The 115,343-nt window shown below is 70.4% G+C and carries 95 protein-coding genes and 2 pseudogenes (1 of these 97 running past the window's edge); 43 read left to right on the forward strand and 54 right to left on the reverse strand.

All coding sequences use genetic code 11. The annotated features are described in order from the left end of the window. Positions 1 to 201: pseudogene (locus tag ABD292_RS11810) on the forward strand (integrase core domain-containing protein); the annotation flags it as partial. A 357-nt stretch (positions 202 to 558) separates the two neighbouring features. On the opposite strand, the gene ABD292_RS11815 reads toward ABD292_RS11810, so the two are convergent. Then, positions 559 to 2,892: a beta-L-arabinofuranosidase domain-containing protein gene (locus ABD292_RS11815; protein WP_344207161.1), complete on the reverse strand. Its 2,334-nt coding sequence runs from the start codon at positions 2,890 to 2,892 to the stop codon at positions 559 to 561. Positions 2,893 to 3,000: 108 nt separating this feature from the next. Then, a complete protein-coding gene (locus ABD292_RS11820) occupies positions 3,001 to 4,407 on the reverse strand; it encodes an arabinofuranosidase catalytic domain-containing protein (protein ID WP_344207162.1) in 1,407 nt (468 codons plus the stop codon). A 281-nt stretch (positions 4,408 to 4,688) separates the two neighbouring features. Between ABD292_RS11820 and ABD292_RS11825 the strand changes: the two genes are divergently transcribed. The 7 genes from ABD292_RS11825 (at position 4,689) to ABD292_RS11855 (ending at position 15,397) form a co-directional block, all read left to right on the forward strand. Beyond that, entirely contained in the window at positions 4,689 to 4,871 is a 183-nt protein-coding gene (locus tag ABD292_RS11825) for a hypothetical protein (protein ID WP_344207163.1), read from the forward strand. 123 nt (positions 4,872 to 4,994) lie between these two features. Further along, positions 4,995 to 5,852, forward strand: coding sequence for an SAM-dependent methyltransferase (locus ABD292_RS11830; RefSeq protein WP_344207164.1), 858 nt, complete (start codon positions 4,995 to 4,997; stop codon positions 5,850 to 5,852). A gap of 571 nt (positions 5,853 to 6,423) precedes the next feature. Continuing rightward, the gene (locus ABD292_RS11835) at positions 6,424 to 7,701 is read left to right on the forward strand and encodes an ROK family transcriptional regulator (protein ID WP_344207165.1); all 1,278 of its coding nucleotides are present in this window, start codon (positions 6,424 to 6,426) and stop codon (positions 7,699 to 7,701) included. 209 nt (positions 7,702 to 7,910) lie between these two features. Then, the gene (locus tag ABD292_RS11840; protein WP_344207942.1) at positions 7,911 to 12,833 is read left to right on the forward strand and encodes a ThuA domain-containing protein; all 4,923 of its coding nucleotides are present in this window, start codon (positions 7,911 to 7,913) and stop codon (positions 12,831 to 12,833) included. A gap of 65 nt (positions 12,834 to 12,898) precedes the next feature. Further along, on the forward strand, positions 12,899 to 13,534 hold the full coding sequence (locus tag ABD292_RS11845) for a hypothetical protein (RefSeq protein ID WP_344207166.1): 636 nt from the start codon (positions 12,899 to 12,901) through the stop codon (positions 13,532 to 13,534). Between the two features lie 89 nt (positions 13,535 to 13,623). Further along, complete coding sequence (locus ABD292_RS11850) at positions 13,624 to 14,640, forward strand: COG1470 family protein (protein WP_344207167.1); 1,017 nt, start codon at positions 13,624 to 13,626, stop codon at positions 14,638 to 14,640. 79 nt (positions 14,641 to 14,719) lie between these two features. Then, positions 14,720 to 15,397, forward strand: a complete 678-nt coding sequence (locus tag ABD292_RS11855; protein WP_344207168.1) for a hypothetical protein — start codon at positions 14,720 to 14,722, stop codon at positions 15,395 to 15,397. A gap of 328 nt (positions 15,398 to 15,725) precedes the next feature. Here ABD292_RS11855 and ABD292_RS11860 read toward each other — a convergent pair whose 3' ends face one another. Further along, positions 15,726 to 17,381: a glycoside hydrolase family 44 protein gene (locus tag ABD292_RS11860; protein ID WP_344207170.1), complete on the reverse strand. Its 1,656-nt coding sequence runs from the start codon at positions 17,379 to 17,381 to the stop codon at positions 15,726 to 15,728. A 518-nt stretch (positions 17,382 to 17,899) separates the two neighbouring features. Continuing rightward, positions 17,900 to 18,562: a TetR/AcrR family transcriptional regulator gene (locus ABD292_RS11865; RefSeq protein WP_344207171.1), complete on the reverse strand. Its 663-nt coding sequence runs from the start codon at positions 18,560 to 18,562 to the stop codon at positions 17,900 to 17,902. A gap of 142 nt (positions 18,563 to 18,704) precedes the next feature. Here ABD292_RS11865 and ABD292_RS11870 point away from each other — a divergent pair, with 142 nt between their 5' ends. The 3 genes from ABD292_RS11870 (at position 18,705) to ABD292_RS11880 (ending at position 22,082) form a co-directional block, all read left to right on the forward strand. After that, positions 18,705 to 18,911 (forward strand): hypothetical protein, encoded by a 207-nt coding sequence (locus ABD292_RS11870; protein ID WP_344207172.1) that lies wholly within the window; start codon positions 18,705 to 18,707, stop codon positions 18,909 to 18,911. 99 nt (positions 18,912 to 19,010) lie between these two features. Next, positions 19,011 to 20,429, forward strand: coding sequence for an APC family permease (locus ABD292_RS11875; protein ID WP_344207174.1), 1,419 nt, complete (start codon positions 19,011 to 19,013; stop codon positions 20,427 to 20,429). A 12-nt stretch (positions 20,430 to 20,441) separates the two neighbouring features. After that, a complete protein-coding gene (locus ABD292_RS11880; protein WP_344207176.1) occupies positions 20,442 to 22,082 on the forward strand; it encodes a N,N-dimethylformamidase beta subunit family domain-containing protein in 1,641 nt (546 codons plus the stop codon). A 221-nt stretch (positions 22,083 to 22,303) separates the two neighbouring features. Here the strand turns inward: ABD292_RS11880 and ABD292_RS11885 are convergent, their stop codons facing one another. The 4 genes from ABD292_RS11885 to ABD292_RS11900 all read right to left on the reverse strand — a co-directional run bounded on the left by ABD292_RS11885 (position 22,304) and on the right by ABD292_RS11900 (position 26,583). After that, positions 22,304 to 23,131, reverse strand: coding sequence for a carbohydrate ABC transporter permease (locus ABD292_RS11885; protein WP_020545864.1), 828 nt, complete (start codon positions 23,129 to 23,131; stop codon positions 22,304 to 22,306). Further along, a complete protein-coding gene (locus ABD292_RS11890) occupies positions 23,128 to 24,081 on the reverse strand; it encodes a carbohydrate ABC transporter permease (RefSeq protein WP_344207177.1) in 954 nt (317 codons plus the stop codon). The genes ABD292_RS11885 and ABD292_RS11890 overlap by 4 nt, the downstream gene beginning before the upstream one ends. A gap of 1 nt (position 24,082) precedes the next feature. Then, positions 24,083 to 25,354: an ABC transporter substrate-binding protein gene (locus tag ABD292_RS11895; protein ID WP_344207178.1), complete on the reverse strand. Its 1,272-nt coding sequence runs from the start codon at positions 25,352 to 25,354 to the stop codon at positions 24,083 to 24,085. A gap of 176 nt (positions 25,355 to 25,530) precedes the next feature. Next, complete coding sequence (locus ABD292_RS11900; RefSeq protein WP_344207179.1) at positions 25,531 to 26,583, reverse strand: LacI family DNA-binding transcriptional regulator; 1,053 nt, start codon at positions 26,581 to 26,583, stop codon at positions 25,531 to 25,533. A 158-nt stretch (positions 26,584 to 26,741) separates the two neighbouring features. On the opposite strand from ABD292_RS11900, the gene ABD292_RS11905 reads away from it, so the two are divergent. Together ABD292_RS11905 and ABD292_RS11910 are read left to right on the forward strand one after the other, a co-directional pair. Beyond that, positions 26,742 to 28,370 (forward strand): GH39 family glycosyl hydrolase, encoded by a 1,629-nt coding sequence (locus ABD292_RS11905; RefSeq protein WP_344207180.1) that lies wholly within the window; start codon positions 26,742 to 26,744, stop codon positions 28,368 to 28,370. Between the two features lie 297 nt (positions 28,371 to 28,667). Next, a complete protein-coding gene (locus tag ABD292_RS11910) occupies positions 28,668 to 29,675 on the forward strand; it encodes an aldo/keto reductase (RefSeq protein ID WP_344207181.1) in 1,008 nt (335 codons plus the stop codon). Here ABD292_RS11910 and ABD292_RS48930 read toward each other — a convergent pair. Both ABD292_RS48930 and ABD292_RS11915 read right to left on the reverse strand, forming a co-directional pair. Continuing rightward, the gene (locus ABD292_RS48930; protein WP_425565094.1) at positions 29,647 to 29,856 is read right to left on the reverse strand and encodes a zinc finger domain-containing protein; all 210 of its coding nucleotides are present in this window, start codon (positions 29,854 to 29,856) and stop codon (positions 29,647 to 29,649) included. The genes ABD292_RS11910 and ABD292_RS48930 overlap by 29 nt on opposite strands. Positions 29,857 to 29,920: 64 nt before the next feature. After that, a complete protein-coding gene (locus ABD292_RS11915; protein ID WP_344207182.1) occupies positions 29,921 to 30,757 on the reverse strand; it encodes an SDR family oxidoreductase in 837 nt (278 codons plus the stop codon). A 101-nt stretch (positions 30,758 to 30,858) separates the two neighbouring features. Between ABD292_RS11915 and ABD292_RS11920 the strand changes: the two genes are divergently transcribed. Beyond that, a complete protein-coding gene (locus ABD292_RS11920; RefSeq protein WP_344207183.1) occupies positions 30,859 to 31,452 on the forward strand; it encodes a TetR/AcrR family transcriptional regulator in 594 nt (197 codons plus the stop codon). Positions 31,453 to 31,454: 2 nt separating this feature from the next. Beyond that, a complete protein-coding gene (locus ABD292_RS11925) occupies positions 31,455 to 31,766 on the forward strand; it encodes a hypothetical protein (protein ID WP_344207184.1) in 312 nt (103 codons plus the stop codon). 164 nt (positions 31,767 to 31,930) lie between these two features. On the opposite strand, the gene ABD292_RS11930 is transcribed toward ABD292_RS11925, so the two are convergent. The 3 genes from ABD292_RS11930 to ABD292_RS11940 all read right to left on the reverse strand — a co-directional run bounded on the left by ABD292_RS11930 (position 31,931) and on the right by ABD292_RS11940 (position 34,385). Further along, a complete protein-coding gene (locus tag ABD292_RS11930) occupies positions 31,931 to 32,356 on the reverse strand; it encodes a peptidase inhibitor family I36 protein (protein WP_344207185.1) in 426 nt (141 codons plus the stop codon). A 50-nt stretch (positions 32,357 to 32,406) separates the two neighbouring features. Then, a complete protein-coding gene (locus tag ABD292_RS11935) occupies positions 32,407 to 32,850 on the reverse strand; it encodes a peptidase inhibitor family I36 protein (RefSeq protein ID WP_344207186.1) in 444 nt (147 codons plus the stop codon). Between the two features lie 113 nt (positions 32,851 to 32,963). Next, positions 32,964 to 34,385 (reverse strand): FAD-binding oxidoreductase, encoded by a 1,422-nt coding sequence (locus ABD292_RS11940; protein WP_344207187.1) that lies wholly within the window; start codon positions 34,383 to 34,385, stop codon positions 32,964 to 32,966. Between the two features lie 237 nt (positions 34,386 to 34,622). On the opposite strand from ABD292_RS11940, the gene ABD292_RS11945 reads away from it, so the two are divergent. The 3 genes from ABD292_RS11945 to ABD292_RS11955 all read left to right on the forward strand — a co-directional run bounded on the left by ABD292_RS11945 (position 34,623) and on the right by ABD292_RS11955 (position 38,352). Then, entirely contained in the window at positions 34,623 to 35,759 is a 1,137-nt protein-coding gene (locus ABD292_RS11945) for a helix-turn-helix domain-containing protein (protein WP_344207188.1), read from the forward strand. A gap of 300 nt (positions 35,760 to 36,059) precedes the next feature. Then, a complete protein-coding gene (locus ABD292_RS11950) occupies positions 36,060 to 37,403 on the forward strand; it encodes a protoporphyrinogen/coproporphyrinogen oxidase (RefSeq protein ID WP_344207189.1) in 1,344 nt (447 codons plus the stop codon). Continuing rightward, a complete protein-coding gene (locus tag ABD292_RS11955; protein WP_344207190.1) occupies positions 37,381 to 38,352 on the forward strand; it encodes an acetylxylan esterase in 972 nt (323 codons plus the stop codon). The genes ABD292_RS11950 and ABD292_RS11955 overlap by 23 nt, the downstream gene beginning before the upstream one ends. A gap of 78 nt (positions 38,353 to 38,430) precedes the next feature. Here the strand turns inward: ABD292_RS11955 and ABD292_RS11960 are convergent, their stop codons facing one another. From ABD292_RS11960 to ABD292_RS11995, 8 genes are all read right to left on the reverse strand, one after another. Further along, a complete protein-coding gene (locus tag ABD292_RS11960; RefSeq protein WP_344207191.1) occupies positions 38,431 to 39,417 on the reverse strand; it encodes an amino acid--tRNA ligase-related protein in 987 nt (328 codons plus the stop codon). Between the two features lie 91 nt (positions 39,418 to 39,508). Further along, positions 39,509 to 40,882, reverse strand: a complete 1,374-nt coding sequence (locus ABD292_RS11965) for an FAD-binding oxidoreductase (RefSeq protein WP_344207193.1) — start codon at positions 40,880 to 40,882, stop codon at positions 39,509 to 39,511. A 17-nt stretch (positions 40,883 to 40,899) separates the two neighbouring features. Then, the gene (locus ABD292_RS11970) at positions 40,900 to 41,388 is read right to left on the reverse strand and encodes a hypothetical protein (protein ID WP_344207194.1); all 489 of its coding nucleotides are present in this window, start codon (positions 41,386 to 41,388) and stop codon (positions 40,900 to 40,902) included. A 48-nt stretch (positions 41,389 to 41,436) separates the two neighbouring features. Next, positions 41,437 to 42,432: a hypothetical protein gene (locus ABD292_RS11975; RefSeq protein ID WP_344207195.1), complete on the reverse strand. Its 996-nt coding sequence runs from the start codon at positions 42,430 to 42,432 to the stop codon at positions 41,437 to 41,439. Positions 42,433 to 42,463: 31 nt separating this feature from the next. After that, positions 42,464 to 43,843 (reverse strand): hypothetical protein, encoded by a 1,380-nt coding sequence (locus ABD292_RS11980; RefSeq protein ID WP_344207196.1) that lies wholly within the window; start codon positions 43,841 to 43,843, stop codon positions 42,464 to 42,466. Positions 43,844 to 43,960: 117 nt separating this feature from the next. Continuing rightward, entirely contained in the window at positions 43,961 to 49,480 is a 5,520-nt protein-coding gene (locus ABD292_RS11985; RefSeq protein WP_344207197.1) for a hypothetical protein, read from the reverse strand. A 145-nt stretch (positions 49,481 to 49,625) separates the two neighbouring features. Then, on the reverse strand, positions 49,626 to 51,020 hold the full coding sequence (locus ABD292_RS11990) for a lipase/acyltransferase domain-containing protein (RefSeq protein WP_344207198.1): 1,395 nt from the start codon (positions 51,018 to 51,020) through the stop codon (positions 49,626 to 49,628). Between the two features lie 788 nt (positions 51,021 to 51,808). Next, positions 51,809 to 52,324 carry a TetR/AcrR family transcriptional regulator gene (locus tag ABD292_RS11995; protein WP_344207199.1) on the reverse strand — a complete coding sequence of 172 codons (516 nt, stop codon included), beginning with the start codon at positions 52,322 to 52,324 and terminating at the stop codon, positions 51,809 to 51,811. A gap of 72 nt (positions 52,325 to 52,396) precedes the next feature. On the opposite strand from ABD292_RS11995, the gene ABD292_RS12000 reads away from it, so the two are divergent. Further along, positions 52,397 to 53,068 (forward strand): SDR family oxidoreductase, encoded by a 672-nt coding sequence (locus tag ABD292_RS12000; RefSeq protein ID WP_344207200.1) that lies wholly within the window; start codon positions 52,397 to 52,399, stop codon positions 53,066 to 53,068. A gap of 248 nt (positions 53,069 to 53,316) precedes the next feature. Here ABD292_RS12000 and ABD292_RS12005 read toward each other — a convergent pair whose 3' ends face one another. From ABD292_RS12005 to ABD292_RS12025, 5 genes are all read right to left on the reverse strand, one after another. After that, entirely contained in the window at positions 53,317 to 53,493 is a 177-nt protein-coding gene (locus ABD292_RS12005; RefSeq protein ID WP_344207201.1) for a hypothetical protein, read from the reverse strand. Beyond that, positions 53,480 to 53,683 carry a hypothetical protein gene (locus ABD292_RS12010; RefSeq protein WP_344207202.1) on the reverse strand — a complete coding sequence of 68 codons (204 nt, stop codon included), beginning with the start codon at positions 53,681 to 53,683 and terminating at the stop codon, positions 53,480 to 53,482. The genes ABD292_RS12005 and ABD292_RS12010 overlap by 14 nt, the downstream gene beginning before the upstream one ends. A gap of 272 nt (positions 53,684 to 53,955) precedes the next feature. Further along, complete coding sequence (locus tag ABD292_RS12015) at positions 53,956 to 57,492, reverse strand: protein kinase domain-containing protein (RefSeq protein ID WP_344207203.1); 3,537 nt, start codon at positions 57,490 to 57,492, stop codon at positions 53,956 to 53,958. A 531-nt stretch (positions 57,493 to 58,023) separates the two neighbouring features. After that, on the reverse strand, positions 58,024 to 58,341 hold the full coding sequence (locus ABD292_RS12020; protein ID WP_344207204.1) for a DMT family transporter: 318 nt from the start codon (positions 58,339 to 58,341) through the stop codon (positions 58,024 to 58,026). 5 nt (positions 58,342 to 58,346) lie between these two features. After that, complete coding sequence (locus ABD292_RS12025) at positions 58,347 to 59,081, reverse strand: SDR family NAD(P)-dependent oxidoreductase (protein ID WP_344207206.1); 735 nt, start codon at positions 59,079 to 59,081, stop codon at positions 58,347 to 58,349. Positions 59,082 to 59,169: 88 nt separating this feature from the next. On the opposite strand from ABD292_RS12025, the gene ABD292_RS12030 reads away from it, so the two are divergent. Then, positions 59,170 to 59,826, forward strand: a complete 657-nt coding sequence (locus ABD292_RS12030; protein ID WP_344207207.1) for a TetR/AcrR family transcriptional regulator — start codon at positions 59,170 to 59,172, stop codon at positions 59,824 to 59,826. Between the two features lie 302 nt (positions 59,827 to 60,128). Here ABD292_RS12030 and ABD292_RS12035 read toward each other — a convergent pair whose 3' ends face one another. Further along, positions 60,129 to 60,758: a TetR/AcrR family transcriptional regulator gene (locus ABD292_RS12035; RefSeq protein ID WP_344207208.1), complete on the reverse strand. Its 630-nt coding sequence runs from the start codon at positions 60,756 to 60,758 to the stop codon at positions 60,129 to 60,131. A gap of 102 nt (positions 60,759 to 60,860) precedes the next feature. On the opposite strand from ABD292_RS12035, the gene ABD292_RS12040 reads away from it, so the two are divergent. Together ABD292_RS12040 and ABD292_RS12045 are read left to right on the forward strand one after the other, a co-directional pair. Beyond that, positions 60,861 to 61,787 (forward strand): oxidoreductase, encoded by a 927-nt coding sequence (locus ABD292_RS12040; protein WP_344207209.1) that lies wholly within the window; start codon positions 60,861 to 60,863, stop codon positions 61,785 to 61,787. 405 nt (positions 61,788 to 62,192) lie between these two features. Then, positions 62,193 to 62,417: a hypothetical protein gene (locus ABD292_RS12045; RefSeq protein WP_344207210.1), complete on the forward strand. Its 225-nt coding sequence runs from the start codon at positions 62,193 to 62,195 to the stop codon at positions 62,415 to 62,417. A gap of 334 nt (positions 62,418 to 62,751) precedes the next feature. On the opposite strand, the gene ABD292_RS12050 is transcribed toward ABD292_RS12045, so the two are convergent. Both ABD292_RS12050 and ABD292_RS12055 read right to left on the reverse strand, forming a co-directional pair. Beyond that, positions 62,752 to 64,164, reverse strand: a complete 1,413-nt coding sequence (locus ABD292_RS12050; RefSeq protein ID WP_344207211.1) for an FG-GAP repeat domain-containing protein — start codon at positions 64,162 to 64,164, stop codon at positions 62,752 to 62,754. 234 nt (positions 64,165 to 64,398) lie between these two features. After that, complete coding sequence (locus ABD292_RS12055) at positions 64,399 to 65,793, reverse strand: DNRLRE domain-containing protein (RefSeq protein WP_344207212.1); 1,395 nt, start codon at positions 65,791 to 65,793, stop codon at positions 64,399 to 64,401. A gap of 341 nt (positions 65,794 to 66,134) precedes the next feature. On the opposite strand from ABD292_RS12055, the gene ABD292_RS12060 reads away from it, so the two are divergent. Continuing rightward, positions 66,135 to 66,572, forward strand: coding sequence for an integrase core domain-containing protein (locus ABD292_RS12060; protein WP_344207213.1), 438 nt, complete (start codon positions 66,135 to 66,137; stop codon positions 66,570 to 66,572). Positions 66,573 to 66,599: 27 nt separating this feature from the next. Here ABD292_RS12060 and ABD292_RS12065 read toward each other — a convergent pair whose 3' ends face one another. From ABD292_RS12065 to ABD292_RS12085, 5 genes and pseudogenes are all read right to left on the reverse strand, one after another. Beyond that, positions 66,600 to 67,058 carry a hypothetical protein gene (locus tag ABD292_RS12065; protein WP_344207961.1) on the reverse strand — a complete coding sequence of 153 codons (459 nt, stop codon included), beginning with the start codon at positions 67,056 to 67,058 and terminating at the stop codon, positions 66,600 to 66,602. A 109-nt stretch (positions 67,059 to 67,167) separates the two neighbouring features. Beyond that, positions 67,168 to 67,476: pseudogene (locus tag ABD292_RS12070) on the reverse strand (bile acid:sodium symporter); the annotation flags it as partial. Positions 67,477 to 67,543: 67 nt separating this feature from the next. Next, the gene (locus ABD292_RS12075) at positions 67,544 to 68,878 is read right to left on the reverse strand and encodes a Dyp-type peroxidase (protein WP_344207214.1); all 1,335 of its coding nucleotides are present in this window, start codon (positions 68,876 to 68,878) and stop codon (positions 67,544 to 67,546) included. A 23-nt stretch (positions 68,879 to 68,901) separates the two neighbouring features. Further along, entirely contained in the window at positions 68,902 to 69,921 is a 1,020-nt protein-coding gene (locus ABD292_RS12080; RefSeq protein ID WP_344207215.1) for a hypothetical protein, read from the reverse strand. Positions 69,922 to 69,930: 9 nt separating this feature from the next. Further along, positions 69,931 to 70,464: a hypothetical protein gene (locus tag ABD292_RS12085; RefSeq protein WP_344207216.1), complete on the reverse strand. Its 534-nt coding sequence runs from the start codon at positions 70,462 to 70,464 to the stop codon at positions 69,931 to 69,933. A 415-nt stretch (positions 70,465 to 70,879) separates the two neighbouring features. On the opposite strand from ABD292_RS12085, the gene ABD292_RS12090 reads away from it, so the two are divergent. After that, positions 70,880 to 71,341: a TetR/AcrR family transcriptional regulator gene (locus ABD292_RS12090; protein WP_344207217.1), complete on the forward strand. Its 462-nt coding sequence runs from the start codon at positions 70,880 to 70,882 to the stop codon at positions 71,339 to 71,341. Positions 71,342 to 71,405: 64 nt separating this feature from the next. Next, a complete protein-coding gene (locus tag ABD292_RS48935) occupies positions 71,406 to 71,666 on the forward strand; it encodes a DUF5360 family protein (protein WP_371248308.1) in 261 nt (86 codons plus the stop codon). Between the two features lie 293 nt (positions 71,667 to 71,959). Here the strand turns inward: ABD292_RS48935 and ABD292_RS12095 are convergent, their stop codons facing one another. Beyond that, the gene (locus ABD292_RS12095; RefSeq protein WP_344207218.1) at positions 71,960 to 72,874 is read right to left on the reverse strand and encodes a LysR family transcriptional regulator; all 915 of its coding nucleotides are present in this window, start codon (positions 72,872 to 72,874) and stop codon (positions 71,960 to 71,962) included. 156 nt (positions 72,875 to 73,030) lie between these two features. Here ABD292_RS12095 and ABD292_RS12100 point away from each other — a divergent pair, with 156 nt between their 5' ends. Together ABD292_RS12100 and ABD292_RS12105 are read left to right on the forward strand one after the other, a co-directional pair. Next, positions 73,031 to 73,375 (forward strand): DoxX family protein, encoded by a 345-nt coding sequence (locus ABD292_RS12100; RefSeq protein WP_344207219.1) that lies wholly within the window; start codon positions 73,031 to 73,033, stop codon positions 73,373 to 73,375. A 151-nt stretch (positions 73,376 to 73,526) separates the two neighbouring features. Continuing rightward, the gene (locus ABD292_RS12105) at positions 73,527 to 75,305 is read left to right on the forward strand and encodes a PP2C family protein-serine/threonine phosphatase (RefSeq protein WP_344207220.1); all 1,779 of its coding nucleotides are present in this window, start codon (positions 73,527 to 73,529) and stop codon (positions 75,303 to 75,305) included. A gap of 394 nt (positions 75,306 to 75,699) precedes the next feature. Here ABD292_RS12105 and ABD292_RS12110 read toward each other — a convergent pair whose 3' ends face one another. After that, positions 75,700 to 76,665 carry an ankyrin repeat domain-containing protein gene (locus tag ABD292_RS12110; RefSeq protein ID WP_344207221.1) on the reverse strand — a complete coding sequence of 322 codons (966 nt, stop codon included), beginning with the start codon at positions 76,663 to 76,665 and terminating at the stop codon, positions 75,700 to 75,702. A 428-nt stretch (positions 76,666 to 77,093) separates the two neighbouring features. On the opposite strand from ABD292_RS12110, the gene ABD292_RS12115 reads away from it, so the two are divergent. Further along, positions 77,094 to 77,873 (forward strand): neutral zinc metallopeptidase, encoded by a 780-nt coding sequence (locus ABD292_RS12115; RefSeq protein ID WP_344207222.1) that lies wholly within the window; start codon positions 77,094 to 77,096, stop codon positions 77,871 to 77,873. Between the two features lie 274 nt (positions 77,874 to 78,147). On the opposite strand, the gene ABD292_RS12120 is transcribed toward ABD292_RS12115, so the two are convergent. Next, a complete protein-coding gene (locus tag ABD292_RS12120; RefSeq protein WP_344207223.1) occupies positions 78,148 to 80,421 on the reverse strand; it encodes a hypothetical protein in 2,274 nt (757 codons plus the stop codon). 102 nt (positions 80,422 to 80,523) lie between these two features. Then, positions 80,524 to 81,513 carry an aldo/keto reductase gene (locus ABD292_RS12125; protein ID WP_344207224.1) on the reverse strand — a complete coding sequence of 330 codons (990 nt, stop codon included), beginning with the start codon at positions 81,511 to 81,513 and terminating at the stop codon, positions 80,524 to 80,526. A 316-nt stretch (positions 81,514 to 81,829) separates the two neighbouring features. Here ABD292_RS12125 and ABD292_RS12130 point away from each other — a divergent pair, with 316 nt between their 5' ends. Beyond that, positions 81,830 to 83,563, forward strand: coding sequence for a polysaccharide deacetylase family protein (locus ABD292_RS12130; RefSeq protein ID WP_344207225.1), 1,734 nt, complete (start codon positions 81,830 to 81,832; stop codon positions 83,561 to 83,563). 113 nt (positions 83,564 to 83,676) lie between these two features. Then, positions 83,677 to 84,396: a hypothetical protein gene (locus ABD292_RS12135; protein ID WP_344207226.1), complete on the forward strand. Its 720-nt coding sequence runs from the start codon at positions 83,677 to 83,679 to the stop codon at positions 84,394 to 84,396. A 94-nt stretch (positions 84,397 to 84,490) separates the two neighbouring features. On the opposite strand, the gene ABD292_RS12140 is transcribed toward ABD292_RS12135, so the two are convergent. Then, positions 84,491 to 84,871 (reverse strand): DUF1622 domain-containing protein, encoded by a 381-nt coding sequence (locus ABD292_RS12140; RefSeq protein WP_344207227.1) that lies wholly within the window; start codon positions 84,869 to 84,871, stop codon positions 84,491 to 84,493. A 274-nt stretch (positions 84,872 to 85,145) separates the two neighbouring features. Between ABD292_RS12140 and ABD292_RS12145 the strand changes: the two genes are divergently transcribed. From ABD292_RS12145 to ABD292_RS12155, 3 genes are all read left to right on the forward strand, one after another. Beyond that, complete coding sequence (locus ABD292_RS12145; protein WP_344207228.1) at positions 85,146 to 85,985, forward strand: helix-turn-helix domain-containing protein; 840 nt, start codon at positions 85,146 to 85,148, stop codon at positions 85,983 to 85,985. Positions 85,986 to 86,050: 65 nt separating this feature from the next. Next, complete coding sequence (locus tag ABD292_RS12150; RefSeq protein WP_344207229.1) at positions 86,051 to 86,632, forward strand: dihydrofolate reductase family protein; 582 nt, start codon at positions 86,051 to 86,053, stop codon at positions 86,630 to 86,632. A 69-nt stretch (positions 86,633 to 86,701) separates the two neighbouring features. Next, positions 86,702 to 89,830: an ATP-binding protein gene (locus ABD292_RS12155; RefSeq protein ID WP_344207230.1), complete on the forward strand. Its 3,129-nt coding sequence runs from the start codon at positions 86,702 to 86,704 to the stop codon at positions 89,828 to 89,830. Between the two features lie 8 nt (positions 89,831 to 89,838). On the opposite strand, the gene ABD292_RS12160 is transcribed toward ABD292_RS12155, so the two are convergent. The 3 genes from ABD292_RS12160 to ABD292_RS12170 form a co-directional block, all read right to left on the reverse strand. After that, the gene (locus ABD292_RS12160) at positions 89,839 to 90,357 is read right to left on the reverse strand and encodes a hypothetical protein (RefSeq protein ID WP_344207231.1); all 519 of its coding nucleotides are present in this window, start codon (positions 90,355 to 90,357) and stop codon (positions 89,839 to 89,841) included. A gap of 125 nt (positions 90,358 to 90,482) precedes the next feature. Beyond that, positions 90,483 to 90,917, reverse strand: coding sequence for a GNAT family N-acetyltransferase (locus ABD292_RS12165; protein ID WP_344207232.1), 435 nt, complete (start codon positions 90,915 to 90,917; stop codon positions 90,483 to 90,485). 37 nt (positions 90,918 to 90,954) lie between these two features. Beyond that, positions 90,955 to 91,398 (reverse strand): MarR family winged helix-turn-helix transcriptional regulator, encoded by a 444-nt coding sequence (locus ABD292_RS12170; RefSeq protein ID WP_344207233.1) that lies wholly within the window; start codon positions 91,396 to 91,398, stop codon positions 90,955 to 90,957. Between the two features lie 94 nt (positions 91,399 to 91,492). Here ABD292_RS12170 and ABD292_RS12175 point away from each other — a divergent pair, with 94 nt between their 5' ends. Together ABD292_RS12175 and ABD292_RS12180 are read left to right on the forward strand one after the other, a co-directional pair. After that, the gene (locus ABD292_RS12175) at positions 91,493 to 92,521 is read left to right on the forward strand and encodes an NADP-dependent oxidoreductase (protein WP_344207234.1); all 1,029 of its coding nucleotides are present in this window, start codon (positions 91,493 to 91,495) and stop codon (positions 92,519 to 92,521) included. Continuing rightward, positions 92,518 to 93,372: an NAD(P)H-binding protein gene (locus ABD292_RS12180; RefSeq protein ID WP_344207235.1), complete on the forward strand. Its 855-nt coding sequence runs from the start codon at positions 92,518 to 92,520 to the stop codon at positions 93,370 to 93,372. The genes ABD292_RS12175 and ABD292_RS12180 overlap by 4 nt, the downstream gene beginning before the upstream one ends. A 66-nt stretch (positions 93,373 to 93,438) precedes the next feature. Here the strand turns inward: ABD292_RS12180 and ABD292_RS12185 are convergent, their stop codons facing one another. Both ABD292_RS12185 and ABD292_RS12190 read right to left on the reverse strand, forming a co-directional pair. Further along, a complete protein-coding gene (locus tag ABD292_RS12185; RefSeq protein ID WP_344207236.1) occupies positions 93,439 to 94,728 on the reverse strand; it encodes a serine hydrolase domain-containing protein in 1,290 nt (429 codons plus the stop codon). Positions 94,729 to 95,215: 487 nt separating this feature from the next. Continuing rightward, on the reverse strand, positions 95,216 to 95,830 hold the full coding sequence (locus ABD292_RS12190; protein WP_344207237.1) for a TetR/AcrR family transcriptional regulator: 615 nt from the start codon (positions 95,828 to 95,830) through the stop codon (positions 95,216 to 95,218). Between the two features lie 546 nt (positions 95,831 to 96,376). Here ABD292_RS12190 and ABD292_RS12195 point away from each other — a divergent pair. Together ABD292_RS12195 and ABD292_RS12200 are read left to right on the forward strand one after the other, a co-directional pair. Further along, complete coding sequence (locus tag ABD292_RS12195) at positions 96,377 to 96,853, forward strand: DUF6326 family protein (RefSeq protein WP_344207238.1); 477 nt, start codon at positions 96,377 to 96,379, stop codon at positions 96,851 to 96,853. Positions 96,854 to 97,176: 323 nt separating this feature from the next. After that, complete coding sequence (locus tag ABD292_RS12200; RefSeq protein ID WP_344207239.1) at positions 97,177 to 97,494, forward strand: hypothetical protein; 318 nt, start codon at positions 97,177 to 97,179, stop codon at positions 97,492 to 97,494. 70 nt (positions 97,495 to 97,564) lie between these two features. Here ABD292_RS12200 and ABD292_RS12205 read toward each other — a convergent pair whose 3' ends face one another. Next, entirely contained in the window at positions 97,565 to 98,791 is a 1,227-nt protein-coding gene (locus ABD292_RS12205) for an NAD(P)/FAD-dependent oxidoreductase (RefSeq protein WP_344207240.1), read from the reverse strand. 54 nt (positions 98,792 to 98,845) lie between these two features. Beyond that, positions 98,846 to 99,472, reverse strand: coding sequence for a GTP cyclohydrolase I FolE (folE, locus tag ABD292_RS12210; protein WP_344207241.1), 627 nt, complete (start codon positions 99,470 to 99,472; stop codon positions 98,846 to 98,848). Between the two features lie 113 nt (positions 99,473 to 99,585). Between folE and ABD292_RS12215 the strand changes: the two genes are divergently transcribed. Next, a complete protein-coding gene (locus tag ABD292_RS12215) occupies positions 99,586 to 100,272 on the forward strand; it encodes a helix-turn-helix transcriptional regulator (protein WP_344207242.1) in 687 nt (228 codons plus the stop codon). Positions 100,273 to 100,284: 12 nt separating this feature from the next. On the opposite strand, the gene ABD292_RS12220 is transcribed toward ABD292_RS12215, so the two are convergent. The 7 genes from ABD292_RS12220 to ABD292_RS12250 form a co-directional block, all read right to left on the reverse strand. Then, entirely contained in the window at positions 100,285 to 101,499 is a 1,215-nt protein-coding gene (locus ABD292_RS12220) for a cytochrome P450 (protein WP_344207243.1), read from the reverse strand. 33 nt (positions 101,500 to 101,532) lie between these two features. After that, positions 101,533 to 102,903 carry an NAD(P)/FAD-dependent oxidoreductase gene (locus ABD292_RS12225; RefSeq protein ID WP_344207244.1) on the reverse strand — a complete coding sequence of 457 codons (1,371 nt, stop codon included), beginning with the start codon at positions 102,901 to 102,903 and terminating at the stop codon, positions 101,533 to 101,535. Then, on the reverse strand, positions 102,893 to 103,102 hold the full coding sequence (locus ABD292_RS12230; protein ID WP_344207245.1) for a ferredoxin: 210 nt from the start codon (positions 103,100 to 103,102) through the stop codon (positions 102,893 to 102,895). Before ABD292_RS12230 ends, ABD292_RS12225 begins: the two co-directional genes overlap by 11 nt. A gap of 119 nt (positions 103,103 to 103,221) precedes the next feature. After that, entirely contained in the window at positions 103,222 to 103,932 is a 711-nt protein-coding gene (locus tag ABD292_RS12235) for a GntR family transcriptional regulator (RefSeq protein ID WP_344207246.1), read from the reverse strand. A gap of 139 nt (positions 103,933 to 104,071) precedes the next feature. Next, positions 104,072 to 105,766 (reverse strand): dihydroxy-acid dehydratase, encoded by a 1,695-nt coding sequence (locus tag ABD292_RS12240; protein WP_344207247.1) that lies wholly within the window; start codon positions 105,764 to 105,766, stop codon positions 104,072 to 104,074. A gap of 48 nt (positions 105,767 to 105,814) precedes the next feature. Then, positions 105,815 to 106,789 carry a cyclase family protein gene (locus ABD292_RS12245; protein WP_344207248.1) on the reverse strand — a complete coding sequence of 325 codons (975 nt, stop codon included), beginning with the start codon at positions 106,787 to 106,789 and terminating at the stop codon, positions 105,815 to 105,817. A 40-nt stretch (positions 106,790 to 106,829) separates the two neighbouring features. Further along, positions 106,830 to 107,693 (reverse strand): carbon-nitrogen hydrolase family protein, encoded by an 864-nt coding sequence (locus ABD292_RS12250; RefSeq protein ID WP_344207249.1) that lies wholly within the window; start codon positions 107,691 to 107,693, stop codon positions 106,830 to 106,832. A 142-nt stretch (positions 107,694 to 107,835) separates the two neighbouring features. Between ABD292_RS12250 and ABD292_RS12255 the strand changes: the two genes are divergently transcribed. From ABD292_RS12255 to ABD292_RS12275, 5 genes are all read left to right on the forward strand, one after another. Beyond that, positions 107,836 to 108,591, forward strand: a complete 756-nt coding sequence (locus ABD292_RS12255; protein WP_344207250.1) for an SDR family NAD(P)-dependent oxidoreductase — start codon at positions 107,836 to 107,838, stop codon at positions 108,589 to 108,591. 45 nt (positions 108,592 to 108,636) lie between these two features. Next, positions 108,637 to 109,677: an ABC transporter permease gene (locus ABD292_RS12260; RefSeq protein WP_344207251.1), complete on the forward strand. Its 1,041-nt coding sequence runs from the start codon at positions 108,637 to 108,639 to the stop codon at positions 109,675 to 109,677. Positions 109,678 to 109,721: 44 nt separating this feature from the next. Next, positions 109,722 to 110,891: a substrate-binding domain-containing protein gene (locus ABD292_RS12265; RefSeq protein WP_344207252.1), complete on the forward strand. Its 1,170-nt coding sequence runs from the start codon at positions 109,722 to 109,724 to the stop codon at positions 110,889 to 110,891. Between the two features lie 69 nt (positions 110,892 to 110,960). Then, the gene (locus ABD292_RS12270; protein WP_344207253.1) at positions 110,961 to 113,453 is read left to right on the forward strand and encodes an ATP-binding cassette domain-containing protein; all 2,493 of its coding nucleotides are present in this window, start codon (positions 110,961 to 110,963) and stop codon (positions 113,451 to 113,453) included. 14 nt (positions 113,454 to 113,467) lie between these two features. Next, positions 113,468 to 114,697, forward strand: a complete 1,230-nt coding sequence (locus ABD292_RS12275) for an aminotransferase class III-fold pyridoxal phosphate-dependent enzyme (RefSeq protein ID WP_344207254.1) — start codon at positions 113,468 to 113,470, stop codon at positions 114,695 to 114,697. Positions 114,698 to 114,741: 44 nt separating this feature from the next. Here the strand turns inward: ABD292_RS12275 and ABD292_RS12280 are convergent, their stop codons facing one another. Then, on the reverse strand, positions 114,742 to 115,343 hold the 3' portion of the coding sequence (locus ABD292_RS12280; RefSeq protein WP_344207255.1) for a maleylpyruvate isomerase family mycothiol-dependent enzyme. It continues 28 nt past the right edge of the window; the window shows 602 of its 630 coding nt (coding positions 29-630); its start codon lies off the right edge, out of view; it ends in the stop codon at positions 114,742 to 114,744.

Raw genomic sequence — 115,343 nt, forward strand, 5'->3', positions numbered from 1 at the left:
CGCAGCAGCCTGGCCGGAGCGATCTTCCATGCCGATCATGGAGCCCAGTACACCTCGGCCGAGTTCGCCAGGGTCTGCGCCGAACTCGGGGTGCGCCAATCCATGGGAGCCGTCGGGACCAGCGCCGACAACGCCGCGGCGGAATCGTTCAACGCGACCTTGAAACGCGAGACGCTGCAGGGAGCCAAGCGCTGGTCCTCGCCACGTGGTGTCCACACTTCAGGGCGAAGGCCCCACCCTGCGCGAGCTGGTGCTGGCCGCGGGCCGTCCGGCGCTGCACCGCATCACCTGGCGACATGGCAGCAAGCGCACCAAGGGCAACCCCACGGCGAGGATGACCTCCCGGTTTGTTCCTCACCGAACTCCGCTTGACCAGCCCAAAAGCCTGCGGGGCGGCCTGGCCTTTGCAAGATCTTGCACATGCTCCAGGTGTTCTTAGCCACTTGGAGCGGCCGATGCCCCACCTGCCATCAACGACCACCATTACGAACTAACAAAGCCACGCTTGATCAAATCCTTTTTGCCCGGAATCAAGGCAGCAGGCCGCTGGGCGGGTGTTCAAGAGTTGCGGACGAGTCGCCATCGGTTGTCGGCGGTTCCGTTGTCGGAGTCCTGAACGGCCTGGGCGCCGTTGGCGGTGGAGTTGTTCTGGATGGCGAGCAGCTTGCCGCTGTTCACGTTGCGGATCTTGTAGGTTCCGTCGCCGTTGTCGACCAAGGTCCACCGGTGGTCGGCTGTGCCGTTGTCGGACCACTGCAGGATGCGGGCACCGTCGACGGTGGACATGTTCTCCACTCCCAGCACCTTGCCGCTGTTGACGTTGCGGAACCGCACGGCGCTGCCGTCGGTCACCATCACCCAGTTGTGGTCCGCGGTGCCATTGTCGGTCCACTGGAGCGCGAGACCGCCGTCCGCCGTGGACATGTTCTGGATGCCGAGGACCAGGCCACTGGCCGCGTTGACCAGCCGGTAGCTTCCCGTCCCGCCGGTGCCCTGCCCGCTGACATTCCAGTAAACGGTGTAGTTGTGCCCCTGCGCATCGTAGAAGGGGATCAGGTTGACCGTCGCGTTGTCGGCGGTGGCGGTGAAGGTGAGCGCCGAAGTGCTGGTCCGGGCGATCGAGGAGGTGGTCAGGGCCGGAAGCGACGACAGCGAGGTGTTGCCGTAGTTGCCGGACAGCACGACAGGACCATACGTGATCGCCGCGACGTTCGCGTTGTCGTTGGCCGCCTTCATGACCACCCGCATGGGCAGGCGCACCGTGACGGTGTCGCCGGACGTCCACGAGCGGGTGAGGGTGGCGTAGGACCCGGGCGTGGTGTCGGCGCTCTGCTGCGTGCCGTTGACGCTGATGGTGGCGCCCGACGTCCAGGCGGGGATGCGGATCCGCATCGTCCACGAGCCGCCGACGCTGCCGGTGACCTGCAGGGTCGTGGTGTCACTCGCCGGGTAGGACGTCGTCTGGGTGACCGTGATGCCGCGCTGGGACCAGTTCAGTGTGGATGGCTGGAACAGGTTCACGAACAGCGTGGTGCCGTTGTAGGAGTAGATGGCGTCCACCAGGCTCGTGTTGGCCTCCACCCCAGTGCCCTGGCAGCACCAGAACGAGTTGTAGTCAGTGCTCCACGTGCCGCCGCCCCAGGCCGGGCCGACCCCACGGCGGCCACCGGGCCGCAGAGGGGTGAAGTAGGTGATGTGCCCGTGGGCGTCCGCCGGGTTCTGGGCACCGATGACGTGGTTGAACAGGGCCCGCTCATAGAAGTCCATGTAGGACGCCTGGCCGGGGTTCAGCAGCCACAGCTCGCGGGTGAGCTTGAGCATGTTGTAGGTGTTGCAGTGCTCGCAGGTGTCGTTGCTGAGGTATCCGGCGATGGCGTTGGGGGCGCGGAAGTGTTCGGCCTGGCTGTTACCGCCGATCACATACGTGTGCGCGTTGACGGTCATGTTCCATGCGTTGTTCGCGATGTCCCGATAGCGGGTGGTGCCGGTCGCCTTGTACTCCCGTGCCGCACCGATCCACTTGGGCACCTGCGTGTTGGCGTGCAGGCCGTTCAGCTGGTCCTGATTGGAGGCGAGCGGGGTGAACACGGCCGCGTGGTCGAACCGCTGAGCCGTCGTGAGCCAGCGCCCGTCACCCGTCTGCTGGTAGATGTCGGTCAGCACCGCGTTCATGCCGCCGAACTCGGTGCCCAGCATGTTCTGCATCTGGCTGGAGCTGAGCCGGGAGGTGCGCTGATCCACCCAACCCGCGAGCGCGAGCAGCACGTCGCGGGCCTGGGTGCTGCCGATCAGGCGCCACACGTCGAGCAGGCCGGCCAGCGTCTTGTGGATGCAGTAGTACGGCACATTGCCGTTGCTCAGCGTCCGCGCTTCGAGGGCGCTGAAGTCCGACTCGGGGAAACCGGAGAGGTAACCGGCGCCGAACCCGGCGGCACCGTTGTTCGCCTGGCATTTGGCGAGCTCGGCGACCATGAAGGTGGCCTTGTCCCGGCAGGTGGTGTCGCCGAGCAAGGCGTACGCCTGGGCCCACGCGGTGAGGAAATGCCCCTGCACGTGGGTGCGGAACGGGAACGACGGGGCGTCCCATCCGCCGTTCGAGGCGGCGCCGTTGGTGGAGAGCCGGTGATTGGCCCGGAAGTTGTACAGCAGCCGGTTGACGTCGACGAACCGGAGATAGGAAAGGGTGCGGTTCTGGTTGTCCAGCCAGCGGCCGGAGGCGAGCTGGACCTGCCCGAGGTCGAACAGGTAGGCCGACACGCCGATGTCGGCCCGGGCCGGGGCGACCGCGGCCACGGCGGCCGACGTCCCGGCGGCCTGCCCAACGGCCGACGCGGCAACCGCGACGCCGGCGGTCTGCAAGAGCTGACGGCGGCTGAGCGATGGGGATGACACGAGACCTCCAACATGGTGAGCTGCGGTCGCCCGAGGACAACGGGCGACGTCACGGCCGCCTCGCCGCACTCGGCAGCCATGGGACGAAGAGGGGAACAACGGCCGGAATCAACTGCGCAGGGTCCACCGCTGGTTGGCCTGGCCGTTGCAGGACCACAGGATGAGCTTCGTGCCGTTGGCGGTGGCGGCCGCGTTGGCGTCCAGGCACAGCCCGGACTGCACGCCGGTGACGGTGCCGTTGGTGTTGACGTTCCACTGCTGGTTGGCCTGGCCGTTGCAGTCCCAGATGATCACCTGGGTGCCGTTGGCGGTGCCCTGCCCGTAGGCGTCCAGGCACTTGTTGCCGTACACCTGCAACTGCTTGCTTGAGGTGGAGGTGAACCGCTGGTTGGTGCCGCTCCCGCAGTCCCACAACTGCACCTGGGTGCCGTTGGCGGTGCTGCTGTTCGGCACGTCGACGCACCGGCCGGACTGGCCGCCCACGATCTGGACGCCCTGCTGCGGGTTGTCGCCGCCCGCCGGCGCGTAGCCGGCGGCGGCGATGTTGGCCTGAACGGCGTCCTCGGTGGCGGCGGTCGGATAGCCGGAGGTCAACACGCCCTCGAAGAAGGTGCCGCGGCCGGAGACGCTGTTGTCGCCGCCGATGCCGAGCAGGATGGCGCCTTCCTTCTTCATCGGGTGGTAGCCGTTGGGGCGCCGTCCGTCGAAGTAGGTCGTCAGGCCGCCCGACTGTGCGTTGCCGCCCCGGATCGCCCAGTGGTTCGGCTCCCCCTTGACCATCGCCGTGACGAAACGGTGGTTGATCGACGGGATGTTGTTGTAGCCCGCGTTCACCCCCGAGAAGAGTCCCCACTCCAGGTCGGCCATGATCCAGGGACCGGCTCCGGCCCCGTAGCCCCACTGCTTGTCGGCGCCGAAGTAGACGGTCTCCATGATGGCGGGGGAGTCGGCTTGGCCGTCTGTCTGGGCGTTGCCGTAGTCGAAGCAGCACCACTGGTTGTAGTGTGTGCCGTCGACGACGGCATAGATGCCCTCGGGCTCGTCGCCCTTGGCGACGCCGTTGGTGTTGTTGTTGCGGTAGCCGGTGCCGGGCTCCACGCGGACACCGTACGCCTTCTGGCCGCCGATGGTGATCGGGGCCGCCTTCGCGTCGGCGAGGTTGTCCCATCCGCCCGGAGCGGGGCCCTTCCAGTAGCCGGGCGGCGCCTGCGTGAGGCGGTTGTTGCGGCCGGACTGGTCGTAGATGATCGTGATGACGCAGGTCGTGTTGGCGCAGAACGAGTCCTGCGTGGCCGCGTTGACCACCCCGCCCGCGCTCAGCACCCCGATGTCCCGGCTGGTGTTGTCGGACGAACGCCTGACTTGGTAGAGCGGGCCGTCGTAGGCCGCGTACAGGGCACGCGTGGTGCTGTGCGCCGCCACACACGGCGTCCCGCCCGCGGCGTAGATGTCACACGGCTGCGACGTCGCGGCCTGGGCTGTCCCACCGCCGACCAGGCAGGCTGTGGCGAGCAACGCACCCACCCCGGCCGCGAGTGGCCTTGTCAGGCGTCCAAAAAGCATCATGCCTTCTCTCCATCAGGACGGCGCCGATACGCGGGCCCGGCAAAAGTTGTGTTAGCGCTAACATCAGTGGATGGTCGAATCGATTCGTCGGTGACGCCAGTGCGGAGTCAAATCAACGAAGGCCCCGGCGTCAAGAACGTGGATCGAATCTCTCGCCACCCGGGACTACGCTGTCGGCGCTTCGCCTGGGTTCCTACCGTGAGGCGTTCGCCTCATTGCGATGAGATGTCGTGAAACTTTCATCCCCGCGTCCGCCGGGTGGCGAGCCGTCGCCCGCCTCACGGCCGGTCACCTCCTGCCCGGAGTCGTACGACGTGGCCATCCAGCGGCGGTTGTGGGCCGTCTCCGAAGATCTCGCCGGGGTGACGTCCCCCGTCGCCGCGCCCGCTTCAGGAGCGGCCGTCACGGCGTAGCGTGGATCGTCCGTAACGCCGGGCCCGGCAGCGAGGAAACATCTGAAAGCACATTCCTCGGCGAGGGCCGTCCGCGCCCTCCGTCAGGCGCGGCGATCGTCGCCGATCCATCAGGGAGAGATCTTGACGCACAGTGGCAAAGAGACGGACCCGCAGGATCCGGAGTACGCCGACGCCCCGGCTGCAAGGATCAATCCGCACATTCCTCACCCCGCCCGGATCTATGACTTCTTACTGGGCGGCAAGGACAACTTCGCCTCCGACCGTGAGGCCGCCAAGGGGCTCATCGCGCTGTCGCCGGGCACCCGTGAGGGCGTGCGCGCCCACCGTGCCTTCGTGAGCCGGGCCGTACGGTATCTGGCGGCCGAAGCCGGCATCACCCAGTTCCTCGACATCGGCACCGGGCTCCCCACCCAGGACCCCACCCACGTCATCGCCCAGCGGGCCGTGCCCGAGGCCCGGGTGGCCTACCTCGACAACGACCCCATCGTCCTCGTGCACGGGCGTGCCCTGCTGACCGGTGACCCGGCGGGCGCGACGGAGATGATCGAGGCGGACCTGCGGCAGCCACAGAAGATCCTGTCCGACCCCGCGATCCGGGAGGTGCTCGACTTCACCCGTCCCGTGGCCGTCATCCTGGCCGGGATCCTGCACTTCGTCACCGATGACGAGGACCCGTACGGGGTGGTCGAGCAGCTCAAGGCGGCGGTGCCCAGCGGCAGCCACCTGCTGCTGTCGCACATCACCATGGACTTCGCCGACAACCTGAGCCGCGAGGAGTTCACCAAGCCGTACGACAACAGCTCCGCCCCCATGGTGCCGCGCAGCCACGCCGAGACGCTGCGCTTCTTCGAGGGCTGGGACCTCCTGGACCCGGGCCTCGTCGAGGTCGTCACGTGGCGGCCGGACCCGGTCGAATACCAGGAACAGATCCCCGGCGGCCACGCCTGGGCCTACGGCGGCCTCGCCGTCAAACCCTGAGACCTCCCCGCGTGCCCGCCCGCCTGGCGTGCCGGTTGGCACCACCGCGGCGGCACCGAGGTCGGCGTCAACGGTGACGGTGCGGCTTGGTACGGCCGTTCAGGCGGGCGGGAGTCATGGGTGAAAAAGGGGTGCGGGAGGGTGAGGACGCGGCGTTTTTCCGGCCGATCGAGGGCAGGCGTCATGGCCGCGGCGACGTGAAACCGGACGAGCAGGCGGGCGGGGGCTCAGGGACGGGGTGCGGGGCTCGGGGACGGGTCCTGAGGGCTCAAGTGGACCCGCCATTACTCGTCGAGTCGGCGGCGGGACCGTCGGTCCGGATGGGGTCCACGCTCCTCCTCGATCAAGTCGGGTGGCTAGCCGCATTAAAAGAGGGGACTTTCGCCGGCACAAGGGTGAAATCGTTTACAAGTTAGGTAACGTTTCGGTAACTGGCGCGGAAAACTCGCTGAAATGCGCAGACATCAGCGATGCCAACTCGTTACGCGACGAAGGGGTTCACGGTCGGACATTCGCGTGTTACAACCCGATTAATTGATCTCAGAGATAAACAAAGGGGCAGGTGGTGCGCATGTCGTACAAGCCACCCGACCGCGCCCCGGGCGGCGCTGCACCGGCGGGTCCTGCCGCGCTGCGCCGGGCGAACCTCTCGCTCGTGCTGCGCGAGCTGCGCGACCACAGGGTCCTGTCCCGCGCCGACATCGCCGAGACGACCGGGCTGCACCGCGCCACCGTCTCCAACCTGATGGCCGAGCTGCTGGAACGGCGTCTCGTACGCGAGGTCGGCGTCAGGCACGCCGGCGCCGTCGGCCGCCCCCGGCGCGCGGTGGCCTTGCACGGCGCGCACGTCGGCGCGCTCGGCATGGAGATCAACGTCGACTACATCGCGGTCCACGGCACCGACCTCAGCGGCCGGGTCCTGGTCGAGCGCCGGATCGTGCACGACGCCGTGGGCAGCGGCCCGGACGGCTCCGTGCGGCGGCTCGCGGCCGTGGCAGGGCAGGCCGTCGAGACCATGCGGCGGGCCGGAGCGACCCCCGCCGGCATCGCGGTCGCCGTCCCCGGGCTCGTGGACGTCACCCGCGGCGTCGTGACGCTCGCCCCCAACCTGTCCTGGCACGAGCTGCCCCTGGCCGAGCGGCTGACCTCCGTGCTCGGCCCGTTGCGCCTGCCAGTACGGGTGGACAACGACGCGAACCTCGCCGCCCTGGCCGAGTACACCTCCGGCGTCGCCGCCGGCACGCCCTACCTGGTGTACCTCACCGGCGAGGTCGGGGTCGGCGGCGGCATCATTTTGGACGGCCGGCTGCTGCGCGGCGCGGACGGCTTCTCCGGCGAGGTCGGGCATCTCCAGGTGGACCCCGACGGCGACCAGTGCGGGTGCGGCCGCGCCGGATGCTGGGAGACCAAGGTCGGCCTGGCCGCGCTCGTCCGCGCGGCGATGCCCGAGCAGGCGTACGGGCTGCCCGGCAGGCCGGTGCCCGACCCCGGCGAACGGGTGAGCGACATCGCCGGCGGCCTGGCCGCGGGCGACCCGCGGATGACGGCGGCGGTGGCGCAGGTCGGCGAGTGGCTCGGGCTCGGCGGCTCGATCCTGGCCAACCTGTTCAACCCGCGCGTGATCGTCATCGGCGGCTACTTCGCCTCGCTGGCCCAGTGGCTGCTGCCGCACGCGCAGGACCAGCTGGACCGGCTCGTGGTGGCGGCCCCCGCCGCCCGGTGCCGCCTGGTCGCCTCCACACTCGGCTTCGGCGCCGCCTCCCGGGGCGCCGCCAGCATGGTGGTCAGCGACGTCATCGACGACCCGACGGCGATCATCGGCACACCACCCCGGCCGGCACCCGTCTGACGGCCCCGCAGACCTGGAGACGGCACCCTCCAGCACCCCGCAAGATCCGCTCCACGAAGTGGCAACAGCGCGGCGGCGCGCGCCTTGCCTGACGTCCCCCCGGTCAGGAAGGGTTTTCCATGTCACCACGTCATCGCACGTGGGCCAGGCTGCTCCGTGCGGCCCTGCCGTTACGCGGACGGCGCCTCAGGCGCCGAGCCGTGACGACGATGGCCTTGTCCGCCCTCGTCGCCCCCCTCGCCGTCCCTCTCGTCCCGATCCTCGCGGCGCCCGCGAGCGCCGAGGCCGCCACGGCGGCCGAGCCCGCCTACAAGGTCCTCGTCTTCTCCAAGACGACCGGTTTCCGGCACGACTCCATCCCCGAAGGCATCGCGGCCGTGCAGCGACTCGGCCAGGACAACAACTTCGCGGTCGACACGACCGAGGACAGCGCCCTGTTCACGGACCAGAACCTGGCCCAGTACAAGGCCGTGATCTTCATGTCCACGACCGGTGACCCGCTGAGCACGCAGGACCAGAAGAACGCCTTCCAGCGCTACATCCAGAACGGCGGCGGCTTCGTCGGCGTCCACGCGGCCGCCGACAGCGGCTACACCTGGGAGTGGTACGGCAAGCTGGTCGGCGCGTACTTCAAGAGCCACCCGGCGATCCAGCAGGCCAGGGTCAAGGTCGAGGACCCGGCGCACCCGTCCACCAAGGACCTGCCGACGACCTGGACCCGTAGCGACGAGTGGTACGACTACCAGGCGAACCCGCGCCAGACGGTCCACGTGCTGACGTCGATGGACGAGACCTCCTACACCGGCGCCACGATGGGCGCCGACCACCCGAACACGTGGTGCCAGGACTTCGACGGCGGCCGTTCGTGGTACACCGGGCTCGGCCACATGAAGGAGAACTACAGCGAGCCGAACTTCCTGAAGCTGCTGCTCGGCGGCATCCAGACCGCCGCGGGCGTCGTCAAGGCCGACTGCTCGGCCTCGCAGAGCTCCAGCTTCGAGAAGGTCACCCTCGACGACAACACCTCCAACCCGATGATGGTGGACGTCGCGAAGGACGGCCGGGTCTTCTACATCGACCGCCTCGGCGAGGTCAAGATCATCAAGCCGGCCGGCGGCACCGTGACGGCGGCCGATCTGGACGTCTTCACCGCCAACGAGAGCGGTCTGCTCGGCCTCGCGCTCGACCCCGGCTTCGACACCAACCACTGGGTGTATCTGTACTACTCGCCCACCGGGACGAACGTCGACCGGCTGAGCCGCTTCACCGTCACCGGCGACACCCTGGACCTGGCGAGCGAGAAGACGATCCTCGACGTCCCGGTCCAGCGGGCCGAGTGCTGCCATCACGGCGGCGGCATGGTGATCGACCCGAAGACCGGCGACCTCTGGCTGGGCACCGGCGACAACACCAACCCGTTCGCCTCCGACGGCTACACGCCGATCGACGAGCAGTCGGGCCGGTCGAGCTGGGACGCCCAGCGCAGCGCGGGCAACACCAACAGCCTGAGCGGCAAGCTGCTGCGCATCCACCCCGAGGACGACGGCACCTATACGATCCCATCGGGCAACCTGTTCGCACCGGGCACGGCGAAGACCAAGCCGGAGATCTACGGCATGGGCTTCCGCAACCCGTTCCGCGTGGGCCTGGACCCCAAGACGGGTCACATCATGCTCGGCGAGTACGGCCCCGACGCCAACTCCGCCAGCGCCACCCGCGGCCCGCAGAACACCGTCGAGTGGAACATCGTGTCCGAGCCGGGCAACTACGGCTGGCCGTACTGCGTCGGCGACAACACCCCGTACGTCGACTTCAACTTCGCCACCCGGCAGTCGGGGTCGGCGTTCAACTGCGCGGCGCCGGTCAACGACTCGCCGAACAACGACGGCCTGACCAGCCTGCCGCCGGTCATCCCCGCGACGGTCTGGTACCACTACGCGGCCGACCCGCAGCACTTCCCGGAGCTGAGGGGCGGCGCTCCCATGGGCGGCCCGGTCTACCGTGACGACCCCGGCCTGCAGTCGGACGTCAAGTGGCCGGCGTACTGGGACGGCAAGGCGCTGTTCGGCGAGTGGAACAACGACAAGATCTGGTCGTTCCAGCTCGACGAGGACGGCACTGAACTCGTCGAGATGAACCCGATCCTCGGCACGTTGTCGTTCAAGAAGCCGATGGACATGAAGTTCGGCCCCGACGGCGCGCTCTACCTGATCGAATGGGGCTCCGGCTTCGGCGGCGACAACGCCGACTCCGGCATCTACCGCATCGAGTACACCAAGGGCACCCGCCCGCTGATCGCCCGTGCCACCGCGGACAAGACGGACGGGCCGCTGCCGCTGGCCGTCACGTTCTCCAGCGAGGGCAGCAGGGACCCGGACGACAAGCCGATCACCTACGCCTGGGACCTCGACGGCGACGGCGAGACCGACTCCACCGACCCGAACCCGTCCTTCACCTACGAGGAGGGCGGCGACTACAACGCCGTCCTGACCATCACCAACCCCGACGGCAGGACCGCCACCGCGAGCGTGGCGATCAGCGCGGGCAACACCCGCCCCACCGTCTCGGTGGACCTGCCGCCGAACGGCTCCTTCTTCGAGTTCGGCGACCAGGTGAAGTTCGAGGTCACCGTCACCGACCCCGAGGACGGCACGATCGACTGCGACCGGGTGCAGATCCAGGCGATCCTCGGCCACGACAGCCACGGCCACCCGCTGGACCAGCACAAGGGCTGTGAAGGCGTGCTGCAGACCCAGCAGGCCGGCCACGGCGAGTACGACAACCTCTTCTACGTCATCGAGGCCAGCTACGCCGACGACGGCGCCAACGGCGCCAAGTCGCTGACGGGGCGGGGCGAGGTCCTGCTGGAGCCCAAGCGCAAGCAGGCCGAGCACTTCTCGCGGACCGGCCGGGTGAGCGGCGGCACCGGCACCGACGCCGCGGGCGTCGCGGCGGAGACGACCAGCGACACCCAGGGCGGCAACGAGCACATCGCGTTCATCCAGGACGGCGACTGGTGGTCCTTCGACCCGGCGAACCTGTCGAACCTGACCGCGATCCGGCTGCGCGCCTCCTCCGGCGGCCCCGGCGGGACCGTGCAGATCCGGGCGGGCGACCCCGAGACCGGCACGCTGGTCGGCTCGGTCGAGGTGCCGCCCACCGGCGGCTGGCAGACCTTCACCGACGTCACTCTCGACCTGACGGAACCGCCGTCGGCGAGCGGGCCGCTGTACTTCGTCGTACGCAAGCCCACGGGCGCGGCCGGCGACACCTACCTGATCAACGTCAACTGGGTCGACTTCGTCGGCAAGGGCGCGACCGACAACCAGCACCCGGTGGTGACCGCGACGGCCATCCCAGCGACGGGCGTCGCCCCGCTGCGGGTGGCCTTCACGGCGACGGCCACCGACCCCGAGGGTGACCCGCTCACCTACAAGTGGAACTTCGGCGTGGCCGGCGCACCCGAGCCCACCACCGCCGAGGCGAGCCACACCTACACCGCGCCGGGCACCTACACCGCCGTGGTGACCGTCAACGACGACAAGGGCGCGTCGGCCACCGCGCGGGTCCAGGTCAAGGTGGACGCCCAAGCCACGGTGTGCTTCACCGGCCGGTCCGACGACTTCCTCGGCGACCGGCTCGACCGTGACCGCTGGTCCGTCGTCCGCGAGAATCAGGACCTCAAGGTCGCGGACGGCAAGCTGGTGATCCCGACCTCGACCACCGACATCTACAGCACGGGCGGCAACACGCCGAACATCGTGCTGCAGCCGGCTCCCTCGGGCGCCTGGACGGCCACGGCCAAGCTCACGCTGGACGCGCGGGACGCGTACCAGCAGGCGGGCCTGGTCATCTACGGCGACGACGACAACTACGCCAAGATGGTGCTGCAGGCGCGCTCGACCTCGGGTTCCGACCACGCCAGCCGCATCTTCCAGTTCATCAGGGAGGAGAACGCCGCCCCCAACGAGGTGTCGGACAGCAACACGGCCTCCCTCGGCGACGCCTACCCCGACACCGTGTACGTGCGGTTCGTCAGCGACGGCAGCAGCATCACCGCCCACTACTCCTCCGACGGCAGCACGTTCACCGCGATGCCGCAGACCAAGTCGCTCGCCGGGATCACCAGCCCGAAGATCGGCCTGATCTCGCTCGCCGGGGCCAACCACCCGGTGGTGGACGCGGCCTTCGACTGGTTCCACATCACGCCGGACGACAAGGCGACCGCGCCCGCCCCGGACGACGAGTTCGACGGCACCGCGCTCGACACGTGCCGCTGGAGCGCGGTCGTGCGCCCCGACGCCACAGCCGCGCGGGTGAGCGGCGGCAAGCTGGAGCTGGACACCACGACGGGTGACATCTACGGGACCACCAACACCGGCCCGAAGAACCTCATCCTGCAACCGGCCCCGGACGGCGACTGGACGCTGGAGACCAAGCTGGACGCCTCGGCGCTCAACGAGCAGTACCAGCAGGGCGGCCTGATGGTCTACACCGGCGACGACGACTACGTGAAGCTCGACTTCCTCACCACCAACTCGCCGGGAGCCACGGTGGCGCGGGCCATCGAGCTGCGCAGCGAGGTCGGCGGCACCGTGCAGAGCCCGCAACCGCAGGCGAACAACCTCACCGGCGGCGAGTGGCACCTGCGGCTGAAGAAGGAGGGCGACACCTTCACCGGCTCCTACTCCTCCGACGGCCAGACCTGGACGGACCTGTCCGCTCCGGTGGAGAACAGCGCCGTGGCCGAAGACGCGAAGGTCGGCGTCTACACCATCGGCACCAACCAGACGGCCTCGAAGACGGTCATGTTCGACTTCTTCCGCCTGACCGGGGCGGCGCAGGTCGAGCTGGCGGTCTCCGCCGCGGCCCGCTGCATCGGCACCTCGGCGTACGTGGCGGTCACCGCCGTCAACACCTCCGAGACGGCGGCGACGGTGACGCTGACCACGCCGTACGGCACGAAGACCGTGGCCGGCGTGGCCCCGGGCAAGCAGGCGTACCAGTCCTTCAACAGCCGGGCCGGGCAGATCGACGCCGGCACGGTGACCGTGAAGGGGACGGCGACGATCGGCGGCCGGGAGGTCACCTCGTCGTACGACGCCGCGTACCCGGCGCTCGACTGCAGCTGAGACAGAACCCCCGGGGCCGGCCGCTGGGCCGGCCGGCCCCGCCCACTCATAGATGGAGCGATCACATGAGAATCAACAAGGCCGCGCGGCTGCTCGCCGCCGCGGTGGTCGGTGTCGCGCTCGCCGGCGCCGGCCTGGCCGGTCCCGCCGTGGCCGAGGACGATCCCGAGGACGGCATCGACGTGTCGGTGACCATCGAGCCGGGCACCACTACCGGCCAGGTGTCCATGACCGTCGCCGACAACGGCGGGGTGGCCCTGCAGGAGAGCGGCTCCAACGCCGCCGCCCGCCAGTTCGTCGGCACCCTGCCGACGGTCACGGTGACCGACACCCGCGATCCCGGGACGATCCCCGACGGTGACTTCTGGGCGGTCGTGGGCCAGGCCGGCGAGTTCACCGCGACGGACGGCTCCGCGCCGCCCATCGGCCCGCAGTACCTGGGCTGGCGGCCGCGGCTGCTGAGCGACTCCTCGACCGGCGCGGTCGCGGCCGGCGAGCCCGTCTCCAGCGTCATCTCCGACGGCTCGGGAGCGCCCACCGTCGGCCTGCAGGGCCAGGAGCTGCTGGTGTCCACGGCGAACTCCGCCGACGAGATCGGCACCTGGGAGGTGAACGCCGACCTGGCGCTGCGCACGCCCACCGACGTCGCCGCCGGCGAGTACCACTCGACCCTGACGCTCTCCCTGTTCAACCAGTCCTGAGCCGTTTTCCGGGGCGCGGGACGCCATCGCCGCCCGGGACCCTGCGGGGTTCCGGGCGGCCACGACGACGAGACTGGAGACATCCTCTGTTGACCATCAACCGTGCGCGAGGCGTCCTCGCCCGCCTCGCCGTCCTCGCCGCCCTGCCGGCCGCCGTCCTGGTGGGGCCGGCGGCCCCGGCGCACGCCGACACCACCTGGTCGGTCGTGCCGGCCAACGCGGGCGGGCCCGACGGCCGCAGCGTCATCGACCTCGAACTCCCCGGCGGCGGGCAGGTGGTCGAGCACGTCGCGGTCATCAACCGCTCCACCGAGCCGGTCGAGTTCGGGATCGACGCCAACGACGGCTACCTGACCTCCAAGGGCTACTTCGACATGCGGCCGTCGGACGTCGCGCCGGTGGACGGCGGCTCGTGGATCACGGTGCCCGAGAAGGTGACCGTCGCCGCCGGTGCCACCTCCGTCGTGCCGGTGACGGTGTCGATCCCCGGCAACGCGACGCCGGGCGACCATCCCGCCGGAGTGACCGCGTCCCTGGAGACGGTCTCCGGGCAGGTACGGGTCCAGAACCGGGTGGGCGTCCGCCTGAACATCCGGGTCACCGGCGACTACGTCGCCAAGGTGGCCGTCAGCGGGGTGCGGGCGGAGTACACGGGCTCGTGGAATCCCTTCGTCCCTGGGACGGTCGAGGTGACGTACACGGTGGCCAATGCCGGAAATATCCGGCTCGTCAGTGACAACCGGGTGCTGTCGTCCACGCTGTTCACCGAGAACTCCTGGAGCGACCCGTCGGCGGCCAGGGCCAGGGAGCTCATGCCGGGAGGCAGCCGTACGTACGTCGCGCGGGTGGTGGGGGCCTGGCCGCTGGGGCCGGTCCGTACGACGGTCGTGGCGGTCCCCTCCCTCACCGGTGCGGCGGCACCGGACGTCGCCGTGCGGCCGGCGGAGGTCGCCACCACGGTCTGGGCGCTGCCGTGGCCGCAGCTCGGCCTCGTCGTCCTGCTCGTCCTCGCCTTCTTCGCCCTCCGGCTGAACGCCGCGCGGCGCCGCAGGCGCATCGAAGAACTGATCAGGCTCGCCCGTGAGGGCAGGTCGCAGGAGGCGTGAGTCCCGTCACCCGCCCTCAGAGGTGGCGGCCGTCAACCGGCCCGGGCGCCGGCATCGAATCGCAAGGGAGCCATGTTCCATGAAGAAGGCATCGGCCTACGTCCTGACCCTCCTGCTGTCCTGGGCCGGACTGGTGCTCGGCGCACCGGCCGCCCACGCGCACGGCGGGCCGATCAAGCTGGAGGTGACGGGTGACGGGGCCGACAACGTCAACGTGCTCGTGACGTACGAGAAGGACGGCCATCCCGTCACCGAGATCGTCGCGGCGACGCTGACCGCCACCTCGTCCGACGGCCGTGCCTTCGGCCCGGTCCCGCTCCGGTCGGCCGGCGAGGGCCAGAACCTCTACCGCTCCGCCGAGCCGCTGCCCAGCGGCGAGTGGCGGGTGACGGTGAGGGCGACCGAGCCGGCCAAGGCGAAGAAGACGGTGAAGGTGAAGGCCGGCGTGGTCGCCGCGCCGGTGGCGGCGACCACGCCGGCACCGGGCCCGACCGCCGCGCCCGCGCCGGGTACGACGGCCGCTCCCGCACCGGGCTCGACGACCGCTCCCGCACCGGGTACGACGGCCGCCCCCGCTCCTGGCCAGGCGTCCGCACCCGCCCACCTGCACGAGGCCGCGGCGGGCGCGGCGGGTAAGACGGACGGGGACGGCGCGATGGGGAGCGTGCTGCGGATCGGCGTCATCGTCCTCGCGGCGCTCGCCGCCCTCGCGGCCTGGCTCGTCCTGGCCCACCGGCACCGGCAGACCCGCCCCTGAGCGCACGCCCCCGCCGCTCGTGTCAGCGTGTACCGCTTCGAAAGTCGTCGCAGGGTGCTTGACCTGCAGCCTCCCGGTGCAATTGGTTCGACCGGCGCTCGCTACTCGATCGCCGCTGCGACGAGGTCGGATGGGTCCTCTTCCAGCCTCCTGGCCACGGTCAGGTAGATGTCGGTGGTCGAGGACTGCGCGTGGTTGAGCATCTCCTGGATCTTCTTCACACTGACGCCCGCTCCGCGACGACCGCGTGGCTCTGCTCCTGTCCTGGCCATCTCTGGCCAACTGCGGTACCGAGGCCGCGGCCAGAGCGGGATCCTCGCCCTGAACGTCAACGCCGGCGCGTCGGCAGGTCCAGCAGGGTGATCGAGTTCGCCGGGTACGTCGCAGTGACCCGGCCCTGGCGCACCAGGAGATCGTCACCGCGCACGATCGAGCCGAGATCGGCCGGGCCGTAGGTGAACCGCTGCGCCTTGGCGTTGCCGTGCAGCCCGGCGATCGACAACGGTGCGGTCAGCTCACCGCCGGTCTTGTTGATGACCATCAGGGTCAGCGCCTTGTCGCGGGAGCGTTGCGCCCCATACACCGCCAGCTGCCCCTGATCGCCGCTGGCCGCCGACACGCTCACGTCACCGAACCGGCTCCCCGCACCGTCGTAGTTGCGATACATCCGGAACGCGTAGGCGCCGGGCTGGGTCGGCTGGGGTTCGCCCCAGATGGTGGCGAGGTCGAGGCCCTCGCGCCCGAAGATGCCGAGAACGTCGGCCTGCGCCAGAGCGCCGTTGATGTCGTCCAGCGCGCCCCAGTTGTACTCGGTGATCGCGGTCTTCGTCCCGGGGTAGTACTGCGCGACCCAGTCCTTCATCTTGCGGATGAACTGCAGTGGCGGCGCGTTCACCCCCGAAGGGCCGATCCAGGACTCCTCGACGTACGTCGGGTCCCACAGCGAACGCGTGGAGCGCAGCCGCCACGCGTTCGACTCGGGGTCCTTGCCGCCGTTGATCTGCGGGTAGTAGTGCTGGTCGAAGTAGTCGAGCATGCGCTTGCCGCCGTGCGTGTCGCTGTAGTCCTTCATGTTCTTCAGGAACCACTGCGACAGGTTGAGCCCGCCGTGCGCGGCCGCGTCGGCGCCCGGCGCGCACCCGTCCACCCCGGACGCGACCCACTCGCAGTACCCCCAGCCGGACGGGCCGAGCACCGCCGCGCTCGGGTCGGCGGCCTTGATCGCCGCGGCGGTCGTGGTGCTCTTGCCGCCCAATTCGTCGTAGGAGACCGCCTCGGGGTGCACGTCGCGGTGCGTGGAGCTCCACAGCACCGGCTCGTTGTCGAGCTCGTAGATCGGTACGCCGCCGCGCGCCGCCGTGCCGAACTGGCTCACCAGGTGCGACACCATCTCGCCGGTGAACGCGGCGTCCGCCGGGATCGAGGTGTCGGTGGGCACCGCCCCGGTGAGGTCGGCGTTGTCGCGCCGGCCGTTGCCGCAGCCGGCGTCCCACGGGTCGAAGGCGTCCTGTGCGGGGAACCGGGCGGCAGGGAATCCGCAGGCGAACGGGTGCTGGGCGGGCGAGTCCTTGGCCACCCACCCGCTCATCGGCACGGTGACGACCTGTTTGCTACCGCGGTCCCGGCTGGTCTTGACGTACGCCTCGACCGTGTTGTCGGGGCCGGCGACGATGTTCTCGAAGTACCAGTCGCTTCCGGTGTTGTAGGTGTGGTTCTTGAAGTTGTAGCGGGTGGTCGCGTTGCCGCCCCAGCGCGTCACCGGCAGGCCGATCTCGGCGGCGAAAGCCGGGTCGGCGCCGTTCATGCCATAGATGTCGGGACTGATCGGGTGCCGGGGGGCGGACAGGTCCACCGACAGCGCGGGCCCGGCCGCGGCCGCCGCCGGCTGCAGGGACGCCTGGGCGGTCAGCGTCCCCACCACGAAGGACACCGCCACGCCGAGGGTCGCGGCCGGTCGCAGCGTCCGCCGTCGTCGAGTATCCATCGTCGGCGCTCCCGTCATCCGTTTATGGTCAACAATCGACGAGCGTGACCAGCTGCCTTACGGGTGTCAAGGCGCTGCTGTGGCGTCCAGCGGGTGCTCGGCTCCAGTGAGGGGTACGTTTCCTGGTCAAGCCCGTCAGCGGCTTGTGAACGCCCCGGCTGCGGTTCCGGTGGCGGCCTGAAAGTTGCAGAGCCGGCTGCTCGGACGGCAGGGGAACGCGAGCTGGTGGCGAGCGGAGGTTGTGCTGAGGAGTTCACGAGCCCGTCGCCTGAACAGCCCGCGCAGTGAGGTGGCACGGCAGCCGAGTGCTGGTGGCGCCAGGCAAGGCCCATGTTCCAGCGGTAAAGGCCGCCGAGAGCGTCATCGCCACGGGCGTGAGCGTCCCTCGCTGAGATCACCAGCCTGCTGGTCCCGACGACGGCCGCCGTTGAGTCTGGCATCTCGCCCCAGGCCGCTGGCGTTACCGCAAGGCCTCCGGCGAAATCAGTCCAGCCTCGATGGCGGGCGGGAACGGCGGCTCATGTGGTCGTCAGGGCCGAACTCCACCGATCGACTAGGAGTGCGCTTGCTCGCTGGACGTCCGGGAGGCGGGTGGGGTCGGCGAGGGTACCGCGCAGGAGGAAGTCGGCGATCTCGCGAGGGAGGGTGTCGGGGTCCGGGGACGGGTCGGTGCCGCGGTCGCGCATGGCCTCCAGGATCAGGCCGCTGATGGCCCGTCGCACAAAATACGGGCCGCCGACGATCTGGAGTTCCCCGCTGTCGATGGCCTGCGCGACCAGTTCCTCGGTGAGGCGGTGCAGCTCGTCCCTTCGTGCCGCCTGGACGGCGAAGTCGGGAAGTTCGAGGACATCGTCGTTGTAGAGGCCGCGAGTGTCGTAGGGCAGGACGAGGATGGCGTAGAGGTCGGCTTGCAGGTAGGCGTGCAGCCGCGCCGCGGGGGAGCCCTCGGCGGCCAGGGCCGTGCGGAGGCGTTCGAGGGCGGGAAGCAGGTCCGCGTCGAGGAGTTCGGCGAGGATCTCGGCCTTGCTGGCGAAGTGGCGATAGAGAGTCGGCTGGCGTACCCCGACGGCGTTAGCGATGTCGCGGGTGGAGGTCCCGTGGTAGCCGCGCACGGCGAAGAGCTTGGACGCCGCGATGAGTGCCCGCTGGCGGGTGACGCCCTCCGGTCCGCGTACTGCCATGTCCGTCCTTTCCTTGCCGGGGTCACCGTACCGGGTGACCGGAGTAACGCGTCCGTCAAGTCTGGACTGCCTCTTGCCAGCACAAGCTATCAATCTATAGCTTTACCGCTCAGTCGATGTTCGACCTGCTAGGAGGTCCGTTGTGGCCATCACACAGATCCAGGTCCTCGTGCCGGGGGCCGGAACCGCCGTGGTTCCGTCTCCGGGTGACTACGACGAGGTCAGTGACGGATGGGAAGAGGTCGAGCATCGCGCCCGCTGGCCGGGTCGCGATCGAGCCGGATTCGACGGCTGCCGGCACACGCTCGAACCCACCCGCAAGATCTTCGTCGGCGTCTCGGCTCGATGAACTCCGCGGCCTTCGGGGGGCCGGGCCGCCAGGTCCGGTGAAGGCCGTCTCCGCAGATTCAGTCCGGAGCCGTCGAGGACGGCTCACAAGGAAGGCACCATGGACATGCCCCATCCCCCTCAGCACGAACTGCGCCGCGACGTCGTCAGCGCCCGGCACCTGGTCTTCTTCGTCGTGGCGGCCGCCGCGCCGCTGACCGTCTCGGCCGGCTTCCTGCCGCTCGGATTCCTGGTGGGCGGGACAATGCTGCCCGCCGCGTTCGTGATCGCCGGAATCGCCTACGCGATCTTCGCGGTCGGCTTCACCGCGATGAGCCGCCACGTCACCGACGCGGGCGCGTTCTCCGCCTACATCGACAAGGGGCTCGGGCGGACGGCTGGATCCGGGGCCGCGATGGTCGCCTGGGCCGGCTACACGCTCGGCCAGATCGGCTTCGCGGCCGCATCCGGCTTCTTCGCCTCGATCTTCCTGGAGACGTACCTGTCGGTGAGCATCCCCTGGGGGCCGTGCGCGACGGTCATCGCCCTCCTGGTCACCGCCATCTCGTATGCGAAGATCGACCTCGGCGCCCGGGTCGCGGCGGTCCTGCTGATCCTGGAGATCAGCGTCCTGGCAGTCTTCGCGATCGCGGTCTGGATCCAGGGCGGCCCCGAAGGCGCCCCCTGGTCCGCGTTCGACCCCGGCTCCTGGCAGGTGCCGGTCCTGGGCGGCACCTTCCTCGTCACCTTCCTGGTGTTCATCGGCTTCGAGCAGACCGCCGTCTACAGCGAAGAGGTGCAGGACGCCAGCACAGCCGTGCGCAAGGCCACCTTCTGGGCCATCGGCCTCCTCACCGTCATCTACGTCGCCGCCGCGTTCACCATCCTCATGGCGGTCGGCCCGGGCCGGCTGCTGAGCGCGCTGAGCGGCAACCCCTCGCAGGTCGTGTTCGACCTCAACACCTCCTTCGTCTCCTCGGTCATGACCGACGTGATGCAGCTGCTGGTCATCACCAGCTTCGTCGCCGGTGTCATCGCGCTGCAGAACGCCGGCTCGCGCTATCTGTTCTCCATGTCCCGGCGCGGCCTGCTGCCCGCATTCCTGTACGGCACCAGCGCATCTGGCTCCCCGCGCGCAGCGGTCCTCCTCCAGGGCGGCCTGGTGACCGTCGCGCTGATCGGCTTCGGCCTGTCTTCGCTCGACCCGTATACGCAGGTCGTCACCTGGACCAACGCGCCGACCCTGTTCGCCGTCCTCGCGCTGCAGATCGCCACCAGCGTCGCGGTGATCCGCTGGCTCGCGACACGCGGCGCGCGGGAAAGCCTGTGGGCGCGCCTCATCGCCCCCGCCCTGTCGGTGATCATCCTTGGGATCGTGCTGTACCTGGCGGTGGCGAACATGAGCCTGCTCACCGGGATCGGCGCCATCGGCAACGCCCTCATCATCTCCCCGCTCGTCATCGCGTTCCTGGTCGGGGCCGTCCGCGGACGCATGACCACCGGCCGCAGGCAGGAACACCTCGCGCCCGAACAGCTCTGAAAGAGGACCCTCATGAGTGATCAGCTGCCCGCCGCCGTACGCACCGCCCCTTCGCAGAGCCCGGCGCCTGCCCCGCGGTATGCCTGGTCCATTCCCGGTTTCGTGGTGGAACAGCCCGGGATGGGCGGCCCGGAGGCCTGGTGTTACACCGACAGGTGGACCTACTCGCCGGGAGAGGAGGTCCACGTCCACACCCACACCACCGCCGAGACGTACACGCTCACCCTGGTGCGCGACGGGCTCACCCCAGAGGTCGTCTGGTCCGCCATCGGTCTGCCCGGCCGGGCCCACCCGACCCCCAGCGACGCCTATGCCGTCGGCTGCGGCTGGCCCGTCGCGCACACCTTCACCATCGACCAGCGGTGGAAGCCCGGCTTCTACATCCTGATCATCGGCATCGAATTCGACGGACGTCGCCACGAGCGTGAGCACTTCCTGATCGTGCGCAACCCCGAGCCCGGCGTACGGACCCCGTACGTGCTGGTGCTGACGACCAGCACGATGACCGCCTACAACGACTGGGGCGGCGCGAACGCCTACCGCGGCCTCGGCGACGACCCCTGGACCGACGCGGCCAGCCCGCGCCTGTCCGTCCAGCGGCCGATCGCCCGCGGCATGATCCGCAAGCCGGACGAGGCCCCGCGCAGTTCCAACCCCGACACTCCGCCGCGCGGCGCCCTGCCCCGCCACCCCGCTTATGAGTGGGCGCACACCCACGGCTACTCCCGCCACCACGCGGATGCGTTCTGGGCCACCTACGAGCGGCCCTTCGCCTTGTGGGCGGAGAAGGAGGGCATCGAGTTCGACGTCCTCACCCAGCACGACCTCCACCAGGACCCCGGCTGCCTGACCCCCTACGCCTGCGCCATCTTCGTCGGCCACGACGAGTACTGGACCGCGCAGATGCGCGACAGCGTCGATGCCTTCGTCGACGGCGGCGGCCACCTCGCCAGGTTCGGGGGGAACTTCCTGTGGCAGGTCCGGCTCGAAGAAGACGACCAGGTCCAGGTCAACTACAAGGTCCCGCAGGACGACCCCCTGTTCGACAGGGATCCGGCCAAGGTGACCACCGCATGGGACTGGCCCCCCATCGACCGTCCCGCCGCCGCGACCATGGGGCTCACCGGCCTGTCAGGCACCTACAACCGCTACGGCTCGGCGATCTCCCGCTCCAGCGGCGGCTTCACCGTCTACCGGCCGCGGCACTGGGCCCTTCAGGACACCGACCTCGGTTACGGCGACGTCTTCGGCGGCGCGCCCATCTGCATCGCCGCCTTCGAGCTGGACGGCTGTGACTACACCTTCCGGCGCGGTCTGCCCTTTCCGACCGGCAGCGACGGAACGCCGGACAACTTGGAGATCATCGCCATGTGCCCGGCCACGTTCGGCGAGGAGGACCGGTGGAACGGACAGGTGCCGCTCGGCGCCCCCATCGCCGAAGTCCAGGGCATTCTCGGGCTGCTGTTCGACCCGCTGCCCGACCGGTTCGACGGTGAGGCGTACGGCTCCGGGATGGTCGCTGAGTTCACCCGGGGCAGAGGCGGCGTCTTCTGCGCCGGGACGACCGAATGGGTCAACGGCCTGCGCCTGCACGATGAGTTCACCGAGCAGATCACCCGCAACGTGCTGCGCCGCTACGCCGTCCGCGGCTGACCCCGGCCGCATCGCGCTGATCGCCGAGGCCGCAGCGCGTGGACAGGTCGGGCTGGAACTGGTCGGCGTGGACAGCCCGTACATCGCCGGCTGGAGACTCAAGCCCGGCATCGACGGCCCCATCCGGGTGGCTTGCACCCGCACGCCACCCGGACTCCCGACGCGCTGATCCGGGACCTGGCCCGATGAGGCGCCCGAGCCGGACCCCTGTCGCCGATGTGTCAGCCCTTGAAGGCACCGTCCATGATCCCGGCGACCATGCGCCTGCCGACGAAGACGAACAACACGAGCAGCGGCAGCGTGGCCAGGAACGAGCCCGACATGGCCAGGCCCAGGTCGACCACATAGTTGTTCTGCAGCGCCTTGATCGCGATCTGGGCGGTGTACATCTCGGGTGACTTCAGGACGATGAACGGCCACAGGAAGTCGTTCCAGGCGGTGACGAACCCGAGCAGCCCCAGCACGAACGCGGCCGGCCGCACCAGGGGGAACGCGATCCGCCAGAAGATCTGCCAGGTGGTCGCCCCGTCGATGCGCGCGGCCTGGAGGATCTCGTCACTGATGGTGGTGGACAGGTGCTGGCGCATCCAGAAGATGCCGAACGCGCTGGCCAGCCCCGGCACGATGAGCGCCTGCAACGTGTCCACCCATCCCAGCGACGAGATGATCATGTATTGCGGGATGACGGCGAGCTGGGTCGGCACGGTCATGGTCAGCACGACGACGAGGAACAGCGCGTTCCGGCCGCGGAAGCGCAGCTTGGCGAAGGCGAACCCGGCGAGCGAGCACAGCACGGCGTGCCCCACGCCGATCGAGCCGGCCACGATGACGCTGTTGATGATCGAGCGGACGAACGGCACGGTCGAGAACACCAGCCCGGCCAGGTGGAAGAAGTTCCCGCCGGGGATGATCTCCGGCGGCATCCGGGTGGCGGCCGCGGTGTCCGTCGTGGCCACCACGAACATCCAGTACAGGGGGAACACGCAGGCCAGCGTGGCCACCGCGAGCAGCAGATAGGTCCACCAGCGGACCCTGTCGGCCTTCTTCATCCTCGCTCCGGACGGATTCGCGTGGACAGGACATAGTTGAGCGACGCGAGGGCGATGATCAGTACGAACAGGGCCACGCCGATCGCGGAGCCGTAGCCGAACTGGAACTGGCCGAAGCCCTGCTCGTACAGGAAGAGCGTGAGCGTCTGGCACTGCCGGACGGGCCCGCAGGTCAGCGGCGAGGTGGTGGTGACGAGCAGCGGCTCGGTGAAGATCTGCAGGCCGCCGATGGTGGAGGTGACGATCGTGAACACGATGACCGGGCGCAGCGACGGGATGGAGATGTGCCGGAACTGTTTCCAGGCGCCTGCGCCGTCCACCGCCGCGGCCTCGTAGATCGTCCGCGGAACGGCCTGCAGCGAGGCCAGGTAGAGCAGGGTGGTGTAGCCGAACCAGCGCCAGGCCACCATCACGGCGATCATGGCGTGGCTTCCCCACCCCGACTGCAGGAAGTCGATCGGCCCGACGCCGACGAGCCCGAGCAGCCAGTTGAGCAGGCCGTAGTCGCGATCGAACATCTGGGCGAAGACGATCGTGGTGGCCGCCACCGAGGTGATGTACGGCACCAGCATCGACATCCGCCAGAACAGCGCGAGCCGCAGCCGCGCATGGTTGAGCAGGTGCGCCAGCAGGAGCGCGACCAGGAGCTGCGGCACGGTGGACAGCAGCCAGATGCTGATCGTGTTCCAGGCCGCGTTCCAGAACCGGGTGTCGCCGAGCAGCCGGCTGAAGTTGTCGAAGCCGACGAAGACGTGCTCGCCGATGGGGTTCCAGTCGAACAGCGCGACGTAGAACGTGAACAGCAGCGGGACGAGGCCGAAGATCGCGAAGATGAGGAAGAACGGTGCGATGTAGGCGTACGGCGCCAGCCGCTCGGACCAGTTCTGCCGCACCTGCGTCTCGGACTCGGACTCGGGTCGTGCCTGCGGCGGGCTGACCGTCGTCGTCACGTCACTTGCCGATCGAGGTCTTGATGTTGGCCAGTGCCGTGTCCCACGCCTTGGCCGGATCGCCCTTGCCCTGCTCGACGTTGGTGATCGCGTTCAGGAACTCCTGGCCGATGGCGGCGCTGTCCGGGCCGATGAGGAAGGGCTTGAGCCCGAGCAGCGACTCGGTGTAGATCTTCCCGGTCGGCGCGTCGGAGAAGAACGGGTCCTTGCGGCCGAGGAGCTTCGGGTCCTGGTAGGCGGACGGGGTGGTGGGCAACGCGCCGGAGTCGACGAAATGATCGAGCTGGCCTTGCGGCGACTGGGTCTTGGAGATGTAGTCCCAGGCCGCCTTGGGGTTGGCCGCGCCCTTGGGAATGGCCAGGTAGCTGCCGCCCCAGTTGCCGGCGCCGCCGGGGATCTTGGCGACGTCCCACTTGCCCTCGGTGTCGGGGGCGTTGTTGCGGATCTGTTCGAGCAGCCACGACGGCGCGGAGATGACGGCGTAGTCGCCCTTGCTCATCGCCGCGCTCCAGCCGTCCTCGAAGGAGCTCAGCTTGGCGGTGATCCCGGCCTGCGCCGTCTTGATCGCCAGGTCGAACGCCGTCTTGACCTGGGGGCTGGTGGCGTAGACGACATTGCCGGAGGGGTCGTAGTACTTCTGCGGCCCCTGGTTGACGGCCTGGTAGAAGACGCTGGTGGCGGCGTTGTCGACGAACGCCTTGCCGGTCGCGGCGGTGTACTTCTTGCCGGTCTCGATGAAGGCGTCCCAGGTCGGCCAGAGCTTGCTCACCTCGTCCCGGTCGGTGGGCAGGCCGGCCTGCTTGAATAAGTCGGTCCGGTAGGCGACGGCCATGCCGCCGACGTCGGTGGGAATGCCGATGATCTCGCCGGACCTGGCGGTGGACTGGCTGATCACCCAGTCCAGGTAGTCGCTCTTGATCTTGTCGGCGCCGTACTGGCGCAGGTCCTGGAAGTTCTGCGGCTGCTGGACGAACTTGGGCAGGTCATCCCCCTGGATGAGCACCAGGTCGGGCACCTTGCCCCCGGCCAGCGCCGTGGTGAGCGCCTGCGCGGTCTCCGTCGAGCCGCCCACCTCGGTGAGCTTCACCTGCACGCCCGGATTGGCCTTCTGATAGTCCTCGACGGACTTCTTCTGGTTGATGCCGCTGAACGACCAGAACTCGAACGATTTGCCGTCGCCCGAGGGCTGGGCCGAGCCGCCGCCGCCTCCGCAGGCGGCGGTCAGAGCGAGAGCCGCGGCGAGCACGACCGGGGTGGTTCTACGGAGCTTCACGGGTGATCTCCCCCTGGAGGTCGGGAGCGGCGGGAGGGGACAGGCGACACGATTCCGAAACTTTTTCGTAATAGTTTCGATCGTTGCTGCCGGACCATATTCGCGAAGGTCGAAATCCGTCAAGAACCTCGGTGAAAGTACGCCGTAACGTGGCAGGCCGAGGACCCGGACCCGGGTCAGGACCGCGGGACGGGGCCCGTCGAGTCGCGGACGCTGAGGGTGGTCGCCAGCTGGAGGTGCCGGGAGGCGGGCTGGACGCCGTCGGCCATGGCGAGGACGGTCTCGACGGCCATCCGGCCCATGCCGACCAGAGGCTGCCGGACGGAGGTGAGCCTGGGCGTGGTCCACTCGGTCTGCGGCGTGTCGTCGAAACCGGTGACCGACAGCTCGCCCGGCACGGAGATGCCGAAGTCCTTCGCCGCGGCGAGGACCCCGACGGCGATCTCGTCGTTGCCCGCGACGATCGCGGTCGGCCGCTCGTCGAGCGCGAGGAGGTCGCGCCCGTGCCGATGCCCCGCCTCTACGGAGAAGGCCTCATGGCGGATCAGCGCGCCGTCCGGCGCGATGCCGGCCGAGCTGAGCGCGGCCTGGTAGCCGTGGAAGCGCTCCAGCGAGGGGGCGGAGCCGATCGGGCCGCCGATCCAGCCGATCCTGCGGTGGCCGAGCTTGATGACGTGCTCGGTCGCCGAGCGGCCGCCCGCCCAGTTCGTGGAGCCGATGCTGACGAGGCTCGACTCGGAGGTGTCGATCGGGTCGATCGGGTCGATCGTCACGACGGGGACCATGAGCTCCTCCGCGGCCAGCAGCAGCGAGGCTGGTACGGCGATGGCGAGCGCGATGATGCCGACGACGCCGGCCGCCTTCTCCCTCTCCAACCAAGCGCGGGCCGCCGTCGGGGTCGTGGCGGCCGCCCCGTCGGACGGCAGGCGGAGGAGCAGCTCGGCCTGCGCGGAGGTCGCGGCCACGAGGATGCCTTGAAGCACCGTCCCGGCGTAACGGGACTCCACGATGTCGAGCACGGTGACGAGGGTGCGGCCCCGGGTCTGCTCGTGCCGCGCCGCGGTCGGCACGTAGCCGATCTCGGCCATGGCCTCCAGGACGAGCTCGCGCGTCCTCGGCCCGACGTCGCTGCGGCCGTTGAGCACTTTCGAGGCGGTCGCCAGGGAGACTCCGGCCATCCGGGCGACATCCGCCAAGGTGACGCGCTCAGAACGACCTCGCGATCGCATGAGGATTCCCTCCTGGGGCTCGAAACTCTTTCGAACCTACCACGAACCCCTTTTCTCCAGTTGCATGCGTTGACATGGCACAGATGCGGCACCTACTGTCCTCGCAGCACCGAACAAGTTGCGAAATATTTTCGGAACTCAACGCGAGGGTTGAGACCATGGACGCTTGCAGATCCTCGATCCACATCGACGGCGAGGCACGCGACGAGAGCGTGCTCCCGCACGTATGGAGCCGGTGTGTCGGCGCCGGGCGGGCCAACGAGGCGCTGCGCGCGGACTGGCAGCGGCAGTTCGCTGAAGCGGTCGCCACCGCCGGATTCCGGTACGTCCGTTTTCACGGCATCTTTCATGACGACATGTTCGTGTACCGGGAGCGGTACGGCGGCGGTTTCGGCGAGGACGCGACCCTCGCCTCGCCCGTGTACACGTTCAGCTACGTCGACAAGGTCTTCGACTTCATCCTGGAGTGCGGGGCCCGCCCGTTCGTCGAGCTGGGCTTCATGCCGCGCGATCTGGCGACGGTGACCGAGACGCTGTTCTGGTGGGGCGCTCACTGCAGCCCGCCCAAGGACGCGGCGCGCTGGGTCGAGCTGGTGACGAGGTCGATCGAGCACTGGATCGACCGGTACGGCCTCGACGAGGTGCGGGAGTGGCGCTTCGAGGTGTGGAACGAGCCGAACCTCGTCCCGCATTTCTGGACCGGGACGAAGACCGAGTACTTCGAGCTCTACGAGCAGACCGTCCGGGCGATCAAGAAGATCGATCCCGCGTTGCGGGTGGGCGGGCCCGCGACGAGTGTCTTCGTTCCCGACGACCGCTACAAGGGCGAGACCGAGGACCGCTCCGCGATGCTCGCGACGGCCACCGCCGCCGACGTGGACGCGCTCGACTGGCGCCCGGTGTGGATCGAGGACTTCATCTCCTGGTGCGCGGAGCGCGAGCTGCCGATCGACTTCATCTCGACCCACACCTACCCCACGGACTACGCCTTCGGCGCCGACGGCGAGGCGGTGCAGATCACCCGGTACGCCGACGCGACCTTCGACGACCTGACCCTGCTCGGCGAGCTCGTGAAGGACAGCGCGTATCCCGATGCGGAAATCCACGTCACCGAGTGGTCGACGTCGCCGTCGAGCCGCGACTTCATCCACGACACGCTGTTCGCGGCGACCTACATCACCCGGTCGTACCTGAAGTGCGCCACCCTCGCCGACTCGATCTCCTACTGGGCCTTCACCGACGTCTTCGAGGAGGGCGGCGCCGGGATCGGCCCGTTCCACGGCGGGTTCGGCCTGGTGAACGAGGCCGGCATCCACAAACCGGCCTTCCACGCGTTCACGATGCTGGGACGGCTCGGCGACCGGCTGCTCCTCGCCACGCCCGACGGCGTCGTGACCCGGGACAGCCGGACGTCGGCCGTGTCGGCGGTGTTCTTCAACTACCCCGAGGACATGGCCTTGAGAGGTCTCAGCTCGCAGGTCTCCTACGCCGCGACCCGCGCGCTGGCCGACGTGGGGCCGAGCCGCAGGATCCGCCACGCGATCGGCGGCTTGGAGCCCGGCACCACCTTCCTCGTCGAGATCCTGGACTGGGAACACGGGAACGCGGTCGAGGCCTGGTACCGGCTCGGCTCTCCCCTCAACCCGTCCCGCGCCGAGAGCGAGCACCTGCGCAGGGTCGGGGACTCGCTCCTCAGGTTCACGCTGACCGTGCCCGGCACCGGCGTTCTGGACCTCGATGTCGAGCTCGCTCCCTGGGGCGTGATGTCGCTGAGGCAGTCGTCCTGACGTGATCGTCTGGATGCGCCGCCTCGTCTCCTCCGACACCGGGCCTCTGCCAGTGAGCGCCTCGAAGGCGTGCCTGGCGGCGTCGATCGAACGCCCGGAGAAGATCGCGGAAGAGAGGAGCCAGGTGCCGCTCTTCGCCGGATCGAGGGCACCCGGCCACCGGATCCCCGGCCCTCCTTCGCGGCCTCTGCCGCCCGCCCCTCCCCGCCAGAACCCCGCTGGAACGCGGCCTTGACCTGGAGCGCGCTCCAGTTCCTAGCCTCGGTCCCACCGGAGATCGACGACAGGAGGACTCGCGTGAGGACCGTACAACTCGGCCGCACCGGCGAACAGGTCAGCCGGCTCGCCCTGGGCTGCATGATCATGGGCACCGTCACGCCGGAGGACGAAGCCGTCACGATGCTGGACCGGTACGCGGAGGCCGGCGGCACCTTCCTGGACACCGCAGACTGCTACGCCTGGTGGGAGCGCCGGGGCAGTCGCGGGGGAGAGAGCGAGGAGCTGATCGGCCGCTGGCTGGCGAGGTCCGGCCGGCGCGACCAGATGTTCCTGGCCACCAAGGGCAGCGCGGTCGTACGGGACCTGGACGCGGTCTGGGCCGGCGGCCGTCCGGACTGGGACGTCGCCTACCGCACCTTCGTCGGGGCCGGGGCGAAGACGTTGCGCGAGGCGATCGACGGCAGCCTGCGCCGGCTCGGCACCGATCACGTAGATCTCTACTACGTGCACGTCGACGACCGGGCCACACCTCTGGAGGAGACGCTGGAGGTGCTCGCCGGCATCGTCCAGGCCGGCAAGGCCCGCTACATCGGCTGGTCCAACGTACGGACGTGGCGGCTGGAGCGCATCCGGCAGTTGTGCGCCCAGCACGGGTGGCCGGCGCCGGTCGCGCTCCAGCAGCAGCACTCCTACCTGCGGCGCCGTGCCGGGCTACGGCACGCGTCCATCGTGGACGACGAGCAGCTCGACTACCTGGAGACGCACGACGACCTGACCCTGGTCGCGTACTCTCCGATCCTCAAGGGCATCTACGACGACCCGGGCAAGCGGCGGGGCCACGGGGCGATGGACCCGTACCAGGGCCCGGACGCCGAGGCCCGGCTCGCGGCGGTCGCCGAGGTGGCCGCGGAGGTCGGCGTCACTCCGAACGCGCTGGTCCTGGCGTGGCTGATGCACCAGAGCTCGCCGACGATCGTGCCGCTGATCGGGCCCCGCACCCTCCGGCAGTACGAGGCCGCGCTCCCGGCGCTCGACGTCAAACTCACGGACGAGCAGCTCAGCCGGCTCGACGCGGCCGGCGCCTGACGCGGGCACGGCCCAGCCTCCAGTTCGGCGCCGGCGCTACGGCCGGGGTCGGCACGCCGAGCGTCTTGGCGAGTTGAGGCACAAGGCGGAAGCGGGCGGTCTGGTAGTGGATGGCCGCCCTGCCCCTGCCGGTGCGGCACGGGGAGCCCGCGGGGGCGGGCAGGTGGACATTGCCACCTATGGAACGACGGGCGTCGAGCGGGCCCTGTCCCGCACGGTCGGCCGCCCCTGCTCGAACGTGACGCTCATGCGGTGGTCGTCCTCGGGTAGTGCGGGCGCAGAGCGGCGGCGGCGACGCGGTCGAGCATCCGGTCCGGCAGTATCCGCGACAGGCGGGTGAGCAGGGCCGCGTCCCGGCCGATGGTGTAGCGCGTACGAGGCTTCCTGGCGGTCACGGCCTTGGCGATCACCCGGGCGGCATCCTCGGCGGACGAACCGCCGGTGGTGCCGGCGGCAGTCAGCGCCATGACCGCCTGGATCAACGGCCCGTAGCGATCCCGGTGTTCCGGTGACATGGCCTCGGCCAGCCGGCCCGTGGTGGCGATGCCCCGGTCGCCCATCTCGGTGCGGACGCCACCGGGTTCGACGACCACCACCCGCACACCCAGCGGCGCCAGTTCCCGGCGCAGCGCGTCGCTGACCGCCTCCAGGGCGAACTTCGTGCCCGCGTAGGGGCCGAAGGTGGCCATGGCGACCTTCCCGCCGACCGAGCTGATGTTGACCACCCGGCCGCAGTGGCGCAGCAGGTCGGGCAGGAGTGCCTGGGTGACGGCGACGTGACCGAACAGGTTGACCTCGAACAGCCGGCGCCACTCGTCGAGCGGCAGGGCTTCGATCGGGGCGTTGACGGAGATGCCGGCGTTGTTCACCAACGCCCGCAGCGCACCTGCCTGCGCGTCGACGCGGGCGGCAAGCTCGGCGATGTGGCCAGGCTGGGTGATGTCGAGGATGACCGGCTCGACGCCCGGGGCACGGAGCGCGTCGGCGTCCTGGACGCGGCGGACGCCGGCGAGGACGTGAAATCCCTGACGGGCCAGCTCGCGGGCGGAGGCCGCGCCGATCCCGGTCGAGGCTCCGGTCACGACAACGCAACCACGGGTGTCCCGCGAAATTTCAGATGACTTTGTCACCTTGATGACGATAGGGAGCCCCGGATGACAGTGTCAACTGTAGAGTGGTGGGCATGGTCAGCCGAGTGGAATCCGCTGCCGCGACGCGGCGCGCCTTGCTGGATGCGGCCGCCGGTCTGCTCGACAGCGGCGGTCCGGGCGCGGTGACGTTGCGCGCGGTCGGGGCGCGCGCGGGAGTCACTCGTGGGGCGCCGTACCGGCACTTCCCCGACAAGGACAGCCTGCTGACCGCCGTAGCGGCCGAGGCCCTGGACCGGCTCGCGGATCAGGTACAGGCCGTGCGCGCCGATCCGCGGTTGTCCCCGGCCGACAAGCTGCACAGGGGCCTGTCCGCACTGATGACGGTCGGCCGCCGTCAACCGCACCTGTACCGGCTGATGTTCACCTACCCGGCCGGCGACCCGGCCGCGATCCACGCCGCGAAGCAGGCGGGCGATCGCGCGATGGACGAGTTCCTTGCCATCATCGGCGGTGTGGTCGGCGCAGAGCACACCCGCCGATTCGCGCCGCTGCTGTTGACCAGCGTGCACGGGATCACGGACATGGAGGTCAACGGACACTTGTCCGCGGACAAGTGGCACATCACGGCCGAGGAACTCGTCACGACCCTGGTAGCCATGATCGACCGACAGGCCCACAGCGGGTAGCCGTGCGGCGAGCGGCCAAGGCGCTGCTCCCGTTGTCACGCGAGTTCTGCCAGCTGGACAAGGATCGGGCGCAGCGGCCGGGCCCGGACGCGACCCCGCCGGGCGACGACCGCCGCCAGTACTGGACGGCGCTGGACCCGCGCGCGTTTGACCGTATCCACGCCGGCCTCAACCTGACCGTCTCTGCGCTGACCGGGATCGCCACCACCTCCGACAGCGGCACCGAGGACGAGGGCGAGTGGGCGCGCATGTGGCTGTCGGACCCCGACGTGCCCGGATCGTGGACCGCCGTCACCTGCCGGCCGTCACCGTGAGCGGGCAGGGCACGAGCGTGTGGCTGCACTCGCCGGACAACCCGCTCCCCGGCTGACCCGGCCGTCAGGTCGTACGGTCGAGCGGCGTGATGCGGAGCCCGCCGCGCGCCGTCGTGCGGACGGCGGGCGACGGGCTCTCTGGTGGAAACGTGCCGTTACGGCGCTCAGCAGGGGCCGAAGGAGCTCAGCTTGTCGTTGGTGTCGCTGCCGATGTTGGACGTGGAGCGCCCGGCCCCGACCGGGCCGAGAACCAGCGTGCCGTTGTTCACGCGCCAGAACATCTTGTTCCTGAAGTTGGTGTCGGCGTAGATGCAGATGTCGCGGTTGGTGCGGTTCCAGAACGAGCTGGTGTGGTCGTTGATGTTGAAGCCGAACGGCGCGGTCGCGGTGCCGACGTTGGGGACGTTGGCGGCGCTGCCGAAGAACAGACCCCGGTAACCCGTGTCGCCGAAGATGCAGAACATGCCCGGCTTGCACAACGCCAGCTTGTCAGCTGCGGTCTGTGCGACGGCCGGCGTGGCGGTGGAGGTGGCGATGGCCAGCGCGGCCAGGGCGGGGGCGGCGAGGGGGCGGACGATACGAGAGATCATGAGGGTGCTTTCCGTGATGTGGTGGACGTGCTGGTGACGGGGTCGTGCGGTCAGGTGCGGGCGCAGGCGGCGAAGGAGCTGGTCGCGTCGTTGGCGAGCTTGCCGACGTTCGGGGTGAACTCGTTCGGGGCGATGCCCACGGCGATGGCGGTGCTGTTGGGACGCTGCCACTGGAGCGGGGTCCTGAAGTTGGTGTGGGTGAACAGGCACATCGTGCGGCCGGTGCGGTTCCAGAACGAGCTGGTGTGGTCGTTGATGTTGAAGCCGAACGGCGCGGTCGCGGTGCCGACGTTCGGGACGTTGGCGGCGCTGCCGAAGAACAGACCCCGGTAACCCGTGTCGCCGAAGATGCAGAACATGCCCGGCTTGCACAACGCCAGCTTGTCAGCTGCGGTCTGTGCGACGGCCGGCGTGGCGGTGGAGGTGGCGATGGCCAGCGCGGCCAGCGCGGCCAGGGCGGAGGCGGCGAACGAGCGGGCGACACGAGAGAACATGAGAGTGCCTTCCTTGGGTCTGGGGTCGTCCGGGGACGAAGGCAGGGAGCGGCCCGGGGGTCGCTCGGTGGCGAGATACGCGCTTGGTCGCGAAGTGATCGGGGTCACGGCGGCTACCGGGAGGGCTCTACGGGGTGGTTGGCTCTGATCACGTCGCCCGGGTCGTAGGTCTGCTTGACCCGCCGCAGCTGCCGCCGTACATGGTCAGGTTCGAAGCCGAGCCCGTCGTCCGGCCGCCGCCGTTCGGTGAAGTTGCGGTAGGCCAGCGGCGCCCGCCAGGGCGCAAGGACGGCGGCGAGCGTGTCGAGGGCCGCGTGCACGGCGGCCGTGGAGGACGCGTCGAAGGTGAGGCCGCCGGAGAAGACGGCGAAGGCCGCGTCCAGCGAGGACACCGCGCCGCCGGGCAGGGCGCCCGGGGCCAGGGCGCCGCCCAGGTGGCGGGCCTCGACCGTCAGCAGCGGTACGTCGGCGTCAGGGCCGGCCACGGCCAGCAGGGCCGCCAGCGTCTCGTCGGTGAGAGCGGCGAGCTGGAAGCCGTCACCGGTGGCCGGGGTGGGGCCGGGCGGGTCCAGGTGCAGCAGGTCGAGCCGGGACGGTGGCGTGGGCGCGAAGGTGTCGAGCTCGGGACCCAGCTCCCGCAGCGGCGCGAGCAGGGCGTCGGCCGCTTCCTGGCCGAACTGGGCGACCGCTTCGACGGCGACCAGCGAGCGGCCTCGGAAGGGCTGCGGAACGTCCTCCAGCGGGGGGAAGCGCAGCAGCCGGCCCAGGGAGGTGATCGCGTCCGGCACGCCGGCGGTCCAGTCGCGCCACCGGGTCAACACCTCCCCGGCCCGCTCGATCGGCCAGTACAGCGCGCCCGCGTACACCTCGGTGATGGGGAACAGGGCGAACTCCAGCTCGGTGACGATCGCGTACGCGCCCCCGCCGCCCCGGAGCGCCCAGAACAGGTCGGGCTCGTGGCCGGCGTCCACGCGCAGCACGCGGCCGTCGGCGGTCACCACGGTGGCGCCGGTGACGTGGTTGGCGGCCAGGCCGTGGGAGCGGGCGAACCAGGACAGGCCGCCGCCCAGGGTGTAGCCGACCACGCCGACGTCGGAGGCGGTGCCGGCGAGCCCGGCCAGGCCGTGCTTGGCGGCGGCCGCGCTCACCTCCGACCACACCACCCCCGCGCCCACCCGGGCCAGCCGCCGCACGGGGTCGACGTGCACGTTCGCCATCTCGAACGTGCGCAGCAGGATGGTGTCGTTCATGTGTCCGAGCGGGGCGGCGTTGTGGCCGCTGGACTGCGGCGCGACGCGCAGGCCACAGGCGCGGGCCGTCTTCAGGGTGGCGGCCACGTCGGCGGCCGAGCGGGCCAGCACCACGGCGGCCGGACGCTGGTCCACGGCCAGCTGCCAGGCCGCGCGGGCGGCGTCCCAGCCCGCGTCACCGGGCAGGACCAGCGCTCCTTCGAGCCGCGAGCCCAGCGCCCGCAGGCCGCCGGCACCGGCACCGGCACCGTCAGCGCCGGGGCCGGGAGCAGGAGTGACAGGCATCGTTCGTCCTCTTCGATCAGTGATTGGTCGTCGTCCTGATCGACGATGGCGGGGCGAGGACGCCGATCCCATCCCGCCCGCCGGGGGCATTCAGGGCCGCCACCCCCCGCGGCTGCGGGATCGGTCAGGCGGATCAGGGGCGGCGGCTCGTCGCAGGCCCGCCTGATGTCACGACGCCGGCCCGCCCCCCTCAAACGGGGGATGGGAACCCGTGGGACGGCGTGCGACCATGGCGGCGTGGACACCATCGGGGGGTTAACCGGCGTGCGCGCGTGCGCCGGTGAGCAAGCGCTGGAAGTGTCGGGCACGGGGTCGGAGGTGTTCGCGGCGGCCGCGCGCCGCCTGCGCCGCATGGTTCCCTACGACGCGGCAGCCTGGATCGGCACCGACCCGGCGACCGTCCTGCCGGCCTCGCCCATGCGCGTGGAGAACATCGGCCAGGAGCACTGCGAGACGTACTGGCAGCGTGAGTACGGCGCGCACGACGTGCTGACCTTCCGCGACGTCGCCCGCTCGTCCGCCGCCGTGGCGACGCTCCGGCAGGCCACCGTCGGCAATTTAGGCAGGAGCGTGCGTTTCCGGGAGTTCATGCGCCCGCTGGGATACGTCGACAACCTGCGGGCCGCCTTCCGCATCGGCGCGGGCGTGTGGGGGGTGGTGGACCTGTTCCGCGCCGCCGACCGGCCGCCCTTTGACGAGCGCGACCTGCGGCACGTGGCCGCGCTGGGGCCGGAGATCGCGCTGAGCCTGGCCGGGCTGGCCGTCGCCGGCAGGCAGGAGGGCGGGGTGTCAGGCGCTTCCGACGCGCCGGGATCGGCGCTGTTCGACACCGGCGACCGGGTGATCTTCGCCGACGCCCAGGCTGAGCACTGGTTCGCCGAGTTGGGCGGCTCTCCTTGGCTGCCCTTGACGGTCAGCCTGCGGACGGGAGCCGTCGCCTCGGTGGTGGCGCGGGCCAGGGCCGTGGCCGCCGAGCGCGAATCCGGTCCCGCCGTCATCCGGGTGCGCGGCGGGAGCGGGCGCTGGGTCAGCATCCACGCCTCGGTGCTGCAGGACGGCCGGGGCCGGACGGGGCCGGTCTCGGTGGTGTTCGAGCCGGCGACGGCGACGCAGATCGTCCCCATCATCGTGGAGGCGTACGCGCTGACGCCGCGCGAGCGCGAGGTGACCGAGTGCGTGGCGCGCGGGCACACCACCGCGGAGATCGCCACGCGGCTGCGGCTGTCGTCGCACACAGTGCGCGACCATCTCAAGGCGATCTTCGCCAAGGTGGACGTCAGCAGCCGCGGCGAGCTGGTGGCGAGGCTGTTCGGCGAGCACGCGAGCCCCCTCCTGCATGCCCCCGGCGCCGATATCGGGCACGTGGACGTTTGAGAGCCGCCGCCGGCGCTGCTGGCCAGGCTCGCGCTGGCGGCCGGTCGCCCGGCTGACCGCCGATGCGCTGATCTCCGATCTGTGGGACGACGAGCCGCCGGCGGGTGCCACCAGCGCGATTCAGGCGGGTTGCGTTGCGATGGCCGGGGGTCGTCGGTGTCGGCCTGGCGTACGGCAGCGGTCACGAGCTTGCGTGATTCGCGAAAGGTTGCCTTTGCTCGGGGGAGCGTCATCATACAGTCTGAGTGATCCTATGAGGACTGCGGGGGCGCCATGCCTGGTGGAGCAGCCGAACCGATCGTGGTTCTGGGCGCGGGCCTCGCCGGCCTCGCCGCCGCGATGCGCCTGTCGGCAAGAACGGTCACCCTGGTCGAGCGCGAAGAGACGGTCGGCGGCAAAGCCAGGACTCACCGGCGCGACGGTTTCACCTTCGACGTCACCGGCCACTGGCTGCACCTGCGCGACGCCACCGTGCGCGCCCTGGTCCATGACCTGCTCGGCGGGGACGGCCTGGTCGACATCGGCCGCAGGGCGAAAGTCTGGATCAACGATGCGATGGTCCCCTATCCGCTGCAGGCCAACATCCACGGGTTGCCGGGGGAAGTCCGCAGACGCTGCCTGGCCGGATTCCTTCGGGCACGGGCGGGGCGGCTGGTCCGTCGAAGGCCGCCGCCCGAGAGCTTCCACGACTTCATCGTCGCCCAGTATGGGCAGGCCCTGGCCGACCATTTCTTCACGCCGTACTACAGCAAGTTCTGGGGCCTTTCGTGCGACAGACTGACCTTCGACTGGCTGTCGGGCTATTTCCCGACGCCGAGCACCGTCCAGGTGGTCGGTGGGGCGCTGGGCATCAGGCAGGACCGCGTGGGGTACAACGCCCGGTTCCTCTATCCGGCAAAAGGCGGCATCGACCTGCTGCCACGTGCGCTCCTGGAGGCGGCGAACGAGGGCGGGCGGCTGAGCGTGCGCCTTTCCACGGACGTGGAGGAGATCGACCTTCAGAGCGGCCGGATCAAGCTGACCGGTGAACCCTCGTGGCTGGACTGGCAAGCGCTGGTGTCCACCATTCCGCTGCCCGACCTGCTCGACCGCATCCCGGGGTTGCCGCCTCACATCGCCGCCGCCCGCCGCGCACTGTGCTCGATCCCCCTGCGCTATCTCAACGTCGCCCTGCGGTCGCCGACGATGATGCGCGAGCATTGGGTGTACGTGCCCGAAAGGCCATACCCGTTCTACCGCATGGGCGTGTTCACCAACGTGGTGCCGGAAATGGCACCGCCCGGCTGCGCCGCCCTGTGGGTAGAGGTCGCCGACCGGAGCAGCCTGCTGGACCTGCCCTCGGTGATCAGCGGGCTGGAGCGCATGGGCGCCATCGGCTCAGCCGACGACGTGCTGTTCGTCGAGCAACGCGATGTCGAGCATGCGTACGTGGTCTTCGACGACGCCAGGCGGGCGGCAGTGGACCTGCTGCTCGGCTGGCTGGCCGGGCACCGCGTGTTCTCGTGCGGCCGTTACGGCGGTTGGACGTACGGCTCGATGGAGGACGCCATCCTGGACGGTTTCCTCGCGGCGGGCCGGGTGATGGCGCTCAGTGGACGACAAGTTCGACGAGGAGAGTGCGATGTTAGCGGAGATCCCCTTTGAAGCTCTTGAGAGCTTTCTGGGTGACCGGCAGGCGCCGGGCGACATGTCGGACTTCTGGAAGGCGTCGCTGGCCAAGGCCGCGCGCTCGCCGCTCGACGTGCGGGCCGAGCCCGTACACGACACCCCGCTGCGTACGGTGGACGTCTTCGACGTGACGTTCGCCGGAGCCGGCGGCCATCCGATCAAGGCGTGGTATCTGGTACCGCGAGGCCTCGACGAGCAGCGCCCGACGGTGATCGAGTACATCGGCTACGGCGGCGGCCGAGGTCTGCCGCACGAACTGCTCTTCTGGTCGGCGTCCGGCTACCCGCATCTCATCATGGACACGCGCGGCCAGGGCAGCGCGTGGCGGACCGGCGACACCGCCGACCTGGGCGCGTCCGGACTGCCCCATGTGCCAGGCTTCCTCACCGACGGCCTGCCGGACCGGGACGTCTACTACTATCGCCGCCTGTTCGTCGACGCGGTCCGGGCCGTGGACGCCGCCGCCGAGCTTTCGCATCGCGCCTCAGCCGCGCTGGTCACCACGGGCACCAGCCAGGGCGGCGCGCTGTCGCTGGTGGCCGCCTCGCTGCATCCGGGTGTGGCCGCCGCCATGCCCAATGTGCCCTTCCTGTGCAACATCCGCCGCTCGGCGCATGTCGCCACGACGGGGCCGTATCCGGAGTTGGTCAGGTGGTGTCATACGCACCGCTCCCTGGTGGACGGGGCGTTCGAGACGCTCGCGTACTTCGACGTCGCGCTGCTGGTGGATCAGGCGCGCTGCCCGGCGCACTTCGGCGTCGCCCTGCATGACACCACCTGTCCGCCCTCAGGTGTGTACGCCGCCTTCAACCGGTACGGCGGCCCGAAGGACATCGTCGCCTACGAGTTCAATGGTCACGAGAGCGGCGAGGCTCACCACCTCGACCTCCAGGCCAGATGGCTGGCCGAAACCCTCGCCGGGTAGTCGTTCACCACCAGCCCGGCGATCGGCTCGTCTCGCAGGTGCGCCGCCCGACCTCGCCCTGGCCATAGCGGTAGACCGTCAGGGGCGCACGACAGCGGCCGGCCAGGCCTTCGACTCGTCGACCCTGGAGATCAGGCTGACGTCACGGATGTCGCCATGGTTGAGCACCCACATGAGGAAGCGCTCTACCCCCAAACCGAAACCGGACGTACGAAGGGGAGCCACTTCTCGCATCCGTACATACCAGGCATATTCGGATTCGTTCACTCCATGCAGGGCCATGGATTTGCGCAGTCCCTCAGCGTCCGCGTGCCGCTCGCCGGCGCCGGCCACTTCGCCCATCCCGAAGTAGAGGTCAGCATTATTTGCGATTTTTCCGGAAGGGTCGACGAATGCCTGGTAAAAGGGGACTGCGAGGCTGTCGAAGTGACGGACCCAGACGAACTCGCTGACGCGTTCCATGAGGAGCAACTCACCCTTGCGGGTGAAAGAACGCCAAACTCCGTTATCCAGCACCGCGCCGTCCTCATCGTTCACGACGCGCACGGCCTCCTCAAAGGTGAGCTGTTCGAACGCCTCGCGACGGCCCACCATGCGCTCCAGGTGAGAGATATCCCCCCGCGCTTGTGCCAAGCGGTCGCCCAGGCGGTCAAGAACCGTGGCCGCCAGGGTGCGGACATATCCATCGACATAGCGAATCAAGTCGTCCAGATCACCGATGATTTCAGCTTCGCTGTGGGTGAATTGGCCTAGATGGGTCGAGTCAGGTTCCTCCGCACGGAACGAAGGCATGATGGTGTAACAGCCACTACGAGCCATCCTGCAGCCGTACTCCAACGCGAACTGCATGGAGTCGGCGAGATAGGTGGGAACCCCGTTGACCTTCACCGGAACCGGCTCCGAGTCGCTACCCAGAGCAGTGGGACAGGTGATCGTCCTTGTGGTCAGGGGCAACTGCAGACTCTTGAGACCCCGTGAACTCGCATAGGTCACGGTGGTCGGCAGAATAACGTCGTGGAGGTCGGCAACAAGCGCAAACCAGGGAGAATTCAGCGCCGCAACCATAGATTCCGGAGCATTGTGGTCTGATATGTGCGGGGGGTTCACAGGGGTGTCGAACGATCCAGACATCGGCACAGAGACGCTTCCCTCTCTATCACGGCGCAGTGGTGGGTGCGGGAGCAATATTCTGGTTGTGGCGCAGGATGTTCTCCGGGTCATAGCGCTGTTTGACCTCGGCGAGTCGCCGGTAGCGCTCGGCACCGTAGACATCCGTGGCCTTGGCGTTCTCATCGTGCACGTAATTCACGTAGACGCCCGCCGACTGGAACTCCCGCAGCCGGTTCACGCTCCTTCTGGACCAGGCGATGTTCTCGGCGTCATCTTCGGGGTCGGTCCACTGAGCCGATGCGGTGAAGATGTATGGCGCGTCTCGATGCGGAAAAGCGGAGTTCTCGTCAGGAACGTCCGTCATCGCTCCCCTCAGGAACTCGAAATCGATCGAGGAGCGGCGCGAACGAATGTCCCGCGCCGCCGCTACGAAACTCGCCGCAACCCCTGTGGGAAACTCCCGGAGATAGCAGGACTTGGTGTAGTACCGATGACCATGAGGCTCGCCGTGGTCGCCGAGCGACTGCAGTTCGGGATAGGTGAGGGTCCGGATTCGGGAGGCTTCGGGAACAGCGGTCTCGAACAGGGGGGCTGTCCGGGCCTGGGCTTCGGCGAGGTCACCGAACCATGCGGCGGTCAGGAAGAGGAGCGGCTCGTGGCGTAACTTTTCCGGGATCCATTCCTGGACTCCGGGGTAGGCCAGGCTGCCCACAGTGTGCAGGTTGCGGCATTGCCGTTCCGCGAAGTCCCCATACGCGGCCAAGGCCGCCGATGCCGCGTCCAGCGTGTAGGCCCCGCTGTGCAGATGAACAGGACCGCATGGGCGCAGCCGTAAGGTGAAGCGGGTGACAATGCCGAAGTTTCCGCCTCCACCACGCAGCGCCCACAGTAAATCGTCATACTGACCTTCGGTTGCCTCGACGATCGAGCCGTCCGGCAGGACGATCTCGACCGCCATGATGTGGTCGCAGGTCAAACCCCACTTGCGAGCCAACCAGCCATACCCGCCACCCAGCGCGAGCCCGCCAAGCCCTGTGTGCGAGACCACTCCGGCTGGACACGCCAACCCCAGGGGTGTGGTTGCGGCGTCAAGGTCGCGCAGAAGGCAACCACCCCCGGCATGGGCCAGTCGTCCGGCGACATCGACTGCCACCTCGCTCATCAGCGAGAGGTCGATCATGACGGCATTGTCGGCCACAGCAGTACCGGCAACGTTGTGGCCGCCGCCGCGTACGGTCACCCGGAGATTCTCGGCGAGCGCGTACCGCAGGGCCAGGCTCACCTCGGCGGCTGTTCGGCAGCGCGCGATCAGTGCAGGTCTCCGATCGTGCATGGCATTCCACACGCGCCGTGACACCTCATATTCCCGGTCACGTGGAAACAGGAGGCGCGCGCCCAGGGCGGACTCGAGTTCGGACATCGAACCGCTTCGGGAAGTCAGTTTTCCCATCGTGTCCCGCCATCCCGGCCAGGGCCGATCGAAGAGGGCGGGCTCGTGTCGGGCTGGTCTCCGGAGCCTTCCGCAGCCTGGTCGGTGGAGATGGTCAGCGGGCCGTCAGGAGGCGATGAAGGCTCTACGGAACGAGCGGTGGCATGCAGGACGTCCATCCAGACCCGGTTGAGCAGCGTGATCAGCGCCAGGATCAGCCCTACGGCCACCAACGTGCGCAGCACAGTGCTGTCGGGGATGGCTCCGGCCAGCGCCAGGATACACACGGCAAGGTCGGCGATGGTGATCGTGGCGACGGTCAGGGCGTAGGCGCGCACTCGGGGTTTGGTCCAGAACCGTACTCCATCCGCCGAACCACGCGGACGAAGGTGGCGCCGCTGGGTTCGCAATCTCTCCAGGAACCGCGAGTCCCATACGAAAGCCAACAACAACACCGGCAGGACCTGGGCAACGGTGGCGTAGAAATCACGCGGCATAGGGCTCTCCGACGAATGAGGGTGAACCAGACAGCGGCTGATCGAGGTTCACGCCTTCCATGCCTTGTCCCTCTTGTTCGCGGCGTTCGGCATGAGCGGGGTGGGCAGGATCAGCTCGTCGAGCAGGGCGACCTGGAGACCACGGATCAGGCAACGTCGGATGCCGGAAGCGTCGCGCGTGATTTCCGCCTCCGTCTTGGAACGGCCATCCGTCACGCTGACGTGGGCGCATTCACCGCCGAAAAGCACGGTTCCCGGTGCGAGTGCCGCCAGCGCCAGGGTGATGCCGCCGGTAAGGGGCAGCCCCGGGTGCCATTGGCCGAGGTATATGGTCCGGCCGACTATCTGCCGTCCAGGCCCCCGACACGCGATGGCTGCTTTGGGGAACTCGCCGTCCAACGGTCCTCCGAGCAGTGCCCCGACGTGACGCCGCAGCCGGCACAGCCGGTCGAGAAGCGCCGGCCCAGGGTCGCGGGCGATCAGTGTGTCCGCGGTCGCACCGATGTCCGCAGCGTGGACGATGACATAGGGGTTCATCGCGTCCAGCACGCTCACCGGCACGCCTATCGAGCCGGTCGGCACCGCCAGCACGAACTCGTCGGCGCTCCGTCCAGCCAGGCCCTCGGTGAAGTCGGCTTCGACCAGTTCCCAGCTCGACCGGCGTCCGCATCGGCGGATCGAGGCCACCACACCCGTGCACCGATTACGCATCCGAAGGTCCGTACGCCCGGTTTCATCCGACACGGCGAGCATGGCCGCCACCATGGAATTGCCACAGTCGCCGCGCGTCTCCACGCGTATGCCGGCACCTGCTGCTGCCCCGCGTACCTGTATGAAGTCCACCAGGACTTCGCCATCGTGCACGCCCCGTATCACGATGGCCTTCGTGCAGGCCCATCCTCGGGCCCAGACGAGCGGCAGCAGCTCGGACACGTAGGCCCCTTGGTCGTCCACCGCGAGGCCGGGCTCGTCGAAGATGGCGGTGACCGATGGTGCGGCGCTCGTCGTGGCGATCCGGATCCGGGTGTCCATCGGTTCGTTCACCGCCGTAGGGGAGCGGGCGAACGGGACGGACTCACCACAAGGCCTCTTCCAGCGCGGCCCGCATCGCGAGTCCGAAAGAGTCGAGGAACAGCGGGTGGACGGAGGTGTGGGAGCCGACATTGGCGCCGTTCATCTCGATCGGCGCGATCCGGCCCGTCTCGGTGATGAGGAAGTCGACCGAGCCGTAGGCGAACGGCAGCGCCATTCCGGTTGTGACCCGCTCCGCGGTGACCGCCCGGCTCCACAGCAGGACCGCCACCCGCCCGAGTAGTTCGAGCTCCTTCTCCCCGATGCCGAGTATGGCCAAGACGTCTGGATCCGACAGCGGCAGTTCGCGCGGGATGGGCACCGCCTCGGCGTCAGGTGGAGCGTTGAGGTTCGTCAAGCACGTGGCCGTGCCGAGCTCGTCCCGTTCGCCGAACGGGATCTGCGCGAGGCCGACCGCGCCGGGGATCGCGCGTAAGGCTGAGGCTTGCGGATCGGCGACCACGAACATCCGCAGGTCACACACTCGTCCGTCGATCTTGCGGGACTCGACGAACGTCGAGAGCGTGATCGGGTAAGGGTCGGCTCGCCCGTACGTGTCCGCCATGGTCGCCTCCATCGCATCCAGGACCTCCTCGACTGCGCGTCGCCGTGGCTGAGAGCCGCGGGGGCCGAGAAACGAGACGGCGGTGCCGCGTGAGGACGCGAACGGCCGGTAGACCACACCGTGCCCCTGCGCGAACCACGCCTCGCTCGCCGCGACCGCCTCCGCGCGGTCCCATGCGACGCGTCCCTGCGGCATCGTCACACCGAGACCGGACAGGCTGTCGCGCCGGCGCTGGAAGAGTGCCATCTGCGCGGCCTTGAACAGCGCGAGTCCCGTTCCGTTGACCAGCCCGGTGCGCAATCGGTCGATGGCCGGGAGGTGGGCGAAGTCCGCCCCGCGCGCCGGCTTGGGCCACAGCCCCGCACGCATCAAGTACCCCATGATCATTTCGCTGGCCACCGCATGGACCGGTCGATCGTCGACCGTGAGCAGGGAGTCGGCGGTGATCGACAGGCGAGGTAACACGGCATCGAACGGGCAGAACAGCAGGATGTTCTCGGCGGGGTCGGTTTCGGCCAGAGCGCCGCGGTCGAGGCCGTACTCGGTGACGATCCGAAATCGTGGATGGGCGCGTAGAAACAGGTCGGCGCAGTTCGCGCGGTCGATGACGTCGGACGAGCCGCGCGGGTACGGCCACAGAAGCGTGACCCCCGGGGACGCCGATCCGCCGGTCCACCCCTGCGTCGCCGGCTTCGGGAGCGGCAGCGCGGAACGCTCGTAAATCTGGCGGGTGGTCCGCTCCGACTGGCGCTGCGCCACGGATTCTTCATTCGCCACCCACGAGCTGTGCTGCGCAGCCCGGAACAGTGCCTCGCGCATGGGCTACCTCGCCGGCGCTGGGAACGGTAGCCATGGAGCCGGTGGCCACCTTGGGGTTACCAACCGTACTGACACAATCGCCCTTTTGACAGGGGGCTGTCCTTGATCGGACAGCGATCATGCCGACCGTTGGATCCTGGTCCGATCCTCCCTCGTCCCGAAGAGGGTTCGATGGAGGTCCAGGGCGAGGACGCCGGTGCGGAGGCCGACGGTGATGGTGGCGCCGTCGCCGGTGCGTTCGCGAGCACGGTCGTCAGGCGCCTGCTGGAGCAGGGCGTGGACGGGAATGCCGAGCGGGATGGTGTGCACCGGTTCCCCGGTCATGGGGCGCCAGAGGCGGACGGTGCCGTCCTGGCTGCCGGAGACCAGCAGGCTACGGCCGTCGCCACAGGTGGCGACGGCAACGGCCCGCACCTGGTCGGTGTGGCCGGTCAACTGCTCCCCGGTGTGGCGATGACCGAGGGGGTCCCAGAGGCGGACCGTGCCGTCCGCACCGGCGGAGGCCAGCTTCGGCGTCTGGCCGGGACCGCCCGGGACGCGTGCGAGGGCCCAGACCCAGCCGCGGTGACCGATGAGGGGTTCACCATGCAGCGTCCAGGTCGCCACATCCCACAAGCGGATCGTGCCGTCGTTGCCGGCCGAGGCGAGCAGCGGCGGCGAACCGTCGCGATGAACGAGGCAGAGTGCGCGGACCGGGCCTTCGTGGCCGTGCAGCGGCGGCCCCGCGGGTTCGGCGGTGGAGATGGCCCAGGTGGTGATGACGCCGTCGCGTCCGCCGGTTGCGACCCGGGCGGGGGTGCCTGGCAGTGGTTGCAGCGCGAGTACGGCTCCGGTGTCGATCCGTATCGGCGGGGCGAGGTGTGCCGCGGTGGCCGGATCGGTGATGTGAACCTGCCCAGAAGTGTCGCCGATGAGGAGAACCGGATGGTCGGTCCCGGTCAGTGAGGCAACCGCTGAGGCGCGTTGGGTGCCGGGTGTCGTGGCCAGGCGGGAGGTGGAGGGGGTCCAGGTACTCAGGAGGCTGTCGCCGCGCAGGACGACTTGGTCAGTTACGTGGGTTGGGGACTGCGTGAGGGCCTCGGCCGCATCGGGCGCTCCGCCGAGCGGCGCGCCGACAAGTCGGCTGGTGGCCGGGTCCCATACCCGCACCGTCCCGTCATCTCCGGCGGAGGCCAGCAGCGCCCGCCCGGAGCCGTCCGGGACCGGCAGCGCACACACGGCCCTGATCGGGCCGGAGTGCCCGGTCAGGGGGGTGCCGACTGGCCGGCAGGTGGCCGGGTCCCACATGCGCACCGTCCCGTCGGACCCGGCGGAGGCCAGCAGCGCCCGCCCGGAGCCGTCCGGGGCCGGCAGCGCACACACCCATAGGATCGAGCTGGCGTGCCCCCTCAGGGTTCCCACTGGCCGGCCGGTGGCCGGATCCCACACCCGCACCGTCCCGTCACCCCCTGTCGAGGCCAGCAGCGCCCGCCCGGAGCCGTCCGGGGCCGACACCGCACACACCCATATGGCCGGGCCGGAGTGCCCGGTCATGGGGTTTCCCACCGGCCGGCCAGTGGCCGGATCCCACACCCGCACCGTCCCGTCATCTCCGGCCGAGGCCAGCAGCGCCCGCCCGCTGTCATCCGGATCCGGCAGCGCACACACCCCCGTGGCCGGGCCGGTGTGTCCGGTCAGGGGGGCGCCTACCGGCTGACTGGTGGCCGGATCCCACATGCGCACCGTCCCGTCGGACCCGGCCGAGGCCAGCAGCGCCCGCCCGGAGCCGTCCGGATCCGGCAGCACACACACCCCCCAGATCGGGCCGATATGTCCGGTCAGTGGGGTGCCTACCGGCCGGCCGGTGGCCGGATCCCACACTCGGACCGTCCCGTCGTACCCGGCCGAGGCCAGCAGCGTCCGCCCCGTGCCGTCCGGGGCCGGCAGCGCACACACCCCTCTGACCGGGCCGATGTGTCCGGTCAGAGGGGTGCCTACGGGCCGGCCGGTGGCCGGATCCCACATGCACACCGTCCCCTCGGCCATGGCCGAGGCCAGCAGCGCCCGGCCGGAGCCATCCGGATCCGGCAGCGCACACACCCCCCTGACCGAACTGGTGCGTCCGGTCGGGGGGTCGCCCACCGGCCGGCCGATGGTCGGATCCCACATGCGCACCGTCCCGTCGGCCCCGGCCGAAGCCAGCAGCGCCCGACCGGAGCCATCCGGATCCGGCAGCGCACACACCCCCCAGACAGGGCTGGTGTGCCCGGTCAGCGGGGTGCCTACCGGCCGGCCGGTGGCCGGATCCCACACCCGCACCATCCCGTCATCTCCGGCGGACACCAGCAGCGCCCGACCGGAACCGCCCGGATCCGGCAACGCACACACAGCCCTGACCGAACTGGTGTGCCCGGTCAGTGGGGTGCCTACGGGCCGGCCGGTGGCCGGATCCCACACTCGCACCGTCCCGTCGGCCCCGGCCGAGGCCAGCAGCGCCCGACCGGATCCGCCCCGATCCGGCAGCGCACACACTCTCAGAACCGGGCCTGAGTGCCCGGTCAGGGGGGTGCCTACCGGTCGGCCGGTGGCGGGATCCCACATTCGCACCGTGCCGTCGTACCCTGTCGAGGCCAGCAGCGCTCCCCCGGAACCGCCAGGATCCGGCAGGGCACACACCCCCGTGACCGGGCCGGAGTGCCCGGTCAGGGGGGTGCCTACCGGCTCGCCGGTGGCTGGATCCCACACTCGCACCGTTCCATCGGCCCCGGCCGAAGCCAGCAGCGCCCGCCCGGAGCCATCCGGGGCCGGCAGCGCACACACCCCCCAGATCGAGCTGGCGTGCCCGGTGATGGGCGTGCCTACCGGCCGGCCGGTGGCCGGATCCCACATGCGCACCGTCCCGTCGGCGCCGGCCGAGGCCAGCATGACACGGCCGTTGGCCAGGGTGACCGCGCAGATGTCCTCGATGGTGCCGGTGTGGCCAGTGAGCGGGGCTCCGATCGGGGTGACGTTCTCGGGGTTCCAGAGCCGGACCGTGCCATCGTCGCCGGCCGACGCGAGCGCGGTGCGCCCGCCCGGTAGTACGAACCCGCACACCTGTCTGACGAGTGCGGTGTGGCCGGGCAGCCGCACGTGCATGGTGACGTGTCCGGCCTGGGCTGCCGCGACTCCCCACCAGCCAGCGGCGGGTTCGTCCACCCGCTGCCGGGAACTGTGGGTGGTGGTGGCCAACTGGCGCAAACCTGCGCGGTCGCTCCGAGCAGCTTCCAACAGCGCATCGCGGGCGCCGATGACCCCGGCCACCGGAGGGGGGACCGGACGTCGAACGAACAGGGAACGCAGCGCGTCGGCGGTGACCGCGGCCGGGTCTAGTTCGTCCAGCACCTGCGGGTGCTCGGCCAGGTCGTCCCAGATGTCGGCGTCGGCGACGTGCCCGGACAGGTGCTGGGCCAGGTAGGCGGGCACCCCGGCCGGGTCATCGGCAGCGATGCGGGCGGCGAGATCCAGCAGGGCGGTGGCGGCCAGCCGTTGCCTGCCCGTGTCGGTGTCGTCCGGATGGCCGACGTCGGTGAAGTGTTCGACGAAGGTACGGTGCGCCAGCCGGTACACCGTCTGTCCGTCGGCCTTGCCGTCAGCTGCGCCGTCATCGGTTGGTTGCGCGGGTGCGCCGGCACCGGCAGCGGGGGCCCGATGCATGCCGGCGGTCTGTGTGTCGACGATGACGTAGGCCGCGGCCTGGTTCAGCAGTCCGTGCACGGCCGTCGACCAGCTCACCCCCTCGTCCGTCAGATCTTCCTCATCATGGTCGTCCACGACCCGCCGACGCGGTCGGGGGGTGAGCGCGGCCGTGACGGCTGCCCAGACGCCATCCGCCTCGGGCAGGCCACGGCCCCGGGCAAGGGACAGTGCCCGTAGCAGGATCGGATAGCGGTCGTTGTGCCGTGCGAGACGGTCCAACGCCTTGGCGAACAGGTCCTGGTGGTCCCCGTCGAGCAGATCCTCCAGCGACTGCGCTCGCCCCCGGGTCAACAGCCACGGGTCCTCGATCAGCTCGTACACGGCCAGGCGGGCGAACAGGAACTGCCGGTCTCGGCGCGCCACCGCAGCCGCGACCCGCTCCAGGTCGTCGTCGGTGACCCGTTCGAAGCCGGGCACGGCGACGCCGGCCACACCGTGGTCGCGGGCTTCCCGCAGACGCCGGCCCACGTACCTGCGTATCGCCTCACGCTCCCGGGTGACCCACACTCGGTTGTCCCCGTCATCGGCGGTGTCGGGGTGGACGACGCTGGGAGCGACCGCCAGGGCCTGGAGGAGGTTGTCGTCGCGAGCTGGTGCGTCGGGTGCCTCGTTGGTGGAGGCGCGGGTGCCCACGAGCACCCGGACCCCGGGCAGTGCGGCGATCCGGGCGAGGAGGGAGCGGGCGATTTCCAATGGGTCGGTTGCCTCATCCAGGGCGTCGACCAGCACGGTGAACGGCTCAGGCCATTCGGCGAGCCGGTCGGCGAGCCAGTCCAGGTCGGTGGCGACCCCGGCGGCCGGGTCGCTCCACGAGGGCAGCGCGCCGAGCCCGGCGCGAGCCACGCGGGCGACCACCTGGGACAGGGTCAGCCCGCTCAGATGGATCGCTGCGTCGAACACCCCGTCCGGCGGTAGCTGGACGGGGTCAAGAGCACGCAGCAGGCCACGGCGGGCCAAAGCCTGCCGCAGCTCAGGCAGCGAGTGGACCAAGACGTTACCCAGCAGCGCGGACTTGCCCGATCCCGCCCGGCCGGTGACCACCAGCATCCCCGAGTCGGCACACCGCAGCCAGTCCACGATCCGGGACCGCTCCTGTTCCCGGCCCTCGAAGAACCAGGACAGCTCTCCGTGCTCCGCCCCCTGAGCCTTGGCCAGGAAATGCCGCCGCGCGTCCGGGGTCAGCCCGTCCAGGACCTCCTCAAGGTGGCGGACCTCGTCCAGCGGCGCCGACATCCACGACGCCACCGGCAGATCGGTTGGTACCAGCGAGGCCTCGATGAGCCCATGCTGGTAGACCCGCGCACCGGGCAGCAGCCGGGGTAGTTGATTGGCGAGCTCCGTCAGCCGGATCCGCCGATTTGCTCGGAAAGTGTCCACCAATACGGTGCGCAGCGCGTCGGTGAACCGCCCCAACGACGTCGACCCCGACCCGGACACCCCCACCAGCAGTACCCGCTCCGGCGGGTCATAACTGGACAGTGCCGCGTTGAGCAGCTCGACGAACCGTGCTGACCGGCAGGTGTCGATCACGACCATCGCCCACCCGCCGCTGTCGTCGTCCTCTTCCGGTGAGATGAGGGCCTGGTGGGCGCGGACTGCGTCTGCCACCTGATCCGGGGTGACTCCCGCCATGGCGACTGTAGCGGGGCTGTCGGTGTGAGCGAGTGTGGCGCGGGTGCCGTCCGACCAGCCGTGACCGACCCAGTACAGCAACGAGCCCGGCACCTGGGTGCCCTCGGCCGCGGGGTGGCGCCATGCCAGCAACCGTCGCTCGACCGCGCCCGCCCCCCGCTGGCGGGCCGGCCACGCCCACCGTCGGTGCCAGGCACCGAACGGCGCCAGCAGGTCGAGCAGCCGGCCTACCTGGGAGTCGACGTCCAGGTCGGGCAGGGCCGGGTCGGTGTAGTGGCCGATCGCCACCGGGAACACCTCTAACGTCTGACCTGAGTCGGTGTCCTCGGTTCGGTCTCGATCTTCTTCCCCCATGGGGCCGCCGTGGGTCATGCTCGCGCTCCGCTGCCGATGAAGTTGGTGGCCGGCTCTGCGCTCTCGTCGGTGCGATGGCTCATCGGGTGCCGTTCGGGCGGTCGGCGCCGCCGTACGCGTCGTCTGGCAGGTCGGCGCTCAGCAGCATCTGCGTAACCGGTGACGCGCCCCCACCGTCCACCCGGATCTGGTACAGGCCTGGCGGCAAGGGTGTTCCCTCCGCCACGACCGCGCCGTCGCGCCACCGGGCGGCCGGGGTGTCCACCCGGAGTCCGGTGCCAAGGTCGACCACCGTGCACCGGACGTCAGTGGGGAGCCGCACGCCGGTGACTCCGAACCAGAACGTGCGCCCGGCCCGTACGATGTCGGGCGCGTCCAGGCCGATCTCGCCGGCGCCCAACCACGGGCCGGTCCGCCGGTCGAGCAGCGCGTCCTGGGTGACCAGCACCGCCTCGGCCGTGGCGGCGACCGCCCCGTGTGACTGCGCCAGCGGTATCGCCGGTCCGGGTGGCAACTGCGCCGACTCCCGCGGAACTGTGCTGTCCCCGCCCGTGTCGACCCGCGTCACTCCGCCCTGGTCCGGACGGTACGTGAACTGGTGGGCCGTCACCGCGCCGTTCTTGATCGTCACGGCCTGCACGGTCGGCTGATGCGCGCCGACGACCTGCACATGCCCGGCGGGCGGGAGGAGCGGCCGAGCCTCGCTCAGCGCCAGCGACTCGGCGGCGAGCTCGGAATCGCCGCCCAAACTCGAGATGTCCGAGATGTCAAGTCGTCGTGCCGAGCTCCCGTCGGTCACGCACCGGTAGGCCGGTAGCAGGTCGTAGACGCCGGGAAGAGTGAGCATCAGTTGCCTGGCGCGGTGACGGGGCAGCGGGACACCCCCGCCCGCGCCAAACAGCAGGACGGCCTTCGGAGCCCCGAAGAACGGCGTTCCCAGCGTCACCGTTGTCCGCACCCTCCGGGTCAGATCCGTGTCCTGACAGGCCAGCCAGGCCAGCAGTCCGCCCATCGAGTGCGCGACCAGGACGAGCCGTGGGAAGGGGTCGCTGTCGGGGCCGCTCAGATCGGCGCGGCCCGCCACGTACGCCGGATGGGCCTGCCACGTATCGAGATGCCGCATTGCGAACTCAGTCAGCCGGGCCGCGTTGTGCGCTACCGGAAGCCGCCAGTCGTACGCGAACTCCGCTACCGCGTCCCGGTGCCAGACGACGGCCTGCAGACCCTTGATGAGGGACCGGTACGGCATCAGTCCTGACAGCACCGGCACGAAAGCTGGAAAGCGGATCAATCGCGTCGCGCGAATCCGGCCATACCGCCCCATTCGCTCATCTGCCGACAGCTGCAACATGGCCAACGACGCCCCTGACGTCCATGCCGACACATACCATTGCAGGTCTGACAGCCCCCACAGCACGCGGCCCGACTCGGTATCCACCAGTTCGCTGCCCATGATTCCGGGAATCACGATCACCGCATCCCCGGTCCGAGGCCGATCTACCGCCACCATCGCCTCCGTTGCTTTGTGTAGGCCTGATCCAAAAGCGGAGCGATTCCGGCATGAGCGAATAGCCGTCCGGAAGCACGTAAACCTTGCTTCCCCCACCGTGCTGGGCAGGTCGAGCGCCGTGCCGCCGAACGCGCGCATGCTGACACAACGGGTCCGTATCCCCCTGCGGAGTCGTCGAATGGCTTCATGAGGCGGCCCTTGAGTGATTCTCATCGGTCGCCCCAAGGATGTCCGAACTCGCCGGGATCAACAAGGTGACCAGGACGAGGAAAAACTGTGTCGCAAGAAAGCACGCATTCCCGGTAAATCTGGATATGGACGACCATGTACTTCAGGCTCGAAGCAGGCCCAGTACCTTGCGCCGGAACTCCGGCGGGAAGCCATGCATCTGGCCGGTCGAGAAAAAGGCGTTCCGCCAGTGGCTGACACGGTGGCCGGCCACCATGCAGGGCTTAGTTGTTCAATCCATGCGCTGACCTGCAGCCCTCGGCGCCATGGCCGACGACGACATCGCCGAGGTGCTCCTCGTGTCCGAGCGTCAAGAAAGGAGATCGAGCCCCGATCAACAGCAGCCAGGCGTAGAGCCGGGCAAGGCCTCAGGCGTTGGCGAGAACTGCAGCCGTGTCGGGCCGTCGCGGGCAGCGTCCCAGGCCTCGAGCCCGCGGCGCACCTCCGCCGAGCGCCACAGCGATAGCTTCGAGTCGGCAGACCTCGCCGACGTCGGGGAGGCGCTCGGCACCTCGATGAGCAGTTCAGTCGCCGCTGATCAGCGCCTGGCGGGCGGCCTCGAGCACGCGGTCGGAGATCTCCGTACCGGCGGTGGCGCGGGCGAGCACGATGGCGCCCACGAGCGTGGCCACGTCGGCGAGGCTGCCCAGTTCCCGGGCATAACGATCGACGCCTTTCGCGTACGCGTCGACAGCGGTCCCCTGGTCATCATGCGAGAGATCGCCCCCGAAACCTGCCGCAGGGCAGCCGTCGCCGCGCCGGTCACGGTGCTCAGCGGACAGGTATCCCCGAACGAAGTCCTCCCGGCTCGCCGCCGCCAGGCGCTCTCCAGCCTCACCGAACGCCTGCGCCACCGCCTCGGCGACCAGCGCGTCCTTCGAGGCGAACTGCTTGTAGAAGCCGCCGTGGGTGAGCCCCACCTCGGCCATCACGTCGGCCACGCTGACCCCGGCCACGCCGCGCTCGCGGAACAGCCGGGCCGCCGTCTCGACGATCCGCTTGCGGTTCTCCCGCGCCTGCGCCTGCGACACCCGTCCCATGCCGTCAAGTATAGATGGTGGATGTCATCTATCACCTTGCTCAATTTAGATGTCAGGCGTAATCTAACGGGCATGGACCTCACGACTTCCGTAGCCCTCGTCACCGGCGCCAACCGCGGTCTCGGCCGAGTCCTCGCCGCGCAACTGCTCGAGCGCGGCGCCAAGGTGTACGCCGGCGCCCGCAACCCGTCCGCCGTCGACCTCCCGGGCGTTTTCCCCCTGCAGCTCGACGTCACCGATCCGGCCTCGGTCGAGCGTGTCGCCAAGGCGGCCCCCGACGTCACCCTGCTGATCAACAACGCCGGCTCCAGCACCGGCCAGTCCCTGGTCCACGGCGACCTCGACCGGATCCGCCTTGAGATGGAGACGCACTACTTCGGCACACTCGGCGTGACCCGCGCCTTCGCCCCGCTCATCGAGGCGAACGGCGGCGGCACGATCCTCAACGTGCTCTCCGTGCTCTCCTGGCTGCACCCGGGCGGGGCCGGCGCCTACAGCGCCGCGAAGGCGGCCGCCTGGGCGCTCACCAACGCCGTACGCGACGAGCTCGCCCCGCGCGGCATCGCCGTCTCCGCCCTGCACGTGGCCTACATGGACACCGACATGGCCGCCCACGTCCCGGCCGAGCAGAAGACCGACCCGGCGATCGTGGCCGCGCTCGCCCTCGACGGCATCGCCACCGGGGCCCGCGAGATCCTCGCCGACGACGTGACCCGCCAGGTGAAGGCCGGCCTCGCGGCCTGAGACCCGTCCCTTTCGCCGGGCGAGATGGAAAGCCGGGCGGATCGCTTTCCGGCGCGACGGCCGTGAGGAGGCTGCGATCGTCGAGCGGCGGCGCCGGCCGGCTGAGCGCCGGCGAGTACCGCGACAACCCCCGGCGGCCGGGTGGGCCGCTGGAACCTGGCCCCTCGCCGGCGGCGAGCCCGCCGAGGCGTACGCCATGGTCCAGCCCAAGATCCAGGGCGCGCTCTCCCAGGGCGACACCTGGCACCTCAGCCGGACCGGCGGCTCCGCCGCCGCAACGGCAAGCTGCTGGTCCACCGCGGCGGCCAGTCCCAGACCAGCCCGTTGCCCATCGGCCCCGAGACCTCACCGCCGAAGGACAGCGCGTTGGCCACGAACGCGCCGGGCAGCAGGCCATCAGGCCCACCGGGATCACGCGGGTCCATCCGTCGCCGGCGGAGCGCGTGACGTGCACGGTCCAACCCTGTCGCCGACGATCACGGCGCCGACGCTCCAGGCGACGGCTCCGGCGGCCAGCAGGAGACCGGAGATCCTGGTCTGGGTCGGGCTCGAGCGGGAGTGAGCCACGACGGGCTCGTGCGGATCGACGTTGTTGGGCGCGACGTGGTTGGACATGATGCTCCTCGGGTGCGCGGGTCGGTGGCAGCACTTTCCCGCCGGAGCGCCCCGGGCGCCCAGGGAGCACGGCCACGCACGCGGTCGGATGTACCCGGCCCGATCAGGGACCGCTGTCCCGGGCGGACGGGGAATTTCCCGGGAGCCCCGGTGAGGTCGGTCAGACAGGAGCTTTCGGGGTCCCCGCGGAACAAAAGCCGTCATGTGCCACCAGTCGGCCCGGCACACCCACCTGGCCTAGGAGGCGAGCGATCTCTGGCAGGCCGGCGCCGTCATGGTCGAGGGCAGGTCTCGCGATAGGGCGCACCCGTGACGTAACGCGCCCACTCCGTCCTGCTCAACGGGTTCCCGGCCCGGGCGCACACCGCCGCCGCGACCGCGCCCGGCTCGACGAGCTGCTCGCGTATCGTCCCGTTACCGTCGAGCACCAGCACCCTCGAACCGTCGGCGGCAAAGGCCAGGGCCCGCACCCCGTCCTGGTTGGCGTCGGCCAGCACACCCAGCGATGCCTTTCCCGCCAAGTCGAACAGCTGCACCCGGTCGTCCCGGGTGACCGCCGCGACGACGTCCTCGCGAGGTGATCTGACCGCGTACCCGCTGAGTTTCCCGCTGATCGCCTCCCCGGCCGGGCGGCGGGTGGCCACGTCGTAGACGGTCAGGCGCCCGCGCGAGTCCACGATGGCCAGCGACCGGCCGTCCCGGGTGAAGACCGCGTCGGTGAGCGTGATGCCCTGGCCCGCGCCGCCGAACGGGCCGCCGATCGGCCGGCCGGAAGCGGCGTCGTAGAGGCGCTCGGCGTCGGTGGCGACCGCCAGCGTCCTGCCGTCCGGCGCGAACTCCACGTCCTGAGCCCGGCGCACGTCGTCTGACCACAGCAGGCGGCGGGCCTTCCAGTCCCACATCGCCAGCGAGTACGTGCGGGCGGCGCCATCCTCCGGCCCCTCCACCACCGTGGCCAGCCGTGTCCCGTCCGGGCTGAACGCCACATGTTCGGTGGTGGTGAAGGTGTCAGGGGTCAGCCTGGCCAGCTCCCGCCGGGCGTTCACGTCCAGCACGGAGATCGTCCGGGAGCCGCCGATGGCCGCCAGGCGCCCGTCCTGGCTGAGGGCGAGCGCGGTCGGCCCATCGTCGTCGGCCCGGCGCTGAAGGATCTCACCCGGCCCGCCTGGCGTCATCATGTGGACCTCTTCACGGCCGTCGGTCTTGGCTCCCAGCAGGCGTCCCGGAGTCAGCGCGGCCTCCGCCCAGGACGTCCCCCCTGAGGCCGGCGACAGGTCGGCGAGGTTCACGGTGATGACCCGGTCCACCATGAGGTAGCGCAGGACGCGGCCGTCGAAGGCGACCTGGGGGATGGCACCCTGGGCCAGGGTCTCATCCGACAGGCCCTCAGGAAGCGTCACCTTGGTGAGGAAGTGGCCTTCCCGCATCCACACCTGGATGTCGTCGCGGGTAGCCGTGGCGAGCAGCCGCCCGTCGGCGCTGAAGGTCACCTCGCCCTGGTTCCAGAGGATGCCGCGGTCCCCGATCGTGTCCATGACCGAGCCGTCCGCGACCGAGGTGATCACCAGGCCGTCGTGCACCGCCTGCGCCAGCCCGCGGCCGTCCGGCGTGAGGGCGAGCGGCCATCCGCACAGGTCGCACCGACCGGCCGCGCGGCGGGTGGCCTGCGTGGCGAGGTCCGGGACGCGCCGCCGGTCGATCCGGGTGGGCGAGACGGAGCCGGAGGAGTAGATGGCCGTTCCCGACGGTGTCATGGGGCCGAGCGTGTCGGCGGTTTTGGCGCGGCGGTTCCGTTCCAGGTCCCAGAGGTAGTCGTCGTGGTCGATGCGGACCACCGCGTATCTGTCCACGCTGCCGTAGTCCACGGTGACCGGCAGGTCCACGCCTTGCCCGAGTTCCTTGTCGAACCGCCACGTCGCGATCCGCCGGCCCGTTCGCAGTTCCCACACCCCGGCCTGCGTGCCGGTGGCCACCAGAACCCGGCGGCCGGTCGGGGAGAGCGCGGCGTCGGCCGGGCTGGCGTCCCCGAGCCCCAGCCTGGCGATCCCGCCCGCGGATCTGCCCGTGGTCACGTCCCAGAGCCGTACCGCGTCGCCGCTCACGCTGGCCATCGTCCGGCCGTCCGCGCTGAGCACGCGAAGGGTGTCGCCCGCCGTCGCCGGGTCCCTGAACATCGACACCTCGCGCTGCGTCAGCGAGGCCGTCAGCGCCGTCCTGGTCCGCGGCGTGCGGTCCAGCCGCCAGGCGGCCAGGCTGAGGTGCATGGCCAGGCGGGGATCGCTGTGCCGGAACGTGTCCGCGACCTGTGCCAGCCGCGCCGCCTCCGCCTGGCCGAGCTGAACGGAGATGCGCGCCGCCCGCTCGTCGGCCAGCCTGCCCTGCTGCACCGCCAGGCCGCCCGCGACCAGCGCGATCGCCAGCAGCCCCGCCAGGCTGAGCGTGACCAGGCGGCTGCGCCTGGACCTGCGCCTGGTCAGTGCGGCGGCGGACTCCAGGAAGTCGCGTTCCGTGGGGGAGAGGGTGATGTTCCTGCGGGCGGTGGCCGCCCACTGGAGGGCGTTCTCCAAGGCCGAGCCCTGGAACAGGTCGCCGTCCCTGCGGCCCGACCGATCCCAGCGCCGCGCCGCGGTCAGGATCTCCCGGTGCACGGCCAGGCCGTCCCGGTTGGCCTCCACCCAGCGGCGGTAGCGCGGCCAGGCGCGCGGCAGCGCAGGACGGGTCAGCCAGACCGACTCGCCGTCCCTGCCCAGCAGGTACCCGAACACCTCCAGGATCCTGTTCACCGACGAGACCTCGGGCAGCGACCTGCCCTCGACCAGCTCGGGCAGCTCCGCCCGGCACGCCGACAGCCCGCCGTTCTCACCCACCGTGACCAGCCGCAGGAACACCTCAGGCACCAGCTCCCGCTCCTCCGGGGCGAGCATCCCGTACGCGTCCTCGGCCAGCGCCCCGAGACCGGGATCGGCGGCGCCGATCACTCCGGCAGCCTCCCTGCCGCCCTCTGCGAGCAACTGGCCCAGGTCCGGCCCGCCGCTGACCAGGGCGAGCAGCAGCTCGCGGGCGCTCGGCCGGCGCAGCGGCTCCTTGCTGAGCGCCGCCGCGACCAGCGGGCGCAGCGAGCCGGGCAGCGCCCCCAGGTCCGGGATGGACGACAGCACCCGGTGCATGACCGCGCCCAGGGCCTCGGCCTCGAACGGGTCCTTGCCGGTTGCCGCGTACACCATGATCGCGCCCCACGCGAACACGTCGGCGGGCGTCCCCGCCCGGTCGCCGGTGAACACCTCTGGCGCCATGTACGTCGGCGTCCCCCTGACCAGGCCGGTCGCGGTCAGCGACATCTCGGCCGTCCTGGCGATTCCGAAGTCGATCACGCGCGGGCCGTCCGGGCCGAGCAGCACGTTGTCGGGCTTGAGGTCGCGGTGGATCACCCCCGCGTCGTGAATCGCGGTCAGCGCGGTGGCCACCGCCGTCGCCAGCCGGTGCAGGTCATCGCCAGAGAAACGGCGGCCCGCGGTGACGGCGGCGCGCAGGCTCGGGCCCGCGACGTACTCACTGACGACGTACGGCCTGGCCCCCTCCAGCCGGGCCTCGATGACCCGCGCCGTGCAGAACGACGCCACCCGCTGGGCCGCCGCGGCCTCCTTGGCCAGCTGGCCGGCGGCCTGGTCGCTGTGCAGCACCTTGATCGCGACGCGGGCGCCGTCCTCCGCGTACCCCTCGTAGACCACCCCCTGGCCGCCCGCGCCGAGCCGCCCGGCCAGCCAGTACGTTCCCAGGTACTGAGGGTCCCCGTCGATCAATGGCTCCACGGAGCGTTGGATGTGCGGTCAGCCGGGAAAGTTTGCGTCTTCCGCGTTGCGCGCCAAGGCTCTGTCCCGCGCCGCCAGGACAGGAAGCCGCCGTCGAGAGGGCGGGCGTCGCAGCCGTGCTCGCGCAGCAGGCGCACCGCCTCGGGGGAGGCGAACACAAGGCGGAACAACAGCGAGAGGCCGAGGCGAGACGGCAGCTTTCGGCGGCTCTTGAAGAGGACCGACGTCGATTCTTGGCAACTGAGGAAGGGCAGCGGATCCTGCGCGAGGGATACCGGGGAGACTGACCGGCGTCCCGCGAATCCGCGGGTGGGCGTCCTGGCTGACGAGCGGGAAGAGTACCGGCGATGGCGGCGGAGCATTGCCGTCGGCGTTGCTCATCGTCAACCTCGGGGCGCCGATCCGCAGCCGCGCCGGCACCGACATCGAGACGGCCGGGTACGCCGGCGGCCGCGTGGTCACGGTGACCCAGACGGATCCTCGATACCTTTTCGTCGTTCCTGTATCGCCCGATGTCAGGCTTGCCTGTCTCTAGCCTTCGAGCAGTCTGAGGCCCACCACGCCGATGAGGATGAGGAGGAGACAGGCCAGGCGTGCCACGGATGCGCTCTCGCCCAAGACGAAGATTCCGGCGAGTGCGACGCCGAGTGCGCCGAGCCCGACCCAGACCGCGTACGCGGTGCCGACCGGAAGCGTGCGAAGCGCGAAGGCGAGCAGGACGAAGCTGAGCACGGCGGCGATCACGCCGACCGTCGCGGGGACGAACCTGGTGAATCCGTCGGACCGTTCGAGTGCGACGGCCCACACGATCTCCAGCAGGGCGGCGGCGACCAGAAGCGACCAGGCCATCGCGGTCAGGCCGTGGTCCCGGCGTCCACGATGATGGACGCCCCGGTGATGTTGCGCGCCCCCGGTCCGGCCAGGTGCGCCACGGTCGCGGCGATGTCGTCGGGGTCGCAGTAGCGATCCAGCGCGGTGTAGGAGCGTTCGGCAGGCGCGTCCGGCCCGTCTGCCGGGTTCATCTCGGTGTCGGTCGAACCAGGGTGGACGAGGTTGGCGGTGATGCCCCGAGGGCCGAGATCGCGGGCCAGCCCTTTGGTGAGCCCGATGAGCGCGGACTTGCTCATCGAATACAGGGTCCAGCCCGGCGATGTCACCCGCTCGACCAGGGCGCTGCCGATGCTGATGATCCGCCCGCCATCTCCCATGTGCCGCGCGGCGGCCTGGGCGAGCACGAACGATGCCCGCGCATGGATGGCCAGCGTCCGGTCCACGTCCGCCAGCGTGACGTCCTCAAGCGGGCCGTACGGGGCGATGCCGGCATTGTTGATCAGGATGTCCAGTCCTCCCAGCGTGGCGGCCGTGCGCTCGACCGCCTCTACCAATGCCGCAGCATCAGTCGCCTCTGCCCGCATGGCGAGCCCGCGGACGCCCATCGCTTCGATCTCCCTCACCACGGCAGTCGCCCGTTCGGCGGCGTGTGCGTAAGTGATGGCGACGTCCGCGCCCTCGCCGGCCAGCCTGCGGGCGATTGCCGCGCCGATGCCGCGGCTGCCTCCGGTGACGAGCGCCACCCGTCCATTGAGCATGGTGTTCACCTTCCCCGCTAAATCGGAACTCATTCCGGATAGAGTTAAGCGGAATCGATTCCGGATCGCAACCCGGTAGGCTTACGCCGTGACGCAGAGCCGGCCATCCTCGATGCGGGACGACGCGGGCGACGGGTCCAGTGATCAGCGCAGTGACGAGCGCGCGGACGCGGCGCGCAACCGCGCGAAGATCCTCGCCGCCGCGGAGGAGATCATGGCCGCCCGCGGCGTGGAAGCGCTGTCCATGGCAGACGTTGCTGCCGCGGCGGGCGTGGGCGTCGGCACGCTTTATCGCCGGTTCGGCGACAGGGCCGGCCTCGCCCACGCGCTCATCGACCGGCGCGAGCGGGAGTTCCAGGCGGCATATCTGGGCGGGCCACCGCCGCTCGGTCCCGGCGCGCCCGCCGCCGAGCGGATCCGCGCGTTCTTGCACGCGCTGGCCACTCGTACCGTCAACCAACTCGACCTCCTGCTCGTAGCGGAGACCGCGGCGCCGTTCGCCCGCTTCGGTGGGGCCTATCACGCCTACCACCGCCATCTGGCGATCCTTATCGCTGAAGCCAGGCCGGGCCGCGACGCGTCCTACCTCGCCGACGCCTTACTCGCCCCGCTGGCCGCGAACCTGCTGGCCTACCGGATCGGCGGAGAGCAGGGGCTCACCTTGAAGGCCATCCGGGCAGGACTCGACGATCTCCTGGCCGGCGTGACAGGACCGGACGGCGGAGCCGCCGAAGGCCGGCGGTGACGCATATGGCCGCGCCGGGGCGCGCTGTGCTGCCCCGCTGAGCGACGATCCCCCTGTACGGAGTGCGGTGGTCGTCCGACCACCCTCGAAGGCGCCTCCTCAGCGTGCGGGACGTAGGACGCGCCTGATGAAGCGGTGCGGTGCTCGGGTCCGTGCGATGAGCCCCGAAGTAGAACGTTGCCGCAGGCCACAGCGGGCCGGCTTTCATGTCGAGCCGCCCGGCTCCGCCCCACCATCGACGACCTCGACGCCGTCGGCCCGCTGGAGCTGACCGGACGGCGATGGAGCGAGCAGGGCCCGGATCACTCGCCGACCGGCGGATCGTCGCGGACCGGTCGCAGGGCGCCGGCGCGCGCGGCGGCGAGCGTGACGCGGACCGTCTGGTCGGCGGTGGCCTCGTCGACCGGTTCGGCGGTGATGAGCAGACGCAGGTAGATCGGTGCGGCGAGGGTCTTCAGCAACTCGGCGGGATCGGTTCCTTCGGGCAGCTGGCCGCGTTCGACGGCGCGCGTCACCACCGGCTGGGCTCTGGCGAGCCGGTCGTCGAACACGTGCCGCCGGGCCGCGGCGATCTCCGGGAGGTGAGCTGCCCCGGTGAACATGGCGGCGAGGATGGCCTGCCCGGCCGGGCTGTTGAACGCCTGGACGATCGAGCGGGCCAGGGCCCGCAGATCGGTCTCGAGCGATCCGGTGTCGGGCACGGGGATGTCCGTCGCCATGTGCTCGGCCAGGGCGTCGGTGAGCAGGCTCTCGCGATCTTTCCATCGCCGGTACACCGTCGTCTTGTGGACTCCGGCGCGCTGGGCGATGTTCTCGACGGTCAAGGCGGCGTAGCCCTTGTCCACGAGCTCGGCGAGGGTGGCGGCGTGGACGGCGGCGCGCACCTTGGCGCCGCGGCCGACGGGGCGGCCGGTGGAGGAATCGGACGGCATTGCAACTCCGAGTTGCGATATTCCGGGGCGAGCTGACAGGATCACCATATCGCAACTCGAAGTTGCGATAAATCGATCTTCATCCCCTCAAGGCGGCACATCATGCACCACACTCCCGCTTGGAGCCTGCGTTCCATCCCGGATCAGACCGGCCGTGTCGCGGTGGTGACCGGCGCCAACAGCGGCATCGGCTACGTCACCGCCCGCGAGCTGGCGCGCCGCGGCGCGCACGTCGTCCTGGCCTGTCGCGACCCGGAACGGGGGCGGTTCGCGCTGGCCCGCATGCAGGCCGAGGTGCCCGGCGCGCGACTGGACCTGCGCCGGGTCGACCTGGGCAGCCTGGCCTCCATCCGGGACTTCGCCGCCGGCTGGGACCGTGGCAGGCTCGACCTGCTGGTGAACAACGCCGGCGTGGCGATGGTGCCCTACGCCCGGACCGTGGACGGGTTCGAGTCGCAGTTCGGCATCAACCACCTGGGCACCTTCGCCCTGACCGGCCGGCTGCTGCCGCACCTGCTCGCCGCGCCCGATCCACGGGTGGTCATCGTCAGCAGCGAGGGCCAGCGCTTCGCCCGCTTCGACCTGAACAACCTCAATGCCGAGCGCGGGTACCGCACGGCGTTCGCCTACGTGCAGTCCAAGCGGGCCAACCTCTACTTCGCCGCGGAACTCCAGCGCCGGGCCGAGGCCGCCGGAGTGGCGCTGCGCAGCATGGCCGTCGCCCCCGGGCTCACCCGTACCAACGTGCTCACCGGCGGAGCCAACAGCAGCAGAGGAGCACTGTACGCGGCCCTCACGCGCCTGCTGGTGCGCGCGGCCTTCCGGCCGACGCCGGAAGGGGCGAAGACCTCGCTGTACGCGGCGACCGTGCCGGACCTGCCCGGCGGCAGCTACATCGTGCCCGACGGACCGCTGCAACTGCGCGGCGAGCCCGTACGCCGCACCCGCGAACGCGCACTCCACGACACCGGCACGGCCGCCCGGCTGTGGCAACTGTCCGAACGTCTGACCGGCGTCACCTACCTGTGACGCTCGCCAGGGACGGTCTCCTCCCGAGGCCGGGGCGTTCTGGTGGACAGCCTGCCGCTTGCGGCGTCGAGGGCCGAGAGACCACGCTGCGCAACTACGCAACAGCCTCGACATCCGAGACGGCGTGGTGGGACGAGGCGAAACACGCCGGGAGTGGGTCGGAAACGGTCGCCGGGGACGAGTTCCGGCTCGGCGGCGGCCGACTGCACTTCCCCTCGTAGCGTGGAGACCGAGACGGGAGAGGTCTGGTCGTGGCAGCAGTCACGTGGCGGCGCTTTGATCCGGAGTTCCGGGCGGGCGCGGCGGGGAACAAGGAACGCGCCGAACTGGAAGACGAGCGTGACGTGCTCAAGCGTGCCGTGATCTGGTCGATCGGCTCGGGAACGTCGATGGGTCGACCTGACCATGGAGATCGACCGCCTCTTCGAGGTGTGGGGTGGAACCACGGCTCGCCTCGTCATCATTGATGAGTCCGAACGGCTCACCACCCGCGCCATCGAGCAGGTCCGCGACTTCATCGGCATGCCCGGCATCGAAAGCGCCTGGCCCGCCATCCGCAGCTCCACAGCCGTATCGGCTTCGTCCACCTCTACCGCACCCTGGCCGCCGGCGAACTCGCCATCGTCATGACCACAGCCTTCGCCCACCTGGGCCTGGACATCCCGGACACCACTACCACTGAGGCCATCGCCACGATCAACCGCACCACCGCAGGCGCCGATGTCATCGACGTCGCCCGCGACGCCCTGGTTATCGGCGACAGCCGACTGCTGCTGTTTGTGACCTCCTCGCGTGCGCACGTATGGACCTGTCGGGAAGAACCGGGAACCCCAGTCCTGGCCGACAGCGCTAAACAAGCCTTCCCGAACAGGGCGGCGTTGCGCAGCGTGAACACCACCAGCACCCGCCACTGCTGCTTGTCCCCGCTGTTCCTCCTCCCGGATCGACGTCGCCAGCAGTGGCGCTACTTCAGCATGACGGCGCCGAATCGGGCATCCGCGGCGCTCACCCCGGTGGGAATCGCGTGCACAGACTGCGCAGCGGACGGGACCCCGGTGGCGGTGCCGGGAAGCACCGCGAGCATGCCCCTGCCGCCGTTCTTGCCGGGTACGCCGATGATCAGCTCGCCCTTGCCGTCGGCGGTGACGTCGATGATCGAGACGGCTTCGCCCATGCGGTCGTCCGTCACGGACTCCTCGGCGATCGGATCGGCCGAAGGCGCCGTGCCGGGTGGGGCGATGCCGTCCTGGGTGAGGATCTGGGCAGCGGAGACGTCCGGGCCCGAGGCGGTCCCGGGGATCAGGGCGACGGCTCCCGCGGCCGCCTTGCCCGCGATGGTCGCTTTGGGCAGGCCGACGGCGATCTCGCCGCGGCCGTCGCCGTTGACGTCGCCGACGGTGACGGTGATGTCGGTGGACCCGAGCGTGGTCAGCCAGGACAGGTTGCGGGCCGTGAAGCCGGGCTGGTACATGCCGGCGCCGTAGTAGGAGCCGTACCAGACGTGCACCGTGCCGGTGCTCGGCGTCACCATGACGACGTCGCGGTAGCCGTCGCCGTTCACGTCGCCGAGGCCGAGCTGTGAGTCGTTCCTGGTGCAGACGGGCTTGGTCGCGTCGGGGGTGTCGCAGGCCGCCGTGCTGCCCATGAGCATGGGGGTGTGCGTCGGGTCGCGCGGACTGTCGATGTACCACAGCGCACCGTTGGAGTGACCGACGGACGGGGCGACCAGCACGATCGCCTCCATGATGTCGTCGCCGTTCACAGTGCCGAGCAGAGTCGACTGCAGCATGGGGCCGCTGGGGGGCGTGGAGGTGCCGAACGCGGTCTTCTCGAATGCGCCACCGTTGTACCAGCCGCCGAAGACGGAGTAGTAACCCGGGGCGAACAGCCCCACGACGTCGGTCCGCGGGTCACTGTCGGCGTTGCCGACGGTCAGCCCCTGGTAGTACGACGAACTGGAGCCGCCCTGCCGGGTGACGCCCGCCGCAGTCCAGGAGAACGTGTGCCGCTCACGGTAGCCCGCGGTGACCAGGTCGGTCCTGCCGTCGCCATCGACGTCGCCCGCGGCCAGCCCCTTCCCCCAGCCGTGGCACACGCCGGCCGACTCACCCGAGCAGCCGGGGGTGGGCCGGATGAGCTGTTTGGCGCCGCTGAGCCCGTTCGGGCCGCCGTACAGGACGGCGATCATCCCGGTGTTGTCGGTGCCGGCATAGCCCGGATAGAGGGGCATGCCGACGGCGACATCGTTGTAACCGTCCCCGTTGAAGTCGCTCTTGACGGTGATGGCAGGCGCCGCCGCGGCGGGTGCGGCGGGTGTGGTGAGCCCGACGGCCACCGCGAGCGCCGCGGCCGACCAGACGATCTTGTTCACGCGCATGGGCCGAGGATTCCGCTTGCGCCTTGTGGCCGGGTTGAGGCTGACTGGCGACGACCGCCGAAGGGGACAGACGCGCCGAACTGGTCAGGCCTGGGGTCGCCGCCTGTGCCTTCGGCGCACTGCTCCCGGCGTCAACGGGGTCGGGGGAACGTCGGGGGAAAGTCGGGGAACACGGGCGCCGCCGCCCGCGGGGCGGGCGGCGGCGTCTGAAAGGGTGGAACGTCGGCGGAGGCGTCAGCGCCAGTAGACGACCGTGAGGGTCGGCGGCTTCACGCCCGCGTCCGGGTTCTCCGAGGCGGCGAACGCGCGCCAGTTGGTCTTCTCGGTCTCGTCCGCGCCGCGCAGCTGGATGCCGTAGTTGGGGGCGCCGCCGGCCCATGCCTTGGCGATGTCGGTCACCGGCCACGCGAGGTAGCCGGCGCCCGCGGCGCAGGGCTCGGTCCAGGTCCGGCCGCGGCCCACGCGGGTGGTGCTGGCGCCCTGGCGCGTGGTGGTGGGCTTGTTGTCCCAGTTCAGGTCGGTCTCGTCCCAGGGGCTGGTGACGCGCTCGGCGGTGAGGCCGGAGCCGACCGCGATCCCGCAGGCGTTGGTCTCCAGGTTCCACATGCCGAGGCCGGCCAGGATGACGCGCTTGCCGGTGATCTTCCGGGTGTCGAACTTGACCAGGCTGCGCATGATGTCGCCGCCCTCGCCGTTCTCCCACGGCATGGTGCCGGCGATGATCATAGGGTCGCCCGGGTGGGAGGCCCAGGAGGTGGCCACGTCGGTGTCGGTGACGACGCCGGGCAGGGTGATCGCCGGAGAGATGATCACAGGATAGGCGCGGGCGGGGTCGGCGAGGTACGAGGCGTCCGGCTTCAGGACCAGGACCTTCACCCCGTTCTGCGTCTCGACCGTGCCGGCGACCTTGGAGACCGCGCCGCCGCGCGGTTTGCCGCGCCCGGTGGCGTCGTACATGAGCGGCTGCGCCGCGGCGGCGGCCACCTTGCCGTCGGCGCTCCTCAACTCCAGGCCCCCGTCGGCGTCGGCCCGGAGGTCCACCCCCTGGGTGTCCACGGGAATGCGCAGCTCCAGCGGCCCCGCGGGCTTCTCGCGCAGCACGACGTCGTACCGGAATCCGGTCGGCAGCACGGTCACCACGAGGTCGGCCCCCTGACCGGCCGCGTTGGTGAAGGTGGCGACGTTGCCCTTCACCGACGGCTTGGGCAGGGGCGTGGGCCACCGGGGCGCGAACACGCGGCCCTCGGCGTCGACGAGCTTGGCCAGCGGACCGTCGCCCCCGGCCGAGACCTCGACCTTGACCTCGGACACGCGAGGCTTGAGCACCGAGCCCTGGGCCTCCAGCGTGGGGTCGGCGGCCTTCCAGGTGCCGTCCGCCATCCGGACGTTGGACGGGCCGGAGGTGATGGTGGCGGTGAAGCTGCCGTCGGGGTTGGCGACGGTGGTGCTGGTCTCGTCGGTCAGGCTCGGCACGGCCACGGCCTCGCCGGTCTTCGCGGCCTGAGCGGACGCGGCCGCCTCCGGGCTCGGCTCCACGGCAGCCACGGCCTCGAAACTGGTGGCCGCGGTGAGCGCGGCGACAGTGGTCAGCCCGAGCGCCAGCCGCCCGACGGATGCGGAGAATCGCATGCAACTCCCATTCGTAATGGTATGGAAAGGGATGAGGGCGCGACCGATCCGCGAGTGGGCACTCGCTCGTTCCCCCGTTTCCCTGAGCCCGGATCCTGCTTGTTTCCCCGTACAGGAATCGGGCTGGATCACAGGAATATCACTGCCGGTGGGCGAATATCGTGAATTATGGGTGATGTGGCATAAGTCACCATTTGCGGTAGTTGAGCTTATTGGCCCGGGGTGCCAGGTTCGAGTTGGGGCGCTGGCCGGTCTCGGTGCCTTCGGCGATGACACGGAAGATCAGTCGGCCGCCCGGGGTGGTGGTGCCTCGTGCAACGAGCGGAACACGATGCCGCGTTTTGCGCACGCCCGGTGACGATCGCGATCAGCTCCTGCGGCGAGCGGCCGAGCCGGTCCCGCGACGGAACGACGAGGGTGCCGCCGGCGCTCAGATGGTCCAGCGCACACTCGTCTATCGAGCTCTGCGTGCCCTGCTCCTACGCCGCCGCACCACAATTCTGCTGGCGGCCGGCATCGACGCGTCCATCGGCACGGTCGGCGACGCGCTCGACAACGCCCTGATGGAATCACAGATCGGCCTCTACAAGACCGAACTGATCAAACCCCGAGGCCCGTGGCGCAGTCTGGCCGACGTGGAACTGGTCACCGCTGAATGGGTGGCCTGTTTCAACAGCATCCGCCCGCACTCAGCCATCGGACACCTCCCGCCCGAGGAGTTCGAAACCATCTCCTACGCCCAGCACCGACCCAACGAAGCCCTAGCAATCAACCGCTGAGGTCTCCATCGAACCCGCCGTTTCCTGTCAGGGCTCTTCGTGCAGGGACGCGCGGCGGCGACTGAGCACCGCGGCGGCAGGAATGGCTGCGGCCAGGCCGCTGAGCAGGACGGCAGCGAGCGCTCCCAGGACGGCCGGCGCGTTGCCGAAGGCCAGACCGACGGCAGCCAGCGCCGGCCCCACGTTGCGCACCGCCGCGACCATGCCCATGGTGGTACGGCGTACCGGAGGCCCGGTGGCCAGGGCCGTGCCGAGCAGGAGGGCGAGGCCGGAGAAGACGAAGCCCGCCAGCAGGCTGCGTGAGCCGATCAGCGCGACGACGTCGCGCCAGTTGCCTGCGAGCATGCCCGCCAGCACGATGAGAAAGGTGATGTTGGAGGTCCTGGCGGCCACCGGTTGCCAGGCCAGTGCAGTGGCCGCAGCGTAGTGTCGCACGAGCAGTCCGACGGTGAACGGCACGAGCTGGAGGATCACGACGGTCAGCATCAGCACCGGAACGTCGAGTGCGACTGCGCGCGCCGGCGCCGGTCGCCTGAAGGACGATGTTCGCGGTGGGCCCGAAGGTGATGCTGCCGATCGCGGCCAGCAGGACCTGCATGGCGGCCCCGGCGACCACATCCCCGTTCTGTACCATGCCGAGTTTCGCGCCGAACGGTCCGCCCGGTGAGGAGGCGATCAGGAGCAGCGCGACGAACGCCGCCGAGGGCAGGCCGAACAGCACGGCGACCCCCCAGCCCAGCAGCGGCAGAACGACCAGGTTGGCCAGGAGCACCAGCACGAGCAGCGGGACGTCCACCACGACGGCGCGCAGCGCCGGCAGCGTCGCGCCCAGCCCGGCGGCGAACATGGTGACCGCGATGAAGATGACCGTGACGGCGTTGAACAGCAGCTGCAGCGTGTCCATGACAACTCCCGATCGTCGTATCGGGGGCGACGCCCCGCGTGGTCGGCCCGTGAGTCAGCGCGCGAGGTCAGTCGGTGAGGTCGCCGAGCCAGCGCAGCGCGCTCAGGCTGGGCAGGAAGCAGTATTCGCCGCCACGTGTGACGACGAAGCGCGGCAGGCCGGTCAGGCGCCGCCGGAAGGGACGGCGGGGAATGGTGTAATCGCCGGAGCCGTCGGCCGAGCCGGTCAGGGGATCCCTGGCCGATCCCGCGCCGAAGAAGACGCCGTCGTTCATCCATTCGGTCTGGACGAACTCGAATTGCCGGCCGAGATGGGCGCCGATGAAGGCGAACATCAGTCCGCGGTCGGCGCCGTCGTCGTCCAGGACGCCGTCGGGCAGCGGCGGCCCGTAGACGGTGCCGCGTCTGATCATGCGGTGCAACCGCGGCACTCCGGCCACCGCCGCGTCGCGAGGGTTGCCCCGGCGGATGTGGCAGCCGCCGGGAGTGCTGAAGCCCGCCGGGTCGTCGTGCTGGTAGAGGAAGGCGTTGCGGCGCGCGGCGTCGGCGCCGAGGGCCGGGTCGTCGTGATCCGGACAGAGGGCCAGCGGCGCGCCGCTGCGCCAGCGCCCCATCATCTTGGCCGCCAGCAGTTCCTCGTCCTGCGGGCCGGCGGCGTTGTCCCTCAGGTAGCGCCGGAACAGCGCGACCCGCTGATGCAGCTTGCGGAAGGCCACGTAGGTGCCGTTGCGTCCGAGTACGTCGGGCTGCGGCGTCTGGGTGCCGCCGAGCTCGTCGGGGTAGCCGAGCACGAACTCGCCCGCCTTGAGCGGCACCTCCAACGGGTTCGACCCGGCGACGCCGCTGCCCTCGATGGCGGGTTGGCTGACGCCGTCGCGGTAGCCGAAGGGTTCGGTCTCGGTGGGCAGCGCGTGGCAGTTCTGCCGCCAGATCGCCGTCACGCCCGGCAGGGCCTCATAAGCCGGACGGGCGTGGTCGACGGCCGCCTCCAGCCGGGTGCTGTCGGGCGCGAGCGCCACCAGGACCACGTGCACATCGGCCGAGCCGAGCGGAGGTTCCCAGTGGGCGGGGCCGCTGTCGCCGGCATCGCCCAGGGCGTCGGCGCGTGCGGCCATGCCCTGCCGGAACTCCCACGCGAAGGTGTCCATGGAGTCCTGGGGTACGCCGAGGGCCTTGAGGCCGTGATACGTGAGCGCGACGCTGACCCAGGTCTCCCCCAGAGGGCTCATCGAGGCGGCGGCGGAGGTCACCACGGCGCTCACCCGCCGCATCAGTTCCCGCCCCTGCGCGCGATCGTCGATGCGGAACAGGATGTAGGTGGCCGCGTACGGGGTCGGCCGCGGGCTGAGGACGCCGCGTTGAATGTCGTCCAGGTCGAGTGTGACGCCTGCCGGCTCGCTCACCGCCGCCCCGCCTCCTTCCGGTGTCACTTGGCTGAGACGAGGTTGTTCCAGAAGGCGCGCAGGCTGTCGTCCACGCCGAACAGCGAGCTGAAGATCGTGGAGTCGGCGAGGATGATGTCCCCGGCCCGGTCGCCGCGAGCAGGCATCCACAGGAACATGTTGAACTCGGTGTTCCCGGCCTCGACGAACGGGTGCGTCGGCCGGGACAGGTCGATCGGCTGCCGGCCCAGCACCCGGACGGCGTCGGGGTCGTCGGTGGTCACGGCGTAGTGGGGGAGATGCATGTGGAAGTTGAAGTGGGACACGCCTTCCAGCCACCCCTTGGTGTCCAGGTCCCTGGCGATGGACAGCGGGACGCTCTTGCCCTCCTGCTGCACCGCGGGACGCAGCCCGTGCCGGTTCTCCACCGGCACCCCCAGCCCCGCCATCAGCGACCGGGTGTACCTGCCGAAGCGCTGCTGGCGCGGCACCAGGGCGTCGCCGTGATGGTGGTACTCCACGTCGCGCATCGCCAGGTCGTCCGTCGCTCCGACGTCGTGATGCGGCCCCAGGGCCAGGCACGTCCCCTCGCGGGTGAGGAAGTCGCGCAGCGCCTCGATCTCGCCGGGAGTGGCGTCCTGTCCGGTGATCATGTGGTCCAGCCCCCACACGAACAGGGTGTCGGTGTCGGCCAGCACCCGTTCGTCCAGCGGCGTGTGGAAACCGGCCTGGTCGACGCGTTGATACACCGGCACGGGATATCCGGTGGCCTCCTGGACGAACTGCTGGAACGGCAGCCAGCCCCAGAAGAACAGCTCCAGCCCGCCCGCGATGCCCTGCTGGAAGCGCAGGGGGTCGGACCACTGCGGGTCCTCGTAGGCGGGCCACTGCACACGACGCACCTCGGTCATCGTGGAGAACCGGTTGTCCAGCTCGGCCACGTCCCTGCCAGCCTCGGCCGGGAAGCTCCATGCGACGTAGATGCTCAACCGCCGGCGGCCGGCGGCGTACGGGCGCGGCATGTGGTTCTGGTTGTAGGTGCGCGCCGTCGTGAACTCACTCATCTGATCTCCTCACTGCAGCTGGTCGAGCATCTCCGACAGGGCGCTCTTGATCCGCAGCGCCTTCTTGATCTCGTCGGCCGTCACGTACGGGTACTCGCCGTACTCGATGAAGCTCGGGCAGTGATGCTCGCGGACGAACCTGACGAACGCCTCCGGGTTGGTCTTCCAGTCCTCGGGGAAGCCCTCGAGGTTCTCGAAGGCCGTGTTCACTCCCGCCCTCGTGAACAGCGCTATGGCGTCCTCGGTGTACTTGTCGAAGTCGGTGTCGAAGATCCCCTGGTACATGAAGCGGGTATCGTCGTCGAACAGCACCCAGCGCAGATAGTGCAGCTTCAAGGGAGCCAGCAGGTGAGGGTCGTCCTCCAGCGCCTGGGCGAGCGTGTAGCCGTAGCCCCGAATCGCATCGGCCCGTCCTGGCTTGACCCTGGCGATGATGGTGAACCCGTAACACGCGGGGCTTCGCGGGAAGACAGGCCCGTACTTCCCCTGCTCCAGATGGTCGGTCTCCTTGGGGATGACGACCGCCTGCGGCCTGATCTCCATGGCCACCCTCTCCATCGTCGTACTCACGGGGAGGAACGGCTCAAGCAACCTGACTCCGGCCATCGTCTCATAGCACGACACGGAGAGTGACAACCATGGCCGTTCGAAGCAGGCAGCGGCGTGCGTCGAATGCACCAACGCCTTGCGGCCGACTGAAGCTGCCGATGTTTCTCAAGCGACCGCCTATGAAACATCGCTTCCGGCCTGGCGTGTCCAGTTCGCGCGCCGCTTTCGTAGGTCGATGCGGACAGATGGCGGATTGAGGGCGCTCACCGTGGCCACCCCACCGGTCCGCAAGCCGGGCACGCTCTGGATCGAGCTGCCCGCCCCGTCGCGCCGGGCGCCGGGCCGTCCGGGCACGTCCGCATCGGCTATGCCCGCGCCTCCGCGACGGTCGCGGCACGGAGATCGAATTTTGGACTCCGTCGAGCGCCTGCTGACCTCCGGAGGGGCGGACGCGATCCGGCTCGACGCGGTCGCGGCGCAGGCCGGAGTCAGCAAGGGCGGCCTGCTCCATCACTTCAAGTCCAAGCAAGCGCTGCTCGAGGGGGTGCTCGACCGTCAGGTGGAACGGTTTCAGGCCGAGCTGCCGCCGACGGGATCACCGCCCGGCTCCTTCATCCGAGCCTGGCTGGACGCCACCATCCCCGACACTGATATCCCGGCACGGGCGCACACCGACCAGGTGGCAGTGGCCCTGCTCGCCGCCCTGTCCGGCGGCCCGGAGGTACTCGACGCGTTCCGGCGCCGCTACGAGGCTTGGCAGGACAGGCTCGCCGACGACGGCCTCGACCCGAGCACGGCCTACCTCGTCCGGCTGGCCGTCGACGGATGGTGGATGGCACGGCTGACCAGGACTACACCAACCCGATCCTGACCGACTGAAACGCCTCGTTCGTCCTGCTCGACCTGGCCGCGAGCCTGACCGGGCCGGCCACTCTGTGCACCACGTCCTCGTCGCGGCCTCTGATGACCGTGTCCCTCACCATGACCAGCACGGCGGGCCTTCAGCAGTCGCCTTCTGGGCGCTACGCGGTGACTTCACCCTCACCTGGTGGCTGCCCAACCTGTTCCTCCTGCTGTTCCCGTTGCCGGCGCTCGTCGTCTTGACTCGTACGACCACGAGCGCGGCGGCCGATCGACAGCAGCGCCGGCGTCGCGAGCGTTCGGAGGGCTGGCATGCCCGTGTTGCGGCGGCGTGAGTCGAACGTGGAGAACCAGGTTTCGGGCCAACTGCTGGTTGCGCCAGCCCTCCGGGCTGCAGTAGCGGCAGCCCACCGACCAGACGAAGGCCTGGAGCGCCTGGTGCGAGCTCGTCCTGTCCCATCCGTCACTTACATCCGCAGATGGGATCATTAGAAGTAATCGGAGCGCAAGTCCGCGCAGCGCCCTTGAATCGGCTGCTCCGGTGACCACTCCCGGTCGGGCTGCTGTAGTCGCAGCTCAGCGGAGACGGTGCCGAATGCCGGCGACACCCGCGACGGTGGCCGACCGTTCAGGGGCGGGGGGCGAGAGCTTCGAGTTCGGGGGACGTGATCGCGCCGAGATGGTGCGCGGTGCTGACGAGGTCCTGGATCAGATCGGACTGTGCGGACGTGCGCCAGATCAGCGCCCACCGAGCGGGCGGTGCGTCGCGGATCGGCACATAGGCGATGTCAGGACGGGGGAAGTAACGGGCGGCGTGGGCGTGGGCGGGAGAGACGGCCTCGCCGTTGGAGAGCAGGGGCAGCATCTCGGCCGAGTTGTTGGCGACAGGACCGACGGGGATCGGCCTTCCCGTCGGCGTACGCCGGGGGACGAGCGCCTCACGCCAGTAGTCGGGCCGCGCGCCCCCCATGACCACCTCATCGGCCAGATCCTCGTACGAGACCGATGCTCGCGCCGCCAGCCGGTGACCGACACCGACGGCCAGGACCACCGGCTCGATGTAGACGACCGGGCCCACGGTGAGATCGGCCTCCCGGACGGGCAGCCAGGCGACCTGCACATCGACGGCCCCGGTCCGCACCGGCCCGAAGGGATCGTTGAAACCGACGTAGCGGATGTTGAGGTCGCAGGTGGGGCGGCGGGCCTCGAAGGCGTCCAGCAGCGGACGCAGGTCCTCGTGGTTGGCGTTGATCATGCCGATGCGCAGCACTTGCGTCTTGCCCCGAGCGGCGCGGGTGGCACGGTCGATGCCCTCGCGCATGCCGAGGTACATGGGCTGGAGGTCCTCGAAGAGCCGACGACCGATCGGGGTCAGCTCCACGTGCCGGCTGCTCCGATCGAACAACGCGGCACCGATCCGGCGCTCCTGCTTCTTGATTGCCTGGCTCACCCGCGACGGCGTCACGTGCAGGCGTTCCGCGGTACGGCCGAAGTGCAGTTCTTCGGCCAGCGCCAGAAAAATCTCGATGTCGCGCAGTTCCATCCCGCCTCCCGATCGTGAATCTATCGCTCAACGAACCGTGGCCGGAATCGTCGTTGTTCACCGCGAGGGCAGGCGCGAACCTGGTACCGCATCGCAGTCACGCTCGCGCGGTCCGTACCAGTGACCGTGCTGCACCACGTCGCTACAGGAGATTTGATGTCCACCACCCTCATCGTCGTCACCGTTCTGACCGCCGCCTGGGTCGGCTTCTCAGGCTTCTCGCTGCTGCGTCAAGCGGACTTCGTCGCCAAGCCGCTGGTCGAGTACGGCGTGCCCAAGTCGTGGTGGCCGTGGCTGGGAGCGGCCAAGGCTGCGGGCGCGGTCGGTTTGCTCGTCGGCCTGGCGGTGCCCGCGATCGGTGTGGCTGCCGGGATAGGTCTCGTGGTGTACTTCCTCGGCGCCGTCGTCACGGTGCTGAGGGCCCGTTCGCACAAAACGGTTGTCTTCCCCGTGTTGTACCTCGCCCCGGTCGTGGCCACTCTGCTCCTGGGGCTGAGCTGACCTCCCGCCGGCATGGGGCCGTACGTGCACCACGGCCACGCCTCCAGACGGAAGCCCTGCGACACTCACGGACTCCCACAGGGTTGCCCAAAGGGCTGTCACCGTTTCTCGCACGGCGTTTCCGGTACGTTCCTGGCGGAACGGGAAGCGGGTGGACACCGCCATGCCGCTGAGCCGTTTCCAGAGCGCCGCCACCGTGGCGAAGGTGCGTGAGCAGCTCGCCCGGGTGCACGAGCTCGTCCAGCGCAGGGCCGTACTCGACACCGCGGTCGCCAACCTGGCGATGACCCTGGACATCCGCCCCAGCGAGGCGGCCGAGCGGCTCAAGCAGATGGCGAAGAACAGCGGGGTGCAACTGCTCGAAGCTGCTCGGATGGTGCAGCCCCCGCCGCCGGACGACAGTCCGCTGCCCGAGGTCGCCGATTGGGTCCATCCCCTGCTCGAAACCTTCCACGACTCCGCCGCCTGGCTCTGTCCGGTCAGGGACTCCGTCGGACGGGTGGTCGGCTTCCGCGTCCTGGCCGCCAACAGCCACTGCACGACGCCGGCCGGCCAGCGGTGCGACATGATCGGCAGACGCCTGATGTCCATCAGCCCGGGCATCGGCACTTCCGGGCTGCTGGAGGACTACATCAGGGCGTACGAGAGCGGTGAGCCCTACTTCCGCCGCGCGATCGAGCATCTGGAGATCTCGGGCGAGCGGTTCTGGCCGGTCACGATGACCGTGCGCGCCGCCCGGGTGATAGACGGCATGCTGCTGAGCTGGTGCGTGCTCGACGAGAAGGACATGCTGATCTCCGGCTGGTCCCGCGCCCAGCGGCTGGCGGAGCTCGGCTGGGGCGAGTGGGACCTTGCCACGTGGCAGGTGATCTGGACGCCCCAGATGTACGACATGCTGGGCCTCGACCCCGGCGAAAAGCCGATCGCCCTGGAGGATTTGCCCAAACTAGCGGTGCCGGAGGACCTGGCCGCTGTCGAGGATCTGATCGACACGCTGCTGGAGTGCCGGGAGTCGGCCGAGACGGAGTTCAGAGTCAGGCACCGGCACGGCACGCGCCACCTGTGCGTCGTGGCCGAACCGTTGCTGGACTCCGAGGGCCTGCCGGTCAAGCTGCGTTTCCTCGTCCAGGACGTGACGCGTAACCGGCGTAGGGAGCGGTCGATGGCCAGGGTTCAGGCCCAGGCGGTGCGGCAGGAGGAACGCGCGCTGGAGCAGCAGCGGGTCTCCGAACATCTCCAGGCCGTGATCCTGCCGAACCGTCAGCGCTTCATGCACCTGCCGGGCCTGGCCGTCGGCGTGCGCTACCTGCCGGCCGAGGAGCTCGCCCGGCTGGGCGGCGATTTCTTCAAGGCGCGGCGCCTCGGTGAGGACAAGGTGCTGCTGGCGGTCGGGGACGCCATGGGCCATGGCCTGGCCGCGGCCGGCCTCATGCTTCAGCTGCGTGCGGGGCTGGCCGGGCTGGCCTACACCGGCGAACCGGCGAACCGGCTCGTGACCTTCCTGAACAGCGTGATCATGGATTTCGCCCAGAGCGTCAACCCCGTCACGGGCACCATGGTCGTCGGCCACTTCGACGCCACAAAGCGCACCTTCGTCTGGGCGAATGCCGGGCATCTCGCCCCCATGCTGGTACGGGACGGCTGCGCCAGGTTGCTGGACGGCGTGTCGGGGCCGCTGCTCGGCGCCTTCGAAGCCGACTACGAGCTGAACACCACCGAGCTGGAGGCCGGCGACCTGCTCCTGCTCTACACCGACGGGATCATCGAGAAGCGCGGACGGGACCTCGACGCGGGCATCCAGGTGCTGCTCTCGACCGCGCAGGACTGCTACCAGGAGGATCCCGAGGCGATGATCGACTGCATCTTGGAGCGCCTCGACGGCGGTCACGTGGAAGACGACGTCTGCATCCTGGCCGCACGGGTGCTCTGAAGGGGCACGGGTTGCGCGTCCCTGGCTCAGCTAGAGAGAGGGTCGGACCTCGTGACGAGCCGGTCCCTACCGCCGCCGTCGGCTCCGCCTCGCCCCGCCCCCTCCCGGCCCCCGCTGGAGAGGGCGCGGGCACGCTGGAGTTCCGCGCCCGGCAGGTCCGGCTCTGGATACCGGGACCGTGAAAGGCGTTCACCAGCAGCGGAGGTCCGCGGTGCCGGAGTAGGTCGTGTCGAAGGCGACCCATACGCGGTCGGCGGACTCCTGCGAGGCGAAGACGCTCAGCTCGGAGAAGTGCGCGCTGGGCCGTGATCGGTGATCCGCTGGGGGGCCGTCACGGCGGCGTACAGCAGGAGGAAAGGCGTGGCGGCGATGGCCGCCACGAGTGACACCCGCCTCAGACCAGATGGCCGGGAAGTCTTACCCACAGGTCGCACTCGCCGATGATCGCACGAGCGTCGGGCAGCCGCAGGCCCGCGCCGGCGCAGCAGTAGGCGATGGCCTGGCCCTGGTACAGGTACGTCGCCAGGATCTCCGCGGCGGACTGGTCGGGCGAGACGCTGCCGCCGCCCGGATGGGTGTCCCACTCCACGATGACGCCGTCGCGGGCGACGCTGCCCTGGTTGCCGCTCTTGGGGTTGGCGAACAGCCCGTAACAGACGGTGCCGGCCGAGAGGCGTTCGCTGACCCGGGGGCTCGACGGGCCGAAGCTCCAGGGCTGTGTGATCACGCAGCCGCCCGGCACGTCCGTGACGCCGACCAGGTCGAGGTTGTCCTCCCAGAGCTCGGCCGGATCCTCCAGGACCTCCTCCACCTCGTCCTGCGCGACCGGCTCGGCCTCCAGCCTGCGGACCGCCTCGGCGGCGGTGACGCCGGCCACGCACGCCAGGCCCAGGCCGTCGTCCTCGAAGTCGCCGAGCGCCGTGATCAGCCGTCGGGCCTCCGCCACGGCGGCGGACTCGGCGGGGGACAGGCCCGGCTCGCCCGGCGGCAGGGGGAACAGGTCCGGGGTCGGCGTGGCCAGGCTGAGCCGTCCTGGGGACCAGCCGGACATCATCGGCCGCCACGGGTCCGCTCCGGCGTCGGCCAGGACGCGGGCGTTGCCGGGGCGGTCGGCGAAGACGGCCTCCCAGAGCGCGGTGCGGCCCTCGTACTCGGCGTCGACGTCGTCGACCCGCCGGGCCAGCTCGGCGACCACCTCGGGCGAGCCGTACGCGGCGGCGGCGCGTAACGGCCGGCCGTAGTAGTACACGTTCCCGTGGGGGTCGGCGCCGGCGTCGAGGCGGGCGCGGATGAGAGCGAGGTCGCTCCAGTCGTTCCAGCGGACCCCGGACCAGTCGCCGGACGGGGGCGTGGTGGGCATGTTGCTCCTTCAGCCTGTGACGGGTGATGCGGTAGATCATGGAGGAGCAGACCGACAAAACGGAGAACGACCGGTGGCGGGTCGTTCCTGGGAGGCTGCATGCGGGGCTCATCCGGTCGCCTGCGCTGATGTTCGTGCTGGTGGGCTGCACCACGCCGGCCCCGGGCGGCCACCGGCGATCCCGTGCATGGGCTACCAGCTCACCCGCTGGGGTCGACAGGACTCCACCGGGGCGGCGAGTTGCCGCAGGACCAGCCGGGCCGCTTCGGCATCGCCACGAGCGCGGTTGCCGCCACCGACGGGAAGCCAGCGGCCAAGGGCTTGGCCGTTTCGTCCGGCGGGCGGCGTGCGTCGCGGATCAATGGCTCCAGCTCCAGGCCGGTATCAATATGGCGCTCCAACCCCGCAAGCCCCTATTCTCACCCATCGTGAAGCCCCTCAAGATCGCGGCACTCGCCTGCGCCCTCCTCACCCCCTTGACCGTCACGGCGGCCGCGCACGCCTCGGCGTATCCCGTGAAGAACCCCGTGCTCGTCAAGAACGTGTTGTACCAGGCCGGCCCGCTGCCCACCACGACCTGTAACGACCTGCCGGACGAGCCCGTAACGCCCGCCGAGGCCCGTACGTACATCAACGAGGCCCTGCGCTGCCTGGAGAACACGTGGGGACAGCACCTGAAGGCGGCCGGCCTGCCCTATGAGCCGGTCAAGGTGCGATTCGTGACCCGCCTGCCCAAGAACTACTGCGCGTCCGAGGACGGCGAGACGATCCAGCCGTCCACGGTGTGGTACTGCGACTGGGACCGCACGCTGTCCTTCAAGATCGGCGAGTACTGGCTCCTCGGACCCGTCACCGGCCTCGACCTCTTCCACACGATCGCCGCCACCTACGGTTACCACGTGCAGAAGCTGGCCGGTCTCTACGACGCCGGCGAGGACCTCAGAGCCGGCAGCAACGCCGAGCACCTCGAACAGAGGCGGCGCATGTACCTGCAGGCAGCATGCCTGGGCGCGGCCTTCGTCAAGAGCGTCTGGCCGCTGCCGGGCAAGACCGCGAGGGACTGGAAGAGGGTCACGGCGTCCTACTACCAAGACTCCGCCGAGTACGGCAAGGCCGCCAACCGCAAGCGATGGGTCAAGGCCGGTTTCCGCACCGCCGACCCGGCCTCCTGCAACACCTGGGCGGCAGCTTCGTCCAAGGTCTCCTGACGCGATCGACCCCGGCCTGGCCGGCCAGAACGTCCTGGTCGCCGCAGGGGCGGGCGGCATCGGCACGGCGATGCCACGCCGCTCTCATAGCGCTGGTCGACTATTGACCTGGGACAACCCAGCGGCAGAGGGTGAGCCGCACGGGCGTGTGCGGGCATGGGACCTGGCCACCGATCGACCGGCACCTGACCGGCGCCCCCGCGGACGAACGCAGCAACGCCCGCAGCGCCATCGGCGCCGAAGCGGATGAAACCTCGGCAGTTGGAGAACCAGGTCACTTCCGGTTCCGGTGGACGATCTCCTTGTCGCCCTTGCCGGGATACGCCATGATGAGCAGCCGCTGCCCGCTCTGCGCCTCGCCCTTCCAGGGGAACCAGGCGTAGTGCACGCGGATGCGGTAGTGCCCCTTCCGTCCGTTGAGGGCGAGGTTGGGCAGCTCGGTGCCGCTGAGGTTGTCGTAGAGCACGATCTCGCCGCCCGGGCTGTAGTAGCCGACCTCGACCACCTTGTCCCAGCCCTTGGTCTCGACGGGCGGCCGGCGGGTGTAGGTCTCCAGGGTGACGCAGAGGTCGAAGTCGGAGTGCGTCATGACGGCCAGGACGCCGGGCGCGGAGGAGACCAGTCCGTTGCCGGGGTCCAGGTCCGGCTCGGTCTCCCACTCTCCATCCCCTTCGTACGTCTGCAGCACCCCGTAGTCGGTCCACTGCGGCTCCTTCATCCGGATCGCCCGCGCCGGCCTGATGCGCGGACGGTGACGCGGCGTGGCGTCGCACATGGCTTGGGCATCGGCCTGCATCGCCGCGATCTCCTGGTCCTGCTTGGTCTTCGCGGCCTGGACGATGGTGGCGGCGCTGGGGCAGATGCCGGCCAGAGGATAGGTGAGGGACGCGCGGTCGATCTTCAGCCGGGCCAGCTCCCGTGGGTCGTTGCGGGTGTGGAGGCCGCACAGGCGGCGCCCGTAGGCGAGCACGACCTGGTCGGGCGTGGTGTCGGGGAACACGTGCAGGCCCCGTGCGCCGTGCTCGCCGCGCAGGGAGCACACGAACTTCTGCTCGGCCGTCAGCTCACGAGGCTCCGCCCTGCCCGTGTCGATCTCCCACGGCTCGGGCAAGGCGCAGTCCGTGACGGGGCCGCGGGCCGTGTCCGCTGCGGGCAGCAGGCACAGGATCACGGCCGAGGCGAGCCCCGCCAGCAGGACGTGGCCGCGGATGCGGTGAGCGGGCGGTGCGGCGTACAGGAGGAGCAGGATGAGGCCGGAGGCGGTGAGCGCGAGGGCGTACCAGAGCGGGGAGATGCCGGGGGACAGGAGCTGGGCGCCCTCGTAGGGGACCGTGGCGCCCGGCTCGACGTAGAGGCTTTCCGGGTAGAGCCACAGCTCCCCGAAGAAGGTGGAGTGGTCAGAGGTGAACGCGCTCACGGCGCCGACCCCGCCCAGCAGGAACAGGCTCAGCGTCGTGGCGCGCAGCAACGTGCGCGTCCGCCGCCGCACGGCGACCAGGATCAGCACCGCCGGCGCGCCGACGCCGGCGAGGAGGTCGAGCGCGAACCAGTACGCGGTGGCCTCCGCCCCGGTGTACTCGCGTACCACGTCGCCCAGCACGTTCTTCGGTCCGAGCCAGAACGGCACTCCCTGCGCGAGGTTCACGGCCGCGGGGACCAGCGGGAGCACGACCGCCACGGCCGGCAGCGGCCACCACCTGGCCCGCGCCCGCACGGGCTCCGTCCGGGGGACGGGAGGCTGGAGCGTGCCCAGGTCATGCGCGGACCGCGCCCACCAGACCAGCGAGAAGACCGAGACCGCGCCCATCAGCGAGGGAATCAGCAGCTTCCACGGCACCTCGTCCGGGCTGCCGAACGTGATGATCGACATCGAGCCGGGCGAAAGGAGCGAGAAGAGGACGGCGATCACGCCGGCCCGTACCGTCGCGCCGCTCCAACGCGGATCCCGTGCCTGCGCCACCAACAGCGACACCAGCCACAGCGACCGCAGGATGTCCAGCGCCCAGGTCCAGTTCTGCCCGGAGAAGAGGTGGTTGCCCGTCTCGTACGCGATGGTGGTGACGGCGTAGTGCACCACGCTGAGCGTGCCGGTCACGAGCATGAGCACCCGCAGCCATCGGCGGGTGGTCCCCGACAGCACGCGGTAGAACAGCCACATCACCGCGAGCTCGATCACGTCGGCGACCAGCGACATCCACCACAGGTAGGGGATCGGCAGTTCCCAGGCCAGGAGGTACGCGACCGTGGCGTAGAGACCGGCCCGCAGCAGCCGCACCTCCCGGCCGTTCCGCGCCGGCTCCCCGCGCAGCCGCCCGCGCAGCACCTCCCGGTACGCCCACGCCTGCACCGCCGCGATCGGCACCAGCAGGGCGGCCAGCCACGGCCACGCCCGGATCTGGTCCGCCGTGAAGCCGTTCGGTTCCGCGACGACTCGCCACAGCGGGACGAGGTCGCCGGTGACCAGTCCGACGACGGCAAGGACGATCACGGCGGCCAGGTAGAGAGCCGCGAAACCGGCGGCGAGCCGGCCGAAACGATGGCGGCGCATGAGGCACTCCGGGAGGGGGGTGAGGAGGAAAGCGCCCAACCCTACTGATCCCCGGCCAAGTTGATCAAGCGCCAGCGCGCGCAGTCCGCGGCCGACCGCGCCTCAGGGCGCCACGTCCACCGGGGCGCGTTCGTCCAGCAGGCCCTCGTCGCGCAGATCGGACCACAACCCTGCCGGGACGTGGGCCGAGAACGCGGCGGTGTTGAGCCGCACCTCCTGCGCCGAGCGCATCCCGACCACGATGCCCGCCACTGCGGGGTGGCGCAGCGGGAAGGCCATGGCGGCCTGGGGGACGGTCACTCCGTGCGCCTCGCAGACATCCGCGATGCGGTTGACCCGTTCCACCAGCCGCGGGTCGGCGGGCGCGTAGTCGAAACGCGCCCCCTCGGCAGGCCGGTCGGTCGCCAGCAGACCGGAGTTGAAGACGGAGGCGGCCAGGACGGACACGCCGCGTTCGACACAGGCGGGCAGCAGCTCGTCCAGGGCGGTGTGGTCCAGCAGCGTGTAGCGGCCCGACAGCATGATCACGTCCGCGTCGGTCTCCCGCACCAGGCGGGTCAGCTTGCCGGGGTGGTACATGCCCGCGCCGACGGCGCCGACCACGCCCTGGGCGCGCAACTCGGCCAGCGCCGGATACCCGTCGCGCAGGGCGGCCTCGAAGTGCTCCTCGGCATCGTGCAGATACAGCACGTCGATCCGGTCGACGCCCATGCGGGCCAGCGAGTCCTCGACGCTGCGCAGGATGCCGTCACGTGAGAAGTCCCAGACCCGGCGGTGGGTGGCCGGCACGGCGAAGCCCTCGTCCATCCGGCCCATCGGATCCTGCGGGACCAGCAGCCGCCCGACCTTCGTCGACAACGTGAACTCCGCCCGCGGCTTGCCGCGCAGCAGCTCACCGATGCGGCGCTCGGAGTGCCCGATGCCGTAGTGCGGCGAGGTGTCGAAGTAGCGGATCCCCGCGTCCCAGGCGGCCGTCAGCGCCTGCGCCGCGGTGTCGTCATCCAGCGGTTCGAACAGGCCGCCCAGCGGCCCGCCCCCGAAGCCCAGTTCGGTGACCTCTGTCGTGGTGTGCCCGAGCCGATGAGTGCGCATGCGGCATTTCTCCCTTGTGTACGGTTCCAGCTTCCAGTGTGAGGCGATCAGCAGGCGAGGAAGGTCCGGCCTGAGGGGTGAAAGCGGCCGCCAGGGACGACAGGATGGTACGGGCCGGGCGCGGGTAACTTTCACGGACGAGGCGCGCGGAACGACCGTTCGCAGAGCGCCGACGACCGTTCGCCGCACTTCTGCCCCTCTGCACCCGTGAGTGCGGCCCGGCACCTTAACGTCCCCATCGCCGCGATCCGGTGAGAACCGGGCCGGGCGGCAGACGTTCCCCTTCGTTCGTGTCGGTCGGCCAAAGGAGTGGACAGTGCACGTCTTACGGTGGTGGAGACTGCGGAGTGCGGCCTTCGTGGCGGCGGCTCTCGTGGCGGCTCTCGTGGCGGCGGCCCTGGTCGCGCCGCGGGCGCGGGCGTCGGCGGGCACCGGCGCCCCCGGCCGCGCCTGCTCCGGCTACGTGGGGCTGACCTTCGACGACGGGCCCACCCCCGGCAACACCCCCGCCCTGCTGGCCGCCCTCAGAACCGCCGGGCTGCGTGCCACCATGTTCAACGTCGGCCAGAACGTGGAGGCGTACCCGGACCTGACGAGGCAGCAGGTCAGGGCCGGCATGTGGATCGGCGACCACAGCTGGGACCACCCCCACATGACGCAGCTCACCGCCGAGCAGCAGGACGCGCAGATCTCCCGGACCCAGGACGTCATCACGCGGGTCACCGGCGCCACGCCCCGCCTGTTCCGCCCGCCCTACCTGGAGACCGACGAGGGGCTGCGCGCGGTGGAGCTCCGGCACGGCCTCACCGAGATCAACGCCGACGTGGACTCCCAGGACTGGAACAACGCCACCGCCGACCAGATCGCGGCGAAGGCCAGGGAGCTGCGGTCCGGCGACGTGATCCTCATGCACGACTGGCCCGCGAACACCGTCCGGGCCATCCCGCGGATCGCCGCCGATCTGCGCGAGCGCGGCCTGTGCGCCGGAAGGATCTCGCCGGTCACCGGCCGGGCGGTCGCCCCCGGCCACACCCCGGCCGGTGCCCGCACCGCCGGCCGGGTCGAGGATCTGGGCGACAGCGTGCGCTACACCTGGCCGGGCGTCACCTTCGAGGGCCGCTTCCAGGGCACCGGGGTCGGGATCGAGCTGAACGACGCCGCCAACGACTACGACGTACAGATCGACGGCGGCGCACCGGTCACGCTGCGGACGCCCGGCAGGACCACGCACTGGGTGACCGGCCTCGGCGGCGGCGTGCACACCGTACGCCTCGCCAAGCGGACCGAGAGCCCGTGGACGCCCGGCGAGTTCGGCGGGTTCGTCGCCGCGCCAGGGGGCCGCGTCCTCGCCCCGCCCGCCGCCCGCGCCCGGCAGATCGAGTTCATCGGCGACTCCTGGACCGCCGGCTACGGCAACATGTCGACCAGCCGCGACTGCTCGGCGAGCGGCGGGATCAACCCCAACTCCAACGCCGACCAGACCTTCGGCGCCCTCACCGCCCGCGCGCTGAACGCCGACCACCAGCTCACGGCCTGGTCCGGGATGGGCATGGTACGCAACTACAACGGCAGCAGCCCCGGCACCGACTTCCGCACGTACTACGACCGGACCCTCCAGGCGGCCGGCACCGCGGCCTGGCAGCCGCCCAGGACCTGGAGGCCCCAGGTCGTCGTGGTCGGCCTCGGCATCAACGACTTCTCCACCCCGCTCAACCCCGGCGAGCCGTGGGCCGACACCGCCGCGCTCGCCGCCGACTTCCGGGCCGCCTACCTGGGTTTCCTGGCCAAGCTCCGCCTCCGGTACGGCCCCGGCACGTCCATCGTGCTGACCTACCCGACGATGTCCGGCACGCCGCTGGCGGACTCCGTCCAGCAGATCGTCCGGGAGCGCAACAGCCAGGGCGACACCCGGGTGTCGGCGCTCCACTACGACAACGACGCCCTCGGGCTCGACCTGCTCGGCTGCGACTGGCATCCGTCGCTGCACGACCACCGGCTCCTGGCGGGCGCGCTCGGCCGCTTCATCGGGACGCTGCCCGTACGGTGGTGACGGTCCGGCCGTCCTGGTGGCGTTCCAGGACGGTTGCAACCCGTTCGCAAGAGCCGTCGGCCACGTTGATCACGTTGATCACGTGAGCCGGGCGAGGAGCGAGGGAGCCGAGCATGAACGACAAGAGGAAGATTCTTACGGCGGCTGGGCTGCTGGTCGCCGTCGGGACGGCCGGGACGGGGGTCGCGGTGGCGGCCGCCGCGGCGGCGTCCGATGAGGTGATCGTGGCGTGCGCCGGCGCGGACGGGGTGCTGCGCGTCCCGGGCGACCCGACGCCCACCCCGACCGCCACCCCCACCATCTCGCCGACCAGGAACCCGTCACCGAACCCCACCGCCACCCCGACGCTGAACCCCACCTCGACCCCGACCATCAGCCCCACCAGGAACCCGTCACCGAACCCCACCTCGACCCCGACGCGCAACCCCACTGCCACGCCCTCCTCGGCCGCCCTCGCGTCGAGCGCGTGCCGGGCCGGCGAGCGGGAGATCTCCTGGAACAGGACCGGCCCGCAGGGACCCACCGGGCCCGCCGGCCCCGCGGGCCCGGACCCCTTCGACAAGTCGGTCTGGGGCGGGCTCAGCGCGTTGATCCCGCCCCAGCAGGAGGCCACCTGGACGGGCGCGTGCCCGTACAGCGGCCTGCGGGCCGTGAGCGGCGGCTACGAGATCACCGACCTCGCCGCCCCGGCCAGCCCGATCCCGGACGTCCTCGTCGGCAAGGCGAAACTCGAACCGTTCGGCGACGTCCCCCGACGCTACGAGGTCCGGGCGAAGAACCGCACCGACAGGACACTGTCCATCAAGATCCACGTTCTGTGCGTCCCCGAATGAGCCCGGGGCCGGCGAGGGCCGCGATTTCCGTGATGGTGGCGGTCCTGGTCCGCCACGCGCGCGGCCGTCCACTCGGGCGCGTGACAGTTCGCCCTCAAGAACCCTGCTGGCTCATGCGTTGTTGCGGGGACGTTCGCCATGGCAGGCGGTTCTCAAGCTCTATCTCCAAGGAGAAGCTGAGAAAGGTCCGGACTATCACGATGAGCGCGAGGACGCCGACACTGGCAAAGGTAGGGGCCACGGCCACCGTCCGGATGATGTCACCGGCCACGAGGAACTCCAATCCGAGCAGGATGGCTCGGCCCAAACCCTGCCGATATCCCCGGTAGGCGTCGTGGAAGGGCCCTTGCCGGCTGATGGCACTGAGAGCGAAGCGTACGGTGGCCATCAGGGCGCCCAGCACGATGAGGGCGACACCGGCCACGTCAACCGCCTGGCCGACCCGTTCCACGAGATTCGCGAAACTCGTGTCCATGTCATGCCTCCCGGCCAGGGCTCATGAAACTGCCTTTCGTGAAATTCCCCGCCACAGGCACGACAACAGGGCGACAGAGGTCAGCACGTACGCTTTCGACCAGTGATGACCAAGCCTTTCACCTGTCTTGTCGAGCGTGCCGGCGGCGTCTCGGCGGGTCGCGCGTACCTGCCTCGGCATGTTCCAGCCGAGGACGCCCGGGAGCAGCCCTAGCCACCCAAGGCGCTCCCCCCACCGCGCTCGACACGGGCGGGGCGTCGGCGATACTGGGGGCGTGAAGTACGTGTCCAGAGTGCCGCGACCGCCGCTGGACGCGCTGATCGACGACCTCTACTACCTGGAGGGCGCGCCGCCGTACGCGCGGCTGACGCTGCCGCCGATGCCGGCGGCGTTGCTCATCGTCAACCTGGGGGCGCCGTTCCGCATCCGGGCCGGCACCGGCGTCGAGACGGCCGAGTACGCCGACGGCTGCGTGGTCACCACGCCCACCCGCGCCTTCGAGTTCGGCTATCCGCCGGGGACCCGGTCCGTCGGCGCGCACGTCAAGCCGTGGGGGCTGGCGCCGTTCCTGCCGATGCCCGCGGCCGAGCTGTGTGACCGGCCGGTGACGGTGGAGCAGGTCTGGGGCCGGGCCGCCATCGCTGAGCTGCGCGAGCGGCTGGCCGCGGCGGACGGACCGTACGAGATGCTGACGTTGCTCGAGCGGGAGCTGATGCGACGGCTGCGCGAGACCGCCGGCCTGGAGCTGGTCCGCCGCACGAGCGGCGTCATCGCGGCGGCCGGCGGGGCGGTGGCGATCGGCGACCTGAGCGTGGCGGCCGGTGTCAGCAGCACCCATCTGGCACGGCGGTTCAAGGAGCTCGTCGGCGTCACGCCGAAGCGGCTGGCCCGCAGCCACCGCTTCGCCGCCACCGTGTTCGCGATCGACCCCGCCGGGCCGATCGACTGGAGCGAGCTCGCGGGCGGCGCGGGCTACTTCGACCAGGCCCACTTCGGCCACGAGTTCCGGGCGTTCACCGGGCTCACGCCGACCCGGTACGTCGAGGTCCGGCGGCGGTTCCTGCGCGAACACCCCGGCCACGTGATGAACGGCTGGCCGCTGCCGGCCGATTGATTTCTTACAAGAGCGACAGCGCACGACACGCTAATTTGGGGCACCCCGAAGCAGAGGAGAGGTCCGTGGGCAAGGTCGTCATGTACAGCTCGGTGTCGTTGGACGGCTTCGTCGCGGACGAGAACGACCAGCCCGGACCGCTGTTCGACTGGTTGTCCAGCGGTGACGTCCCGCTGGACGAGAGCGGCCAGCTGAAGGTGTCGCGGACCTCCTACGACTACACCCGGGCGTACTGGGACCAGATCGGCGTCACGATCGTCGGCCGCCACGTCTTCGACCTGACGGAGGGCTGGGGCGGCAAGCCGCCGAGCGGCATCGACCACGTGGTCGTCGTGACGCACCGGCCGCAGCCCGAAGGCTGGGACCCCGAGGCGCCGTTTCACTTCGCCGACGGCGTCGAGGCGGCCGTGGCCAAGGCGCGGGAGCTCGCGGGTGACCGCTTGATCGAGGTCGCCGCCGGCGACGTCGGTGGCCAGGTGCTGGCCGCGGGCCTGGTCGACGAGGTGCGCATGGACGTCGTGCCCGTCGTGTTCGGGTCCGGCAAGCGCTACTTCGGGTCGGTCCACGCGCAGCACCTGTTGGAGGACCCTGACGTGGTGATCCAGGGCAACCGGGTGCTTCACCTGCGCTGTCGGGTGCGCCGCTGACCCGTCTGAGCCAAGCGGCTGCAGTGCCGAGCTTCGCTGCGGGTCTGAGAGGCTTTCGGGGTGCAAATTGTGCTGCTTGGCGCGGTGGAGGTACTGGCCGCGGACGGGAGACCGATCGACATCGGCGGCATGCGGCTGCGAACGCTGCTGGCCAGGCTCGCGCTGGCGGCCGGTCGCCCAGTGAGCGCGGACGCGCTGATCACCGACTTGTGGGACGACGAGCCGCCGGCGGGCGCCACCAGCGCGCTGCAGGGGCTGGTGTCCCGGTTGCGCAGGGCATTGGGCGAGGCGGGGACGGTGGAGCTGGTGGCCGGCGGTTACCGGCTGCCGGTGGCTGCTCAGGACGTGGACGCGTACCGGTTCGAGGATCTGGCCGCGCAGGGTCGGCGCGAGCTGGCCGCGAACCGGCCCGAGGAGGCCGCCGCCGCGTTGCGCGCCGCCCTCGGCCTGTGGCGGGGGAGGGCGCTGGAGAACGTCCAGGAGGCCGCGTTCGCCCGTAACAGCGCCACCCGGCTGCACCACCTGCTCGCCGGGGCGGCCGAGGACCGTTTCGACGCCGAGCTGCGGCTCGGCCGGCACGCGGAGGTGCTGGCGGACCTCGGCGCGGCGGCTTCGGAGCATCCGCTGAGTGAACGGCTGGCCGAGCTGAGGATGCGGGCTTTGTCGGCGGCCGGACGCCAGTCGGACGCGCTCGCGGTCTACGAGGAGATCCGCGCCAGGCTGGGCGACGAGCTGGGCGTGGACCCCTCACGGGCGCTGGCGGAGGTTCATCTCGCCCTGCTGCGCGGGGAGCTGGACCGGCCGGTGGCGCGGGTGGAGGCCGAGCCGAGCCGCCTGCCCGCCCGGCTGACCAGGTTCTTCGGCCGGGAAGCCGAGCTGCGGCAGGTGGCGGAGCTGCTGGCAGAGGGGCGGCTGGTCACCGTCGTCGGCCCTGGCGGCGCCGGCAAGACGAGGTTGTCGCTGGAGGCCGCGTCGGAACTGCGCGAGCGCGTGTGGTTCGTGCCGCTGGCCGGCGTGAGCGAGCCGGGCCGGCTGGCCGACGCCGTCCTCGGCGTGCTCAGCTCCTCCGACAGCCGCCTCTACGACAACGGGCGGCTCCAGCAGGCCACCCCGCTCGACCGCATCGCGAACCTGCTCGACGCCGGCGGGGGCGTGCTTCTCCTCGACAACTGCGAGCACCTGGTCGAGGCCGCCGCCGACCTGGCCGAACAGCTGCTCGTACGGCTCCCGCACCTGAAGATCCTGGCCACCAGCAGGGAGGCCCTCGCGATCAACGGGGAGACGCTGTGCCACCTCGGGCCGCTCGACCTGCCCGCCGCCGACACCGACCCGGCCGAGGCCGGGCAGGCGGCGTCGGTACGGCTCTTCGCCGACCGCGCGAGTGGCGTCCGGCCCGGCTTCGCCCTCGACGAGACCACGGTGGACGACGTGGTGGAGATCTGCCGCAGGCTCGACGGCATGCCGCTGGCGCTCGAACTGGCGGCCGCGAAACTGCGCGTGATGAGCGTCAAGGACATCGTGCGGCGGCTCGACGACCGGTTCAGGCTGCTGACCTCGGGCAGCAGGACCGCGCTTCCGCGCCAGCGCACGCTGCTCGCCATGGTCGAGTGGAGCTGGGACCTGTTGGACGACGCGGAGCGGACGCTGGCCCGGCGGCTGTCGGCGTTCCCCGGCGGGGCGGACCTGCCGGCGCTGGAGGCGATCTGCGCCGACGACGCGCTTCCCGCCGTCGAGGTGCTGCAGGTGATCGGCTCGCTGGTGGAGAAGTCCATCGTTCAGGAGGTTTCCGGACGTTACCGCATGCTGGAGACCGTACGTGCCTACATGGCGGACCGGCTGGCCGAGTCGGGAGACGACGTCGCCCGGCGGCTGTCCGAATATTTCCTGACCTTCGCCGAGGAGCACGAGCCGCTGCTGCGCACCGGCGAGCAGCTCCGCGCGATCAGCGTGTTCGACGCTGAACACGACAACCTGATCCACGCGCTGCGATGGGCGCTCGCCGCCCGCGACGCGCTCACGACGTCGAGATTCGTGCGTGCGCTGTTCTGGTACTGGGGCATCAGGGGCATGAGCCGCCAGTTCGAGACGTACGTCACCGAAGTGCTGGCGTTCGGCGACGAGCTGCCGGCGGACGTGCGGGCGGCCTTCCAGGTGGTCCAGGGGGTGGGGATCGACGGGCGAGCGGATCGGCAGCCGCCCAGCCTGGACCGGCGGGCGCTGAGCTTCCATCCGGCGGTGCCGCTGTTCCGGCTGTCCCGGCTCGCCTCCACCGACCAGGGCCAGGCCGAGCTGGAGCACGCGCTGAACTCTCCTGACCCGTGGGTACGGGCCAGCGCGTTGTGGGCGCAGGACTTCGTCCGTACCCAGCAGGGGGACATGACCACCGGCGCGCAGGAGCGGCGGGAGGCGTTACGGGCCTTCGAGCAGGTCGGCGATCGCTGGGGGATGGTGATGGCCCTGCTGGCCATCAGCATGGACGAGGACGTCCGCGGCAACTACGAGCAGGCGATCGGGGCCGCCGAGCGGGCCGTGGTCATCAGCTCCGAGCTCGGCACGGAAGAGCATCTGGCCTGGTCCAAGGGACGGCTGGCGGCCGCCCGGGCCCGCAGCGGCGACCTGGACGGCGCCCTGCGGGACATCGAGGCCGGTCTGCGCCAGGCCAGAGAGCGCGGCCTGCGACGCCTGGAGACCACGCTCATGAACCATCAGGCGGCGGTGTTCCGCCGGTCGGGCGAGTACCGGCGGGCCCACCAGGTGCTGGACCGGCTGGAGACGCTCGCCCATCGCACGCCGCTGCCCGAGGACATCGTCCGGGGGCTGATCGCAGGTGAACGGGTGTCGCTCCTGCTGGCCGAGGGCGCGGCGGCGCGGGCGCGCGCGCTGCTCCCGCAGGCCGTGCAGGGCTCTTTCGCCTACGGGAACCCCGGCCAGCTCGCCACCGCGTGCGAGTGGCTGGGCAGGCTGCTCGCCCTGGAGGGCGACGCGAAGGGCGCGGCGGGCGCGCTGGGCATGAGCGAGAGGATCAAGGGGGTGCTCGATCACGGCGATCCCGAGATCCGCGCCGTGATCGGCGAGCTGGTCGGGCGACTGGGCGAGGACGGCTACCGCGCGGCCTATCGCGAGGGCGCCGACCTGCCCCGGCAGCAGGCGATCGACCGGCTGGCCGAGGTCCAGGGACAGGACCCGGGACCCCGGTGACCCGGCCGCTACGCGACCGCGGCCGCCACCAGGGCCAGGGCGGAGCCGGCGAACACCACGACGTTCCGGACGTTCTGCAGGACCCACACCCAGGCGGGGAAGCCCTTCTCCGCCGCCTTGAGCAGCGCCCGGACGTCGATGCGCTGCAACATGGGGTCGCCCTTGCGCTCGAAGGCGGCCTGGACGGACTTCGCCGCGGTCAGGTTGCTGTACACGATGAGGACGTTGCCGGCGAGCACGATCGACTGGAAGACCCAGGTCAGCGTCTCTCCCCAGGGGTTCGCCAGCAGATTGAGCGTGGCCACGACCAGCATGACGCCGGCGACGGTGAGGGGGACCGCCGTCTCGTGTCCGCTGGCGTCGAAGCTGAGCTTGTTCTCGGCCAGGACGGTGACGGGAACGCCCTGGCGACGCAGCTCCGCCTCGGCGTTCGCCTTCGCGCTGCCGCCGAAGCGGTGACGGACCAGCGGGATGCTCACGAAGGCCAGGGCGACGAGCAGTTGCAGGATCGCGGCGAAGGTCATCATGTCGGGTTCTCCTCAGCTACGGGTCAGGTGATCGGTGCTGAGGACGATGATGGTCAGCGGCGCTGACAGCGCGCAGATGCGCCGCTGACAGGGGGCGCGCAGCCGGTCGTCAGCGCGATCGCGCCTCAGCCGGGCTGCCAGCGGGCGATCTTCTTGCTCGTGAGGGTGGCGCCGATGCGCTGGTAGAAGCGGTGTGCCGCCGTGTTGGCCTCGGCGACCTCCCAGCGGATCACCTTGCCGCCCGCGGCTTCGGCTGCCGCCCGCATGAGCTGCTCGCCCACGCCGTGGCCCCGCTCGGCGGCGGTCACGTACAGGTCGTCCAGGTGGAGGTAGTCCTGCCCGGACCAGAAGCTGACGCGTTCCAGCCAGGAGACGTAGCCGACGGCCCGGCCGTCCCGCTCGGCGATCAGGTACGTGATCTCCGGACGGGCCAGCATCCGCTTCAGGTCGTCGACGCTCACCGTGACGCCCCAGGACTGGTCCTGGTGCTCGGCGAGGCCGTGGATGAGGTCGTACACGGTGGGGGCGTCGTCAGGGGTGGCTCGACGGATGGTGACCACAGTGGTCCTTTCGGATGGGGGACGAGGGGCCGTCCGGTCAGGCGTCCGGATCCCGTGGTCCGTGGAGGGCCTTGCGGAGCAGAGCGGTTAGCTGGTCCTGCTCGCGGGCGGTCAGATTGGCGGCGGCGGACCGGGCGAACTCGAAGGACTTCTCGAAGGCGGCGTAGAGGAGGGCGCCCTCCGGGGTCCGGACGATCTGCCGGGAGCGGCGGTCGTCGGGGTGAGGCTGACGGCGGACGAGGCCGCGCGCCTCCAGCCTGCTGATGATCTGCGTGACGTTGGACGCGTCGCAGCCGAGCTCGTCGGCCAGCTCCCGCATCCCGACCTGCCGGGCGAGCCGCCCGAGCACGCAGGCTTGGGCCACGCTCAGCCCGTGCTCCAGGGCGGCGTTCTCGTAGGCGCGATCGTAGGCGTCAACGAAGTCGAACATCGCCCGTTCGGCGTCCGTCGACGCGGTGACGGGCCCCGTCGGTATGGCCATGGCGCCATCCTAGCAAGAACTTGATGCACTCAAGTATCTGTGCCAAGCTACGTGCTTGATTGAATCAAGCATCTGGCGAAGGAGTGTCCTGACGATGGTCACCAGCAAGGGACGAGCACGAGAGTGGCACCTGACCCGACGGCCGCAGGCGCAGGCGTCAGCCGACGACTTCGCGCTGGTCGAAGCCCCGATCCCCGAGTTGCGGCCCGGCCAGGTCCTGATCCGCAACACCCACCTGTCGGTGGACCCGTACATGCGTGGCCGGATGGACGACCGCCCGTCCTACATCCCTCCGTTCCCGCTGAACGCGCCGCTGGAGGGCGCAGCGGTCGGCGTGGTCGCCGAGTCCCGCGCCGACGGCGTCAAGCCGGGCCAGGTGGTCGAGCACTTCCTGGGCCTGCGCGAGGCCACCGTGACCGACGCGGCCGGGATCGTCCCGCTCGACACCGGCGATCTGCCCGCCGAGGTCTTCCTCGGGGTGCTCGGTGTGACGGGCCTGACGGCGTGGCTGGGCATCACCCAGGTGGCGTCGGTACGACCCGGCGACACGGTGTTCGTCACGGGAGCGGCCGGAGCGGTCGGGAGCATCGCCGGTCAGCTCGCCAGGCTGCGCGGGGCCAAGCGGGTGATCGGCAGCGCGGGATCAGCCGCCAAGGTACGTCACCTGGTGGACGACCTCGGTTTCGACACCGCCTTCGACTACCACGACGGGCCGGCCGGTGAGCACCTCGCACAGGCCGCGCCGGACGGCATCGACGTGGTGTTCGACAACGTCGGCGGCGCCCAGCTGGAGGCCGCGATCGGCCACCTCGGGATCGGCGCCCGGCTGGCCCTGTGCGGGATGGCCAGCCAGTACGACGGCCGGGAGCCGTACGGCGTGCGGAACCTGTACGAGCTGGTCACCAAGCGGGCGACCGCGCGCGGATTCCTCGTCACCGACCACCAGGACCAGATGCCCGCCTTCCGCGCCGAGGTGGGCGCCTGGGTGCGCTCGGGCGAGATCGTCCACCGGCAGACGGTGCTGGACGGCATCGAGCGGGTGCCCGAAGCCCTGCTGGGCCTGCTGCACAGCGGGGCGGCCACGGTCGGCAAGGCCGTCGTCCGGCTCCAGGAGCAGGCATGACCCGCACGGTGCTGGTGACCGGGGCCCGGGGCAAGACAGGACGCGAGGTGGCCGCCCGGCTGCGCCGCTCCGGGATCCTCGTCCGCGCCGGGTCGTCGCAGCCCGTCGGGGCGCCGGCGACCGGGACCGATGGGGTCCGGTTCGACTGGCACGACCGGGTGACCTGGCGCGAGGCGGCCGCCGGCGCGGACGCGATCTACCTGATGCGCCCCGACCTTCCCGCCGCTCCCGAACTCGTCGCCGGCCTGGTCGAGGTGAATCCGGCCGCGCATGTCGTCCTGCTGTCGGAGCAGGGGGCCGAAACCCTCTCGCCGGACCATTGGACGCGCCGGGTCGAGGACGCGGTCGTCTCTCGGGCCGCTTCCTGGACACTGCTCCGCCCGTCGTGGTTCCACCAGGTTCTGACCGATCCGCGGTTCTATCGCGACGCCGTACGGGACGACCGCGTCCTGAGCCTGCCCTCGGGTGGTGCTCCGATCGCGTGGGTGGACGTACGCGACATCGCCGACGTCGCCGTGGCCGCACTCGACGCGCCGGAGGATCACCACGGCCGGGCGTACACGATCACCGGCCCGGAGGCGGTTCCGGTCGCGTCCGTCGCGCGGGAGCTCTCCGTGCGCCTGGGCCACCAGATCCGCGCCGAGGACCCGCCCCCGCGGGAGACCCTCCACGGCCTCGACCCCTGGACGGCGGACATCCTCGACGACCTCTACCAGCGCGTCCGACACGGCGGCTTCGGCGAACTCTCGGCGGCCGTGCGGCAGATCACCGGACGTGAGCCCACGCCGATACGCGAGTTCATCGAAGCCCACCTCGACCAGTGGAGGACGAGCCCGATGCCGGCCCCGTAGCCCAGGCGGGAGGTGGGCGGTTCCGCTGTCCCGGCACACCCACTCGGCGGCGGCGTCGGGCGAGTCCTATGAGGCGTTTTCGGCAGGGGCGTCCGCGTCGCCGCACAGCGCCTGCCGCTTCAGGGCCGACAGCGCGTCGTCGATGGGGTGGCGCTGCGGCGTGCCCGAAGAATCCATCTTGTTCCACCGTACGAGGTTCATCGCGACGGAGATCCCACGCCTGCCGTCGGCGCGGATCCAGGTCTCCGTCTGGGCGCCCCAGACCGTCCCGTCGTTGCCCCAGAAGGTGCCGCAACCCGGAATCTCGAGAACGTGGAGGCCGAGACCGTAGGAGATCTTCTGCCCGGACTGGCTGATGACCGGGCCGGTGCGCTGCATCTGGGCCAGCGACGACGGCTTGACGATCCGGCCGGCGAGCAGCTCGCCGAAGAAGCGGTTGAGGTCCCCCACGGTCGACACCAGCGAGGCCCCCACCCCCGTCCAGGACATGTCGTAGACGCTGTAGTCGCGCGGCGGGTCGATCAGGCCGAAGAACGCCTCGTACATCCGTGAATGCGGTCCCTTGATCCGCGGTCCCGTCGGGAACATGGTGTGCCGCAGGCCGGCGCGTTCGATGACGTTGCGGGTGATGTACTGCTCGGCGGTGGTGCCGGTCACCTTCTCCAGGAGTTCGCCGAGGATCAGGTAGTTGGTGTTGGCGTACACCCCTGGCGATGCTCCGGGCGTGCCGACGGCGGGGGCTTTGAGTCCCATCTCGATCAGCTCGCGCGGGGTGAACCGCCTGAACCGGTTGTCGTCCAGACTCTTGGGCGACATGTCCGGCAGAGAGGGAAACTTCTGGAGGGACGGAAACGCGACGCCGAGGTACTCGGATATGCCGCTGGTGTGGTTGAGCAGCATCCGCACCGTGATCTTCTTGCCGCGTTCGCCAGGAACCAGGCGCGGCAGATAGCGGCCGATGGGCGCGTCGAGCTCGACCCGCCCCTTCTCGACCTGCTGCAGGACCGCGGCGGCGACGAACGTCTTGGCGAGGCTGCCGACACGATGCAGCATGCCGGGCGCGACGGGACGGCCGGTCTTCAGATCGGCGACCCCGGAGGCGTCGCGCCACACCTGCCCGTCGGCGCGCACCTCGGCGAACAGACCGGGCATGCCCGCGCGGTGGACGTCGTCCAGAGCGGACTTCAGCCGCGCGGGCTCGACGCCGGCCGTCGAGCTCGTGGCGTCGGCCGGCACGAGTGCCGGCTGGCCGGAGGCGGGCACCGCGGTCACCGTGCCCGCGCCGACCCCCAGCACGGCCGCGCCGGCCCATGCCATCAGTTGCATCTTCACGCCGTTCGTCCTTTCGTCGTCCATGAAAGCGAGCGTGCTTTCCGCACCCCGGCCCCACTCGGCCGCCCGTGACGGTGGGAGCACCGTCCCCGGCCGGGGTGGAGTCGGATCGCGTACATGCCGGACATCGTGGCCCGCGACCAGGTCAGAGGTCGTCCTGCCTCGGAAGACACCTCTGCCTGGCACCGGGGGAGCAGGACTCCGCCGCGACTACATCGTGAGAAGTAGTGGTCCCTTACGCCGGTTCCTCGACCCGCTGGACGCCACACCTGCTTCTCCACGTAGACGCGGATCAGGCGCCGGTGGAACATCAAGACTCCGTAGGTCTGCTCGACGACCCATCGTTTTGGCTGGGGCACGAAGCCTTTGTCGGCGGGGTTGCGTCCCGGCACCTTCTCAGCGACGTCCCGGCCGGTCGTGGACGCTTGGGGTGTCCAGCACAACTGGATCCGCAGACTGGCGGTGACACTACAAATCCACACGATCACATAACGACATCACGGATGGAGGCTCACGTAGGCACTCTCAGGGCCTCGAGGGCGGCCAGGACGAGGTCGAGGCCGAAGGTGAACTCCTCCGCAGGGTCGTAGCCGGCAGCGGCGAGCACTGCGGCGGACTCGTTGAGGTAGGGGAACTCGTCAGGGGGAAGCTGGGGCAGGAAGACGTCCTCGGTCATGTCCGCGAGCTCTTTGGCGGTGCCGAACGGCAGGCTGGCTTCCTGCAGGGCGAAACCGTACACATAGCTGTCGAGCAACCAGTTGGCGTGCGTCGCCATCAAGACCGGGAAGCCAGCCTTCCGCAGGCAGGCGGTGACCGCTTCGCGGTGGCGGAGGTTCGCGGGCCCCGGCGATGTCCGCGACTCCATCAGGCCGATCGCCCACGGGTGGCGTGCGAGAACCTGTCGGGCGGATATCGCCCGACGTCGCATCGCTGACTGCCAGTCGGTCTCTTCAGGTGGGAGCTCGATCTCCTCGAACACGACGTCGATCATGGCGTCCAGCAACTCCTCCTTACTCGCCACGTAGTAGTAGAGCGACATCGCGCCCGCGCCGAGCGAGGCAGCCAGCCGGCGCATGCTCAGCTCGCCGACCCCCTCGCGGTCGGCGAGCCGGACCGCCTCGGCCACCACCCGCTTCTTGCTCAGCCCCGCATCTGACGCGACCTGGCGTCGTTCCCTTGCAGACAACGGGTCTCCTCGCTCCCTCGAACGGCTTGACAAGCGTTCAACGTGAGGTCATCGTACATCGTACGAGCGTAGTACGGCGTACGACGTACGGTGTACGAAAAGAGTCGTAGCTGGGACGTGAGGAGGTTTCTGTGGGAGTCGAACAGGGACCGAATGCCGGAGCACGCCTGGTGCCGGGCCACGCCACGGCATCGCCGGCAGGGACCCCGCTGGCACGGCGGCAGCGGTCGGGAAGAATGTCACCGCTCTCCGCCCCCGGCGACGAGGTGTTCGGCCAGAGCACCGCTGGAACGCTCGCGGAGTCCGCCTGCGTCCCGGCGGACAACCTCTTGTCCGCGCCCGCCAACCTGTCGGTCGTGGACGCGCCAGTATCGCGAACGTTCAACCGGGCCAGACGGTGCTGGTCACGGGCACGTCGGGTGCGTATGTACGCCCCAACCTGCCGCCACTCCGGCGGACGGACCGCTCCTCTCGAAAGAAGAACCGATGACCATCCGGACGAAAACCCCGAACCTGCTCGACACCCCGCCGGTCCCCGTGCAGGTCAAGCTCGCCGCCGCATGGACCAGCTTCATGTTCCTCTACATCTACGTCGACTACTTCCACCTTTACAAGCCCGGCACCGTCGGCAACATCCTGGCTGGCGTCGTCTTCGAGTTCGACATCAGCGCGACGTGGCTGACCGTCATGCTCGCGTCCGTGGCGATCCCGGCCCTGATGGTGATGCTCTCCATGACGCTGCCCGCCCGGGTGAACCGCGCCACGAACCTCGTCGTCGCATCGCTCTACATCCCCTACTCGGTGTTCAACGCGGTAGGGGAGTCCTGGGACTGGGCCCCCTTCTACGGCCTCTCCATCGGAATCGAGGTGCTGCTCCTGGCCTTCATCCTGCGCTCCGCCTGGACATGGCCTCGAACCCCCGCCGCCCCAGCCGGCCCCGCGACGACCGACCCTCGACAGTAGGTATCCGTGTAAGGCTCTACGGCATGAAGCCCGCCGCCGCGGACACCGGGCCGACCGTGACCAGCTCAGTCGCGGACGGATGTGATCCTGTCACGCTCCATCGGGCCCAGCGCCGGACCGCCGACGTGGAAGGTGGCCAGACGGCAGCACGATGGAACAGGATCCGGGTTATTCGCGTGCCATTTCTTTTTCCGGACCATAAACCACTGTCTTGCGGTCGGCCCGTAAAATAGCCGCTCAAAAACGCGGGTCATTCCCTATGGATATCTATGAAAGCTGTGGTTACGATCAAGCCGGAAGATCGACACCGAAGGAGGTAGCTTATGGGCCGCATCAAGAAGTTCGCCGTTTCGGCGGCCGCGGCGGCGGGGATCGCCGCCGCGACGACTCTCCTGTCACCGGCTGCGCCCGCTCAGGCGGCGACCTGCAGCACCGACGCCCAGATCGGCACTCCCGGCGGCACCGGCTGGGCCTTGTGCAGCGGCACCGGAGTGACTCAGACGCGGGTCGTGCTCTTCTGCCAGGCCAGCAGTGGCGCCTACACCACGGTGTACGGCCCCTGGGTTGCCAATTCCGTTAAATCAAATGCTAAATGCAGTGGCACCTCGTGGCCGATCTCGGTCGGATATCAGAATCTCTGAGCCGCCGCAAGCTCATTCGGTCGCGGTGTAATTCCGGGTCGATCGCCGGCCGGGCCGGCGGCTTTCCTTTTCAGCGCGCTCGTGGTCGGTGCAGCCGGTCCAGCGGAACCGCGGGATCGGCCAGCGCGCTCCGGTCCACCGGGGAGCCGGCCAGGACGAGGGCCTTGAGCTGGTCGCCCTGGTCCCAGATGTTGACGTTCATCGCCGCGAGCACCGTGTCGTCGTCGCGCAGCCAGAAGGCGAGGAACTCCCGCGTGGCCACATCCCCACGGATGACGACATCGTGGGGAACGCCGGGCGGGACGTGGCCGAGGTACTCCATGCCCAGGTCGTACTGGTCGGTGTAGAAGTAGGGCGGCTCATCGTAGACGGCCTCGCGGCCGAGCATGGCGCGGGCGGCGACGGCGGGCTGGTTGAGTGCGTTGGCCCAGTGCTCGACGCGGACGTGCCGGCCCAGACGGGGGTGGTAGGCGTTGGCGACGTCACCGGCGGCGAAGATGTCGGGGTCGCTGGTGCGCAGGTCGGCGGTGGTCTTGATGCCGTTGTCGATCGTCAGGCCCGCGGCGGCGGCCAGTTCGGTGTCGGGGACGGCGCCGATGCCGGCCACCACGGCGTCCGCTTCGAGGTGGGTGCCGTCGGCCAGGCGTACGCCGGTCTCGGTGATCTCGGCGAGGCGGGCGCCGAGCCGCAGGTCGACCCCGTGCTCGCGGTGCAGGGCCGTGAAGACGGCGCCGATCTCGGGGCCGAGGGCGCCGAGCAGCGGCTGCCGCTCCTGCTCGATCACGGTGACCTCGACGCCGGCCGCGCGGGCCGCGGCGGCGGTCTCCAGGCCGATCCAGCCCGCGCCGACGACGGCGATGCGCCCGGCGGCGGAGAGCGTGGCGCGCAGCCGGTCGCAGTCGTCCACGGTACGCAGGTACAGCACGTTCCCGCGGTCGTGGCCGGGCACGGTGAGGCGGCGTGGGGTGGCGCCGGTGGCCAGCAGGAGCTTGTCGTAGCGGAGGCGTTCGCCGCCGGAGAGCGTCACCTGGTGGGCGGCCGGGTCGATGCCCGTGACCGACACTCCGGTGCGCAGGTCCACGGCGTGGTCGCGGTACCAGTCCGCGTCGTGCACGAAGATCTTCTGTCGTTCGTCGCCGCCCTGCAGGTAGCCCTTCGACAGCGGGGGCCGCTCGTAGGGCAGGTGCGGCTCGCGTCCGGCGAGGACGATCGCGCCGTCGAAGCCCTCCGCGCGCAGGGCCTCGGCGGCCTTGGCCGCGGCGAGTCCGCCTCCGGCGATCACAAAAGTGGCCGGCATCGTCGATCTCCTGTCCGTTCGTTCGGCAACGCGTGGGTGTGGGGGAGGCCCGGCTCAGTGGACCCCGGACAGCGCGAAGAACTCCTGCCGGGAGCGCGCGTCCTCGCGCAGCAGCCCCTGCAGGGCGGAGGTCACCGTACGTGACCCGCGCACGCGTACGCCGCGCATCGACATGCACAGGTGCTCGGCCTCGATCACCACGCCGACCCCCTTGGGCTCCAGGTGCTGCTGCAGCCAGTCGGCCACCTGCTTGGTCAGCCGCTCCTGCACCTGCAGGTCGCGGGCGAACAGCTCGACGACGCGGGCCAGCTTCGACAGTCCCAGGATGCGGTCACCGGGCAGGTAGCCCACGTGCGCCACGCCCTGGAACGGCAGCAGATGGTGCTCGCACAACGACTGCACCGGGATGTCGCGGGCCAGCACGAGCTCGTCGTATCCCTCCTCGTTGGGGAAGGTCGTCAGGTTGAACTCGCGCGGCGCCAGCAGCTCGGCGTACGCGTGCGCGACCCGCCTGGGCGTGTCGGCCAGGTGCTCGGACTCGGCGTCCCGGCCCAGCGCGGTCAGCAGGTCGGCCACCGCCCGTTGCGCGGCCTCGACGTCCACGCCGGCGCCACCGCGGACCACCCGCAGGCGCCGCTGCTGCTGGTCGGGCTGGTCGGGAGCCGTGAGGGTCTCGCTCATGCCGCCCGCCCGTCGTACGCGTCCCGCATCACGCCATCCCCTTCTTCTATCGACGACTTTCGTTAACATTAGAAGAGGATCGGCGATTTAGTCAACAGAAATGGGTTTTAGAGATGGGCGAGATCAACGGCGCATGGCAGGCACGCATCTCCGCCATCGCGGCGCTGGACGAGCCGACCCGGCGCCGCCTGTACGAGTTCGTGGTGCGGCAGCCCGCTCCGGTGAGCCGCGACCAGGCCGCCGACGCCGTGCAGACGCCGCGCAACACCGTCTCCTTCCACCTCGACAAACTGGTGGCCGAAGGGCTGCTCGAAGCCGTCTACCAGCGCCGCACCGGCCGCACCGGCCCCGGCGCCGGCCGTCCCTCCAAGCTCTACCGCCGCGCGCCCGGGCAGATCGCCGTCTCCCTGCCGGACCGGCACTACGAGCTGGCCGCCCGCCTGCTCGCCGACGCCCTCCAGGAGGCCCAGACCTCGGGGGAGCCGCCGCGCGACGTGCTCGACCGCCGCGCCCGCGAGCTGGGCCACGACCTCGGCCGCGACGCTCCGGCGCGCGGCACCCGTACCGGGCTCGTGCAGGCCCTGGAGGCCCTCGGCTACGAGCCGCGCGCGACCGGCGACACCATCGCCCTGGTCAACTGCCCCTTCCACAGCCTGGCCCGGCAGCACACCGCGATGGTCTGCGGCATGAACCTGTGCCTGCTGACCGGCCTGCTCGAAGGGCTGGCCGCGACCGACGTCACCGCCCGCCTGGAGCCCACGCCCGAGCACTGCTGCGTCCGCCTCCACCCGACCGGCTGAACCGGATCACCGTCAGGCCGGCTGCCGCACCCGCAGGGGCAGGTGCCGGGGGCCGCGCAGCATCGCGTTGCGCCGGTAGGGCGGCGGGTCCTCCACCAGGGTGACGGCCTCGAGATGGGGGATCAGCGCGCTCAGCGCGGCCTGGGCCTCGATCCGGGCCAGCGGCGCGCCGTAACAGAGATGGATGCCGCCGCCGAAGCCGAGATGCTGGTTGTCCTCCCTGGCGGGGTCGAACCGGTCCGGGTCACGGAAGCGCCTGGGGTCGCGGTTGCCCGACGCGATCACGAGGATCAGCGGCTCGCCTCTGGGCACGACGGAGCCGGCGATGTCGAGGTCGACGAGGGGGACGCGCCGGCGCAGATGAACCGGAGGCTCGTAGCGCAGCAGCTCCTCCACCGCGCCGGGCAGCAGGCCCGGGTCCCGGCGCAGCCGGTCGAGCTGGTCAGGATGGCGCAGCAGCGTCAGAACCCCGTTGGTGATCAGGTTGACCGTGGTCTCGTGACCGGCGATGAGCAGCAGGACGGCGGTCTCCGCGAGCTCCTCCCGCGTCAGCCGCAGGGCCGGGTCCGGCTCGTTGACGAAGGCGGACAGCAGGTCGTCGCCGGAGCCCCCGCGGCGCTGCTCGGCGAGATCCACCAGGTAGCGGCCCATCTCCATCCGCGCCTGCCGGCCCGTACGAACCCGCTCCGCGGCCTCCTCGCCCGGCTGGACGTCGGCCGAGGCGACGATGAGGTCGGACCAGCGCCGGAACAGCGGCTCGTCCTCGTGCGGGACGCCGAGCAGCCGGCAGATGACCGTGACCGGCAGAGGGTAGGCGAAGTCGTCGACGAGGTCGATCTCCGCCCGGTCGCGGAGCCCGTCGACCAGCTCCCCGGTGAGCTCGGCGATCTGACCGCGCATGGCGTCGACCCGGCCGGGGCTGTGCGGCGGTCCGAACGGCCGCATGGCGAGCGTCCGCAGCCGGTGGTGCGCGGGGTCGTCGAGGACGAGAAAGGGGAGCTGCTCCCGCTCCGGCGGATCCGGGTCATGGCCCAGGCCCTTACGGGGATCGACGCTCACCCGCGGATCGTGGAGCAGGGCGTTGACCTCGTGGTAGGTGCCGACCAGATGGCTGCCGTCCGCCTGCCGCACCACGGGACCGGCCTCGCGCAGCTCGGCGTACAGAGGGTAAGGGTCGGGGCGGCTGGCGTAGTCCGTGATCCGTTCCAGCAGGGTGTCGGCGGTCATGGTGTCTCGGCTCCTCGTGGACGAACGGAACGATCAGGCATGCCGCACCAAGGTCAGCCGCCGGTCCGGCAGATGACCGGTGAGCGCGACCGTCGGGCCGTGCGACAGCCTCTTCGGGTCCGGCACGTCGGAGGGAAGCGTCAGCTCCGCGGCGAGCGGCCGGTCCGCCGCGCCAGGCCCCGGCGGGAACGGAGCGGCCGTCTCGATCAGGTGCTGGTAGTACTCGAGCGACTTGGCCATGTTGACGGTGACCGCGGCGGTCACCCGGCCCCGGTAGCCGTACACCACGGCCAGGCGGCGCTCGTCCAGAGACCCCTGCGCGAGCACGATCTGGTCGGAGAACGTGGGCACGCCCACCGACTTGATGTTGAGCCCGAACTGACTCGACCAGAACGCCGGCAGCGACAGATGGGGACGCCGCAGCGGCCCCGGACTGATCATGTTGTGGGCCGCCACCTCGGCCTGCGCCACCGCGTTGCCCCAGTGCTCCAGCGAGAGCAACTGGTACTCGAACAGCGGATGCGGAAAACGGGAGACGTCACCGGCGACGAAGACGTCATCGGTGACGATCCCGTACATGTCGAAAGCCCGGCACCCGGCGTCGCAGGCCACCCCGCGCGGACCCGCCGCCAGCCCGGCGTCCGCCAGCCACTCGACGTTGCGGACCGCCCCCAGCGCCACGACGCACACGTCCGCGTCGACCCGGCCCCCGTCGGACAGTTCAGCCCCGACGAACCGGCCCTTCCCGTCCCCGCGCAGGGCGGTCACCGTGACCCCGCAGCGCAGGTCCACGCCGTGGGCACGCTGCACCCCGGCGGCGAGCTTCGACAGCGTGCCGCCGAGCGCCCCCACCAGAGGCGCCGGGCCGCGTTCGGTGACCGTCACCTCCAGTCCCCGTTCGCGGCAGGCCGAGGCGATCTCCGATCCGGTGAAGCCGCCGCCGATCACCAGCACCCGCCGCGGCCCGGCCGCCAGCCGCTCGGCCAGCCGCCCCGCGTCGTCGCACGTACGCAAGGTGAACACCCCGTCCAGGGCCGCTTCGTCCGGGTTGGGCCAGGGTCGTGCCCGGGTCCCGGTCGCGATCAGCAACCGGTCGTAATCGAGCCGTTCGCCGTCCGCCAGCAGCACCCGCTTCCGGAGCGGATCCAGGCCGGTGGCCGGCACCCCGAGCAGCCATTCGGCGTCCGGGTCGCGCCGCATCGGCAGGCCCGTCGTGTCCGCCGCCGCCTGACCGAGCAGCACCTGTTTCGACAGCGGCGGCCGGTCGTAGGGCGGATGCGGCTCGTCCCCCACCACGGTCAGCGAGCCGGTGAAGCCCTGTTCGCGCAGCGTCTCCGCGGCTCGCAGCCCCGCCAGCGACGCGCCGACCACGACGATGCGGCCCTCGCGCGGATCACCGGCCACCTGAGCCCACCTCCTCGCCGAGGAGGATGGCCTGGACCGGGCACGCCGCCGCGGCCTCGCGCACCCGCTCGACCTGGCCCTCGGGGACGGCCGGGTCGTACAGCAGCGCCTCTTCCCCGTGCAGGTGGAACACCTCTGGTGCGAGGAACACGCACTGCGCGTAGCCCTGGCAGCGGGTGAGGTCCACGACGATCTGCATCCCACCGCTCCCTCCGTCGCCTCCCCTCGTTCCTGCCCGGGGCGACGGCAAAGAGAAATCGGCGGTGCGGTGAGGACTCGGCAATGCCCGACGGCCGGCAGAGCGGACCGTCGGCGAGCTCAGTCGTCGGTGAAGACGGGGAGCACGGGCGGGGCGAAGCGGGCGCCGGCCTCCGGGTCGCCGGTCGACTGGGTCAGCAGCAGCCGCGTCGTCTCAAGGAGGTGATCGCGCATGGCCTGGGCCGCGCCTTGGTCGTCCCGGGCCTGGATGCGCTCAAGGATGCGCTCGTGAACCCGCCAGATGTCCCACAGGGTCCGCGTCTTCGTGGTGGACAGGCCGCGCGCGGCCATCTGCGCCCGCATCGTCGCGACGGACTGCGTCACCCGCGTGTTGCCCGCGGCCTCCAGGATCATCTCGTGGAAGGCCACGTCCTCCTCCTGGAACAGCCGCTCGTCGCCGCTCTCGCAGGCCTGCCGCATCCGTTCGAGCGCCTTGGAGAACGGCGCCATCTGGGCCTCGGTCATCATGGTCGCGGCGCGGTACGCCGAGGGGACTTCGAGCAGGTAGCGCAGCGTGTAGATCTCCTCGATGTCGCGCGTGTCTATCTTGAGGATCCGCACCCCCCGGCTCCGCTCGAACCTGACCACGCCGTGCGTGGCGAGCTGCAGCAGGGCCTCACGGACGGGCGTCCGCGAGACCCCCAGCTGGGCGGCGATCTCCACGACGGAGTGCAGCGAGCCAGGCGCCAGCTCACCCGTGACGATGGCCCGGCGGACCGCCTCGAAGGTCTGGGCCGCCAGCGACGTCTGGTCCGTCGAGATCTGCTCCATATGGACTTGGCTCCCGGTCAGTCGGTCCGCGCAGCGCCAGAACGCCTTGGTCGGCCGAGACGATATCACTCAGTACGAAGATGCGGCATGTGGCATGCAATGCCCCCGGTCAGAGGGCCGCCTGCCAGAGGGCCGCCGGTCAGAGGAACGACAGGTCCGCGCCCTCGCTGGCCGGCAGCACCGTCTGCGCGTACAACCTCCGCCACCCCCTCGCGGGCAGCTCGGGCGGGACGAAGTCCGCGCGGCGGCGCTCCAGCTCGTCCTCGTCCACGAGAAGGTCGAGCCGCCGCGCCGCGACGTCCAGCCTGATGAGGTCGCCGTCGCGGACGAGCGCGATCGGCCCTCCTGCGGCGCTCTCCGGATCGCAGTGCAGCACCACGGTGCCGTACGAGGTGCCGCTCATCCGCGCGTCGGAGACCCGCACCATGTCCCTGATGCCGGCCTGGGCCAGCTTGGCGGGGATGGGCAGGGCGCCCGCCTCGGGCATGCCCGCCGCGATCGGCCCCGCGTTGCGCAGCACCAGGACGTGATCCGGCGTGACGTCCAGATCCGGGTCGTCCAGGATCCGCTGGGCGTCCTGCGCCGAGTCGATGACGAGGGCCGGTCCGGTGTGGTTCATCAGGTGGGGGCTCGCGGCCGCCGACTTGATGACGGCGCCCCTCGGAGCGAGCGTGCCCTGGAGCACCGCGAGGCTGCCCGCCGCGCCGAGCGGGTCCTCAAGCGGGCGGATCGTCGTCTGCCAGTCCTCGCGCGTGGGGCTCTCGTCGATCAGTGCGCCGAGCGGCTTGCCCGAGACGCCGACGGTTTCCCGTTCGAGCAGCGGTTCGAGGACCTTGAGCAGGGCCGGCAGCCCGCCCGACCGGTGGAAGTCCTCCAGATATCCCGATCCGGCGGGCTTGCAGTCGACCAGGAACGGCACGTCGGCGCCGATCACGTCGAAGTCCTTGAGCGTGAGGTCCACTCCGGCCCGCCGCGCGACGGCGATCAGGTGGACCAGCGCGTTCGTCGACCCGCTCATCGCGGAAAGCACCCGGACGGCGTTGCGGAACGCGGCCGGGGTGAGGATCTCGCGGGGGAGGGGGCCGCCCGATCGGGCCAGCTCGACGGCGCGGCGGCCGGTCGCGGCGCCGTGCCGCAGGCGGGCGCCGGTGGCGGCAGGAGGGGTGGCGCCGCCGGGCAGCATCATGCCGAGGGTCTCGGTGAGGCAGGCCATGGTGGACGCGGTGCCCATGACCGCGCACGTGCCCGCGGTCGAGACGAGCTCGTTGCGGACGCTGGTGATCTCGGACCCGTCGAGCTCGCCGCCGCGGTGCCTGCCCCAGAAGCGCCGGCAGTCGGTGCAGGCGCCGAGGCGCTCGCCCCGCCAGCTGCCGGTCATCATCGGCCCGACCACTTCGAGCAGGACCGGCTTGTCGGAGGAGGCGGCGGCCATGAGCTGGGCCGGCACCGTCTTGTCGCAGCCGCCGAGGAGGACCGCGGCGTCCATCGGCAGGGCGCGGATCATCTCCTCGGTGTCCATCGCGAGCAGGTTGCGGAACAGCATCGTCGTCGGGGAGGTCAGGATCTCCCCGAGAGAGATGGTCGGGAAGTCCATGGGCAGGCCGCCGGCCTCCAGGACGCCGCGTCTGACGGCGTCGAGCAGCGCCGGCATGTCGCGGTGGCAGGTGTTGTAGTCGGACTTGGTCACCGCGATGCCGACGATCGGCCGGTCCAGCGCCTCGTCGTCGTACCCGCTGGAGGCCAGGAAAGCACGCCGCAGGTAGGTGCTGAAACCGTCGTCGCCGTAGGAAGTACGGCTCCGGTCGATGGCCGACTCAGTCGGTCGGGCGGGCATGGGGACCTCCGGGGGTCTGGCTGGTGGGGAAGAAGAAGGCCGGAAGGATCACGGGCGCAGCGGCATCGCGAGCGGGCGCATCGGGGCGCCGGTGGCGCCGCGCAGTTTCATGGCGGCCGCGACGAAGGCGAACTCGTAGAGCCGTTCGGCCGAGATCTGCTCGCAGTCGACCACCTCCATGATGGGGACGCCCGCCTCCCCCAGAAGATAGGTGTGGACGACCTGCCAGTTCTCCTCGTCCGCGCCGGGCATCTGCTCCAGGGCGAGGGTGTCCCCGCCGATGACGGACGCGCCCATCCGGGCGAGGAACTCGGCCCCTTCCAGGTTCAGCCCGGGGCTGTTGTCGATGTAGGCGTCGATCGCGGGCCAGGCGCGCATCCGGCCGGTACGGACCAGCGCCACGTCACCCGGCCGGAACTCGACGTTCTGCCGCCGCATGGCCTCGCGCAGGTCGTCCGCGCCGATCCCGTGGTTGTCGGGCAGGATGTCGGTGTCGTACAGGGCGGCGATGTCGAACAGCACGCCGCGGGCGATGATCGGCGGGATCTTGTCCGCGCCGCACTTGGTCCAGTGCCGGGAGCTGATGTGCTCCTCGGCGGAGAACCCGTTCCAGATCTTGCCGTTGTACCCGAAGTGGTTCAGGGTGTCGATGTGCGTCCCGCAGTGGGTGTACATCGAGATCGCGTCGCCCGAGTAGGAGACCAGCTCGTTCTGCTCGCGGCCCACTCCGGTGATGTCGTCGAGGACCGTGCCGGCGGGGGTGTGCGTCATCCACTGCTGGAAGTTCGGGTCGCCGGCCTTCGTCCACGAGGGCATGCCGACGAAGTAGTCCACCGACAGGTCGATGACGCTGCCGCCGTCCGCCCTGCTCAGCACCTCACGCGACGCCTCGGGAGTGATGAGGTTGAGCATCCCGATCTCGTCGTCGGGACCGAAAGGGCTGCGGGTGACCTGGCGGAACTCCGCGCAGTACGCCGCGATCCTGTCCCTGGTCGCCTCGCTGATGAGCGCTGGTCCACACATGGTGATGTCGGCCTTCCTGTTCGATCCGATTACTGGCCGGTCACTGACCCGTGGCCATCGGGCGGGTGAGCTCGCCGTACATCTCGGGACGGCGCCCGGAGAACACCGGCAGCTCGAACTCGCCCGGCTTCTTGATCAGCCGCTTCGTCCGGGCGACCCGGACGTCGATCGACGCCCCGAACAGCCCCTCGTCCTGGCCCGCGTCGGCCAGCACCTCCCCGGAGGGGGAGATGATCTGGCTCCTGCCCATGAAGCGGGTGCCGGCCTCGGCGTCGGCGCGGTCGGCGACCGCGAGATAGACGAGGTTCTCCAGCGCGCGCACCCGCGTCATGTGGTCGGCGAGCAGGTCCGACCCCATCGGCCAGTTGGTGGGCATCGCGATGAGGTCGGCGCCCTGGAGCGCGAGCTCGCGGGCCGATTCGGGGAAGCGCAGGTCGAAGCAGATCATCACGCCGACCCGGCCGAAGGGGGTGTCGGCCACCCGGGGCGCGGCGTCGGCGCCCGGGTCGACGAACCGGTCCGCGCCGAGGTAGGGCAGGTGCTGCTTGCGGTAGCGGCCGATGATCCCGGAGGGTCCGAGCACCAGCGCCGAGTTGTGGACCCGCCCGTCCGCCTCCTCCAGCAGGCCCACCACCGCGTGGACGGCGTTCTCCGCGCAGGCCCGCACGATGCGGGCGATCCTGGGGTCGGCGGCGCTGATCGCGGCGGCGCGCGTCTCGGCGCGGGAGCCGAACAGGTAGCCGGTGAGCACGCACTCGGGGAAGACCACGAGCTGATGCCCGCTCGCCGCGCCGGCCCGCAGGGTCTCGATGACCCGTTCGACGTTGGCGGCCACGTCCGCCCGGTCGACGCTGATCTGCGCGACCCCGACCTGGATGCCGCTTGCGGTAGGTGAGCCGGTCAACGTGCCATCCCTCGGTCTGGTGGTGGGTGCGTACCCGGCAGAGTGGCATGCAGCATGCAGCACGTCAAGTCGTTGACATGCTGCACGCTGCATGCAATGGTGACCCGACTAATCGGACATTCCGCTGGAGAGAGGCAGAGTCGTGCCAGAAGTAGTGATCGTCAGCGGTGCCGGAGGCGGCATCGGCGCCGCGACGGCGCGCGAGTGCGCGGCGGCCGGCACGTCCGTCCTCCTGACGGATCAACGCGTCGAACACGTGGAACGGCTCGCCGCCGAACTCCGTTCCAGCGGGCACGACGCTCTGGCACACGGGCTGGACGTCACCGACGAGGACGCGGTCGCCGACGCCGTCAAGCTCGCCACCGACCGGTGGGGCCGCCTCGACGGCCTGGTCAACTGCGCCGCCACGATCGTGGCGAAACCCCTGGTCGACACCACCCTTGAGGACTGGAACCGGGTCATCACGGTCAACGCGACCGGCACCTTCCTGCTGTGCAGGCAGGCGGTGACCGCGATGCTCGCCCAGGGGACGCCCGGATCGATCGTCAACCTCTCCTCGATCTCCGGCACGGTCGGCCTGCCCGGCCAGCCCGCCTACTGCGCCTCCAAGGGAGCGGTGCTGCAGCTGTCCCGACAGATCGCCGTCGACTACGCCGCCGCGGGGATCCGGTGCAACGTGGTCAGCCCCGGATCGGTCGCCACCGAGCAGCTGGCCACCTACCTCGGATCCCAGCCCGATCCCGACTCCGCCCGGCAGCGGCTCATCGCCGGTCACCCGATCGCCCGCCTGGCGGACCCCCACGAGGTGGCCAAGGTGGTCACCTTCCTGCTGAGCTCCGCCGCCAGCTTCATGACCGGCGCGGACGTGGCCGTAGACGGCGGCTACACCGCCATCTGAGCACGGACCCGCGGTCCCTGCGGATTTCCACGGAGGTACTCGTAAATGTCTCGGCGTACGACCTCGCCGCCGGCCAAGCGCGCCGGACCTGGCGGACTGATCGATCTGCGTCGCCTCAGAGCCGGTCGCTTCTCCTCCATCTGGCTGATCACGCTGCTGCTCTTCGCCGCCAGCCCGCTCATCTCGCCCGGCAGCCTGTCCGGATCCGCGGTGCTGTCCATGCTGCCGTTCGCGGCGGTGATGGCGATCGCCGCGCTCGGGCAGACCCTCGTCGTCGCCCACGGCGGCATCGACCTGTCGGTGCCCGGCGGGATGGCGCTGGCCGCGGTGCTCGCCACGAAACTCCCGGCCGCGTCGGGAGTCCCGGTCTGGGCGGCCGTCGGGCTCGCGCTGGTCGTGGGCGCGCTGGGCGGGCTGATCATCGGCTTCGCCGTGGTCCGGTTGTCCATCGCGGCGTTCGTGGCGTCCCTGGCCGTCAACTCCATCCTCATCGGCGTGGTGCTGCAGGTCTCCAGCGGCTTCCCCGCCTCGGCCGGCGCCGCGCTGAGCGCGTTCGCCGTCGGAGCGGTGGCGGGCGTCCCCAACCTGCTGCTGGTCGCGGTCGTCGTGGTCGGGCTCGCGCACTGGATCATCCGCCACACGGTGCTCGGCCGGCGCTTCATCGCCGTCGGCGCCGGACGGCCCGCGGCGCGGCTGCTCGGCCTGCCCACCGGCTCGTACGAGATGGGCGCGTACGTCGCGGCGGGCATCTGCTACTCGCTGGCCGGAGTCCTGCTCGCCGGCTACCTGCGGACGCCGGACATCCTGCTCGGCAACACCTACCTGCTCCCCACCATCGCGGCCGTCGTCCTCGGCGGAAGCCTGCTGTCCGGCGGCATCACCAACCTGGCCGCCACCGCCGTCGCCGCGCTCTTCCTCACCCAGCTGGACCAGGTGGTCCTCGCCGCAGGCGCGTCCACCGCGACCCAGCTCCTCGTCCAGGCGGTCGTACTCGCGCTGAGCGTGGTGGCCCGCGGCGTGCCGTGGAGCGCCGTCCGCGCCCGGCTGACGACCCGCACCCCCGACCCCGCACTGCCGTCGCGCTGACCGACCAGGTCCCCCCACATGTGTCCCCCAGACAGGAGAGCCCCATGACCTCGACCAGAGCCCGATTCCGGGCCCGCGGCTCGGCCGCCGTCCTGGCCCTCGCCCTCGGCGTGACGGCCTGCGCCGGTGGGCCGGGCGCCTCGAACAACGCCACCGAGGGCGGCGTCGAGGCCGTCTACGACAACGCGGCCAAGATCGGAGACGTCTCCCAGCTCCGTCCCATGTCCGACTTCTGCGGCACCAAGCCGGTCAAGGTCGCGCTCGCCGACGGCACCGGCGACAACGCCTTCCGCAAGACCGCCCGCGCCGAGTTCGAGGACGAGGCCGCCAAGTGCCCCAACATCACCGTGCTGCCCTACGCCGACGGCCAGAACAACCCGCAGAAGGCGATCAGTGACATCAAGGCCCTGGTGGCCCAGGGCGTCGAAGCCCTCGTGGTCTTCCCCGACGCCGGCGAGGCGCTGCTGCCGACGCTGCGTGAGGCGTACAAGGCCGGCGTGCAGGTGGTGCCGTGGACGGCGAACCCCGGCGGCAAGCCGGGCGCGGACTACACCGCGTTCGTCGGCCACAACACGGTCAACGACGGCGTGACCTGGACCCGCTGGATGTGCGAGGCGCTCGGCGACAAGGGCGGCAACGTCGTCTTCCTCGGCGGCACGCCGGGCAACACGCAGAGCCTCACCGAGATGGTCGGCATCGAGAAGGAGCTCAAGGAGAACGCCGCCTGCGCGAAGGTCAAGCTGCTGAACGAGCCGGGCAAGCCGATCGACACCAACTGGAACCCCGCCCAGATGCAGAAGGTCGTGGCCGGGCTGCTCACCAAGTACCCGACCATCGACGGCGTGATCACCGACTCGGGCGACGCGTCCCTGGGCGGCATCCGCGCCTTCCTCCAGGCCGGCCGGCCGCTGCCGAAGTGGACCGCCAACGACAACAACGGGTTCGCGTGCGCCTGGAAGGAGAACGCGGACAAGAACCCGACCTTCCAGACCGTGACCGTGTCGGCGCGTACCTGGATCATCCGTCTCGCGCTGCGCAAGGCCGTCGCCGCGCACCAGGGGATCAAGAACGACGAGCCGGAGATCATCAACATCCCGATCTTCGAGAACACGCTCGACGAGAACAAGCTCCCGAAGTGTGACACCGACCTTCCCGCCAGCGCCGTCCTGTCCTCCGAGCTCACGCCGGAGCAGCTCAAGCAGGCCTACAGCTGATCACTTGTCGCCTTCCGCCGGGCCCGCGCCCGGCGGAAGCGATGAGCCGAGTGAGGAGTGATCCTTCGCATGGCCGATTCGACAGCCGGACTGGTTCTCCGCGGAGTGACCAAACGCTTCCCCGGCGTCGTCGCGCTCGACGCGGTCGACTTCGAGGTGCGCCCCGGCGAGATACACGCCCTGGTGGGAGGCAACGGCGCCGGGAAGTCCACGCTCATGGCGGTGGCGTCAGGAGCGCTGGCCCCCGACGCGGGCACCATCGAGATCGCGGGCGAGCCGATGCGGCACATCTCCCCGGTCGCCGCCCGGGAGCAGGGCCTCGCCATCGCCTTCCAGCACCCGGCACTTCTCCCCGACCTCACCGTCACCGAGAACCTCCTGCTGAGCGTGCCGAAACGGCTCCGGCCGTCGTTCGGCGACGCTCAGGACTGGGCCAGGGAACGGCTCCTCCCCATGGGGATGGACATCGACCCGGCCGCCGTGGCCGGCCGGCTGACCCTGGCCGAGAAGCAGGCGCTGGAGATCTGCGGGGCCCTCGCCTGCGAGCCCAGCGTCCTGATCCTCGACGAGCCCACCGAGCCGTTCATGGTGGCCGAGATCGACAGGCTGTTCGAGCAGGTGCGCAAGGCCGCCGCCGGCGGGATGGCCGTGGTCTACATCAGTCACCGGCTCCCCGACGTGATGGCCCTGTCCGACCGGCTCACCGTGCTCCGCGACGGGCAGATCCGCGGCACCTTCCTCGCTTCGGAGGTGACCGAGGAGGAGATCATCACCCGCATCGCGGGCCGGGAGATCGACGCGCTGTTCCCGCCGCGGCCCTCCTCCGTCGGCGACGTCGTGATGGAGGTACGCGACCTGCGCTCGGACCGGCTCCGCGGGATCACCACGACCCTCGCCCGCAACGAGGTCCTCGGCCTGGCCGGCGTGGAGGGCAACGGGCAGCGCGAGTTCATCCGCGCGCTCGGCGGAGCCGACCCGGTCACCGGCGGCGGCGTCACCGTCGCCGGCCGGCCCGTGGAGCTCGGCAGCCCCCGCCGCGCCCGGCGGGCCGGCGTGGTCCTCATGCCCCAGGAACGGCACGTCGAAGGCGTCGCGACCGTGCTCTCGGTCAAGGAGAACCTCGGCGTCGCCGCCACGGACCAGACCGCCTCGGCCGGGGTCGTCAAGGGCTCGGCCGAGAACGCGCTGGTGGCCGAGGAGATCCGGCAGCTCGGCATCAAGGTGGCCTCGCCCGACTCCGCCGTGGAGCACCTGTCGGGCGGGAACCAGCAGAAGGTGGTGCTCGGCCGCTCGTTGCTGTCCGGTCCCAAAGTGCTGCTGTGCGACGAACCCACCCAGGGGATCGACGTCGGCGTACGCTCCGACATCTACCACCGGCTCCGCTCCACCGCCGAGTCGGGGACGCCGGTGGTCGTGCTCAGCTCCGACAACGTCGAACTCGCCGGGCTGTGCGACCGCGTGCTCGTGTTCTCCCGAGGGCGGGTCGTCCGCGAGCTGACCGGCGACGAGATCTCCGAGCACGCCATCACCGAGGCGTCCCTGACGGCGGCGACCTCGGACCAGAGCCCGGAGGCCGCCGGGCCGGCCCGGCGTACGGGGCCGCTCGGCAGGTTCCGCCGCCTGCTCGCCGGCGAGCAGGCGCCCAGCCTGTTCCTCGCGGCCGCGATCGTGCTCCTGGCCCTGGTGAGCGCCACCAGGAGCGACCGCTTCCTGTCCGAGTTCAACATCGCCAGCATGCTCGGCCTGGCGGCGCCCGTGCTCTTCCTCGCCGCCGGGCAGCTCATCGTCATGCTCACCGGAGGAATCGACCTGTCGGTCGGCCCCCTGAGCGGGACCCTCGTGGTCATCGCCTCGTTCTACGTCCTCGACGGGTACGGAGCCGGGTGGTGGATCGTCGGACTGGTGCTGATGTTCCTCGCGGCGGCCGCCGTGGGGCTGGGCAACGGGATGATGGTCAGATACGCCCGGGTGACACCGGTGGTCGCCACCTTGGTCACCTACACCGCGCTCCAGGGGCTCTCCCTGGTCATGCGCGACTCGCCCGGAGGATCGATCTCCAGCACCGTCACCGAGGCGCTCGGGGCACGCATCGGCCCGGTCCCCTACGCGGTCATCGCCGGCGCGGCCGTCCTCATCGCGCTGGAGGTGATGTCCCGGCGTTCGATGATGGGGCTCCGGCTGCGGGGTGCCGGCTCGTCCGAGCACGCCGCACGGAACCGGGGAATCCCGGTGGCCCGCGTCCACCTCGCCGTCTACGTCGCCAGCGCGCTGCTCACCCTGCTCGGCGCGCTGCTGCTGATGGCGCAGATCGGCGTGGGCGACCCCACCGCCGGCGTCAGCTACACGATGGCCAGCATCACCGCCGTCGTGCTCGGCGGAGCCTCGATCTTCGGCGGCCGGGGCAGCTTCGTCGGCGTCCTGTTCGGCGTCGTGCTCCTGCAGGTCATCCAGAACACCACGGTGTTCCTCGGCCTGTCGCAGGCATGGCAGTACTGGATGCTCGGCCTCATGGCGCTGGCCGCGACGGCCATCTACTCGCAGGTCCGCGCCGCACGAGCGTAATGAGGAGTGTGATCATGGCTGGGACTTCGGACGCCGCGCTCCGCGCACGGGCACGCCGGGTCATTCCCGGCGGGATGTACGGACATCAGCGGGCGGGCCTGTTCCCGGAGAACTTCCCGCAGTACCTCTCCCACGGTGAAGGGGCCCTGATCCGGGACGTCGACGGGCGCGAGTTCGTCGACCTGCTCTGCGGATACGGGCCCATCGTCCTCGGCTACCAGCACCCGGGGGTCGAGGCGGCCGCGGCGGCCCAGCGGCGGCAGGCCGACTGCCAGAACGCCCCCTCAGCCAGAATGGTGGAACTGGCCGAGCTGCTGGTGGACGTCGTCGACCACGCCGACTGGGCCTACCTGGCCAAGAACGGCACCGACGCGACGACCACCTGCCTGACCATCGCCCGGGCCGCCACCGGCAGATCCGTCGTCCTGGTCGCCCGGGGCAGCTATCACGGAGCGGCCCCCTGGTGCACCCCCGGGCTGGCCGGGGTGCTCCCGTCGGACCGCGCCGCCCTGCGGTACTTCGACTACAACGACCACGCGAGCCTGCGGGCGGCCGTGGACGAGGCCGGCGACGACCTGGCCGGCGTCATCGTCACCCCGTTCAAGCACAACGACGGAGAGGACCAGGAGCTGGTCGACCCGGCGTTCGCCCGCGAACTCCGGCAGGTGTGCGACGCCAGGAACGCGGTGCTCATCCTGGACGACGTCCGCTGCGGATTCAGGCTGAACTTCGGCGGGAGCTGGGAGCCGCTGGGGATCCAGCCCGATCTCAGCGCCTGGGGCAAGGCGGTCAGCAACGGCTACACCGTCTCGGCGGTCCTCGGCGTCGAAGCCCTGCGGGACGCCGCCACCAGCATCTTCAGCACGGGCACGTACTGGTTCGCGGCGGTGCCCATGGCCGCCGCCATCGCCACCATCAACGCCATCCGCGACGAGGACGGCATCGCCAGGATGGAGCGCGCGGGCGACCTGCTCAGAAGCGGCATCGTCGAGCAGGCCGGAGCGCACGACCTCGGCATCTCCTACACCGGTCCCGCGCAGATGCCCTACTTCCGCTTCCTGGCCGACACGGGCTTCGAACGGATGACGCACTTCGCTCGCGTCGCGCTCGACAACGGCGTCTACCTCCATCCGAGGCACAACTGGTTCGTCAGCCTGTCGCACACGGACGAGATCGTGGCCCGGGCGCTCTCCGGCACCGAGGCCGCCTTCCGCGCGGTCCGCGCCCGGTTCGGCGACGGTTGAGCCGGTAGCGGCCGAGGCCGGTGACGAGCGGCGTCGGTCGCTCGTCACCGGGCCGTGGCAAGGACGGCGACTCCGGGACCGGCGAGCTCGTCCAGCGCCACCCGTCGCCCGGAGACGGCCAGAAGCAGCGCCAGCGCGTTCCCGCTCACTTCGGGACCGTCTCCGATCGCCAGGTCGACGTCCGACGCCGTCAGCCTGACCCGGGCCGTGAGCTCCCTGGCCCCGCCGAAGGACGCCGGGGTGCGAGCCTGGAGGCGGAGCGACCTGACGACGGCCTGCTCCGGATAGGAACGGGCGAGCCCCAAGGGCCGGCGGATGTCCTCGCCATGCACGAGCTCCTCGACCAGCCGGCTCTCCAGGGGCGCCGGCGGAGTCGTCCTCCTCAAGGCGACCTGACGAAGCCGCTCCAACGTCTCCCGCGGCGAGGCGCCGCGCTCGCGCTCCACCCCACGCGCGTTCTGACGGTGAAAGTCGAACCGCGCCCGGACAAGACCGGCCACGAACCCGAGGCGCGTCGTCCGAGCCGTGTCCACCAGATGGGCGGCCACATCATGCACGGTCCACCCTGCACAAAGTGACGCCTTCCCCCACTGCTCGTCATCAAGGTGCATGAGGTCATCGATCAACGCCCCGCGCTCCGCGTGCA

The organism is Nonomuraea bangladeshensis (assembly GCF_039529455.1).
Classification (GTDB): Bacteria; Actinomycetota; Actinomycetes; order Streptosporangiales; family Streptosporangiaceae; genus Nonomuraea; species Nonomuraea bangladeshensis.

Excerpts from the sequence above, each read along its gene's own strand:
- ABD292_RS12065 (WP_344207961.1), bottom strand. The coding sequence starts at position 67,058 with ATGCTGACCGTCGTGATCCTCCAGCTCGTGCCGTTCACCGTCGGACTG.
- ABD292_RS12170 (WP_344207233.1), bottom strand. The coding sequence starts at position 91,398 with ATGGCCATACCGACGGGGCCCGTCACCGCGTCGACGGACGCCGAACGG.
- ABD292_RS12080 (WP_344207215.1), bottom strand. The coding sequence starts at position 69,921 with ATGAGTGAGTTCACGACGGCGCGCACCTACAACCAGAACCACATGCCG.
- ABD292_RS11840 (WP_344207942.1), top strand. The coding sequence starts at position 7,911 with ATGGCCTTGTCCGCCCTCGTCGCCCCCCTCGCCGTCCCTCTCGTCCCG.
- ABD292_RS11935 (WP_344207186.1), bottom strand. The coding sequence starts at position 32,850 with ATGTTCTCTCGTGTCGCCCGCTCGTTCGCCGCCTCCGCCCTGGCCGCG.
- ABD292_RS12095 (WP_344207218.1), bottom strand. The coding sequence starts at position 72,874 with ATGGAACTGCGCGACATCGAGATTTTTCTGGCGCTGGCCGAAGAACTG.
- ABD292_RS12235 (WP_344207246.1), bottom strand. The coding sequence starts at position 103,932 with ATGGAGCAGATCTCGACGGACCAGACGTCGCTGGCGGCCCAGACCTTC.
- ABD292_RS12160 (WP_344207231.1), bottom strand. The coding sequence starts at position 90,357 with ATGATGACCTTCGCCGCGATCCTGCAACTGCTCGTCGCCCTGGCCTTC.
- ABD292_RS12125 (WP_344207224.1), bottom strand. The coding sequence starts at position 81,513 with ATGCGCACTCATCGGCTCGGGCACACCACGACAGAGGTCACCGAACTG.
- ABD292_RS12195 (WP_344207238.1), top strand. The coding sequence starts at position 96,377 with ATGACCATCCGGACGAAAACCCCGAACCTGCTCGACACCCCGCCGGTC.
- ABD292_RS12045 (WP_344207210.1), top strand. The coding sequence starts at position 62,193 with ATGGAGATCGACCGCCTCTTCGAGGTGTGGGGTGGAACCACGGCTCGC.
- ABD292_RS12140 (WP_344207227.1), bottom strand. The coding sequence starts at position 84,871 with ATGGACACGAGTTTCGCGAATCTCGTGGAACGGGTCGGCCAGGCGGTT.
- ABD292_RS11855 (WP_344207168.1), top strand. The coding sequence starts at position 14,720 with ATGAAGAAGGCATCGGCCTACGTCCTGACCCTCCTGCTGTCCTGGGCC.
- ABD292_RS12005 (WP_344207201.1), bottom strand. The coding sequence starts at position 53,493 with ATGGACCCGCGTGATCCCGGTGGGCCTGATGGCCTGCTGCCCGGCGCG.
- ABD292_RS12175 (WP_344207234.1), top strand. The coding sequence starts at position 91,493 with ATGGTCACCAGCAAGGGACGAGCACGAGAGTGGCACCTGACCCGACGG.
- ABD292_RS12055 (WP_344207212.1), bottom strand. The coding sequence starts at position 65,793 with ATGCGATTCTCCGCATCCGTCGGGCGGCTGGCGCTCGGGCTGACCACT.
- ABD292_RS11930 (WP_344207185.1), bottom strand. The coding sequence starts at position 32,356 with ATGATCTCTCGTATCGTCCGCCCCCTCGCCGCCCCCGCCCTGGCCGCG.
- ABD292_RS11980 (WP_344207196.1), bottom strand. The coding sequence starts at position 43,843 with ATGCGCGAGGCACTGTTCCGGGCTGCGCAGCACAGCTCGTGGGTGGCG.
- ABD292_RS12275 (WP_344207254.1), top strand. The coding sequence starts at position 113,468 with ATGGCTGGGACTTCGGACGCCGCGCTCCGCGCACGGGCACGCCGGGTC.
- ABD292_RS11920 (WP_344207183.1), top strand. The coding sequence starts at position 30,859 with ATGGTCAGCCGAGTGGAATCCGCTGCCGCGACGCGGCGCGCCTTGCTG.
- ABD292_RS12180 (WP_344207235.1), top strand. The coding sequence starts at position 92,518 with ATGACCCGCACGGTGCTGGTGACCGGGGCCCGGGGCAAGACAGGACGC.
- ABD292_RS12020 (WP_344207204.1), bottom strand. The coding sequence starts at position 58,341 with ATGGCCTGGTCGCTTCTGGTCGCCGCCGCCCTGCTGGAGATCGTGTGG.
- ABD292_RS12050 (WP_344207211.1), bottom strand. The coding sequence starts at position 64,164 with ATGCGCGTGAACAAGATCGTCTGGTCGGCCGCGGCGCTCGCGGTGGCC.
- ABD292_RS12215 (WP_344207242.1), top strand. The coding sequence starts at position 99,586 with ATGGGCGAGATCAACGGCGCATGGCAGGCACGCATCTCCGCCATCGCG.
- ABD292_RS12200 (WP_344207239.1), top strand. The coding sequence starts at position 97,177 with ATGGGCCGCATCAAGAAGTTCGCCGTTTCGGCGGCCGCGGCGGCGGGG.
- ABD292_RS12220 (WP_344207243.1), bottom strand. The coding sequence starts at position 101,499 with ATGACCGCCGACACCCTGCTGGAACGGATCACGGACTACGCCAGCCGC.
- ABD292_RS11860 (WP_344207170.1), bottom strand. The coding sequence starts at position 17,381 with ATGGATACTCGACGACGGCGGACGCTGCGACCGGCCGCGACCCTCGGC.
- ABD292_RS12260 (WP_344207251.1), top strand. The coding sequence starts at position 108,637 with ATGTCTCGGCGTACGACCTCGCCGCCGGCCAAGCGCGCCGGACCTGGC.
- ABD292_RS12265 (WP_344207252.1), top strand. The coding sequence starts at position 109,722 with ATGACCTCGACCAGAGCCCGATTCCGGGCCCGCGGCTCGGCCGCCGTC.
- ABD292_RS12025 (WP_344207206.1), bottom strand. The coding sequence starts at position 59,081 with ATGCTCAATGGACGGGTGGCGCTCGTCACCGGAGGCAGCCGCGGCATC.
- ABD292_RS11970 (WP_344207194.1), bottom strand. The coding sequence starts at position 41,388 with ATGCCGCGTGATTTCTACGCCACCGTTGCCCAGGTCCTGCCGGTGTTG.
- ABD292_RS11955 (WP_344207190.1), top strand. The coding sequence starts at position 37,381 with ATGTTAGCGGAGATCCCCTTTGAAGCTCTTGAGAGCTTTCTGGGTGAC.
- ABD292_RS12085 (WP_344207216.1), bottom strand. The coding sequence starts at position 70,464 with ATGGAGATCAGGCCGCAGGCGGTCGTCATCCCCAAGGAGACCGACCAT.
- ABD292_RS12135 (WP_344207226.1), top strand. The coding sequence starts at position 83,677 with ATGAACGACAAGAGGAAGATTCTTACGGCGGCTGGGCTGCTGGTCGCC.
- ABD292_RS12040 (WP_344207209.1), top strand. The coding sequence starts at position 60,861 with ATGCACCACACTCCCGCTTGGAGCCTGCGTTCCATCCCGGATCAGACC.
- ABD292_RS12185 (WP_344207236.1), bottom strand. The coding sequence starts at position 94,728 with ATGGACGACGAAAGGACGAACGGCGTGAAGATGCAACTGATGGCATGG.
- folE (WP_344207241.1), bottom strand. The coding sequence starts at position 99,472 with ATGAGCGAGACCCTCACGGCTCCCGACCAGCCCGACCAGCAGCAGCGG.
- ABD292_RS12270 (WP_344207253.1), top strand. The coding sequence starts at position 110,961 with ATGGCCGATTCGACAGCCGGACTGGTTCTCCGCGGAGTGACCAAACGC.
- ABD292_RS12110 (WP_344207221.1), bottom strand. The coding sequence starts at position 76,665 with ATGCCCACCACGCCCCCGTCCGGCGACTGGTCCGGGGTCCGCTGGAAC.
- ABD292_RS12230 (WP_344207245.1), bottom strand. The coding sequence starts at position 103,102 with ATGCAGATCGTCGTGGACCTCACCCGCTGCCAGGGCTACGCGCAGTGC.
- ABD292_RS11885 (WP_020545864.1), bottom strand. The coding sequence starts at position 23,131 with ATGAAGAAGGCCGACAGGGTCCGCTGGTGGACCTATCTGCTGCTCGCG.
- ABD292_RS12240 (WP_344207247.1), bottom strand. The coding sequence starts at position 105,766 with ATGCCCGCCCGACCGACTGAGTCGGCCATCGACCGGAGCCGTACTTCC.
- ABD292_RS11940 (WP_344207187.1), bottom strand. The coding sequence starts at position 34,385 with ATGCCTGTCACTCCTGCTCCCGGCCCCGGCGCTGACGGTGCCGGTGCC.
- ABD292_RS11995 (WP_344207199.1), bottom strand. The coding sequence starts at position 52,324 with ATGGGACGGGTGTCGCAGGCGCAGGCGCGGGAGAACCGCAAGCGGATC.
- ABD292_RS11880 (WP_344207176.1), top strand. The coding sequence starts at position 20,442 with ATGAGTGATCAGCTGCCCGCCGCCGTACGCACCGCCCCTTCGCAGAGC.
- ABD292_RS12100 (WP_344207219.1), top strand. The coding sequence starts at position 73,031 with ATGTCCACCACCCTCATCGTCGTCACCGTTCTGACCGCCGCCTGGGTC.
- ABD292_RS12035 (WP_344207208.1), bottom strand. The coding sequence starts at position 60,758 with ATGCCGTCCGATTCCTCCACCGGCCGCCCCGTCGGCCGCGGCGCCAAG.
- ABD292_RS12000 (WP_344207200.1), top strand. The coding sequence starts at position 52,397 with ATGGACCTCACGACTTCCGTAGCCCTCGTCACCGGCGCCAACCGCGGT.
- ABD292_RS11900 (WP_344207179.1), bottom strand. The coding sequence starts at position 26,583 with ATGCGATCGCGAGGTCGTTCTGAGCGCGTCACCTTGGCGGATGTCGCC.
- ABD292_RS11865 (WP_344207171.1), bottom strand. The coding sequence starts at position 18,562 with ATGGCAGTACGCGGACCGGAGGGCGTCACCCGCCAGCGGGCACTCATC.
- ABD292_RS11965 (WP_344207193.1), bottom strand. The coding sequence starts at position 40,882 with ATGTCCGAACTCGAGTCCGCCCTGGGCGCGCGCCTCCTGTTTCCACGT.
- ABD292_RS12205 (WP_344207240.1), bottom strand. The coding sequence starts at position 98,791 with ATGCCGGCCACTTTTGTGATCGCCGGAGGCGGACTCGCCGCGGCCAAG.
- ABD292_RS12010 (WP_344207202.1), bottom strand. The coding sequence starts at position 53,683 with ATGTCCAACCACGTCGCGCCCAACAACGTCGATCCGCACGAGCCCGTC.
- ABD292_RS12120 (WP_344207223.1), bottom strand. The coding sequence starts at position 80,421 with ATGCGCCGCCATCGTTTCGGCCGGCTCGCCGCCGGTTTCGCGGCTCTC.
- ABD292_RS11905 (WP_344207180.1), top strand. The coding sequence starts at position 26,742 with ATGGACGCTTGCAGATCCTCGATCCACATCGACGGCGAGGCACGCGAC.
- ABD292_RS11845 (WP_344207166.1), top strand. The coding sequence starts at position 12,899 with ATGAGAATCAACAAGGCCGCGCGGCTGCTCGCCGCCGCGGTGGTCGGT.
- ABD292_RS11835 (WP_344207165.1), top strand. The coding sequence starts at position 6,424 with ATGTCGTACAAGCCACCCGACCGCGCCCCGGGCGGCGCTGCACCGGCG.
- ABD292_RS12245 (WP_344207248.1), bottom strand. The coding sequence starts at position 106,789 with ATGTGTGGACCAGCGCTCATCAGCGAGGCGACCAGGGACAGGATCGCG.
- ABD292_RS11960 (WP_344207191.1), bottom strand. The coding sequence starts at position 39,417 with ATGGTTGCGGCGCTGAATTCTCCCTGGTTTGCGCTTGTTGCCGACCTC.
- ABD292_RS11875 (WP_344207174.1), top strand. The coding sequence starts at position 19,011 with ATGGACATGCCCCATCCCCCTCAGCACGAACTGCGCCGCGACGTCGTC.